General features: G+C 61.9%; 103 protein-coding genes, 3 tRNA genes, 2 rRNA genes and 1 pseudogene (2 of these 109 running past the window's edge). 62 read left to right on the top strand and 47 right to left on the bottom strand.

The features are described 5' to 3' along the window. Positions 1 to 1209 carry the 5' portion of a sodium:proton antiporter NhaD gene (nhaD, locus tag IPK70_11820; protein ID MBK8227846.1) on the bottom strand. It extends 108 nt beyond the left edge of the window, so 1209 of the gene's 1317 nt are visible here — the first part of the coding sequence; it begins with the start codon at positions 1207 to 1209; its stop codon lies beyond the left edge, outside the window. A 157-nt stretch (positions 1210 to 1366) separates the two neighbouring features. Here nhaD and IPK70_11815 point away from each other — a divergent pair, with 157 nt between their 5' ends. Then, positions 1367 to 2308 (top strand): cation transporter, encoded by a 942-nt coding sequence (locus tag IPK70_11815; protein MBK8227845.1) that lies wholly within the window; start codon positions 1367 to 1369, stop codon positions 2306 to 2308. Between the two features lie 82 nt (positions 2309 to 2390). Here IPK70_11815 and IPK70_11810 read toward each other — a convergent pair. Beyond that, positions 2391 to 2466, bottom strand: a tRNA-His gene (locus tag IPK70_11810). Positions 2467 to 2567: 101 nt separating this feature from the next. Here IPK70_11810 and IPK70_11805 point away from each other — a divergent pair. Genes IPK70_11805 through IPK70_11795 form a run of 3 tightly spaced genes read left to right on the top strand, consistent with a single transcriptional unit; the run spans position 2568 to position 6560 of the window. Then, positions 2568 to 3728 carry a glycosyltransferase gene (locus tag IPK70_11805; protein ID MBK8227844.1) on the top strand — a complete coding sequence of 387 codons (1161 nt, stop codon included), beginning with the start codon at positions 2568 to 2570 and terminating at the stop codon, positions 3726 to 3728. After that, entirely contained in the window at positions 3718 to 5307 is a 1590-nt protein-coding gene (locus IPK70_11800; GenBank protein MBK8227843.1) for a hypothetical protein, read from the top strand. The genes IPK70_11805 and IPK70_11800 overlap by 11 nt, the downstream gene beginning before the upstream one ends. Continuing rightward, a complete protein-coding gene (locus IPK70_11795; protein MBK8227842.1) occupies positions 5304 to 6560 on the top strand; it encodes a polysaccharide biosynthesis C-terminal domain-containing protein in 1257 nt (418 codons plus the stop codon). Before IPK70_11800 ends, IPK70_11795 begins: the two co-directional genes overlap by 4 nt. 3 nt (positions 6561 to 6563) lie before the next feature. On the opposite strand, the gene bshB1 is transcribed toward IPK70_11795, so the two are convergent. Continuing rightward, complete coding sequence (gene bshB1, locus IPK70_11790; GenBank protein ID MBK8227841.1) at positions 6564 to 7286, bottom strand: bacillithiol biosynthesis deacetylase BshB1; 723 nt, start codon at positions 7284 to 7286, stop codon at positions 6564 to 6566. Next, complete coding sequence (locus IPK70_11785) at positions 7283 to 7849, bottom strand: glutathione peroxidase (GenBank protein ID MBK8227840.1); 567 nt, start codon at positions 7847 to 7849, stop codon at positions 7283 to 7285. Before IPK70_11785 ends, bshB1 begins: the two co-directional genes overlap by 4 nt. Before the next feature lie 124 nt (positions 7850 to 7973). Between IPK70_11785 and IPK70_11780 the strand changes: the two genes are divergently transcribed. The 10 genes from IPK70_11780 to IPK70_11735 all read left to right on the top strand — a co-directional run bounded on the left by IPK70_11780 (position 7974) and on the right by IPK70_11735 (position 17930). Next, positions 7974 to 8804, top strand: coding sequence for a hypothetical protein (locus IPK70_11780; protein MBK8227839.1), 831 nt, complete (start codon positions 7974 to 7976; stop codon positions 8802 to 8804). 52 nt (positions 8805 to 8856) lie between these two features. Beyond that, entirely contained in the window at positions 8857 to 9522 is a 666-nt protein-coding gene (locus IPK70_11775) for a heme exporter protein CcmB (GenBank protein ID MBK8227838.1), read from the top strand. Between the two features lie 2 nt (positions 9523 to 9524). After that, on the top strand, positions 9525 to 10547 hold the full coding sequence (gene ccsA / locus IPK70_11770) for a cytochrome c biogenesis protein CcsA (protein MBK8227837.1): 1023 nt from the start codon (positions 9525 to 9527) through the stop codon (positions 10545 to 10547). A gap of 91 nt (positions 10548 to 10638) precedes the next feature. Further along, positions 10639 to 11037 carry a cytochrome c maturation protein CcmE gene (locus IPK70_11765; GenBank protein MBK8227836.1) on the top strand — a complete coding sequence of 133 codons (399 nt, stop codon included), beginning with the start codon at positions 10639 to 10641 and terminating at the stop codon, positions 11035 to 11037. A gap of 62 nt (positions 11038 to 11099) precedes the next feature. Beyond that, entirely contained in the window at positions 11100 to 13907 is a 2808-nt protein-coding gene (gene ccsA, locus IPK70_11760) for a cytochrome c biogenesis protein CcsA (protein ID MBK8227835.1), read from the top strand. Between the two features lie 109 nt (positions 13908 to 14016). After that, entirely contained in the window at positions 14017 to 14802 is a 786-nt protein-coding gene (locus tag IPK70_11755; protein MBK8227834.1) for a DUF2520 domain-containing protein, read from the top strand. Further along, on the top strand, positions 14786 to 15310 hold the full coding sequence (locus IPK70_11750; protein ID MBK8227833.1) for a 3-deoxy-D-manno-octulosonate 8-phosphate phosphatase: 525 nt from the start codon (positions 14786 to 14788) through the stop codon (positions 15308 to 15310). Before IPK70_11755 ends, IPK70_11750 begins: the two co-directional genes overlap by 17 nt. A 67-nt stretch (positions 15311 to 15377) precedes the next feature. Beyond that, positions 15378 to 16364 carry a geranylgeranylglycerol-phosphate geranylgeranyltransferase gene (locus tag IPK70_11745; GenBank protein ID MBK8227832.1) on the top strand — a complete coding sequence of 329 codons (987 nt, stop codon included), beginning with the start codon at positions 15378 to 15380 and terminating at the stop codon, positions 16362 to 16364. Further along, entirely contained in the window at positions 16361 to 16969 is a 609-nt protein-coding gene (gene maf / locus IPK70_11740) for a septum formation protein Maf (protein ID MBK8227831.1), read from the top strand. Before IPK70_11745 ends, maf begins: the two co-directional genes overlap by 4 nt. Before the next feature lie 58 nt (positions 16970 to 17027). Next, complete coding sequence (locus IPK70_11735) at positions 17028 to 17930, top strand: hypothetical protein (GenBank protein ID MBK8227830.1); 903 nt, start codon at positions 17028 to 17030, stop codon at positions 17928 to 17930. A 5-nt stretch (positions 17931 to 17935) separates the two neighbouring features. On the opposite strand, the gene IPK70_11730 is transcribed toward IPK70_11735, so the two are convergent. After that, positions 17936 to 20314 carry a gliding motility-associated C-terminal domain-containing protein gene (locus IPK70_11730; GenBank protein ID MBK8227829.1) on the bottom strand — a complete coding sequence of 793 codons (2379 nt, stop codon included), beginning with the start codon at positions 20312 to 20314 and terminating at the stop codon, positions 17936 to 17938. Positions 20315 to 20383: 69 nt separating this feature from the next. Next, the gene (locus IPK70_11725) at positions 20384 to 22738 is read right to left on the bottom strand and encodes a gliding motility-associated C-terminal domain-containing protein (GenBank protein ID MBK8227828.1); all 2355 of its coding nucleotides are present in this window, start codon (positions 22736 to 22738) and stop codon (positions 20384 to 20386) included. Positions 22739 to 22849: 111 nt separating this feature from the next. Here IPK70_11725 and IPK70_11720 point away from each other — a divergent pair. Further along, a pseudogene (locus tag IPK70_11720) lies at positions 22850 to 24124 on the top strand (aminotransferase class V-fold PLP-dependent enzyme). A 7-nt stretch (positions 24125 to 24131) separates the two neighbouring features. On the opposite strand, the gene IPK70_11715 reads toward IPK70_11720, so the two are convergent. The 3 genes from IPK70_11715 to IPK70_11705 form a co-directional block, all read right to left on the bottom strand. After that, positions 24132 to 25628: a gliding motility-associated C-terminal domain-containing protein gene (locus tag IPK70_11715; protein ID MBK8227827.1), complete on the bottom strand. Its 1497-nt coding sequence runs from the start codon at positions 25626 to 25628 to the stop codon at positions 24132 to 24134. Positions 25629 to 25793: 165 nt separating this feature from the next. Next, on the bottom strand, positions 25794 to 26828 hold the full coding sequence (locus tag IPK70_11710) for a T9SS type A sorting domain-containing protein (protein MBK8227826.1): 1035 nt from the start codon (positions 26826 to 26828) through the stop codon (positions 25794 to 25796). Then, on the bottom strand, positions 26810 to 31084 hold the full coding sequence (locus IPK70_11705) for a hypothetical protein (GenBank protein ID MBK8227825.1): 4275 nt from the start codon (positions 31082 to 31084) through the stop codon (positions 26810 to 26812). The genes IPK70_11710 and IPK70_11705 overlap by 19 nt, the downstream gene beginning before the upstream one ends. Before the next feature lie 524 nt (positions 31085 to 31608). On the opposite strand from IPK70_11705, the gene dnaX reads away from it, so the two are divergent. Continuing rightward, positions 31609 to 33345, top strand: coding sequence for a DNA polymerase III subunit gamma/tau (gene dnaX, locus IPK70_11700; GenBank protein ID MBK8227824.1), 1737 nt, complete (start codon positions 31609 to 31611; stop codon positions 33343 to 33345). Positions 33346 to 33453: 108 nt separating this feature from the next. On the opposite strand, the gene IPK70_11695 is transcribed toward dnaX, so the two are convergent. Further along, complete coding sequence (locus IPK70_11695) at positions 33454 to 34254, bottom strand: UDP-2,3-diacylglucosamine diphosphatase (protein MBK8227823.1); 801 nt, start codon at positions 34252 to 34254, stop codon at positions 33454 to 33456. A gap of 115 nt (positions 34255 to 34369) precedes the next feature. Here IPK70_11695 and IPK70_11690 point away from each other — a divergent pair, with 115 nt between their 5' ends. Then, positions 34370 to 34732: a CoA-binding protein gene (locus IPK70_11690; protein MBK8227822.1), complete on the top strand. Its 363-nt coding sequence runs from the start codon at positions 34370 to 34372 to the stop codon at positions 34730 to 34732. 41 nt (positions 34733 to 34773) lie between these two features. On the opposite strand, the gene IPK70_11685 is transcribed toward IPK70_11690, so the two are convergent. After that, positions 34774 to 35979, bottom strand: a complete 1206-nt coding sequence (locus IPK70_11685; protein ID MBK8227821.1) for an NUDIX domain-containing protein — start codon at positions 35977 to 35979, stop codon at positions 34774 to 34776. Here IPK70_11685 and IPK70_11680 point away from each other — a divergent pair. Both IPK70_11680 and IPK70_11675 read left to right on the top strand, forming a co-directional pair. After that, complete coding sequence (locus tag IPK70_11680) at positions 35978 to 36628, top strand: orotate phosphoribosyltransferase (protein MBK8227820.1); 651 nt, start codon at positions 35978 to 35980, stop codon at positions 36626 to 36628. The two genes, IPK70_11685 and IPK70_11680, sit on opposite strands and share 2 nt — an antisense overlap. A 90-nt stretch (positions 36629 to 36718) precedes the next feature. Next, complete coding sequence (locus IPK70_11675; GenBank protein MBK8227819.1) at positions 36719 to 37126, top strand: hypothetical protein; 408 nt, start codon at positions 36719 to 36721, stop codon at positions 37124 to 37126. A 53-nt stretch (positions 37127 to 37179) separates the two neighbouring features. On the opposite strand, the gene IPK70_11670 is transcribed toward IPK70_11675, so the two are convergent. Continuing rightward, positions 37180 to 38748 carry a hypothetical protein gene (locus IPK70_11670; protein MBK8227818.1) on the bottom strand — a complete coding sequence of 523 codons (1569 nt, stop codon included), beginning with the start codon at positions 38746 to 38748 and terminating at the stop codon, positions 37180 to 37182. 291 nt (positions 38749 to 39039) lie between these two features. On the opposite strand from IPK70_11670, the gene IPK70_11665 reads away from it, so the two are divergent. Next, positions 39040 to 40359, top strand: a complete 1320-nt coding sequence (locus IPK70_11665; protein ID MBK8227817.1) for an insulinase family protein — start codon at positions 39040 to 39042, stop codon at positions 40357 to 40359. After that, positions 40356 to 42593 carry an insulinase family protein gene (locus tag IPK70_11660; GenBank protein MBK8227816.1) on the top strand — a complete coding sequence of 746 codons (2238 nt, stop codon included), beginning with the start codon at positions 40356 to 40358 and terminating at the stop codon, positions 42591 to 42593. Before IPK70_11665 ends, IPK70_11660 begins: the two co-directional genes overlap by 4 nt. Before the next feature lie 30 nt (positions 42594 to 42623). On the opposite strand, the gene IPK70_11655 is transcribed toward IPK70_11660, so the two are convergent. The 5 genes from IPK70_11655 to IPK70_11635 form a co-directional block, all read right to left on the bottom strand. Further along, a complete protein-coding gene (locus IPK70_11655) occupies positions 42624 to 42752 on the bottom strand; it encodes a DnaJ domain-containing protein (GenBank protein MBK8227815.1) in 129 nt (42 codons plus the stop codon). 55 nt (positions 42753 to 42807) lie between these two features. Further along, positions 42808 to 43749: a glycoside hydrolase family 16 protein gene (locus tag IPK70_11650; GenBank protein MBK8227814.1), complete on the bottom strand. Its 942-nt coding sequence runs from the start codon at positions 43747 to 43749 to the stop codon at positions 42808 to 42810. Then, positions 43749 to 45101: a hypothetical protein gene (locus tag IPK70_11645; protein MBK8227813.1), complete on the bottom strand. Its 1353-nt coding sequence runs from the start codon at positions 45099 to 45101 to the stop codon at positions 43749 to 43751. The genes IPK70_11650 and IPK70_11645 overlap by 1 nt, the downstream gene beginning before the upstream one ends. Before the next feature lie 20 nt (positions 45102 to 45121). After that, positions 45122 to 45862, bottom strand: coding sequence for a TerB family tellurite resistance protein (locus IPK70_11640; GenBank protein MBK8227812.1), 741 nt, complete (start codon positions 45860 to 45862; stop codon positions 45122 to 45124). Between the two features lie 68 nt (positions 45863 to 45930). Continuing rightward, positions 45931 to 46662, bottom strand: a complete 732-nt coding sequence (locus IPK70_11635; protein MBK8227811.1) for a hypothetical protein — start codon at positions 46660 to 46662, stop codon at positions 45931 to 45933. Positions 46663 to 46721: 59 nt separating this feature from the next. Between IPK70_11635 and IPK70_11630 the strand changes: the two genes are divergently transcribed. From IPK70_11630 to IPK70_11615, 4 genes are read left to right on the top strand one after another with little or no spacing between them, the layout of a single operon-like run. Further along, positions 46722 to 47000, top strand: coding sequence for a hypothetical protein (locus tag IPK70_11630; GenBank protein ID MBK8227810.1), 279 nt, complete (start codon positions 46722 to 46724; stop codon positions 46998 to 47000). A 10-nt stretch (positions 47001 to 47010) separates the two neighbouring features. Further along, entirely contained in the window at positions 47011 to 48069 is a 1059-nt protein-coding gene (locus IPK70_11625) for a hypothetical protein (GenBank protein ID MBK8227809.1), read from the top strand. A 38-nt stretch (positions 48070 to 48107) separates the two neighbouring features. Next, on the top strand, positions 48108 to 48566 hold the full coding sequence (locus IPK70_11620) for a thioesterase family protein (protein ID MBK8227808.1): 459 nt from the start codon (positions 48108 to 48110) through the stop codon (positions 48564 to 48566). Between the two features lie 53 nt (positions 48567 to 48619). Continuing rightward, positions 48620 to 49738, top strand: a complete 1119-nt coding sequence (locus tag IPK70_11615) for a hypothetical protein (GenBank protein MBK8227807.1) — start codon at positions 48620 to 48622, stop codon at positions 49736 to 49738. Between the two features lie 106 nt (positions 49739 to 49844). Here IPK70_11615 and IPK70_11610 read toward each other — a convergent pair whose 3' ends face one another. Further along, on the bottom strand, positions 49845 to 50597 hold the full coding sequence (locus tag IPK70_11610) for a hypothetical protein (GenBank protein ID MBK8227806.1): 753 nt from the start codon (positions 50595 to 50597) through the stop codon (positions 49845 to 49847). A 172-nt stretch (positions 50598 to 50769) separates the two neighbouring features. On the opposite strand from IPK70_11610, the gene IPK70_11605 reads away from it, so the two are divergent. Genes IPK70_11605 through IPK70_11595 form a run of 3 tightly spaced genes read left to right on the top strand, consistent with a single transcriptional unit; the run spans position 50770 to position 53030 of the window. Next, positions 50770 to 51039 carry a ferrous iron transport protein A gene (locus tag IPK70_11605; GenBank protein ID MBK8227805.1) on the top strand — a complete coding sequence of 90 codons (270 nt, stop codon included), beginning with the start codon at positions 50770 to 50772 and terminating at the stop codon, positions 51037 to 51039. Further along, the gene (locus IPK70_11600) at positions 51040 to 52875 is read left to right on the top strand and encodes a ferrous iron transporter B (GenBank protein ID MBK8227804.1); all 1836 of its coding nucleotides are present in this window, start codon (positions 51040 to 51042) and stop codon (positions 52873 to 52875) included. Further along, complete coding sequence (locus IPK70_11595; GenBank protein MBK8227803.1) at positions 52875 to 53030, top strand: hypothetical protein; 156 nt, start codon at positions 52875 to 52877, stop codon at positions 53028 to 53030. Before IPK70_11600 ends, IPK70_11595 begins: the two co-directional genes overlap by 1 nt. Before the next feature lie 94 nt (positions 53031 to 53124). On the opposite strand, the gene IPK70_11590 is transcribed toward IPK70_11595, so the two are convergent. Next, positions 53125 to 53757: a hypothetical protein gene (locus IPK70_11590; GenBank protein MBK8227802.1), complete on the bottom strand. Its 633-nt coding sequence runs from the start codon at positions 53755 to 53757 to the stop codon at positions 53125 to 53127. A gap of 36 nt (positions 53758 to 53793) precedes the next feature. Next, the gene (locus tag IPK70_11585; protein MBK8227801.1) at positions 53794 to 54078 is read right to left on the bottom strand and encodes a hypothetical protein; all 285 of its coding nucleotides are present in this window, start codon (positions 54076 to 54078) and stop codon (positions 53794 to 53796) included. A gap of 109 nt (positions 54079 to 54187) precedes the next feature. Between IPK70_11585 and IPK70_11580 the strand changes: the two genes are divergently transcribed. After that, positions 54188 to 54463, top strand: coding sequence for a heavy-metal-associated domain-containing protein (locus IPK70_11580; GenBank protein MBK8227800.1), 276 nt, complete (start codon positions 54188 to 54190; stop codon positions 54461 to 54463). Between the two features lie 22 nt (positions 54464 to 54485). After that, entirely contained in the window at positions 54486 to 54860 is a 375-nt protein-coding gene (locus IPK70_11575) for a hypothetical protein (GenBank protein ID MBK8227799.1), read from the top strand. Positions 54861 to 54926: 66 nt separating this feature from the next. On the opposite strand, the gene IPK70_11570 is transcribed toward IPK70_11575, so the two are convergent. From IPK70_11570 to IPK70_11555, 4 genes are all read right to left on the bottom strand, one after another. Further along, positions 54927 to 56105: a hypothetical protein gene (locus IPK70_11570; GenBank protein ID MBK8227798.1), complete on the bottom strand. Its 1179-nt coding sequence runs from the start codon at positions 56103 to 56105 to the stop codon at positions 54927 to 54929. A gap of 23 nt (positions 56106 to 56128) precedes the next feature. Next, positions 56129 to 57790 (bottom strand): hypothetical protein, encoded by a 1662-nt coding sequence (locus IPK70_11565; protein MBK8227797.1) that lies wholly within the window; start codon positions 57788 to 57790, stop codon positions 56129 to 56131. Positions 57791 to 57864: 74 nt separating this feature from the next. Continuing rightward, the gene (locus IPK70_11560) at positions 57865 to 58434 is read right to left on the bottom strand and encodes a hypothetical protein (protein ID MBK8227796.1); all 570 of its coding nucleotides are present in this window, start codon (positions 58432 to 58434) and stop codon (positions 57865 to 57867) included. Beyond that, positions 58431 to 58976 carry a hypothetical protein gene (locus IPK70_11555; GenBank protein MBK8227795.1) on the bottom strand — a complete coding sequence of 182 codons (546 nt, stop codon included), beginning with the start codon at positions 58974 to 58976 and terminating at the stop codon, positions 58431 to 58433. The genes IPK70_11560 and IPK70_11555 overlap by 4 nt, the downstream gene beginning before the upstream one ends. Positions 58977 to 59043: 67 nt before the next feature. Here IPK70_11555 and IPK70_11550 point away from each other — a divergent pair, with 67 nt between their 5' ends. The 12 genes from IPK70_11550 (at position 59044) to IPK70_11495 (ending at position 69757) form a co-directional block, all read left to right on the top strand. Then, positions 59044 to 59841 carry a hypothetical protein gene (locus tag IPK70_11550; protein ID MBK8227794.1) on the top strand — a complete coding sequence of 266 codons (798 nt, stop codon included), beginning with the start codon at positions 59044 to 59046 and terminating at the stop codon, positions 59839 to 59841. 5 nt (positions 59842 to 59846) lie between these two features. After that, positions 59847 to 60527 carry a hypothetical protein gene (locus IPK70_11545; GenBank protein ID MBK8227793.1) on the top strand — a complete coding sequence of 227 codons (681 nt, stop codon included), beginning with the start codon at positions 59847 to 59849 and terminating at the stop codon, positions 60525 to 60527. After that, positions 60524 to 61009, top strand: coding sequence for a hypothetical protein (locus IPK70_11540; protein MBK8227792.1), 486 nt, complete (start codon positions 60524 to 60526; stop codon positions 61007 to 61009). The genes IPK70_11545 and IPK70_11540 overlap by 4 nt, the downstream gene beginning before the upstream one ends. A 110-nt stretch (positions 61010 to 61119) precedes the next feature. Next, on the top strand, positions 61120 to 61692 hold the full coding sequence (locus IPK70_11535) for an ester cyclase (protein MBK8227791.1): 573 nt from the start codon (positions 61120 to 61122) through the stop codon (positions 61690 to 61692). Positions 61693 to 61954: 262 nt separating this feature from the next. After that, the gene (locus IPK70_11530; GenBank protein ID MBK8227790.1) at positions 61955 to 63091 is read left to right on the top strand and encodes a hypothetical protein; all 1137 of its coding nucleotides are present in this window, start codon (positions 61955 to 61957) and stop codon (positions 63089 to 63091) included. 419 nt (positions 63092 to 63510) lie between these two features. After that, entirely contained in the window at positions 63511 to 64320 is an 810-nt protein-coding gene (locus tag IPK70_11525) for a T9SS type A sorting domain-containing protein (protein MBK8227789.1), read from the top strand. A 269-nt stretch (positions 64321 to 64589) separates the two neighbouring features. Further along, the gene (locus IPK70_11520; GenBank protein MBK8227788.1) at positions 64590 to 66659 is read left to right on the top strand and encodes a hypothetical protein; all 2070 of its coding nucleotides are present in this window, start codon (positions 64590 to 64592) and stop codon (positions 66657 to 66659) included. A gap of 126 nt (positions 66660 to 66785) precedes the next feature. Continuing rightward, positions 66786 to 67694 (top strand): hypothetical protein, encoded by a 909-nt coding sequence (locus tag IPK70_11515; protein MBK8227787.1) that lies wholly within the window; start codon positions 66786 to 66788, stop codon positions 67692 to 67694. Between the two features lie 116 nt (positions 67695 to 67810). After that, positions 67811 to 68968 carry a hypothetical protein gene (locus tag IPK70_11510; GenBank protein ID MBK8227786.1) on the top strand — a complete coding sequence of 386 codons (1158 nt, stop codon included), beginning with the start codon at positions 67811 to 67813 and terminating at the stop codon, positions 68966 to 68968. A gap of 61 nt (positions 68969 to 69029) precedes the next feature. Continuing rightward, positions 69030 to 69236, top strand: coding sequence for a hypothetical protein (locus IPK70_11505; GenBank protein MBK8227785.1), 207 nt, complete (start codon positions 69030 to 69032; stop codon positions 69234 to 69236). Continuing rightward, positions 69226 to 69549 carry a type II toxin-antitoxin system RelE/ParE family toxin gene (locus IPK70_11500; GenBank protein MBK8227784.1) on the top strand — a complete coding sequence of 108 codons (324 nt, stop codon included), beginning with the start codon at positions 69226 to 69228 and terminating at the stop codon, positions 69547 to 69549. The genes IPK70_11505 and IPK70_11500 overlap by 11 nt, the downstream gene beginning before the upstream one ends. A gap of 34 nt (positions 69550 to 69583) precedes the next feature. Next, the gene (locus tag IPK70_11495) at positions 69584 to 69757 is read left to right on the top strand and encodes a hypothetical protein (GenBank protein MBK8227783.1); all 174 of its coding nucleotides are present in this window, start codon (positions 69584 to 69586) and stop codon (positions 69755 to 69757) included. Between the two features lie 38 nt (positions 69758 to 69795). On the opposite strand, the gene IPK70_11490 is transcribed toward IPK70_11495, so the two are convergent. Then, entirely contained in the window at positions 69796 to 69996 is a 201-nt protein-coding gene (locus IPK70_11490) for a hypothetical protein (protein MBK8227782.1), read from the bottom strand. 85 nt (positions 69997 to 70081) lie between these two features. On the opposite strand from IPK70_11490, the gene IPK70_11485 reads away from it, so the two are divergent. After that, positions 70082 to 70954, top strand: a complete 873-nt coding sequence (locus tag IPK70_11485; protein ID MBK8227781.1) for a ChaN family lipoprotein — start codon at positions 70082 to 70084, stop codon at positions 70952 to 70954. Positions 70955 to 71030: 76 nt separating this feature from the next. Here the strand turns inward: IPK70_11485 and IPK70_11480 are convergent, their stop codons facing one another. Further along, a complete protein-coding gene (locus IPK70_11480; GenBank protein MBK8227780.1) occupies positions 71031 to 71417 on the bottom strand; it encodes a hypothetical protein in 387 nt (128 codons plus the stop codon). A 197-nt stretch (positions 71418 to 71614) separates the two neighbouring features. Further along, a complete protein-coding gene (locus IPK70_11475; GenBank protein ID MBK8227779.1) occupies positions 71615 to 72238 on the bottom strand; it encodes a fibronectin type III domain-containing protein in 624 nt (207 codons plus the stop codon). 648 nt (positions 72239 to 72886) lie between these two features. On the opposite strand from IPK70_11475, the gene IPK70_11470 reads away from it, so the two are divergent. The 4 genes from IPK70_11470 to IPK70_11455 all read left to right on the top strand — a co-directional run bounded on the left by IPK70_11470 (position 72887) and on the right by IPK70_11455 (position 75707). Then, entirely contained in the window at positions 72887 to 73417 is a 531-nt protein-coding gene (locus IPK70_11470) for a hypothetical protein (GenBank protein ID MBK8227778.1), read from the top strand. Positions 73418 to 73714: 297 nt separating this feature from the next. Continuing rightward, entirely contained in the window at positions 73715 to 74410 is a 696-nt protein-coding gene (locus IPK70_11465; protein ID MBK8227777.1) for a hypothetical protein, read from the top strand. Continuing rightward, positions 74407 to 75111, top strand: coding sequence for a queuosine precursor transporter (locus tag IPK70_11460; GenBank protein ID MBK8227776.1), 705 nt, complete (start codon positions 74407 to 74409; stop codon positions 75109 to 75111). Before IPK70_11465 ends, IPK70_11460 begins: the two co-directional genes overlap by 4 nt. Beyond that, complete coding sequence (locus tag IPK70_11455) at positions 75111 to 75707, top strand: DUF4416 family protein (protein ID MBK8227775.1); 597 nt, start codon at positions 75111 to 75113, stop codon at positions 75705 to 75707. Before IPK70_11460 ends, IPK70_11455 begins: the two co-directional genes overlap by 1 nt. Before the next feature lie 133 nt (positions 75708 to 75840). Here IPK70_11455 and IPK70_11450 read toward each other — a convergent pair whose 3' ends face one another. From IPK70_11450 to IPK70_11415, 8 genes are all read right to left on the bottom strand, one after another. Then, positions 75841 to 76701, bottom strand: a complete 861-nt coding sequence (locus tag IPK70_11450) for a restriction endonuclease (protein ID MBK8227774.1) — start codon at positions 76699 to 76701, stop codon at positions 75841 to 75843. A gap of 1128 nt (positions 76702 to 77829) precedes the next feature. Further along, positions 77830 to 79056: a DUF3696 domain-containing protein gene (locus IPK70_11445; protein ID MBK8227773.1), complete on the bottom strand. Its 1227-nt coding sequence runs from the start codon at positions 79054 to 79056 to the stop codon at positions 77830 to 77832. 879 nt (positions 79057 to 79935) lie between these two features. Further along, positions 79936 to 80307 carry a hypothetical protein gene (locus IPK70_11440; protein ID MBK8227772.1) on the bottom strand — a complete coding sequence of 124 codons (372 nt, stop codon included), beginning with the start codon at positions 80305 to 80307 and terminating at the stop codon, positions 79936 to 79938. Beyond that, a complete protein-coding gene (locus tag IPK70_11435) occupies positions 80294 to 80767 on the bottom strand; it encodes a hypothetical protein (GenBank protein MBK8227771.1) in 474 nt (157 codons plus the stop codon). The genes IPK70_11440 and IPK70_11435 overlap by 14 nt, the downstream gene beginning before the upstream one ends. Before the next feature lie 103 nt (positions 80768 to 80870). Then, on the bottom strand, positions 80871 to 81368 hold the full coding sequence (locus IPK70_11430) for a hypothetical protein (protein MBK8227770.1): 498 nt from the start codon (positions 81366 to 81368) through the stop codon (positions 80871 to 80873). Between the two features lie 3 nt (positions 81369 to 81371). Beyond that, on the bottom strand, positions 81372 to 83438 hold the full coding sequence (gene paaZ / locus IPK70_11425; GenBank protein MBK8227769.1) for a phenylacetic acid degradation bifunctional protein PaaZ: 2067 nt from the start codon (positions 83436 to 83438) through the stop codon (positions 81372 to 81374). Between the two features lie 155 nt (positions 83439 to 83593). Beyond that, the gene (locus tag IPK70_11420) at positions 83594 to 85474 is read right to left on the bottom strand and encodes a T9SS type A sorting domain-containing protein (protein MBK8227768.1); all 1881 of its coding nucleotides are present in this window, start codon (positions 85472 to 85474) and stop codon (positions 83594 to 83596) included. Between the two features lie 100 nt (positions 85475 to 85574). Then, complete coding sequence (locus tag IPK70_11415; GenBank protein MBK8227767.1) at positions 85575 to 85829, bottom strand: hypothetical protein; 255 nt, start codon at positions 85827 to 85829, stop codon at positions 85575 to 85577. 476 nt (positions 85830 to 86305) lie between these two features. Between IPK70_11415 and IPK70_11410 the strand changes: the two genes are divergently transcribed. The 4 genes from IPK70_11410 (at position 86306) to IPK70_11395 (ending at position 88683) form a co-directional block, all read left to right on the top strand. Next, complete coding sequence (locus tag IPK70_11410) at positions 86306 to 86524, top strand: hypothetical protein (protein MBK8227766.1); 219 nt, start codon at positions 86306 to 86308, stop codon at positions 86522 to 86524. Beyond that, a complete protein-coding gene (locus IPK70_11405; protein ID MBK8227765.1) occupies positions 86517 to 86840 on the top strand; it encodes a type II toxin-antitoxin system RelE/ParE family toxin in 324 nt (107 codons plus the stop codon). Before IPK70_11410 ends, IPK70_11405 begins: the two co-directional genes overlap by 8 nt. A 174-nt stretch (positions 86841 to 87014) precedes the next feature. Then, positions 87015 to 88016, top strand: coding sequence for a hypothetical protein (locus IPK70_11400; GenBank protein ID MBK8227764.1), 1002 nt, complete (start codon positions 87015 to 87017; stop codon positions 88014 to 88016). Then, the gene (locus IPK70_11395; protein MBK8227763.1) at positions 88000 to 88683 is read left to right on the top strand and encodes an ATP-binding cassette domain-containing protein; all 684 of its coding nucleotides are present in this window, start codon (positions 88000 to 88002) and stop codon (positions 88681 to 88683) included. The genes IPK70_11400 and IPK70_11395 overlap by 17 nt, the downstream gene beginning before the upstream one ends. A 23-nt stretch (positions 88684 to 88706) precedes the next feature. On the opposite strand, the gene IPK70_11390 is transcribed toward IPK70_11395, so the two are convergent. The 5 genes from IPK70_11390 to IPK70_11370 form a co-directional block, all read right to left on the bottom strand. After that, complete coding sequence (locus IPK70_11390) at positions 88707 to 89936, bottom strand: hypothetical protein (protein ID MBK8227762.1); 1230 nt, start codon at positions 89934 to 89936, stop codon at positions 88707 to 88709. Positions 89937 to 90005: 69 nt separating this feature from the next. Continuing rightward, entirely contained in the window at positions 90006 to 93038 is a 3033-nt protein-coding gene (locus IPK70_11385) for a delta-60 repeat domain-containing protein (protein MBK8227761.1), read from the bottom strand. 97 nt (positions 93039 to 93135) lie between these two features. Further along, entirely contained in the window at positions 93136 to 94548 is a 1413-nt protein-coding gene (locus tag IPK70_11380; protein ID MBK8227760.1) for a T9SS type A sorting domain-containing protein, read from the bottom strand. 54 nt (positions 94549 to 94602) lie between these two features. Further along, positions 94603 to 95949, bottom strand: coding sequence for a hypothetical protein (locus IPK70_11375; protein MBK8227759.1), 1347 nt, complete (start codon positions 95947 to 95949; stop codon positions 94603 to 94605). A gap of 58 nt (positions 95950 to 96007) precedes the next feature. Continuing rightward, positions 96008 to 96508 (bottom strand): GNAT family N-acetyltransferase, encoded by a 501-nt coding sequence (locus IPK70_11370; protein ID MBK8227758.1) that lies wholly within the window; start codon positions 96506 to 96508, stop codon positions 96008 to 96010. An 84-nt stretch (positions 96509 to 96592) separates the two neighbouring features. On the opposite strand from IPK70_11370, the gene IPK70_11365 reads away from it, so the two are divergent. Next, positions 96593 to 97006 carry a hypothetical protein gene (locus IPK70_11365; GenBank protein ID MBK8227757.1) on the top strand — a complete coding sequence of 138 codons (414 nt, stop codon included), beginning with the start codon at positions 96593 to 96595 and terminating at the stop codon, positions 97004 to 97006. Between the two features lie 30 nt (positions 97007 to 97036). Here IPK70_11365 and IPK70_11360 read toward each other — a convergent pair whose 3' ends face one another. From IPK70_11360 to IPK70_11345, 4 genes are all read right to left on the bottom strand, one after another. Further along, positions 97037 to 98383, bottom strand: coding sequence for a PQQ-dependent sugar dehydrogenase (locus tag IPK70_11360; protein ID MBK8227756.1), 1347 nt, complete (start codon positions 98381 to 98383; stop codon positions 97037 to 97039). A 107-nt stretch (positions 98384 to 98490) separates the two neighbouring features. Beyond that, positions 98491 to 99201 (bottom strand): phosphodiester glycosidase family protein, encoded by a 711-nt coding sequence (locus IPK70_11355; protein ID MBK8227755.1) that lies wholly within the window; start codon positions 99199 to 99201, stop codon positions 98491 to 98493. Positions 99202 to 99236: 35 nt separating this feature from the next. After that, complete coding sequence (locus IPK70_11350) at positions 99237 to 101000, bottom strand: hypothetical protein (GenBank protein ID MBK8227754.1); 1764 nt, start codon at positions 100998 to 101000, stop codon at positions 99237 to 99239. A 54-nt stretch (positions 101001 to 101054) separates the two neighbouring features. Then, positions 101055 to 103580 carry a TonB-dependent receptor gene (locus IPK70_11345; GenBank protein MBK8227753.1) on the bottom strand — a complete coding sequence of 842 codons (2526 nt, stop codon included), beginning with the start codon at positions 103578 to 103580 and terminating at the stop codon, positions 101055 to 101057. 101 nt (positions 103581 to 103681) lie between these two features. Here IPK70_11345 and IPK70_11340 point away from each other — a divergent pair, with 101 nt between their 5' ends. The 3 genes from IPK70_11340 (at position 103682) to tpx (ending at position 106705) form a co-directional block, all read left to right on the top strand. After that, the gene (locus tag IPK70_11340) at positions 103682 to 103855 is read left to right on the top strand and encodes a Lacal_2735 family protein (protein ID MBK8227752.1); all 174 of its coding nucleotides are present in this window, start codon (positions 103682 to 103684) and stop codon (positions 103853 to 103855) included. Between the two features lie 29 nt (positions 103856 to 103884). Beyond that, a complete protein-coding gene (gene purL, locus IPK70_11335) occupies positions 103885 to 106140 on the top strand; it encodes a phosphoribosylformylglycinamidine synthase subunit PurL (GenBank protein ID MBK8227751.1) in 2256 nt (751 codons plus the stop codon). 82 nt (positions 106141 to 106222) lie between these two features. Next, positions 106223 to 106705: a thiol peroxidase gene (gene tpx / locus IPK70_11330; protein MBK8227750.1), complete on the top strand. Its 483-nt coding sequence runs from the start codon at positions 106223 to 106225 to the stop codon at positions 106703 to 106705. Here tpx and IPK70_11325 read toward each other — a convergent pair. Continuing rightward, positions 106702 to 107091 carry a hypothetical protein gene (locus IPK70_11325; GenBank protein MBK8227749.1) on the bottom strand — a complete coding sequence of 130 codons (390 nt, stop codon included), beginning with the start codon at positions 107089 to 107091 and terminating at the stop codon, positions 106702 to 106704. The two genes, tpx and IPK70_11325, sit on opposite strands and share 4 nt — an antisense overlap. Continuing rightward, positions 107084 to 107647, bottom strand: a complete 564-nt coding sequence (locus tag IPK70_11320) for a sigma-70 family RNA polymerase sigma factor (protein MBK8227748.1) — start codon at positions 107645 to 107647, stop codon at positions 107084 to 107086. Before IPK70_11320 ends, IPK70_11325 begins: the two co-directional genes overlap by 8 nt. 182 nt (positions 107648 to 107829) lie before the next feature. Here IPK70_11320 and IPK70_11315 point away from each other — a divergent pair, with 182 nt between their 5' ends. Both IPK70_11315 and mtgA read left to right on the top strand, forming a co-directional pair. Beyond that, on the top strand, positions 107830 to 108189 hold the full coding sequence (locus IPK70_11315; GenBank protein MBK8227747.1) for a hypothetical protein: 360 nt from the start codon (positions 107830 to 107832) through the stop codon (positions 108187 to 108189). A 74-nt stretch (positions 108190 to 108263) separates the two neighbouring features. Continuing rightward, the gene (gene mtgA / locus IPK70_11310) at positions 108264 to 109058 is read left to right on the top strand and encodes a monofunctional biosynthetic peptidoglycan transglycosylase (protein MBK8227746.1); all 795 of its coding nucleotides are present in this window, start codon (positions 108264 to 108266) and stop codon (positions 109056 to 109058) included. 250 nt (positions 109059 to 109308) lie between these two features. Here mtgA and IPK70_11305 read toward each other — a convergent pair whose 3' ends face one another. After that, positions 109309 to 110106: a mechanosensitive ion channel family protein gene (locus IPK70_11305; GenBank protein ID MBK8227745.1), complete on the bottom strand. Its 798-nt coding sequence runs from the start codon at positions 110104 to 110106 to the stop codon at positions 109309 to 109311. Positions 110107 to 110317: 211 nt separating this feature from the next. Here IPK70_11305 and IPK70_11300 point away from each other — a divergent pair, with 211 nt between their 5' ends. The 5 genes from IPK70_11300 to IPK70_11280 form a co-directional block, all read left to right on the top strand. Next, positions 110318 to 111025, top strand: a complete 708-nt coding sequence (locus IPK70_11300; protein ID MBK8227744.1) for an SDR family oxidoreductase — start codon at positions 110318 to 110320, stop codon at positions 111023 to 111025. Positions 111026 to 111378: 353 nt separating this feature from the next. Then, positions 111379 to 112901, top strand: a 16S ribosomal RNA gene (locus IPK70_11295). Between the two features lie 109 nt (positions 112902 to 113010). Continuing rightward, positions 113011 to 113087, top strand: a tRNA-Ile gene (locus IPK70_11290). 13 nt (positions 113088 to 113100) lie between these two features. After that, a tRNA-Ala gene (locus IPK70_11285) sits at positions 113101 to 113177 on the top strand. A gap of 114 nt (positions 113178 to 113291) precedes the next feature. Then, positions 113292 to 114506: ribosomal RNA gene (locus IPK70_11280) — 23S ribosomal RNA — on the top strand; it runs 1666 nt beyond the window's last position. Together the 16S and 23S rRNA genes with 2 tRNA genes alongside form the textbook arrangement of a ribosomal RNA operon.

Genomic DNA, 114506 nt, shown 5'->3' with positions numbered 1-114506 from the left:
GGCGGCCACGCCTGCGGCAGACCCGATGATGAGCATGCTTCCGCCGGTGCCTGCGCACAAGGCGAGCAATTCCCAGAAGATGTGGTCGGGCGGGAACTGCGTCATCGGGTACATGCCTTGGGCAGCCGCCACCAGCGGCACATTGTCCACCACGGCCGAGAGCATCCCGATGGCCCCATTGATCAAGAAGACATTGCCCAAAGTGCGATCCAGTGTTTCCGCCATCAGCGTAAGATGCCCCGCCACCTGCAGGCCCGATACCGCCACCAGGATGCCCAGGAAGAAGAGCACGCTGGGCAGGTCGATCCGGCGCAATACGGATGTCACCATCAAATGGCCCCGCTGATCGACGCCGTGGCGCATATGGATCATCTCCGTGTACACCCAGAGGATGCCCAGGCCGAGCATGATGCCCATGAAGGGAGGCAGGTGCGTGACAGCCTTGAACACCGGCACGAAGAGCAATGCGCCCACGCCAAGGATGAAGACCACGGTGCGCTCGCTCGGTGTAACGCCATTGCCGTGAAGGCCGTGATGCCCTTGGTCGATCACTGAATCCGGCCGCTCCACATGGCCCTTCAGCGTGCGGCCGATCCAAAGAAGCGGAAGCAACAGGCAGACCAGGCTGGGGATGAGCAGCTTCACCATGATGTTCACCGTGGTCACCTGGCCTTTCACCCAGAGCATGATCGTGGTGACATCGCCGATGGGGCTCCATGCCCCGCCCGCATTGGCCGCGATGATCACCATGCCAGCGAAGACCCAGAGCGTCTCCTTGTCCTTGATCAGCTTGCGCAGCAAGGCGCACATGACGATGGTGGTGGTGAGGTTATCGAGCGCGGCGCTCAGGAAGAACGTGATGATGCTGACGATCCAGAGCAGCTGCGTCTTCTTCGTTGCACTGATGCGGTCGGTGATCACGCGGAAACCCTCATGCACATCCACCAGCTCCACGATCGTCATGGCGCCCATCAGGAAGAACAGTATGCTGCCGATATCACCCAGGTGATGCAGAAGGTGCGCATTAAGGCCAGCATGGTCCGCGTGGGCCGGGTCGCCATGGAAGATGGCCTCGCGGCCAAGGAGAAGGATGGTCCAGACCACCGCGCCCGTGAGGATGGCGCTTGCGGCCTTGTTGATCCGCAGCGGATGCTCCAGCGCAATGGCGAAGTAGCCGATCACGAACACGATGGCCATGAGCATGAACATGCAAGGGCGGTTTTTCGGCGGCAAGATTACGGCGTGATCAATGACCTCCATGATCACTGCTTGCCCGTTGCTGAACGCGCACGGTTAAACTTGTTCCGTGCACGCACGAAGCGATATCCGTTTGCAAGCCGTGGTCCTCAGCGCGGGCGCGGCCCTGATGGCGATCAAATTCATGGCTTGGTGGCTCACGCACAGCAATGCCATCCTCAGCGACGCGCTGGAGAGCATCGTGAATGTGGTGGCCGGGGCCTTCGCGCTGTACAGCCTAGTTCTGGCTGCCAAGCCGCGCGACCGCGAGCACCCGTACGGGCACGGCAAGGTGGAGTTCATCAGCGCAGGCATCGAAGGCGGATTGGTCGTGGTGGCGGGAGGCCTCATCATCTGGAGGGCCATCAGCGCCCTGCTCCATGAGCAGCACCTGCATTCGCTCAGCACCGGCATCGTGCTCACGGCCGTGGCAGGAGCCATGAACCTGGCCATGGGCCTGGCATTGCGGCGTCGTGGACGGCAATCGCGTTCCATCACCATGGAAGCCAGCGGGGCCCACCTGCTCAGCGATGCGTGGAGCACCCTGGCGATGCTGGCAGGGCTTGCCCTCATCGGCATCACGGGCCTGCTATGGCTCGATCAGGTGCTGGCCATCGGCTTCGCCGTGTACATCATCATCACCGGGCTGCGCATCTTCCGCCGGTCGGTTGCCGGCATCATGGATGAAGCCGACCTGGGCCTTGCCGCCGAGGTGATCGCCCGGCTCGAGTCCGCCCGACGTCCGCAATGGGTTGACCTCCACAATTTCCGCATGATCAAGTACGGCAGCGTGCTGCACATCGACTGCCACGCCACGCTCCCGTGGTATTGGACCCTTGAACAAGCACATGACGAGATCGCAGCGATTGAGCGATTGGTCAATGCGAGGGCTGCCTCCGGTGCAACGTCCTTCGCCCGTGAGGTGGAGCTCTTCATCCACATGGACCCCTGCGTGCCTGCAAGTTGCGGAGTATGCGCTTTGGCCGATTGCCCGCATCGCAAGGCCCCCGTGCAGCGGCGGATCGAATGGAACCTCCAGTCGGTGCTCGGGAATGCGAAGCACCGGGCCTGAGGGCGGCTCGTGAACAAGTGGAGCCCTTGGCCTGGGATTCCCGGAAAACGAAAGAGCGCCTCGCGGCGCTCCTTCTTCTTTCGGGTGGTAGACCGGGCTTGAACCGGCGACCTCCGGAACCACAATCCGGCGCTCTAACCAACTGAGCTACAACCACCGCGTTTCCGGATCGCTCCGGCACCTTCCGTTCCCGGATGGGCCGCAAATATAGCCGGAGCCCGCGCTCGCGTTATTGGCGCCACGTACTTTGCCGCAACCCATGCACGTGCTCCTGCTGCCCAAGTGGTATCCTGGCCGCAACGACCCCCAACTGGGCGACTTCATCCGCAAGCAGGCGCTGGCGGCGAGCGCCTTCGTTCGCATGAGCGTGCTCCATATCGAGGCGGTGCGCGGCCTTGATGCGGATGAGGAGCAGGAACTGCGCGACGATGAAGGCGCCTGGGAACTCGCCATCCGGTTCCGGGCCAGCACCATCGGCTTCGCGCCGATCCGCAAGGCCGTGAACCTCATCCGCTATTGGCGGGCGGCCAGCCGCGGTTGGGCGCGTGTAATGAGCGAGCGCGGCAGGCCCGATCTGCTGCATGCCTATATCATGGTTCGGCCTGCGCTGTTCGCCTGGCGCCTAGCACAAGGTCAGCGCGTTCCCTTGGTGCTGAGCGAGCAGAGCAGCGAGTACATCGACGGCACGTACGCGCGCAAGTCCTTCCTCTTCCACCGCCTCAATCGCTTCCTCTTCCGCCGCGCGGCAATGGTCACAGCGGTCTCCGCGCACTTGGGTGAGGCGATGCGCGCGCATGGGCTTTGCACCGCGTGCACCGTGGTGCCCAATGTGGTCCCCGGCCTCGACCGGCCCCTCCCTGCTGTTGGCTCCGTTGGTCATTTCCTTGTGGTCGCGGACCTTGTGGACCGCACCAAGAACATCAGCGGCGTGCTGCGCGCCCTTGCCATTGCACGCAGCCATGATGATCGCGCGCACCTGACCATCGTTGGTGATGGGCCCGACCGCGAGCGGCTGAAAGGGATCGTTCACGACCTTGGCCTCATGCATCATGTGCATTTCCTCGGGCGGGTGCCGAACACTGAAGCGCTTGACCGAACAGCCGAGGCCTTTGCCGTGGTGGTGAATAGCAACGTGGAGACCTTCAGCGTGGTCACCGGCGAAGCGCTGGCCCAAGGCAAGCCGGTGATCGCAACGCGCTGCGGAGGGCCGCAAGCATTCATCACCGAGGTGAACGGGATCCTGATCGAGCCTCGTGATGACGGCGCGCTCGCCGAAGCCATGGTCAAGCTCATGCGATCCGAAGCGGGATTCGACCCTGGGCGGATCCGCGACACCGTGAGCGAGCGGTTCAGCCCTGCGGCCGTCGGGCGTGCCTTCTGCCAAGTGTATGAACAAGCCATCTGCCTCCATGCCCATTGAGATCCGCATATTCTGCATCGCCGGCAACGGCCTGCGCGCATGGGAAGCGGAGTGCATCCGGAGATTGCGTGCCGTGCGCGGCGTTGAGCTCCTTGGCTGGTCTTCAGCGCGTGAGGTCAGGCCCTCGGACTTTCATGAGAAGTGGACCCATGGGCGCTTTCGTCGCTTGGAGCGGGAAGCGGAAGCCAACGAGCTGCTCTCGACCATGCGCCATGGCCTTCGCGATACCGGCCTGGCAGAACTGAAGGAGGTCCCCGCCGATGCCGATGTTCTGCTGCTGCTCGGTGACGCCGCATCGCCGGCTAGCGGGCCTTGGGCGCAGCCTGGCCGTTGCTGGTGTTACCGGAATGGCGATGGGACCAGCCCGCATGACGTGCTCCCGGGCATGCGCGAGGTGGTGCTGCAGCATGGCCACGTCGTCATGAACCTCGCTGATGCTGCGGATGGATCGGTGCTTCGTGGGGGATATCTGCCCACCGAGACCGATCCGATTGCAACGGCCCGCCGCATGGCTGACATCGCGGCCAGATGGCCAGCGGATGCAGCGCGTGCATGGGTGGCCAATGCCGCGCCCCCAGCGGCGCAGCCCGCCACCGCCCTTCGCCGGATCCCATTGCCCGGCGCGCTCAGCATGCTGCGCTATCAATGGCGCCGGCTAACGGGCGGGCCACCGCAGAACGTGAGCAGCCCGGCTGGTGCATGGAACATCGGCCTTCTCCATCAGCCCATCCATGTGCTCTTGCAGGAAGGGGGCAGCCGCAACGTGCGATGGCTCCCCAGTCCATCCAAGGGCAAGGCACGGCTCGAGCCTTTCGGCTACATCGACGCCGATGGCGAATTGAATGCGGTGTACCGCAAGAGCAGCGAGAGCGGCGATGGCGGCGTGATCGCACGGTTGCGCCCCAAGCCCGATAACATCCTGAAGCGGTCGCGCACGATGCACGATGGCTTCGAGGACGCGCGCTATCCGTTCACGCTTGCCATCGATGGCAAGGCGCACTCGCTGCTATGCGATTTCAAGCGCGGTGAGGTGCTGCTGCTGCCCGTGAACAAGGCCAACGATGGCTACGATGAAGGGCCTGTATTGCTGGGCCATTCCCTGCACGCGCCAACGCTCTTCGCGCATGGTGGCCTGTGGTGGCTCATGGGCACGCGCGACCCGATGCCCGACGCGCAGCTTCATGCCTTCCATGCACCTTCGCCATTCGGTCCGTTCAAGGAGCACGCCTGCTCGCCCGTGAAATGCGATGCGCGGCATTCCAGGCCTGCAGGAACGCCTTTCGTGCATGATGGCCGGCTCTATAGGCCAGCGCTGGACGCCTCTGATCCCGAGCAGCTCGGGGTCTGGCTGAACCGGGTGACGCAACTCGATCCGGAACGGTTCTCTGAAGAGCCTGTGCACCGCGTCGATGGATTCCCGGCCACCGCCTACGGCATGGGCGTGCGCACGCTAAGCGCGATCGGCGAATTCACCCTGGTCGATGGGATGCGGAGCCCTGTGCTCTCCGCCAAGCGTGCGAACGCCAAGAGCGGCCGGAAGAAGCGCCGTCATCACGCCGAAGACGACGACGAAGCATGAGACGTGCGGCCATCGGCACCATCGGCGCGCGCGTAGCGGTCGCAGCGGCCCAATTGATGGTGGCTGCGCTGGCTGCCCACCTGCTCGGCCTTGCAGAGGTGGGTCGCATGAGCTTGCTGGTGCTGGCCATCGCATTCGTCATCCTGGCCATCAACATCGTTGGCGGCGGGGCGCTGGTGTACTTGGAGCCCCGGCATGGCACGCGCACGCTCCGCTGGATCGCTTACGGATGGGCACTGCTCATGAGCGCCATGGCAGCCCTGTTGCTGGAACCGCTGGGCCTCTCTCCTGAAGGGCTCGGGCTGCACGCCGCCGCGCTGGCCTTGCTGGAAGCCATCGGCACCATTCACCTCACGCTCCTGCTCGGACGCGAGCGCTTCGCGCAGCACAACGCCCTGATGCTTGGCCGAACGCTCTTGCTGGTGGCCTCCTTCATCGTCCTGCTCCGCGTCGGAGGGCCGGCGTTCGTGGACTACATCGCAGCGCTCTACATCGCCCATGGCGGCACGGCCTTGCTGAGCGCGCTTGTGCTTTCCAGACAGCCCGGGACGCGCACGGATCCAACGGCGGCCTTCATGGCCATGCTGCGCCAAGGACTGCCTGCCCAAGCTGCGAATGGTCTGCAATTGCTCAATTATCGGCTCTCGTATTTCCTGGTGCAGCGATTCCATGGAGCCGCGCCTTTGGGCTTATGGGCCATTACCACGCAGCTGGCTGAGAGCACTTGGCTGGCACCGAAGAGCTTGGGCACCGTGCTCTATGCGCGCGTGAGCAACCTGGACGAGGCAACGCGCCAACGCGACCTCACGCTCACGGTGATGAAAGCCTCCGTGGCTGTAGCTGTCGCTGCTGTTTCCCTTCTTGTGCTGCTGCCCGGAACGGCATTCACCTGGGTTTTCGGCCCCGAGGCGATCGGCATACGCAGGCTCGTCGCTTTGCTTGCACCCGGGCTGCTGGCCATGGCCGCATCGCAGGCATTGAGCCATTATTTGAGCGGTACGGGCAGGGTGCGGCACAACACGATCGGTTCCGGTCTCGCGCTCCTGATCACCTCGGGCCTCGGCATCACCCTCATCCCAGCCCTTGGTGCGGAAGGAGCAGCCATCACGGCTTCGGTGGCCTATTCAGCCTCGCTGATCTACCAAGTCGTCGTGTTCAATCGGATCTCCGGTGCTGGCCTCAAGGACTACTTGCCGAATGGAGAAGACGGTGACCGCGTGATGGCCTTGATTCGAAAACTCTTGGGCCGGTAGCCTTCAGCCAAGCTGCATGACGTCGCGGATGCCCGGTGGCCGCGCTGCGCAAAAGCCCTCACCGTAGGTGACCATGAGCAAGCGTCCCATCTCGCGCGCACGCCCTTCGAGGAAGGGAAGGAAATCCGCACGGGCGATCGGGCTGCTCGGCTCCCGACTGGCCGGGTCATGGAACTGCGAGGAGAAGCACTTGAGCGCTTCCAGCTTCTTCTCCCAGAATGGCGTGATGTCGAAGACGATATCGGGATCGACCCACCGGTCCTGGACGGCATGCAGTACCGTGGTGGGTCGCCACGCCTCTTGGGCAACTCCTTCGTGACTGGTCTCGATGCGCCGCAAGCCGCTGAGGAAACAAGCTTCGGCGACCAGGTCTGCGGCGCGGCCGTGATCGGGATGCCTATCTATCCGCGCATTGGTGAGCACCACCCTCGGCCGATGCCTGCGAATGGATGCCACTGCCGCCAGCAGGCTCCCGTGGTCGGCGCGGAAGAATCCGTCGCTCAGCCCTAGCTGGTACCTGAAGCCGGCCCCGAGCACCTGACGCGCCGATTCGGCTTCCTGCGCACGCAGGGCAGGTGTGCCCCGTGTGCCCAGTTCACCCGCCGTGAGCTCGACCAGGCCCACGCGATGACCAAGGGCCACATGCAGCAGGATGGTTCCTGCCATGGATATCTCGGCATCGTCGGGATGCGCTGTGATGCAGAGGATATCAACGGTTTCGCTCATCGGCCCTCGATCCAACCGATCACTCGTTCATCCAACGGCGAAACGCCGCTCTCGAGCGACATGACGAGTCGGCCATCGCCATCGATGAGGAACTTGTGGAAATTCCATTTCACAACGGCATCCATGGCTCCGTTCATCTCCTTCCGCGTGAGCCACCGGTAAACCGGGTGCTGGCCCTCGCCCTTCACTTCAACCTTGCTCATCAGCGGAAAGGCGACCCCATAGTTCTTCTGGCAGAATGCCTCTACCTGTTGATCGCTGCCGGGCTCTTGACCGCCGAACTGATTGCACGGGAAGCCGATGATCACGAGGCCCTTCTTGCCGTATGCCTCATGGAGCTCCTGCAGCTGCCGGTATTGCGGCGTGTAACCGCATTCGCTGGCCGTGTTCACAACGATCACCTTCTTGCCCTTGAGCTGCTCGAACGGATAAGCCTGACCATGGATGTCCGTGGCGACCAGGTCATGGAAACCAACCCCGGTCGCCGTGGTCCGACCAGTAGGCTCGGCTTTCTTGACGCCACGGAAACAACCGAATAAGCCTAGTATTGAGATCAGGAGCATGACGTTCATGGTTCGCATCCGTGATGAACAAGCCTGGGTGGCAAAGGTTCATCACGATCCTCGAAAATGCGCTGGCGTGCGCCGTTACCTTTTCAGCGCCGCTGCGTAGCAATGACCCTCCCACATGATCAAGCACTTGCAATTCGCTCTCCTTTTCATCCTCCCTTCGGGACTGCTTGGCCAGACCCAAGTGCGCATCACCACGCCTTCGGCGCTCGTGGCCCGTCCGGACCTGGGGCAGGATGCCCCTGCACAAGCAGGTTTGAAGGCTGCCGGCATTTCGCCTGAGGGCATCGCTGATATTCTGCGCCTGAGCGAGCCGCAGGCGCTGCCAGCCGGCCTGCGCACGGATAGCGCGCGATCAGCGAATGCCGGTGCACTGCGCAACTACACGGCCTACCTCGTTTGCGAGTACTCATCGGACGAGGGCGCCATGTCGATCGTCTCGGTGCCTGCCGTGTTCAACATCCACATGCCCGAAGACCTTCGGGCCAAAGAGGACTTCTATCTCGTGGTGCGCGCCGGCGGCGTGGAGGCCGTTGATGCCATGGCCTTGCGTGAGCCGCCAAGCAAAGGACCCGCTTGGCAGCGGTTGCGGCCCGCGCGCATCCTGCGGCCCGATGCCGTTTACGCCACCTACGACCTCGCCGATGATGCCGAGGCGCTCTCTGCCCTCGACAAGCAAGGCCTCAGCAAAGCAGAGATCGATGCTGTGGTTTTCCGCAGCCATGAACGAAACTGGCCGGAGGGCATCGAGACTTTCGAGAAGCGATATCCGAAGCTGAAGCTGTTCCGCAAGTACAGAGCATTCCGCCTGGCGCGCTGGGCGGATAAAGTGCTCGTGGTGATCCCCGCTGAAGCCAATCGGAAGGCGCCTGTTGGCGTTCGCCCCCTCATCGATGTGTACATGGTGTTCTATGCGGAAGCCGTGAGGGTGAAGGAAGGAAGGAAGTAGGTGGCTCCGCCTCTCTCGGCAGCCCCATGCGCTCCGGCTACCTTGCGCCGCCATGTCCAAGGAGGTGCTCAACCTGCTGAAGCTCGAAGCCGCGCTCGACCTTCGCCAACGTGCTGCCTGGGGCGGCATGCTCCTTTATGTTGTGAGCGCCGTGTACGTGTGCCATCTGGCCATGAAGGACGCATTGGCTGGCACGGCTTGGAACGCTCTCTTCTGGATCATCCTTCTCTTCGCGGCCTTCAATGCGCTGGCTCGCTCCTTTCAGCGCGAGGACCAAGGCCGACAGCTCTATTTGCACACCTTGGCGCATCCGCGGAGCGTGGTGCTGGCTCGCGCGCTGTACAACGCGCTCACAATGGCGTTGCTGAGCCTGCTCAGCCTGCTCTTCTACGCGCTCTTCCTCGGGGACGAGCCGCTGGCGAGCGCTGATCTCGTGCAATTCGTGCTCGCGGTGGTCCTGGGCGGCATCGGCTTCGCAGCGGTGCTCACCCTGATCTCGGCCATCGCTGCCCGGGCGGGCAATGGTATCGGCCTCATGGCCATCCTCGGCTTCCCAGTGATCCTGCCGATGCTCCTGGCCGTGATGCGCGCCAGCCAGCTCGCGCTGCAAGGCGCGCCATGGTCGGATACGGGGCTGCTCTTCCTGGCATTGGCTGCCCTCGATGTGGTCACCATCACCTTGGCCTGGTTGCTCTTCCCGTACCTTTGGCGCGATTGAAAATGAAGCAGTGGTGGTGGAAATTCCTCGCGGTGGCCCTGGTGCTTGCTGCTTCCATCACCGCCTTGCGCACCCCTCTGGCCCCGGCCATCGTGCATGCCGAACCGGCCACCTTGCAACCGGGGACACGGCACGCCATCGAGGTCATGGGTTATCGCACGCAGTTCAGGCCCAACGAGGTCAGCGCAATCCTGGAGAACGGCGGTCAATTCGTGCCAGCCGGCCGCGTGGATGTGATCGACTCCACGCATGCAAGGATTCACATCTACGTGCCGGAAGGCTTGCGCGAGGATATGAGCGACCTGCTGGTGACGGCTCCGGGCGCCGGCACTATGCGGCTCTTCGATGCCTTCTACAATCCCGAAAAAGGGAGCGGTGCCACGCATGATATCGTGGGCGAAATGACCGTGCACCATCGCAAAGGCTTCGTCTTCCCGAACCGGAACCTGCTGTACGAGACCATCCGCAACCTGAACTTCCATGTGCCCATGTGGTTCACGATGATGATGCTGCAGACCGTTTCGCTGGTGTTCAGCATCCTCGTCCTGCGCAGCGGCGCCGAGCTGCACGACCGGGGGGCCGTTGCCGCGGTGCATGCCAGCCTGCTCTTCGCCATCTTGGGCCTTGTCACGGGCAGCATCTGGGCGCGCGCCACATGGGGCGGCTGGTGGACGACTGATGCCAAGCTTAACGGCGCTGCGGTGACCGTGCTCATCTATCTCGCCTACCTGGTGCTGCGCGGCTCCGGGCAGCGGCGGCAATCCGGCCTTCAGCCAATACGACCTCGACTCCAGCCTGCGCCCCGTGTTCTATGCCGCCGTGCTCGGCTGGATGGGCATCGGTGCCTGGCTCCTCAACCTTCGGTACCGCCTCGCGCGGCTCGAGATCCTCCAAGAAGATGCACGCATCCGCTAAGCTGTTCCTGCTCGCGGCCTTCGTGGCTGCACCGAATGCGCTGCTCGCGCAAGGCAGCCCCGATTGGCTCGTGGATACCCTCTACGGCAGCGGGAAGATCAACACCGTGATCGCCGTTGTGGCCGTTATCCTTCTGGGGCTGGCCTTCTGGCTCTTCCGGCTCGACCGCCGTATCGCGCGCATGGAGAACCATCACCGGCAATGAAACGCTCGCACATCATCGCCCTCGTCCTCATCGCCGTCGCCATGGCGGCCTTCATCGCCACCTTGGCCGACAGCAGCACCTTCGTCGACCTTGCGCAGGCCAAGGCCAAGCCCGGCAAGGAATTCAAGGTGAAGGGCTACCTGGACAAGAGCGTGCCCGTGGAGTATGAGCCCATCGTGGATGCCAACCTCACCACTTTCACCTTGATGGACGATAATGGCGATCGCTGCGTGGTGCGCCTTGCCAAGGCCAAGCCATACGACTTCGAGCGCTCCGAGAGCATCGTGCTCACCGGCAAGGTGAATGATGCCGGCGAATTCGAGGCGCACGACATGCTGATGAAGTGCCCGAGCAAGTACAATGAAATGCAGCAGGTTGGGCAGGTTGGGGTTTGATGGTCCAGCAGGCGTCCCGCCTGTTGCCCGTTTGATGGTCACAGGTTGAATGCCGTACTGAATTGGAAACATCAGCGATCGAATACATCGGCGAGCATGCCTGGGCAGGGAAGCTCGGACATGCATTGACCATCATCTCGCTGGTGAGCGCCATGCTCGCCACGCTGGCCTACTTCACCGGAGCGCAGCGGAAGGATGATGCATGGACCCGCATGGGCCGCGTGGGCTTCCGGGCCCACAGCGCAGCGGTGCTCGGCATCGTGGTCATGCTCTTCGTGATGCTGTTCAATCACTGGTTCGAGTTCGACTACGTGTGGAAGCACAGCAACCTGCAGATGCCGATGAAGTACATCGCAAGCTGCTTCTGGGAAGGACAGGAGGGCTCATTCCTGCTCTGGACCTTCTGGCATATGGTGCTGGGGAACATCCTCATCGCGCGCGCCAAATCATGGGAACCCCATGTGATGGCCGTGTTCGCGCTCGTGCAGGTCTTCCTCGCCTTCATGCTCATCGGCGTGTACGTGGGCGACTGGAAACTGGGAAGCAGCCCCTTCCTGCTGGTCCGCGAGACAACGGATTACATCGGCCTGCCCTGGACGAAGATGGCGGGCTACCTCACCGCGATCGATGAGTTCAAGGATGGACGCGGCCTGAACCCGCTGCTTCAGAACTACTGGATGGTGATCCATCCGCCCACGCTCTTCCTCGGCTTCGCGGCGACGCTGCCGCCTTTCGCCTACGCGATCGCCGGGCTCTGGCGCAACCAGCGCTCTGAGTGGATGAAGCCTGCATTGCCTTGGACCTTCTTCGGCGTGATGGTGCTGGGCACGGGCATCCTCATGGGCGGCGCGTGGGCCTATGAGGCGCTCAGCTTCGGCGGCTTCTGGGCTTGGGACCCGGTGGAGAACGCTTCACTGGTTCCTTGGATAACGCTAGTTGGCGCCGGCCACCTGATGCTCGTGAACAAGCGCAAGGAGACCTCCCTCTTCAGCGCCTTCGCGCTCACGCTCATCACCTTCATCCTGATCCTCTACAGCACCTTCCTCACGCGAAGCGGCGTGCTGGGCGATACCAGCGTGCACAGCTTCACCGGTGATGGCATGCTGCCCGCGCTCGTTCGCTTCCTGCTGATCTTCATCGGAATCAGTGCGGCCATGCTGCATCCCGATCGCAAGCAGCGATGGATCTACGTCGGCCTTTCGTTCGCGCTGCTCGCGCTCGGCCTCGCGCTGGCCATCGAGGTGGAGGCGATCCTGCTCTTCGGGCTGCTCACGGCGGTGCACATCTTCAGCGCATACCGTAAAGGCTTCAGTTCCAAGGATCCCGAAGAAGCCCTCTGGAGCCGCGAGTTCTGGCTCTTCATCGCCTCGCTCGTGCTGCTGCTCAGCGCGGCGCAGATCACCTTCAGCACGAGCATCCCCGTAACCAACCTGCTGCTCGCGCCCTTCCAGGGCTTCTTCTCCAGCATGGGCGAGCGCACAGGTTGGGACTTCCTGGTGAAGCTCGGCAGCGATGGCCTGGCGCCTCCGAGCGAAGCCATCGCGCATTACAACCGTTGGCAGACGCCCTTCGCCATCATCGTCTCGCTCCTGGTGGCTTTCGTGCAGTACCTGCGCTGGAAGCAGGATGGCTTCAAGCGCCTGGTCCGCCAGCTCGCGATCGTGCTCGTCATCAGCGCGGTGATCGCTGGCTTGGGCATCGCCTTGCTCCGATACCGCGTGCATGAGCTGCAATTATCGCTGCTGCTCTTCACGACCGTGTTCGCGGCCGTGGCCAACATCGGCTACATCCCCGCCGTGCTGAAAGGCCGGCTGAAAGGTGCCGGGCCGAGCATCGCGCACACGGGCTTCGCGCTGGTGCTCCTAGGAGCGCTCGTGAGCACCAGTCGCACGCAGGACGTGAGCATGAATGCGCGCAACATGGACCTGCGCTTCCTCAACGAGGGCTTCAGCAACAGCAAGGAGATCCTGCTGTACCGCGGAGACACCACGCGCATGGGCGAGTTCTATGTCCACTACCGCGGGAAGCAGCGCGATGGCGTGAACCTCGAGTACGCCATGGAGTATTTCGGCGTGGAGCCGCGACGCTATGCGCAGGGCGATACCGTTCGCATCGGAGGCACCTTGTTCCGCGCACGGCAGGCGCACAGCGCCGGTCCGGAGTTCCTCGCGCAGCAGCCCGAGCATTGGGAGCCGCTCGAGAGCTACAGCAAGCGCGAGCTATGGCGCGCGAGCGATTGGAGCCCTACTGCGCCCGGCAAGCCCTTGTTCACGCTCTCGCCCATCATACAGCTCAATGAGCGCATGGGCAACGTGCCCGAACCGAGCACGCGCCATTGGCTCACGCGCGACCTCTACACGCACCTGCGCTACGCGGAAATGGCGATGGCCCCGGACACGCTGCCCAATGGCACCATCGTGCCGGACGATGCATGGATGCCGAACCGCCGCTATGACAAGCAAGTGGGCGACACGATCGTAACGCCGACGAGCGTTGCAGTCATCGACAGCTTGTACATCATGCAGGACAGCACCACCAAGGCCATGCTCGGCGACCGCTTCACCGTGCATGCCGCTGCTTTGCGCATCCGTGACCTTTACAACCCGGAACGCTGGTTCGAGGCACGGCCGCTGGTGATCTACGCCGATGGGCAGCCGGTGATGGGCAAGGCGGCTGAGTTGGAAGCCTTGCGCATCCGTTACAGTCTGGCGACCGTTGAAGGCGGGAAGCTGGGGCTCGATGTGGCAGAGCGTGAATTCGTGGTGATGCAAGCGCTGATCTTCCCTGGCATCAACATCCTGTGGATCGGCTGCGTGCTGCTGGCGCTCGGCTCCGGCATGGCGGTCTGGCAGCGCGCACGGGGAAAATGATGGCGATGGAATTCGACTTCAACCTCGGCAGGTCGCCACTCCTTGCTCAAGGCCGGGATGACGGAGTTGACCCTACCATCGGCCATGACCGACGCTTCACGACAACAGAATGACATCGATCCTCATCATCGGCACGGGACGCATGGCCTACCACCTGGGCCACGCCATCATGAAGGCCAAGCTGCCGCTCATCGGCGTGGCGGGCCGCAACCCGGAGAAGCTCAACGACTTGGCGCGCTTCCTCGAATGCCCTGCCCACCGCTTGGACCGCGCGCTGCCAGAGGCCGACCTCGTGATCATCGCCACGAGCGATGACAGCATCGCCGAGATCGCCGCGCGCATTCCTGCAGGCGGCACCGTGGTGGCCCATACCGCCGGGGCCGTGCCCATCGATGTGCTGGTGCCCCATGAGCACCGCGCGGTGATCTGGCCCGTGCAGACCCTGAGCCATGGCGCTCCCATCGACCTGAGCGATGTGCCGCTTGCGGTGGAAGCAAGCACGCCAGAGGCTGAGGCGGTCATCCTGAAGCTCGCGCGCGCCGTCAGCGGCAGTGTGCTGCAACTGCCCCATCGCCAGCGCGAGCTGCTGCACCTCACGGCGGTGCTCGCCAGCAACTTCCCGGTCTTCCTGATGCGCGAAGCCCAACGCCTGCTCAAGCAGGAGAAACTGCCGCCCAATCTCCTCATGCCGCTGTGGAAGCTCACAGCGCAGAAAGTCACGACCATCGGGCCCGCCGAAGCGCTCACCGGACCAGCGCGGAGGGGAGACATCACCTCTGTGAAGCGCCACCTCGAACTGTTGGAGGACGAAGCCGATCTTCGTCGCGCCTATGCGCAATTGAGCAGCATGATGCTGAAGGCGCACGGCCACCCCACGGATGGCATCGACCTATAAGGAGCTCCTCGCTGGCATCGACGCTTTCCTCTTCGATGTGGATGGCGTGTTCACGGACAACCGCGTGCTGATGCTTCCCGGCATCGACCCGGTTCGCACATTCCACAGCCGTGATGCCTACGCCGTTCAGCATGCGATCAAGGAAGGATACCGCATCATCATCACCACCGGCGGCCGCAGCGATGGCATGCGCGAGAGCTTCGAGCGGCTGCGCGTCACGGCCTATCACAGCAGCGTGCTCGACAAGAACGCCAAGCTCGATGAACTCATCGCCGAAGGCCTCGTGGATCCAGCGCGCACGGCGTACATGGGCGACGACATCCCCGACTTGCGCGTGATGCATCGCGTGGCCCTGCCCTGCTGTCCCGCTGACGCCGCCCCCGAGGTGAAGGCCATCTGCCGGTTCATCAGCGCCAAGGCCGGTGGACAAGGCTGCGTGCGCGACCTATTGGAACAGGCCATGAAGGTGCAAGGCAAGTGGCTCACCGACGGTGCCTACACTTGGTGATGGAGCGAAGAGGACCTGCCCGATGCTCGATCTGATACGCCTATCGCGCCCTTTGAACCTGCTGATCATGGCGCTCACCATGGCGCTGATCCGATACGGCCTGGTGCTGGGCTACCTCGAGCGTGGCCTGAAACAGCTATTGCAGGAAGCGGGCGGTGGCATCACCCGTGCCCAGATCAGCGTGGAACCGGGCTTCGGCCCGCAATTGCCGCTCTGGCTCTTCGTGCTGCTCGTGCTCAGCGTGGTGCTCATCGGCGCGGCGGGCAACATCATCAACGACTACTTCGACACCCGCATCGACCGGATCAACCGGCCGGGCACCGTGATCGTGGGCCGCAGCGTGAAGCGGCGGGTGGCCATGGCAGCGCATCTGGTGCTGAGCAGTGCGGGCCTTCTCTGCGGCGCGATCGTTGCCTGGCGGACCGGCCAGTGGCCACTGCTCGTCATCCCAGCGTTCGCCATCGGCGCATTGTGGACGTACAGCACCAGCTTCAAGCGGCAGCTCATCATCGGCAATGGCACCGTGGCCGTGCTCACCGCGCTGGTGCCGCTCACCGTCGGCCTGTACGAGATCCCCGCGCTGCAACGCTCCTTCGCGGCCCATAGCACCGTGATCCTGCCTGGCGATGCCCGCTATGAGATGGAGGGCACCTTCACCGAGCTCTGGTGGTGGGTATTGGGCTTCACGGCCTTCGCGTTCCTCTCCTCGCTGGTTCGCGAACTGCAGAAGGACATGGCCGATGTGAAAGGCGATGCCGCCCACGGCTGCCGCACCATCCCCATCGCTTGGGGCATTCAATGGGCCAAAGCGCTCACGCTCGCTTACATCGCCATGCTGATCCTCGCATTGCTCGCCGTGCACATGCTGGTGCCTGCGCTGCACGGCAACATGGCCTACTGGTACATCCAGCTCGGGATCATTGCGCCATTGCTGCTTTCGGCGGCCTTCACATACAACGCTGCCACGCGCGAAGAGCACAATCGCGCTGGCGCCCTGATGAAGGTGGCCATGGTGATGGGGGCCGGCTTCGCCGCACTGATCAGGTTCTTATGATGCACGCACCTCCGCTCTTCCCATGGCGTTTGATCCTCGCCTCGGCCTCACCCCGTCGGCGACAGCTCCTGCAAGGACTCGACCTGCCCGTGGAGATCACCAGCACGGATGTGGACGAGACTCCACCCGCTGGGATGCCGGACGATCAGGTGGCCGAGCACCTCGCTCGCAAGAAAGCCGATGCATGGAACGGCTCGCTCGCTCCGGATCAAGTGCTCATCACCGCTGATACCACGGTGCTGCTCGATGATGCATCTGGTCCTCATCTATTGAACAAGCCAGTGGACGACGCCGATGCGCGCCGCATGCTCGCTCTGATCTCCGGGCGTTCGCATCGCGTGGTCACCGGCGTTTGCCTGCGCACCAGCAACGGCATGTTCAGCTTCGCCGACATCGCCGTGGTTCGCTTCCGCGCGCTGTCGCCAGCCGAGATCGCATATTACGTGGAACGGCACAAGCCCCTGGACAAGGCAGGCGCTTACGGCGTGCAGGATTGGATCGGCTATACCGCGGTCGAGCGGATCGACGGCAGCTTCTACACCGTGATGGGCCTGCCCATGCACCGGGTGTACCTGGCTTTGCGCGATCTCCCCGAACCCGGGTGACCAGCGTCACCGGTAACGTCTGAATCATGCCGAACTTCCAGCGCTCAAACGAACTGCCATGAACCGCTCCATCCTGCTATTCACCGCTGCGTGCATGCTCTCCGCATCCCAGGCCGACGCTCAGAAAGGCAACTCCACCCAAGAGGGCTACGCGCTCTCGTGGGACAAGGCCATCGCGGTGGTGCCTGACAGCCTGCAGAACGGCGTGTTCAGATTGTCCGCATGGACCATCGCCGTGCATGAGGCCGATGCCGGCGACGTGATGGGCTGGTGGATGGCCGATATGCAAGCCGTAAGCAATGCGGTGACCAAGGGCAAGCCTGCAAAGGCGACAGGCCTGCGCGTGCCTCAGATGCCTGATGCTGCAATGGCCGCAGCGGCATCGGCCCAGGAGAAGAAAGCCAACCTCGTGAAGCTCACCGTGGCCTTCGCCGTGAATGACTCCACGCCAGTGGAAACGACGGACGGCCAGGAGGCGTACATGCGCGCATTGGCCGTGAAATACAACCGGGCCGTGGTGCAGTCGCAGATCGCAGCGTATGAGAAGCAGCTCTCCAGAGCGGGCGACAAGCTGGCCAGCACCAAAGGAGATGTGGCCAAGAGCCAGTCACGGATCACCAAGTCGAACGGCCAGCTCGAGAAGCTCAAAGCGAAGCGCGCCAAGGTCGAACGCGATAACGCGCACCTCACCGGTGACATCGCGGGCCGCGAGAAGAAGTTCGCGCTGAGCAATGATCCGAAGGACCTGCAGAAGCTCACGAAGGCACGGGAGAAGCTGGCCAAGGGCGAATCCTCATTGGCGAAGCTGATGCAGCAGGAGGCCAAGGTGCAGGGCGATATCGCCAAAGAGCAGGGCCGCTTGGAGAGCACTGCCGGCAAAGCCGAGGACCGCGGCGCCACGAAGGAAGAAGTGCAGCGCGTGGTGGATGCGCTCAAGCGCAAGCACGATTCGATCCAGTAGGCTGATCAGCGCAGCAGCGCGACGTGGCCTGAGCGCTCCTGCACCTTGCCTGCGGTATCGCGCAGGCGCAGGCGCCAGGGATAAACGCCAATGGGCACCTCCCCATTGGCCGCGCCGTCCCAGAAGGCTTGTTTCTCATTGCCCCGGTATAGCTCACCGCCCCAGCGATCGAAGACCACCAGCTCGAATTCGCGCGGAAGGCCCACGGTCGTGATGGCGCCCCATAGATCATTGTACCCGTCGCCGTTCGGCGTGAAGGCATTGGGGATGTACACCGCGAACTCGTCTTCCACGCACACCTCCACCACCGCGGATGATGAGCAGCCTTCAGCATTCAGCACCAGCAACCGCACCGGGAAGCAGCCCACCTCGCCATAGGCGAAGGCCGCATCATAGCCCGAACTCGTGCTGTCCGACGGATCACCGAAGCTCCATAGCACGCTATCGGCCCCCATGGACCGATTGATGAACTGGATCAAGGGCTCCTTGATCGTGGTCACGGGCGGAACTGCGCTGAAAGCCGCAGTGGGCGATTGGATGGCATGCACGGCCTCCGCGTAGACCCATGTCCCACTGCAGCCACTGGCATCGGCGCGGGTGAGGCGCACATCGAACACGCCGCCGCTGCTGTAGCAATGCCGGATGCTCGGACCGCCGGTGATCACCGTGCCGTCGCCCAGATCCCACGTGAAGCTGCCCTCCTCTGCATCTGCGAAGAAGCTGGCGCAATGCGGCGTGCAGCCCAAGGTGTCGATCACGGTGAAGGTGGGCGTTCCCGCATCGCCCACTTCGACCTGCACGGCGAAGGGTTCCGAGGCGCAGCCATTCGCATCGGTGGCGATCACGCTGAATGCAGTGCTCATGAGCGGCGATACCTGAGGGCCGTCGGGGCTCCACGCATAGGCATAGCCCGGTGTTCCCCCGCTGGCGACGGCGGACAATGTGATAGCATCGCCAATGCAAATGCTCACGGTATCATCGGCTATGATGTTCAATGGTGATGGCTCCGTGACGGCCGCACTGGCAGAAGCGCTGCAGCCATTGGCATCGGTCACGGTGCAGGTATAAGTGCCCGCGACCAGGCCCGCCGCCGTGGCGTTGCTTCCGCCCGATGGCGACCATGCGAAGGTGAAGGGCGCGGTGCCCGCGCTCACGTTGGCTGTCGCTGATCCATCGGAGAACCCGGAACAGGAGGCTGCTGCAGCACTGGCGCTCACCACCGGAGCCGCTGGAGGTTGATCCAATGTCACGATGGCCCCCGTAGGGCATGTGCCCGCTCCACCGGTCACATTCAGGTCGTAAGTGCCCGCGTCGAGCCCGCTGATGCTGCCGGCATTGCTGCCAACCGGATTCCATAAGAAAGTGAGAGGTCCTGCCGCATTCGTGACGATCGCCTCCAGTGCTCCATCCCCGCCAGCGCAGGTGGGCTGCGTGGCATTCACCTCCAAGCCGAGGATGGTCAGGCCGATGGTGGTGACTTGCGGAGAGCGGCAATCGAAGAAACGCGTGAAGGTCACCGTGTAGGTGCCCGGGGCGCTGAAGATGTGCGAAGGCGCGAGCAGATCACTCGTATTGCCAGCACCGGAAGCGGGGTCCCCGAAATCCCAGAGCCAGGAAGTGGAGCAGGTCTGCACATCCTCGATGACCAGCTCATTGCCAAAGCACTCGGACTGGATCGCCGTGGGCTCATCGGGTTTCTCGCCGATGTGCACATCGTCGATCGCGATGCCATCGTAGCTGTTGCAGGTGGTGCCCGCACCGAAGATGAAACGGAACTTCACGCTCGGTTCGCCAGCGAGGAATGACAGGCAGTGCGAGGCCGTCACCCATCCTGCGCTGCCTTGCCCGCCGGCACAGCTGCCTTGGGTGGCGCCGAGGCGACCGCTCCAACCCTGCTTCGGATTCGCGAGGTTCAGGTTGTTGATGTTGGTGGTGTTGAACCAGTTCTGATCGAAGCAGCTCGGCGGATCATTCACCGAACCGACGTTCGACCATGTCTGGCCCTGATCGAGGGAGTACTGGAAACCGAGACCGTCGTAGGTGCGCTCGCACTCCCAGAAGATCTTGAACGATACGTATGGATAGGGCAATGCGCTGAAGTCGAAGCAGGGGCCTTCGAGCCAGCTCTGTTCACCGTAGTTGTAGAATGAGCCGGTGAGGCCGCCCACCACCCAGGCATTGTCGCCCCCGCCCGCACCATTGATCGCTGGTTTGTTCGGAGCGCCCCAAGCCCAATCGCTGCTGGCACCTCCGGCCACCCACGACGGACCCGCCTCGAACCCTTGGTCGTACGGGAAAGAGGAGATCGTGACAGGGCATTGGCCCCATGCGGCGCTCACCCCTGCAAGAAGCAGGATCAGGATCGCCGGTCGCATCTTCCGCATCGCGTGCAAAGGACGGGGATCGGGGGCGGCCCGGCGCTTCCCCATTTGCCAAAACGCGTTGTGCCGGGATCAGCGCAGCAACGTGAGGCTACCCTTCATGCTGTGCTCCACGCCGTCAAAGCCGGTGGCCTCGAGCACCCAGAAATAGGTGCCCTCACTGCATGGCTCTCCCCCGAAAGTGCGGCCATCCCACGCTTGCTTGGCGCGCTGCAATCGAGCCACCTCCTGCCCGTAGCGGTTGAAGATGAAGACCTCGATGCGCTCGATGCCGATGGCGTCCAAGCGGAACTGATCGTTCACGCCATCGCCATTAGGCGTGAATACGTTCGGCACTTCCACCATGCTCGGTACGATGTCGCCCTCGCCCACCACCACGATGGCGGAGGCAGTGGCCACGCAGCCCTGCGCAGATACCGTGAGCGTTACAGTATAGGAGCCATCATCCAAGTAGGTATGCGTCGGTTCGAAATCAGCGCTGGTGCCTCCATCACCGAATTGCCAGGACATCGCGCCGTTGGCGGGCGAACTCGAATTCGTGAAGCTCACATCGAGGGGTGGATCACCGAAGGCAGGAACGGCAGTGAACGACGCGCTGACCACGATCACATTCACGGTGATCTGCGCGGAGCCGGTGCCGCAGCTGTTCGTTCCGGTCACGGAATAGGTCCCGGCCTGGTTCACGGTGATGGATTCCGTGACCTCCTGCGTGCTCCATGAATAGGTATCGGCACCGCTCGCTGTGAGCACCACGCTCTGGCCGGGGCAGACGTCCGTTGGCCCATCCGGCGTGACGATCACTGTTGGCCCGGCGGCTTGGGTCACCTCGATCTGCGCGCTGCCGGTCCCGCAGGCGTTGGAGCCTTGCACGCTGTACGTGCCCGGCGCCGAAACCGTGATGGATGCCGTGACTTCCGTCGTGCTCCATGCATAGTTGTCTGCTCCGCTCGCGGTGAGCACCACGCTCTGCCCGGGGCAGATGTCCGTTGGCCCATCCGGCGTGATGATCACCGTCGGTCCAGCCGATTGGGTCACCTCGATCTGCGCGCTGCCCGTGCCGCAAGCGTTGGTGCCTTGCACGCTGTAGGTGCCGGGCGCTGAGACCGTGATGGCAGCGGTGACCTCGGTCGTGCTCCACAGGTACGTGTCGGCGCCGCTCGCCGTGAGCACCACGCTCTGCCCGGGGCAAAGCGCTGTGGGGCCATTCGGAGTGATGGAGACGGTTGGGCCGGCCGCCTGCGTCACTTCGACCTGCGCGTCACCTGTTCCGCATGCATTGGTTCCTTCCACGCTGTAGGTGCCGGGCGCCGAAACCGTGATGGATGCCGTGACCTCGCTCGTGCTCCATGAGTAGCTGTCGGCACCATTCGCCGTGAGCATGACGCTCTGCCCGGGGCAAAGCGCCGTTGGGCCATCTGCAGCGATCGTCACTAGCGGAGCCGCACCGCCGGGCAGGGTGTAATCGATGCAGATGGGCAAGCCGCAGGCGCCGAACGCGCAGAGCTGCACCACGACAGGCCCGACATCGCCTGCGCCAGCAGTGTAATTCGTGGTGAGCGAGGTTGGGTCATCGAAGCTGCCTGTGCCGCCCTGCCAGAGCACGCTCACCACATCGGTGCCCGAAACACTCCCCACCAGCTGCACATTGCCTGCTCCGTTGCAGATGCTCCCATCCACATCGATCACGCTCACCAGCGTAGGCTCGAAAGGCGCCTGGCAGCCGTAGTTCACATAGGTCACCGTGGGGGTGCCTGGCCAACTGAATTGCGCGGTGGCCCCATCGTTCTCCGCGCTCGCGCCGCCGTAGGTGCCGAAAACGTTCACGAGCTGAGCGCGATCGTAGACGGCCGTATCGGCGCAGCCGGTGGGCAGGTAAATGAGGATCAGGGTGCGAAGGCTCTCGGCGCCCACGGGCGTTGGGCTGATGGCCGCCCCGTTGTTGTGGTTGGCGAAATGGCCGCTGGTGTTGCCCGGCGCTTGGAACACGATGTAGAGCGTATCGCTCAGGTTCGCGAAGGAGTTCGCAGCGGTGCACATCATCGTGCTGGTGACCATGAGCACCTGGCTGCCCGGGGGAATCACGCCAGCCGGCGGCTCCAGCAACCAGCCGCAACCTTGGATGGCGGCGTTCAGCGAATCGGTGAGGGCCGCGGTCATGGCGTCCTGCACGAGCCCGTTCCAACTGTTGTTGGGCCAATCGGCTTCCAGCTCACTCAAGGCGATGGGCTGCGGCCCAGTGCGGAAGCGCACCATCTCGTTCTGACCTTCGGAAGCGCCGGGGCATTGGGCCAGGTCGATGCAGGCATCCACCAGGATGCTCTCGATCTCGAGGCATTGCGCGGGGACCTGAGCCAACGCGGCAGGGGCGCCGATGAGCGCTGAGGCGATCGCAGGGAACAGCCAGATCCGTAGGGTCGGGAGCATCATCGCACGGCAGTTGCGAACAAAGGTCGCCCCGCTCCCTCCCCTGCCGTGTCCGCCTTCGGAGCTCGATGCTAACAAGGTTATCCGCATTGCTGCGCCCAATACATTCGGTGCATGACCGACCGCCGCAGCTTCATCCGCCAGAGCGCCGCCTTGCTAGGCGGGCTGGCCCTGCACCAGCGCCTCGATGCCGCCTTCCCTGGAATCGGCCCTGGCCCGGCACCCAGCGGTGATGCCGAGGAATTCTGGCGCCAGGTGCGGGCCTCCTTCGCCTGCAGCCCTACCCTGATCAACCTCAATAATGGCGGCGTTTGCCCGGCACCGCGCGCGGCCATGGAAGCGCTCGACCACTACAACCGCATGTGCAATGAAGCGCCGAGCTACTACATGTGGCGGATCCTTGATCAGGATCGGGAGCCGTTGCGCATGAACTTGGCGCGGCTGGCCGGCTGCTCCAAGGACGAGCTCGCGCTATGCCGCAATGCCACCGAAGCGCTCAACACGGTCATTTTCGGCTTGCCGTTGAAGCCCGGCGACGAGGTGGTGGTGAGCACGCACGATTACCCCAACATGGCCAATGCCTGGAAGCAGCGCGCGCTGCGCGATGGGGTGAAACTCGTGCATGCCGACCCGCAGCTGCCGTAGGAGGATGAAGAAGCGATGGCACAGGCGTTCATCAGCAGGTTCTCTCCCAGGACCAAGCTGGTCCACATCACGCACGTGGTCAATTGGAACGGCCAGGTGCTGCCTGTTCGCCGGATCGCCGACGCCGCGCATGCCCGGGGGATCGAGGTGCTCGTTGATGCGGCCCACTCCTTCGCCCTGCTCGATTACAGCATCCCCGAGCTCGGCGCCGATTACTGGGGCACCAGCCTGCACAAGTGGCTCTGCGCCCCCTTCGGCAATGGCCTGCTGTGGATCAAGGGGGAGAAGGTGGGCAAGGTGTGGCCGCTGCTCAGCAACGACAAGCCACAGAGCGGCGATATCCGCAAGTTCGAGAGCCTGGGCACGCGCAGCTTCCCCATCGAGATGGCCACGGGCTACTCGCTGGACCTGCACGAGCTGATCGGCGCGCAACGCAAGCAGGAGCGGCTTCATTACCTGAAGGACTATTGGATGGAACAGGTGAAGGGATTGCCCGGCCTCTTCCTCAAGACCTCACAGGATCCGCGCTTCAGCTGCGCCATAGGCGTATTCGGCATGGACGGGAAGAAGGCAACGGCCATCAGCGAAGAGCTCTTCGCGAAGTGGAAGATCCACACCGTGGCCATCGAGCGCGAGGGCCAGCCGGGAATTGAAGCTGCGTACAACCACGTGCGGGTCACGCCCAACGTGTACACGACGACAACCGAATTGGACCGGCTCGTGGAAGCCATCCGCAGCCTCTAGCGCCGCGTCACCGGAAAAGCGTGACGTGCCCTTGCTTCACGATCTCGTTCGTGGTCGAGCACGGATCGCGCATCTTCATGGTGTACACGTAAACGCCCATCGGGATGCCGCTCGCATCCCACTGCTCCTGCGGGTTGTTGGTGACCCATATGCTCTCGCCCCATCGATTGAACATCCTCAGCTCATAGCCCAGCTCAGGGATATCCACGCGCACCGGCCACGTGTCATTGATCCCGTCGTTGTTTGGGGTGAAGGCATTCGCGAGGAAGAGCGTGGGCTCCGTTCGCACATCGACGATGGTGGTCGTGGTGTCGTTGCAGCCGTTGGCTTGCGTGGCGAAGAGCGTGTAGGGATAGAAGTCGTAAAGGCCGTGGTCCCATTGGATGAAGCCGGTGCAATCGTGGGTGACCAGGCTATCGCCGATGTAGAATGCGCAGCTGTCGGCTGTTAGGCTGCCCAAGGAGATCTCGACGATGGGCGTGCAGGGGATCTGGCGCGCGGTGAACACCGCGGGTGTCTGCGCCACGATGAAGATGCTGTCGAGCACGGGCAGGTTCCCGCAGCCGGTCAAATCGAAGGCTTGGAGCGTGACATGCTGCCAGCCAGCATCGGGGAACGCGATCAGCGGGTCGCGGGCGTTGCTGTACCCGTCCACGCCCCAGGTCCACTCCAGCGAATCGCCATTGGTCGCCAATGTGTTCACGATGAAGGCCACGTTCTGGCAAGCGGTATCGACCATGAGGGGCACCGCGAAAGGCGGCACCAGCTCCGTTACGTCGACCGTCGCCGTTGCCACGCAATTCAGCACCGTGTCCGTGGCAGTGACGGTGATCGTGGCGTTGGTTCCTGGCGGGACCTGATAGGTTGAAAGCGTATCACCCGTGCCCCACTCGTAAATGTGCGGCTGGAAACCGAAGACGAGTTCGGTGGAGAGCAATGGCGCTTGGTTCGGGCAGTAGGCCAATGGCTCACCAATGATATTCACATCAGGATCCCCCAAGGTGGCCTCGATGTATGAAGGACAGCCAATGGGCGGCGAAATGAGCACGCCATAGACGCCGATGGGCAGATCGGTGATGGTGGTATTGGTCTCCACCGGATCATGCGTCCAGAACCAGATGAAGGGGCCGCCTGGGTTGAGCGTGAGCGTGATAGCGCCGTCGTCAGCGCCTGCGCAGCTCAAATCGGTCACATCGAGCGTCCCGAGCGGCGGAACGACCGGGTCGGTAACGACCACGTCGATGATGGTGTCACAATCGAATCCAGTGACCTCCACCGTGTAGACGCCAGCAATGAGATTGTTGGCGGTGGCATCCGTGAGCAGCGCATCGTGCACCCATTCGTACAGGTAAGGGCCGCCAGATTGACTAACCACGGTGATGGCGCCATCGGCAAGGCCTGGGCAGGTGGGTGACGTCACCGAAACGGACACATCGCAAGGAGCGAACTGTGCCTGCGCACCGAGCGCAGCCATGACGGCCAAGGGGGCAAGGATCCGGCGCATTTGGACTAAGACGGCTGCGAAGATCGCATTCGGCGCCTAGAACACGCACCTATGGCTAAATGATCGCTCACCACGATCTGTGAGAAAGCACCGCCCCCCGCACGTCCCGGTCGGAGGACCGGGGGTGCGGGGGGCGGGTTTCGGTCCGGGGCCAAGCCCCGGATCTTACTTCTGGATCACCAGGCGCTCGGTGTGGATCGCGCTGCCGGCCGCGATATTCACCAGGTACATGCCGTTGGCCAGCTCCCCGTTCAGGGCGATGGCGGTGTTCACGTAGCCGTCCTGCACCCCGATGGTGCGCTGGGCCACGCGCTTGCCGAAGCTGTCGTAGATGTCCACGTTGATGGACTCCACGCCCTCCTCAACGCTGCTCAGGCTCAAGAAGAGCTGATCGCCGTTGTTGGGGTTCGGGTACATCGCCACGCGGGCCTCGCTCGTCGCGGTGCTGCCGCCCTCTTCAGCCATGCCGAAGCTGCAGGTGGTGGTGAGCAGGCAGATGTCGCCGTAGGGGTCGCTGCTGTGGCACCAGGTGGAGCCATTGTCGAAGCTGGCGCGCACATCCACCTCGTAGGTCTTGCCGCAGGTGAGGCCGTTGGTGTTCACCCAGTACTGCCCGGTGGCGCTGGTCTTCACGATGGTGATGAACTCAGCCGGGATCCGGAAGCGGAACTGGTAGCGGTTCGCGTTCACCCAGTTGCAGTTGTTGTTCATGCGGCGCACGGGCTTGGCATGGACATACACGTTGGTGCCGATCGTACGGCTCTGTCCGCAGCTCAGGTACTGGTTGCCGGGCAGGTCCATGAGCTTGGTGCGGGGGCACTGGGCCTCCGTGCTGTTCACCACCAGGCGGCAGGCAGGGCCCCAGTTGTTGTAGGTGCCGTTCACGCGGCCGCGCACCTTCACGTTGTAGAAACCGCCCTCCACCAATTGGTTGCCGGTCCATGCGTTGAGCTGGAAGTGGGCCGCGCGGGTTGCGCTGGCCGGGAGGCCGTTGCTCGTGTTGTGGCTCTGGAAGCGCTTGAAGCTGTATCCGCCATTGGGCGTATACCACCACATCTGGTAGCCGCTGTTGGCGTTGTTCACGCCGTACTCATCGCTCACGTCCTGGTTGGCATTGGCCACCACGAACTCGCCGCCGCAGGGGCTGATCTTCCAGTCGCGCCGGTCGCAGCTGGTGAAGATCAGGCGGTCGGTGCCCACGGGCAGGCAGAAGCCTTCGTTGGCAGCGATCGGCTGGTGCTTCCGCTGGTGAAGCCGCCTTCGCCGAAGGTGCCGTAGAGGTTATCGATCAGGCGCACGCTGCTGTTGATCTTCAGCAGGTAGCCGCCGTTCACGATGCCGTCGCCGCCAGCGTCAGTGACCACGATGTAGAAGCAGCCATCGGGCAGGCAGGTGGCCTCTGAGCCGTTGCCGACCAACGCACCGCCGCCACTCTTGGCGATCAGGTTAGTGCCTTGCTCATAGATCACCCAGGTGAGGTCATCCACGCCGTCGGCTTGGTAAACGAAATCGAGATCCGTCGTGCACACCTGACCAGCGCAAGCGCAACTGCCGTTGATGTAGTCAAGCGCGGTCTGACCATCCCCATCGTCGCAGGGATCGCCGATTTCACCCGGCAAGCTCGGGCAGCTATCATCGCAATCCGTGATCAGGTCGCCGTCGGTGTCCGTGAGGTCGGGATTCACCGTCACGTTGGCTGTAGTGAAGCAGCCCGTAATGGGATTCGTAGCAGTTACCGTGAAGGTGGTGGGTGCCGGGCTAACAGCAACGCCGGTTGGGTTCTGGACACCACTTGTGAAATAGGCTGGAGAAGAAACCCAACTGAACGTCGGCAGCGGTGTGCCACTGACCGTCACGTTGTCGAGCGTCCAATACCAATCCCATGTAGCACGGTAACGGAATCGCACAATAACGTTGCTCTGGCCCGCAAAGGCATTCAAGCTCACGTTTGCATTCACCATGACCGCAGGAGTACCCAACGTGGTCGTGAAGGCTTGGGCAATGGCCCAGGTGGCGCCGCCATTCGTCGAGACCTCGACCACGGCGCTATCACCGGTATCACCGATGTCTCGGTAGTAATGCCACATACTCAGGCTAGCCGCAGAGAATCCGGCAAGGCTGAAAGAAGGGCTGATGAGCTCTGTGGCCGTAGCCGATACCGGGGTGTTCGTCTGAGCATCACTGTTCGTCATGTAGAACTGCGAGGCATCGTTGCTGTTGTACGTGGTCGAGCTATAGACATAGCCGTTAGGTCGGAGCGTCCAAGCGGCATTCGCAGGCACGCCTCCCGTGCTATTGTTCACCGTGGTCCATCCTGCTGCAACACCATTGAAGTTCTCGGCAAGGATCGTAGAACTGCCGCTGGCAAATCCTGTGCTTGAGAGATCCACCAAGTCGCCAGCGCATACGATGAGGTCAGTGGCGTTGGCTGTTACACCCGTCGGATTCGGATTCACCGTGACGTTCACGATGACCGGTGCACTGGTGCAGCTGCCCAAGGTGCTGGTGAAAGTGAAGGCACCGCTGTTGGCGAGGGTCGCGCTCAGGATGCTCTCATCCTCATTGCTTCCGCCACCGTAGCCGGGGCCGGTCCACGAGTAGCTGGTGCCGATGCCGCCATTGCCATCGAGGTTCAGCGTCTGGCCTTCGCAGACCGGGCTGTTGCTGGTGGCGCTCGCCACTGGGGTGGGATCCACCACCAAGGTGAACTCCGCGGTTTGCACGGTGCTGCCGCCCGGGCTGGTGCAGGTCACATCGCACACGTAGTAGTAGGTGCCTGCGGCCATCACGCCGGTGGCTTGCGTGGATGCCGTGCCCAAGGTGGTGCCGTAAGGCCCGCCCGAGGTGGTGCCCATGCGCCACTGGTAAATGATGCCGAGACCGGTGCTGTGGCCGCTCAGGCTTAGCGTGGTGCCCGTGCCCGCGCAGATCGGCGAAGTGCCACCGATGGTTCCAGCGGTCGGCGCTCCAACGCAAGCCAAGGGGTTGAGGCCTTCGAATTCATCGGCACCGATGTCCGGACCACTTCCCGTGCCCGCATAACCAGGATTGCCCTGGCGAACGTTGTCGTCATAGTCGTTCGTGATGCCCGCGATGTTGGCACCAGCGCTTTCGGCAAGCGTGCTGGTGGCAGGCGCGAAGTGCAGGAAGTCCGACGCGCCGCAGCTCGTGCTCGCGAAGGTCGGGTTCTCCGTCACGGAGTTCGCATCACGCGCTGTCACGAACGGCTGGTAGTTCAGCGCGAAGTCTTGCAGCAGGTTGGTGCCATCGCTGAAGATCAGGTTCTGCGGGCCGGGCACACCTGCGTAGAACAGGTTGCGGTCCGAAGCGGCCTGATAGCTCGTGAGCGTGGTGGTGCTCCGACGGTAGGCAACGACCAGGCCTGCGCCGGTCGGCGTGCTGTTGTTCACCAGGATGTTGTTGCGCAGGGTGAGCGCAGGCGTGGTGCTCGCGCTGAGCGCCGAGGTGCCGAACAATGCACCCGTGCTCAAGGCGTTCAAGTAAACCGTGTTGTAGTCCACGTTGGCCGTGGTGCCGCCCGTGATGTTGATGCCCACCACCGGGTTCGCGGCATTCGCGATCGGAGCGCGCAGGTCGCCGATGGTGTTGTTGCGGATGTTCGCAGTCGTGCCGGCGCTGTTGATGATGCCGTTCACGGTGCTCGAAGCGTTGCTGCCCTCGATGTTGCACACCTTGTTGCGCTCCACGGTCTGCGTGGTGCCGCCTGAGATCACGATACCCGAGACCGCAGAAGCCCCGGTGGAGCTCAGGCCAGTGACCGCGTTGTTCCGGATGATCTGCGTGCCTGCGGTGCTCTCCAGGCCGATCACGGTGCCACCGCCACTGATGTTGCTGATGGTGTTGTTCGCCACCAGGTTGGTGTTCGCGGCAAGGCCGAAGCTGGAGGTCAGGCACGTGATGGTGCCGGTGCCGCCCACCCAGTTCGAGATGGTGTTGTTGGTGCAGGTCCTCGTCGGCGCGGTAGCGCTCCCGTCGGAGACGCGCACGATGCGCAGGGTGGTCGCGCCCGTAACCGTACCGTCGGAGAAGTTGTTGTTGATGAAGGTCTCCGTGCCGGTGTTCGAGGAGATGCCGAAGGAATCGTAACAGAACACCGTGCCTCCGCCCAGGGTCTTGGCGAAGCCGCCAACGATGGCGTTATCGTTGCAGGTGCTGCTAGCGCCCGCTGGGCGGGAAAGGTTGTTGCTGATCAACGAAACGTTGCCAGTGGTGTTCAACGAAAGGCTGAAGAACCCGTTCGCATTGATCGTCACGTTCTGCTCGGCAACAGTGTTGCTGATGGCCGTGTACGCGCCTGTGCCCGGCACGGTCCATCCTGTGCCGAGGAAATCGTTGTTGATGATGTTGAGCGTGTTGAACGCGCTTCCGGTCTCGTCAGCGATGCCGAACATGGCCCCGCCGGCGGCACCGTGCTGAAGCCCGATAGCATTATCGTTGATGGAGCTCGTCCAGGAGCCCGAGGTAGGAGCAGCGCTCTGGCGGTAGTAGATGCCGCGCAGGGTGGAGGTCACTGTGACCCCGCCGACAGAGCTGAAGATAGAATTCCAGCTCACGTTCGCATTCAATTGGTTGGTGATCTGGATGCCGTTCACGGTGCCGCTCACCCCGGTGTAGCTCGAGAAGGTGCCGGTGGTGCCGAAGTTGGTGATGGTGTTGCCCAGGTTGCCCACAGGCCCCACTGTACCGCCGATGTCCAGGCCCTGCGCATAGTTCGCGAAAGTGGTGGCGCCGTTCGCGCAGATACCGGTGTTCACGTCGGTGATCTGGTTGCCGTAGATGCGCAGGTTGTTGTGCGCGCCGGTGGGCGCCGTGGCTTGCGCTGCCCCCAGCACCGTAGCCGTGTGCTGCGAGGTGGCGTAGATCCCGAAGGTGTTCTGGTAGGTGCGGTTCAGGTCGATCGTGTTGTTCTGGATCGTGATGTTCTGCGCGCCATCCGTGGTGGTGGCATAGAACACGGCCACGCCGAACTCCGTCATGTTGTTCGACCCCGCAGTGGTCACGATGTTCGCCGGGTCCTCCAGCATCGTGAAGTTCTCGATGGTGATGTAGTCACCGCCGATGATCTCGAAGATGGCATCGTGCAGCGAACCCACGACTAGCGCAGTGCTCGAGGTGATGGTGTTCCCGCTGCCTGCGATCGTGATGGTGTTCGTGGCATCACCGGTAGCCGTGATGGTGTAGCCACCAGCTGGCGCCGTTTGCGGATTCGCGGGGTCGAGCGTGATAACGGTCGGGCTCGTCGCTGTGCCAACGCCGTTAAGCGCGGTGATGGCCGTGGCGAGGTCGGGGTAGCTGAGGGCGAGGCCAGAGCCACCGTTGGTGGTCACCTGCGCATTGGTCTGCGTGCCTAAGAGCGCAATTGCTGCGCCCAGAAGGCCCGCTTTGCACCACCGCGAGAATCGCGTGGCGCGCGTCGAAGTATTCCGACAATTCATTTGAACGGGTTTTGGGTTAGGGTTCAGGAGTTGGTTGGCAGCTTCCGTAGTGCCGAACGGGCAAGGCCGGTGAGGCCTGTTGGTATGGCATGCCTGCTTCCGCGTGGCGATGCCCAAGGGTGTAGGCGTAATAGGGATTCCGGTTAAGGAGGGTTTTTAGTTTTTGGGGGTGCCAAAGTAGAAGTGGCTTGGAGCATTACCAAGGTCCTCGCGCCGATCGTCGGCTATAACCTTTGTTCCATCGAAGGGAGTTTTCAACAACCGGGCTCGTCAGGCCGCTCAGCGGCCGTAATCCATCGACCGTGGCCCTGGCGTTCAATCGGAGGCCGTACAACCTGAACAGATCATAAGGAGAGTCAGAGCTGCCGATTCACTTCGGTGCTCCCTCCGAGCAAGGTGCTGCAGGCAGTTGGGAACACCTTCTCATCATCGGCCACCATGCAATCATCTCTCGTCCGTAAGTAATCAAGGAAGCGGATAAGGAAGAGCCGTCCAAGCTCACGGCGCAAATACCTTCGCCACCCATGGAGCCTTTCATCGTCAGCGCGCGCAAGTACCGTCCGGAGACCTTCGATACCGTGGTGGGCCAGGAGGCGGTGACCGCCACGCTGATGAATGCCATCCGCACCAAGCACCTGGCATCGGCTTTCCTCTTCACCGGCCCGCGCGGCGTGGGCAAGACCACCTGCGCGCGCATCCTGGCGCGCACCATCAATTGCGAGAACCTCAACGAGGACCTCACCACTTGCGGCAGCTGCGCCCCATGCAGGACCTTCCAGGAAGGGCACAGCCTGAGCATCTTCGAGCTCGATGCCGCCAGCAACAACAGCGTCGACGACATCCGCAACCTGATCCTGCAGGTGAGCATCGCCCCGCAGGTGGGCGAGAAGAAGGTGTACATCATCGACGAGGTGCACATGCTCAGCTCCGCGGCCTTCAACGCTTTCCTGAAGACTCTGGAGGAGCCGCCGCCCTATGCCATCTTCATCCTGGCCACCACCGAGAAGCATAAGATCCTGCCCACGATCCTGAGCCGTTGCCAGGTCTTCGACTTCCGCCGCATCGGCATCGTCGATATCGCCAAGCACCTGGCCGGCATCGCGAAGAACGAAGGCATCGAGGCCGAGCCGCAAGCGCTGCACCTGATCGCCCAGAAGGCCGATGGCGGCCTGCGCGACGCGCTCAGCATCTTCGATCAGCTGGTCAGCTTCGCCGGGCGCCGCCTCACCTACCAGACGGCCCGTGCCAACCTGAACGTGCTCGACCACGAGCATTACTTCAGCATCACGGACAGCCTGGTGAAGGGCGACCTGCCCGCGGCGCTGGTGGAGTACAACACGATCCTGCAGAACGGCTTCGACGGCCACCTCTTCGTGACCGGATTGGCGCGCCACTTCCGCGACCTGCTCGTGAGCCAGGATGCGCGCACCCTGCCGCTGCTCGAAGTGAGCGAGGACCTGGTGGCGCGCTATGGCGAACAGGCCCAAGCCACGCCGCGCGATCTTCTGCTGCGGGGCCTTGACCGCTTGGCCCAATGCGATGCGCAGTACAAGCAGAGCAAGGAGCCGCGCATGCTGGTGGAGCTCACCCTGATGCAGCTATGCCGATTGAATGCGCCCACGTTCTCGGCTGCCGAGGCGCCCATGGCTGAAAAAAAAAGCCCTGACCTAGGCGGTGCGCCAGAGAAGCCGGCGCCCGTTCCGGCCGCGCCTCCACCGCCCTTGGCCGCCGCAGTGGTTGCCGAGCCCAAGCCATCTGCCGCGGCCGATGGCTATGTTCCCAAGCGCCGGCTCGTGCGCGACCACGTGAGCATCAATCCCGTGGCCGCCGCGCAGCCCTCACCTGCTGAAGCCGCTGTGGCCGATACCGACGAGGGGCCCGCGCTGCCCAGCGCTGCCAAGGAGGTGAACCAAGCACTGCTCCAGCGCGTGTGGAGCGACTATGCCTTAGCGCGGAAACGCGAAGGCAAGAACAGCCTGCACGCCACCCTCGCCGCTCACGAGCCGATGGCTTCAGGACCCAGCCTGGTGAGCTTCGCGATCGTGAACGACGTGCAGGAGAAGTACCTGCGCGAGGAGAAGCCTGTGCTGCTCGCGCACTTGCGCCGCGAGCTGAATGATCCCGTGCTGCAGCTCGAAGTAGTGAAGGAGACGGTAGTGGTGCGCCCGCGGTACACGAAGCTCGACAAGTTCACCATCATGGCCGAACGGAATCCCGCTCTGCTGAAGTTGAAGTCGGAGCTGGACCTCGATCTGATGTAGGGCGCGCAAGGCTTGAAGGTGCGGCGCCGAATGCGGCATGTTGGCTGCGCCTCGCTGGAAGCGGGGCTCGCAAGGACCGGATGGTCCTGAAGGGGCGGGAACAAGCCCTCAGATCAGCGCCAGAGCGTCCTCTTCCTCGGCGACGGCCTCGGCCTCGTCGGTGATGCGCGAGGCGTCCTGCTGGTGCATGTAGATGCTCCACTCGCCGTTGGCGTATTCGAGGGCGCTCATGTGCTCGATCCAATCGCCGCTGTTCATGTAGCGCACGCTGCCTTGCGCATTGCTGATGGTGCGCAGCTGCGGCTGGTGGATGTGCCCGCAGGCCACGTACTGAAAACCTTCGTGGATGGCCACCTCGGCGGCGGTCTCCTCGAAATCGCTGATGTAGGCCACGGCGCGCTTCACGCTCCTCTTGATGCGCGCGCTGAAGCTCATGCGCGGCCTTCCGAAGAAGGTGAGCACGCGGTTCACCAGGTCGTTGATGCGGATGAGCCCGTCGTAGCCTGCGCCTCCGAGCTTGGCGATCCACTTCGCGTGGCGCGTGCTGGCGTCGAAGATGTCGCCGTGGAAGAACCAGTAGCGCTCGCCATCGAGCTCAAGCTCCAGGCGATCGATGAGCTGGAGATTGCCGAACTGCGCAGGGCTGTAGCGTCGCAGGGCCTCGTCGTGGTTTCCGGTGAGGTAGTACACGGGAACCTTGGCGGCGAGCTTCATCAAGCGCTTCAGCACCTTCATGTGACTGGCCGGGAAGTAGCTCTTCTTGAATTGCCAGATGTCGATGATGTCGCCGTTCAGCACCACCATGCGCGGGCGGACGCTGCGGAGATAGTGGAGCAGTTCCTCCGCCCGGCTTCCGTACGTGCCCAGATGCAGGTCGGAGAGCACGAGCACGTCAATGGGTCGCTTCATGGGTGCGTTTTATCCGCGGCGAAGCTGAGGCGGTGATGTGGCGGCAGGGTGAAGCCGATGTGAAGGGAAGCGTCTTCGTCAACAGGCGGTGTTGGCGGCGACCGACCTTTGCGGCATGGAAAGGCTGACCATCGTGCTCGGCGCAAGCGAGAAACCGGATCGCTACTCGAACATGGCCGCCCGCCGATTGATGGCTTACGGGCACGCAGTGCTATGCATCGGCAGGCGGCCCGGCCGCATCGGCGAACTGCCGATCCGCACGGAGATCCCGGAAGGCACGCGTGCCCATACGGTGACCATGTACCTCTCGGCAGCGAACCAATCGGAATGGCGCGAGCGCTTGCTGGCCCTGAAGCCGAAGCGCGTGATCTTCAATCCGGGAGCGGAGAATCCGGTTCTCGCGCGGGAGCTGGAAGGAGTCGGGACGGAAGCAGTGGAAGCCTGCACGCTGGTGTTGCTGGCCACCGGGGAGTACTGAGGTTGAGGGCTGCCGGACCCTGCGGCCATTGAACGCCCCCTTCACTCCAAGCCCAGCACGCGCTTCGGGTACTCGAACCAAACGAGCGTGCCGAGGTCGTGGCCGATCTCCTTCCAAGAGCCGGCAACGAAGTCGATGCGCACCATGCCGCAGGTGGGCAGCTCTCCCACGTTATCCCCGCAGAAGTGATCCACAGCGGTTGAGAATCCGGGGTTGTGCCCGAAGAGCATGACGCGCTCCGCCCCATCGGGCAAGGCGGCCACCACATCCGAGATGCCCTTCACGGAGGCATGGTAAAGCCGGGGCTCGAGCATGAACTGCCCTGGCTGCATTGCGAGTTCCTTAGCGAAGAAGCGCGCGGTGGACTGCGCCCGGTTGGCATCGCTGCTCACGATCAGCTGCGGCTGTTCGCCGCGCTCCTTGAAATGGCGCGCCATCGCTGGGGCATCACGCAAGCCGCGGTCATTCAGCGGACGCTCATGATCGCTTTGCCCGGGATCGGCCCAGGAGCTCTTGGCGTGGCGGCAGAGGTAAAGGGTGCGCACTGGCGGTTGGGGGTTGAGGTTGCTGGTGGTTGAAGGTCGGCTGCCCTTCCAGTCCCGCTGTGCAGGCTGCCTCGCATGCGGCTCCGTTGCCAGCCACGCCTCGAAGACGGGGCGCAAGGAAGGATAGCTGCCTGCGATGATCATGGGCAGTTCTTCTCGCGCGGCCCAGTGCGCTTCGTCGATGTCCTCTTCGTGCTGCGCGATGAGCGGCTCAGCCGATGAGCCCTGCATGCGGTACCAGCGCGTGCGTTTCAGGCAGGCCCTTCCCTTCTCCGTATAGGTGTGCCAGGTATCGGGCAGTTCGCCGACGATCCGAAGCGTGCGCAAGCCGCATTCCTCCTGCACCTCGCGAATGGCGGCAGCAGGGCTCTCTTCATCGGCGTCGAGCTTGCCCTTGGGCAGGTCCCAGTGCCCCCGCCGATGGATCACGAGCAAGCGGCCACGTTCATCCTGCACCGCGCCGCCCGCCGCTTCAACAAGGCGATGCTGCGCCATGAAGGACTCCCACGCGTCGAAGCCGTTGGCGCTGAATAGCATCAGGCCTTGCACTTCGGGCCTGGCCATGGCATCGAGTGCATGCTGCAGCTCTTCGCGATTGCGCGCATTCACCAGGAGCCAGTGCTCGCGCACGGCCATATCGGGCGCCGCTGTGGATATCTCCACCGGCTTCCCTCCCACCCACACCGCATACTTTCGCCGCATGGCATCCCCCCTCGATCCTTCGTTGAAAGTCGCAGAGTTCCTGCTGCAGATCAAGGCCGTCAAACTTAGTCCGAAGAAGCCCTTCACCTGGGCCAGCGGGTGGAAGAGCCCGATTTACTGCGACAACCGCAAGACGCTCTCCTACCCGGCCGTGCGCACCTACATCCGGCAGCAGTTCGTGCATGTGATCAACAGCGAGTTCGGCCGGCCTGACATGATCGCGGGCGTGGCCACCGGCGGCATCGCGCATGGTGCATTGGTGGCGCATGACCTGGGCCTGCCCTTCATCTATGTGCGCAGCGGCGCCAAGGAGCATGGCATGAAGAACCAAGTGGAAGGCGACCTCACGGTGGGCCGCAATGTGGTGGTGGTGGAGGACCTGGTGAGCACCGGGCAGAGCAGCCTCAACGCGGTGGAAGCCTTGCGCGCCGAAGGCTGCGAGGTGAAGGGCATGGTGTCGATCTTCACCTATGGCTTCGATGAGGCGGCCAAGGCTTTCGCCAAGGCGAAGGTCCACTTGCACTCCCTCACCAACTACAGCATCCTGGTGGATCAGGCGCTTCGCGATGAGTACATCACGGAGAAGGACTTGCTGCCGTTGAACGAGTGGCGGAAGGATCCGGCCAATTGGGGCGTTGTGAAGGCGTGATCGAGAAACCGAACAGGCAATGGGACCGCTTCGCCTGCCCTGCTTAGTAGGGCCAGCGCTCGGTGACCATGGCGCAATGAGACGAACGAGATGACCACGATCGAGAGCAAGAAGGTTGAGATCCGGAAGCCGGCCGCAGAGCTGCATGCCTTCCTGCTGGATATGAACAACTTCGAGCAGCTGCTGCCAACGAGCCGCATCAGCGAATGGCAGAGCGACGGCAAGAGCTGCTCCTTCAAGGTGCAAGGCGCGGCCAGCATCGGCCTCGCGCTCGACGGCGGCGAGTCCCCTTCACTCGTGAAGATGAAGGCCACCGAGCGCAGCCCATTCCCGTTCACGCTCGATGTGCACTTGCAGGAAACGAATGGCACCACCACCCTGCACCAGGTCTTCAACGCGGACCTCAACCCCTTCATCAAGATGATGGTGGAGAAGCCGCTGGGGAACCTCTTCGATCACATCGCGGATCGCATGAAGGCGATTCACGGTCAGGGCTGACAAAGGGTCTCCCTCGCCTGCAACGGGCACTGCGCCCGATCTCCCTTCATTCCCTATTCCCTGAAGAAGCGCGCGCTGCCAAGCTTGCCTTGTTCGCCGTTAACGATGACGGTGTATGCGCCGGGCACGGTGACTTCGCTGAGGCTGATGCGGAGGCGTTGCTCCCCTGGAGCCTGCCAAGCGCCGTTGAAGGGAACCTGAACGGTGCGTCCTTGCGCATCGACCAGCGCGATGGTGATGCGTTCACCGCGCTTCAGGGCGTAGCGGATCTCCAAGGCATCATTGGCGGGGTTCGGGACCAGTTGCAGCCCCGTGGCATCCATGTCAACTTCCTCGAGCCCGATGTTCACGCCGGCGTGGAACCGAGCCACGATGTAGTTGTTCTGTGCCCCGCCCTGCACGGCTTGGCCGCCCGCGAGCAACTTGCCATCGGCCTGCACTGCTGCAGCATAGCCGAAGGCATTGCCCCCGCCCGCATTCACGATGGTGCTGCCGTCGCCGCTGAAGCCCGTATCGAGCGTACCGATGGCGGTGAAGACGGTCACGAACATGCTCAGCGCGGTGTTGCCCACCGCTGCGATGCGGCCATCTTGGAGCAGTGCCACTGAACGCGCGAAGCACGATGCGCTGAATTCGTTCAGGGCAAGGCCCGCCGTTCCGAAGCTCGGATCCAAGGCACCTGCAGCGGTGTAGCGGGCCACAGCGAGGCCGGCCGCTGCGCCGTTGATCACCATGCCTGCGGCCACCAAGCGGCCATCGGGCTGCAGGGCCAGTGCGTAGGCCCAGTCCGTTGAAGGACCGAAGGCGGAGACCACCGTGCCATTGGTGCCGAAGGCGGCATCGAGCTGTCCGTCCGCGGTGAAGCGCGCGAGCAGGAAGTCGCTGTCGACGGACGCGTTGCCGGTCTGGCCGGCGATCACGATCCTGCCATCGGGTTGCAGGACCATCGCGCTCGCACGGTTATCGACCGCGCCGATGTCGAGCTTGGCGACACCCGTTGCATTGAAGGTGGCATCGAGAGCTCCTGCTGCGGTATAACGGACCACAACCGCATCATAATCAACAGAGCCTTTGGCTGCGCCGGCAACCACGATGCGGCCGTCGGGCTGTATGGCCACGCCATAGTAACTGTCGTCGGTTCCTGGTGCGAGGTCATCTACCTGGATGCCATCGCTGCTGAAGGTCTGATCGAGCGTGCCGTTGGAGTTGTAGCGCAGCACCGCCGCGCGGTAGCCGTTGCCCGCGTAGCTCCGTCCCACCGCGACGATCTTGCCATCGGGCTGCAAGGCCAGCGCGTAGAAGGTCTCATCGAGACTGGGGGGCGCGCCCACTTGCGTGGCCACGCGACCGGCGGAGCCGAAAGTGGCATCGAGCGTCCCATCGGGCATGAGGCGCGCCAGGCCGAATTTGGTCCCGTTGCCTTGATGCGAACCGCCACCGACGAGGATGCGGCCATCGGGCTGCACCAGGATGCAACTACCACGGTCGTCGTGATTCGAGGCGAAGTCGATGGCGGCGACCCCATCGCCGCTGAAGGTGAGGTCCGGATCGCCGGATACCTGGGCGGAAAGCGGAAGCGCCGAGAGGATCAGCAGACTTGCAAGGGTAGAATGTGCGCGCATGTGCATGGGTTGATCGTCGCGAAGGAAACCGAAAGCGGGTTATGAAATGCGGCCGGCTGCGTTTGATCACAGAATCGCCTGCTGGATTGAACACGCGTGCAATGGAACAGTTCGCTGCAGGACCAGCGGACAAGTGATCCTGAAGCGCTTCGCGCAACCGATGTCATCGGCATCGGGAAATCCGGGCTCGATCCGATCCTTATTCACCAACCAAACGGTCACCTCGCCGACCTTCCTTGCCATCCCTCCCCCCCTTTACCTTCGGCGCCCCCCGGCCCGCCGGGCATCCCGATGCGAACCCTAGCCTTCCCCATCGCCCTCATGCTCGCAGCAACCGCCACCGCGCAGCGCAGCGCCATCGCCTACACCGAATTCGACCTCGACAACGGATTGCACGTGATCCTCCACGAGGACCGCAGCACGCCCATCGTGTGCGTGAGCGTGATGTACCACGTGGGCAGCAAGAACGAGGATCCGACGCGGCGCGGCTTCGCCCACTTCTTCGAGCACCTGCTATTCGAGGGCAGCGCCAACATCGGCCGCGGCGAATTCAGCAAGCATGTGGAGAAGGCGGGCGGCGTGCTCAACGCCAATACCACCGCTGACCGCACCTACTACTACGAAGTGCTGCCCAGCAACCAGCTCGAGCTCGGCCTCTGGCTCGAGAGCGAGCGCATGCTGCACGCCAAGGTGGACCAGAAGGGCGTGGACACGCAGCGCGAAGTGGTGAAGGAGGAGCGCCGCCAGCGCTATGAGAACCAGCCCTACGGCACCATCCTGCTCGAGGTGCTCGACCGCGCATACAGCACGCACCCTTACAAGTGGCCCACCATCGGCTTCATGGAAGACCTGAATGCCGCGAGCGAAGCCGACTACCTGGCTTTCTACAAGAAGTTCTACGTGCCCAACAACGCCACGCTGGTAGTGGCCGGCGACATCGACCCGGCGAATGCGAAGGCGCTGGTGACCAAGTATTTCGCCGAGATCCCGCGCGGCGCTGCGGTGACGCAGCCCGACGTGAAGGACCCGGGCCCGACGACGGAAGTGCGCGCGGTGATCAACGACCGCATCCAACTGCCTGCGGTGGTGCTCGGATACAGGATCCCGCCCACCGGCGCATCGGACTATTATGCCGTCGACCTCGTGAACCGCCTCTTGAGCAACGGCAATAGCAGCCGATTGAACAGATCGCTCAAGGACGAGCAGCAGAAAGCCGTTGGCACGGGCGCATTCAGCCTTCCCTTCGAGCAGGGCGGATTAGCCATCCTCTACGCCATCGCCAACATGGGTGTTGAGGCGAACGCGCTGGAACAGGCCATGACCGCCGAGGTGCGCCGCATCCAGGCCGATGGGGTCCCCAAGGCCGAATTCGACAAGCTGATGGCGCAGCTGGAGACCGAGCTCGTGAACGACCGCAGCCGCATCGCCGGCATCGCCAGTGACCTTGCGCGCTGCCACCAGCTCATGGGCGACACCAGGTTGGTGAACACCGAGATCGACCGCTACCTCGCGCTCACGCCCGCCGACCTGAAGCGCGCCGCGCAGACCTACTTCACCGAACAGGCCCGGGTGGTGCTGCACTACCTGCCCGCCGGACAGAAACAACCATGAACCGCCGTATGAAGCCCATCGCCGCACGCACCGGCCTCTGCGCCGGACTTATCCTCCTTACCGCATCGATGAACGCACAGATCAACCGCAGCACGCCCCCCGCCCCTTCCGCGCCTCCGCAGGTGAACCTGGCCCAGCATGCCTTCTTCACCTTGCCCAATGGCCTCCGAGTGATCGTGGTGGAGAACCACAAGCTTCCGAAGGTGGATGTGCAGCTGCGCTTCGATCACGCTCCGATAAGCCAAGGTGATAGAGCCGGCTTCATCGACCTCTTCGGCGAATTGCTCGAGGCCGGTACCATCAAGCGCAACAAGGCCGAGATCGATGAGCTGGTGGACAGCCATGGCGCGAGCCTGAGCACCAGTTCCGAAGGGCTGTATGCCAGCATGCTGAAGAAGCACCTCGTCCCGATGATGGAGCTGATCTCCGAGGTGGTCACTTCGCCCGCCTTCCCGGCCTCCGAGCTCGAGAAAGCGCGCAGGCGATCGCTCAGCGGCGTGGAGCAGCGCAAGGACGACCCTGCGGCGATCAGTGAGACCGTGGGCCGTGCCATGACATTCGGCCGCTCGCACCCCTACGGCGAAGTGACCACCGAAGCCAGCCTGCGCAAAGTCGATCGCGAGCAGATCGTGGCCTATCACGCCAAGTTCTTCCGTCCGGAGAACGGCTACCTCGTCTTCGTCGGCGATATCACGGAGAAGGAAGCCAAGGCCCTGGCCAAGGATCGCTTCGGCAAATGGGAGCCCGCGCCGGTCTACACCGTTGTGGCGGACGATGGCACCGAGAGCCTCCCCGGTATCGGCCCCATCCGCTTCCTCAAAGAGCCCAAGGCGCCGAGCGGGCCTCGCCGCGTGGTGCTGGTGGATCGTTCGGGCGCCGCGCAATCGGTGATCCGCGTGAGCTTCCCGCTCAACTTCCATCCGAAGGACCTGCGCGCCCTGCCCGCCCAGGTGATGAACACGATCCTCGGCGGCGGCGTGTTCAATGCGCGCCTGATGCAGAACCTGCGCGAGGACAAGGGCTGGACCTATGGCAGCTACTCCACACTGGAGAGCGACCGCTTCAATGGGCACTTCCACACCACGGCCAATGTGCGCACCGCCGTCACCGACAGCGCCATCGCCGAAACACTGAAGGAGGTTGAGCGCATGCGCATGGAGCGGGTCACCGCCGAGGAACTCGACCTGGCCAAGCGCTACATGGCCGGCAGCTTCGCGCGCAGCCTTGAGGATCCGCGCACCGTGGCCCGCTTCGCCATGAACACCTACCTGAACGAATTGCCGAAGGACCACTACGCGACTTACCTGCAACGCTTGGAAGCCGTTACTGCCGATGATGTGCAGGCCGCTGCGGAGGCGTTCCTGCATCCGGACAATGCGGTGATCATGGTGGTAGGCGATAAGCGCAAGCTGCTCGCGAAGCTCGAAGCGCTGAGCTGGTCGACCAACCCGAAGGTGATCGAGCTCGATCACAATGCCGAGCGCTACGTGGAGCAGTTCGAGCGCGTCACCGGCATCACAGCGCAGGATGTGATCGAGCGGCACCTTGCTGCGATCGGCGGCCGCGAAGCCATCGGCCGCATCGCCGACCTGCGCATGGACATCGAAGCAGAGATGATGGGCGTGCCTGTTGAGATCACCCAGTGGTATGGTCCCGATGGGCTCTTCCGATCGGTGGCCAAGAGCAACGGCGCGATCCTGCAGGAAGAGGCCTTCGATGGCGAGCGCGCCGTGCGCCGCAGCCCTATGGGCGAACAAGAACTCGAGGACCGCGACCTTGGCAACCTGCGCTTCAATGGACACCCTGTGCCTGAAGCGCAATATGCCCGCACCACGGAACGCGTGATGCTCGCCGGCCGCACGCAGGTCGATGGAAAGCCGGTGCTGAAACTGGTGGCCATTTTACCCGATGGCGGAAGCGTGGGCGATTACTACGACGAGGCCACCTGGCTCAAGCTGCGCCGCGTGGAGGAGAAGCAGATGGACGACCGCAGCTATACCATCGTCACCGACTATAGCGACCTCCAGGCCAGCGGCGGCGTGATGTTCCCGCGCCGCATCGTGCAGATGGGCGGCCCCAGCGGCGATGTGACCCTCATCGTGAAGGCCATCACCATCAACTCCGACCTGAAGCCGGCCTTCTTCGCCACCAACCTGCCCGAACGCAAAGAAGTGCCCTACGTGGAACCCGGTGAAGAAAGCCCGGCAGAGAGCGAACCGAAACCAGAGGACTGATCCGCGCCGGCCCCTCCGCTGGCCGCGATTCTACTTCATCCCCCGCTGCTTCTGGATCGCCTCATAGGCCTCCTGCACCTTCTTGAATTTCTCATTCGCCGCCTTCTGCACCTCATCGCCGAGCTGCGCCACCTTGTCCGGGTGGTACTTCATGGCCATGCGGCGGTAGGCCTTCTTCACTTCTTCGTCGGTGGCGGTGAGCAATCAATTCCAATCACCTGCGCCTGTACACCCGCACATAGTCCACAACCATGGCCGCTGGCAGATCTTGAATATCCAGGTCCTGGCCCGCTGGCGATGTGAATAGCCTCCGCTTCACAGCCAAGCTCAAGATAACCGACACATGGGCATCCTGTGCTGGAAACGCTTGGTTCTGCACATAGATACCTGGCGGAGCGTTGCACGTGGTCACGGGGCGGTTCAGGACATCGTAGAGACGACTCGAGCGATGGATCAACACATCATCGATGTAGAAGTCGACGAACCAGACATCCCAATCCACACGATAAACGTGGAAGTCATCGGCCAAGTCATCTAGCTCCCGATTGCCTGATTCACTTGCCTCTTTCCCATTGCAAGGCTCATTGTACCGATGCAAGGCATAGTGGTATTCGCTTGATGGCCTTGCCATCACCTCCAAGATGTCGATCTCAACGCAATTCGGTCCACCACCAAAGAGCCAGAAAGCCGGCCAGAGATGCTTGCCCCCGCTCTTTGGGACTTTGAGCCTGCTCTCAAATCGACCTCTCGTAAAAGACTGGCGACTATGAAGTACGCCTGATGTGTATACCGAAGACGCGCCATACCAGAACGCCCTGTCGCCTTTACGTGCCAAAATGTTCAGAAACCCATCGCCGGTGACGAATACATTGCTATCCGCATTGACTGTGAGCACATCCGGCCATCCATGCACGCGGCTCTCGTAGCACTCATCGGAATGGAAGCAATAAGGATAGTGCGTGAGCCATCGATCCGAATCTACTCCCTCACCAGCGAATTCCTCCTCGAATACGAGGTCCCATGCACCGTGGGCACAGAGATCACCTTCCTCGACAGCAACAAGCTTGTGGCGCAGTGGATCGGAGTAGGGTTGTCCATTGCAATCCCATGCTACAAGCAAGGCGCAGCACATGAAGCTGGATATCCGTGCCTCCATTACACACCACTTTGATGGGGCACCTTTCGAAGCGCGTCGAAGAGGCCGATCATCGCGGCGAAGGGAATCGCCCAAGCCAACTTGATCCCGAAACGATCAGCGACAGTGACCAGACCCGCATTCACAGCAGAATTGAGCATGCATGCTGCGAGCAGGAATGCGATCATCAACCAGGTCGCCCTTCCAATCCGAACTCGAAGCCGCTGCAGCGCTGCCAATAGAACCAATGCAGCCAGCCCAATCACGACGCCCGCCTCATGGACAATCCGCCAAGTGGGCATAGCGGCCTCGAACTCATCCCTGTTCATTTGCCGGGCCTGTGAATACGCGTTGGCATCCATGGGCACGTGGCGCACCAAGCGCTCGTGCAGCAGGGTACCCGGACCGAAAGCCCCATTTCCATCGCCTGGCGCGAACCGAGTGAGTTGAATCGCTATAGATCTCAAGGTTGCGCGCCCCTCCGCCATCAGGAGCTCGGGGTCTGTCATCATAGTTGACCGAATGCGGCCAAACTCCGATTCCATTATTGACCGATCGGTATAAAGCGATTGCGGTGAGTCTTTCGCCCAGAGGAACGAATCAGCGCTGGCCGGTATGCTTCCTCGCCGGCTGCAAAGTGCGACCGGATCAGTATCGCAATACTTCTCCAGATACTGCTGCAGAACTCCGTGCTCCGCCATGCGTGCCGCATAGAATGTATTCTTCGATTTCGCCAGTGAAGGCCCCATTGGTGCGGTGCCAGCAACGGCAATGAGCACCAGGAGCGTGATGCGCTTCCATGAAGGGTGCACACTTGATCGCCCGAACAGCTTCAGCAGCACGGCGATCGTCAGGACCATCGCCGTCAGCCCGATGTGCGACATGTGCATGGCGTAACTGACCAGGAGAAGCGCGCTATACCCTAAGATTTCCTTCCGCGATAGGTTATTGGACCATAGCAGCAGATACACGGTGCAAAGCAGGATCGGCGTGAAGACGTCGGTAATCAGCTGGCCCGCGCTGAAGGGCAGGCCGGTCACGAGCGCTATCCACATGATGGCCCCAACGCGCGACCATGCGCCGGTCCAACCCACCTCCTTCAGCAGTCGATGAAGGACGACTGCCAGAAGCAGTGCTTGCACCAGCACCGCAGTCCACAGCGTGACGCCATTCAGGCTGAACAGCCGCAAGAAAACACCATAAGTGATGGGTCGATCGATCGGGGTATCCAACACGAATCCCGACGAGAGATAAGTGGAGGTATCGGAATAAACCAACGGGTAACCGTTCCATATGGCCACCCACAGCAACGCTACGGTGGAGACTACGGTTGCAAGCGCATTCGCCACCTGACCGTTTCTGCCAAAGGTCATGCGTCAAGTTTACGCCAAGACTACTTCATCCCCCGCTGCTTCTGGATCGCCTCATAGGCCTCCTGCACCTTCTTGAACTTCTCGTTCGCCGCCTTCTGCACCTCATCGCCGAGCTGCGCCACCTTGTCCGGGTGGTACTTCATGGCCATGCGGCGGTAGGCCTTCTTCACTTCTTCGTCGGTGGCGGTGCGCTCGATCTCCAGCACCGCGTACGCCGCGCCGGGATCGGCGGTGCGGAACATGGCGCTCAATGAGCCGAGGTCCTTCTCGCTGATGCCGAGCTCGTGCGCGATGGAGCGCAGCAAGCCGATCTCGCCGCGGTGCACCTCGCCATCGGCATGCGCCAAGCCGATGAGGTAATGCAGGAGCTGCAAGCGCACGGGATGCGGCATGTTATGCCGCACCTGCGCGCACACCTCATGCACCGGGATCTCCTGCTTGAGAGCATCGCGCAGCAGCACGAGCAGCTCACCGGCCTGCTGCGCGCCGAACTGCTGCATGAAGAAGCGCCGCACGTGATCGAGCTCGCGCTGGGTCACCTTGCCATCGGCTTTCATGAGCGCTGCGGTGAGCACCACCAGGCTCATGGCCAGGTCACCAGCGGTGGTGGCATGGGCGCGCGGCGGAGGCTGGGCGGCCTGCTGGTCGGCGCCACCGCTCATGTGGTCCATCATCGCACCGATGGCGAAGCCGAGTATGCCGCCGATGGGGCCGCCGAAGGCCCAACCGAGCCCACCACCGATCCATTTGCTGAAAGCCATTGCGCGAATTGAGGTCGGCAAAGATGACGGTTGGGCCCTGCTGGGCCAGCGAACTGATGCACGAGCGGCTACTGCGCTGGCTGCCCGGCTTCAGCGAGCACTACGCGATACCGCAACTGCACATCAGACCACACCGTCGCATTCCCTGCCGTGCGCGCATCGCGCATCGGCGATGGATCGCTCCAATCGCCGGGTTCAGGTGTTTCAGGCAAGGGCAGGTCGAATGCGAGCCAGGTATCCTCCTCGATATGGAAGCTCAAGACGCGCGCACTCGAACGGGTGTTCAGATCCGCCCTGGCCAGCACGAACATGAAGCCCTCCTCTTCCCGGAACTTCGATCGATCGATGATCGCGTAGCCGTTGTCCTTCGGACCCGCATACAGGCTCATGCGGATCTGATCGGGCTCGCGCGATCGTTCCGTGATCCGCTCCAGCGGCACGCGCACCTCCACCTCCAAGGCGAGCAATCCGCCTTGGTGCTTCAAGGGGCGTGGAATGGAGAGCAGGCTGAGCCCCGCGATGCCGAAGAGCGCCACCTGACCCAAGAGCACCGATAGCCCGGCGGCTTTCCAGAATTGGGCCCAATCCGTAGCGCCCACGAGCTTGGTGCCGAGCAGCCCCAGCATGAAGCCGCCAAGGAAGCCCGCAGGAATGAAGAGGAAGACGACCGCATAGCCGCGCTTGCCCTCGAAGTCGCTCACGCCGTGCAGGCCCGTGACCTTGTCCGCCACGAACGCGGTAACGAATGCGGTGACCAATGCGGTGAGCAGGGCGACAACGAGGGCGATCTTCCAGGACATGCGGCGCGGTGCCGGTGAAGATCGCATCTTCGACGCATTCGTGCGCGAACAGCTAGGGCATGGAAAAGGTCACCATCACGGAGGAAGGTCGCTCCGGCTCCGTGTTCTATGAATCCGAAGGCCGCCGCATCTCCGGCTGGTGGGAGTTCGCTGGAGGCGATGCCGTGGCGATCGTGTACATCGGCAATGCCAGCGAGTGGCGGCATGGCCACCCCTGGGCGGTTGGTCAACGAGCGGGGATCATGCGCTTCATCGCGGATGAGGTGATCCGGCAGAAGGCCAGCAGCTGCAAGGCCGAGATCGATGAAGAAGGCGGATGGATCACCCTGAAGCGGTAGAACGCAGCGCATGAGCAACGCAACGAGCGAACAGGAAGCCGCCGCCGCGTGGTATAGGCGGTACAAGAAGCTCCGCTTCAAGCTCGCGCTATTCGTGGCCGTTGCGGCCCTCATCTTCGGCACTGTGATGTGGTTCGGGAAGAAGGTCCTCTCCGTGGCCCCCGCGAGCGGAGTTCCACTGGGCGAATGCGTGCGCACCGAGAATCACATCGGTTCGCTCATCCAAGCGACCGACCCACACCTGCCCGAGATCAGCGGCCGCGGCGGCAACACCACCACGAGCATCAGCATCCTGCTCATTCCGCTGGATGGGAGCGAGCCGAAGAAGATCGTGATCGCCGAGGGGCTCACGCCGAACCAGTACGCCCTGGCGAAGATCCTCGGCAGCGATGGACAGGTCCTGTGGTTCGACGTCAATGGGATCGGCGGCGTGGGCCTGAAGCGCATGCAGCTATTGAAGCCCGCCGAAGTGCGCGACCCTTACGTTCCGAAGCCCGCGTGGCCCTTTGCGATCAGCCCCGACACCTACCTCTCCGCCGGTTTCATCGTGGCGCCCGGGCAATGGCTCGGGCTCCATTCTGAAGAGGAGCTGTTGGGCGAATTCGCTCCGAAGAAGTTCGTGCGACGGGTGGTCTCCCAGGAGAACCGGAAGCAGATGCGCCGCTTCCATCGCGGTGAACTCGAATCACCGGTGGAGGAGAAGTACCATCGCATCGAATCCATGGCTCCCCTAGGCGATGACGAATATTTCAATGCGGCCTTCCTGCGCATGGACGATGAAGCGGAACCGCTTCGCCTCACCGGTCCCGATGGCGCGCTCATGATCCACACCTCAGGGCCGGGGCTGAAAGGCACCGCGATCATCTCGCGGGTCGATCTCAGCGGCAAGGTGACCTGGTCCGTGGATACCGGCATCGATCGCTTCAAGCTCGCGCAGATCCTGCCGGGCAAGGATTCGTTCGCCTTCGTGGGTACGCGGCCTGCGGTGCCGAACAAGCTCAGCGAGCCGCTGGTGGTGATCGTTGAGAACACGACGGGGAAGGCGATCGGGCATTCGCTCTGGCGCTAGGGGAACCCTTCTAAAGACCCGCCCTTTACTTTCGGTGCATGCAAGCGACCGAGGCCCCCTACCGCCAGCGCGTCACTTTCCGCTGGGCCGATATCGACGCCAACTTCCATGTACGTCACTCGGTGTACTACGACCTGGGCTCACAGCAGCGCATCCATGCCCTTTCCGCCAACGGCCTCACCATGCGCCATATGCAGCAGGGCAGCTTCGGTCCGGTGATCTTCCGCGAGGAATGCCGCTTCCTGAAGGAGATCAAGCCCGAGGATGAGGTCGATATCGTGGTCGGGGTGAAGGGCCTGAGCAAGGACTACCGGAAGTTCATCTTCCAGCACGCATTCATGCGCGGGGAAGAGCTGTGCGCCATGGTGCAGGTGGAAGGCGCCTGGTTCAACAGCACGCAACGGAAGATCGACGTGCCGCCGCAGTTGGTGGTGGATGCGGTGAACGACTTTCCGAAAGCCGATGATTTCGCGTGGATGGAACAGGGCGTCCGCTGATCATGCGCCGACTCCGGAAAGCCCGAACTTCGGCTGGCACAACCCGCGAGGCCATGCTGCTCCGACTGGTCCCTTCCTTCGCACTCGCCGTTTCCCTCCATAGTGCTGCTTGCCAGAGCCCGCCATGGGAACGCCCACTGATGCAAGCGTGGTCGAGCGATGGCATCATCTTCTCCTCGCCCGCGATCTTCCAGGATTCCTCCGGAGTGCCCTCGGTGATCCGCTGGCGCGGCGACACGCTGATCGCTGCCTTCCAGTGGTTCCGTCAGCCCAACCCATCGCCATCGTGGGACCGCGTGGCCGTGAAGCTCTCCTACGATAACGGAGCCAATTGGACGGTGCCCGAACCGATCGTGATCAACGGCTTCCCTGCCACCTACCAGCGGCCTTTCGATCCCACGCTTGCGCTGCTCGGCGGCGACAGCTTGCGCATCTACTTCAGCAGCAGCGAAGGAATGCCTCCCATGGGCCTCGATTCCATGGTGAACACCTATTCAGCCGTGAGCACCGATGGCATCACCTATCAGTTCGAGCCGGGCGCGCGCGTGGATGTGCTGGACAACCGTGTGATCGATCCCGCCGTGATCCGCTTCGGGCCAGGCTGGCACTACGCCGCGCCCGCCGGTGCGCCGCAGGATGGCGCTTACCACTTCCTATCGCCCAATGGGATCGACTTCAACGCTGGGCCCTTGATCCCCTCCGATGCGATGCACAACTGGACCGGCAACTACATGGTGGAAAGCCCAACCGAGCTCCGCTTCTATGGCGCCGGGCAGAACGGCGTCTGGTACAACTCCTCGCCGAATGGCGGGCAATGGAACGGCTACGTGAGCACGAACATCATGGGCGGTGATCCAAGCGTGGTGAAGGTGGCGGACAACAGCTACCTGATGGTGTACGTTGGCCCGCCATACGCTACGGTTGCGGTTGATGAAAGCACCGATCCGCACCTGACAAGGGTGGCGCCCGTGCCCGCGCGCGACCGCCTGCGGATCCTGGGCCATGCGACCATCCGTCACTATCGCATCCGTTCGCTCACCGGGCAATGCGTGCAAGAAGGAGAACCGGTCGCCGGTGGGATCACGCTCGATGGGATCCCCGTAGGCGCTTATCTGCTGGAGCTGACCGATGCCGACGGAACGCGGATGGCCCTGCGGTTCGTGATCGAGTGAGCTTCGATCACCACCAGCACGATCTCGCCTACGGCATATACCAGGTAGCGGGTAAGGCGGTTCTCCTTCAGCAAACGCTGGCGGATGGAGTTGAAGATCCGGAGCATCAGTGTTGGTCCTTGGTTAGCTCCCGATCGATCATCGCGATCAGCTCATCGCTCAGCTTCAGCACCTGATTCAGCTGCCCGTTCATGGTGGAGAACTCCAGGAAAGCCATGAGGAATCCATTCTTCACGCGCACATCCGCGAAGTAGCGGTCGTAGTCCTCCCGGCGCAGCGTCACTTGCTTTTTCATGTGCAGGTCGATCATCGGCTGCATGTCCTTGAGCTCATAGAGCGGCTTGTAGATGACCTCCTCCGAGTCGAAGCGGAAATGATCCTCCTCCGCCTTGACCTTCTCCAACAGCTGCTCGAGCCTCAGCAGCCCGGCCTTCACGCTATCGTTCGTGAGCTGCGCGAGGCCTCCGGTGTTCAGCAGCTCCCTGAAGGTGAAGTTGATCGGGTAATAGCGCTGCCAGGCATAGATGGATATGCAATCCTCATTGAAGGCATTCCAATCCGTGATGCTGTCCCCTTCGATCTTCGCGATCACCCGTTCCGTCGCCCCGATGCAACCGCTGCGCACGGCGATGAAGTCCTTCACTTTCTCCTGGTTGGCGATCAAATCGGTCTTGATGTTCTCGAGGTACTTGACCTCGCGCGCACGGGCTTTCCGCAGGTCGTTGTTGTTGTTGATCTGCAACGCGATCAGGATCCCGATCACCACCAGCACGATCTCACCCACGACATAGACCAGGTAGCGGGTGAGGCGGTTCTCCTTCAGGAGCCGCTGGCGGATGATGTTGAAGATTCGGGGCATGGGGAGGGTTGGCGGTGAAGATGCAGAATCGGCTCTTTCCGCAGCCCATGCCATGGATACGGCAACAGGCAACGGGGCAAGGACGAATTACGCATGGCCACGATAGCGTCCCACCATACCCTGATCGCGGTATTCCGCCGCAACCATTCCGTTCGGACCTTCGCCGCCTTCCATGGAATCGAACAGCAGGCCTCCGATCGGCTTGGACCAATTGCCCGAGCTGCAATGGGCAACGGTGAGCGGCATGGCGCTGCCGACCGATCCCGCCGACCGCACCCTCGTGCTGCGCCTGCTCGAATTGGGCTTCGTGCCGGGCGAACGCGTGCAGGTGATCCGTGAAGGCCGCCATCGCCGGGATCCCATTGCCGTGCGATTGGGCCACACCACCTTCGGATTGCGCCATCGCGAAGCGGCCTTCATTCAGGTGATCCCCGCCGCGTAGATGAGCAGCCCCTCGCCTGCCCTGCCGCTGCGCATCGCCCTGCTGGGCAATCCGAATTGCGGCAAGACGGCCCTCTTCAACCTGCTCACCGGCAGCAGGCAGAAGGTGGCCAACTACGCCGGCGTCACGGTGGAGCGCAAGGAAGGCGTGATGCGCACGGCCAGCGGACGACGCACCCACGTGCTCGATCTGCCCGGGGCCTACAGCCTCAACGCGCTCTCGAATGATGAAGCGGTGACGCGCGACGTGATCACCGGCCATAGCGCCGAGGCCCTGCCCGACCTGCTCGTCTGCGTGACCGATGCCACCAACCTGAGGCTGCACCTGCGCCTGGTGCTCGAGGCGCGGCAGCTTGGCCTGCCCTTGCTGGTGGTGCTGAACAAGATGGACCGCGCGCGTCAATTGGGCATCTCCATCGACAAGGCCCTGCTTGCGCGCGAGCTCAACCTGCCCGTGGTGGAGACCGTGAGCCTGCATGCCCACGGTGCCGATGAACTTCGCGCAGCCTTGGATGAGCCGCTCCGGGCAGCACCGCCGCCGCATTGGAAACAGCCCGACGTGGAGCAGGTGCTGGCCACGCAACGCGATGTGCTCGGCATCTTCAACCGCACCGTCAAATCGCCGAGCACCGATAAGGACCCCAGCCTCCGCATCGATCGCTTCCTGATGCATCCGGTTTGGGGCTTCGCGGTGCTGGCGCTCGTGCTCTTCGTCACCTTCCTCGCCGTGTTCTCCGGCGGCGATGTGATCTCCGGCTGGATCGAGGAGGCCTTCAGCGCGATCGCCAGTGCAGTAGAAGCGAACATGGCCGATGGCCCCTTGCGCGGCTTGCTCGTGGAAGGCGTCATCGGCGGTGCGGGCGGCGTGATCGTCTTCCTGCCGCAGATCCTCATCCTGTTCCTCTTCATCCTCGCGCTCGAAGCATCGGGCTACCTGCCGCGCGCGGCCTTCCTGCTCGACCGGCCCATGAGCGCCGCCGGGCTTTCGGGCCGCTCCTTCATCCCCCTGCTCAGCAGCTTTGCATGCGCCATCCCGGGCATCATGGCCACGCGCACCATCAGCCATTGGCGCGACCGGCTCACCACCATCCTCATCGCCCCGTTGATGGCCTGCTCGGCGCGCATCCCTGTGTACACCCTGCTCGTGGCGGCCCTCTTCCCCGACGATGCCATGTCAGCCGCGCTGGTGATGGTGGGCCTCTACATGCTCGGCATCGTGGCCGCCATGACGGTGGCGTGGGTGATCAAGCGCAGCGACAAGCACGCGGCACGCTCACCGCTGCTGATGGAGCTGCCCGCCTACCAATGGCCTGATGTGCGGAGCCTGGTCATCGGCCTGTGGGAGCGCGCCATGATCTTCCTGCGCCGCGTGGGCACCATCATCCTGGCCATCACCATCGTGATGTGGGCGCTCTACACCCTGCCCTCGCCGCGCGCCACCGGACAAAGCCTCGCCGGCGAGCTCGGTCATGCACTGCACCATGTGTTCAAGCCCATCGGTTTCAACGAGCAGATCTCCTTCGCGCTGGTGCCCGGCATGGCCGCACGCGAGGTGGTGGTGAGCGCGCTCGGCACCGCCTACGCGATGGATGGTGACGAGGACGAACTGGATGAGCAGCTCCGCGAGCGCATCTCGCGCGAATGGCCCCTGGCCACCAAGCTCTCGCTGCTGCTGTGGATGGTGTTCGCCCCGCAATGCCTCAGCACCTTCGTGGTGGTGAAGCGCGAGACCGGCTCGTGGAAGCAGATGTGGATCATGGGCGGCTACCTCTTCGCACTGGCCTACCTTGCGAGCCTCATCACCTACCAGCTCACCAACTGGCTCACCGCATCGTGATGCAGTCTGTACTCACCATCGGGATCGTGCTCGCCGCAGCGGGTTACTTGGCGTGGATGTGGGCGGCCAAGCGCAAGCACGCGCATGCCGCTCAGGAGGAAGGAAGCGCGGCGTGCGACTCATGCTCCGCTTGCAGCGGCTGCAGCGGACAATGACCTTGGCACCTCCGATGCCCTGCCGCTGAGGACCGTCCCGGCATCACCGCTAAAGCCCGTGGCCGATCAATCAACCAGCGAGGCCTTCGCCGGCCTATGGTAAGAGGAATCGATGGACCGGACCCTCACTTCCCGACCGGACCACGTACACGCCCGGTGCGAGATGGCCCAGTTCGAAGATGCCGCGTGCTCCCCCCGTCGGCGATGCGCGCCGGCCAGCGGCATCCCAAAGCTCGATCGCTCGGCCAGCATGGTATCCGCGCACATGCAAGGAGCGCGAAGCCTCATCGAACCAAACCTCAGGCACTTCGCCGAGATCCGAGATGGCTGTGGGGAAGGTGAAGACCACATCCGTGCAGACGACCTGAGCGTTCCCGGTCATGCACGACAGCGTGGCCCCCGCATGATTGACCTGGTTGGCATACCCGCTGCCGCAAAAGCCAACCGATGCACCGCTTTTCGCGATCACGAGATTCGAGGTCCCGTTCGCGTTCACGCTGCCACCCGTCTCCACGAGGAAAACGGAGTAGGCGCCGACGTAATCAAGGCTTGCTCCAGCGGGGATGAGGAAACACTGAGAGGCGCCAGAAAGCGACTGCGTCCCGCTCACCTCGATCGCATTCGCAGGCACCGCCACCTCGCACACCGTCGATGCAGGCGCGGGGCATTGGGCAAGGGCAAGGGTGGTGCTGACGATGGTCGAGCACAGGAGCGGGATCCGTTTCATGCCGGAAAATTACACCTGCCATTCATAGTGGGGCGCTCACGAAGAACTGATGACCGCCTCGATCGCATCCCGCAATTTCTCGCACGCACGGATCGTATCGCTCAGCAGCTCGGGGCGCGGCGTCAATATGCTCTCGCGCAGCGCATCAACAAGGGGCGGCAATCCCGCGCAGCGCGTATCCAGGCCGATGCCTTGCTCCATCTGTGCCTCGATGTCAGCGATGAGGCCCTCGTCCACGCGGCCGTGGCGCAATTCAGTCTGGAGCATGAGCACGGTGCGGCTGAGGGTTCGCAGGGAACGAACGAGAGGAAGGGTCGCCATCGGCTGCGAAGATGAGCGCTCGCGACTGAGCACGGTCACCTCCGCGATTGAGGTTGATCATGCGCCTCGTTGATCCGTCGGGCTAGGTTTCGCCCATCACTCCTGTCCCATGCCCATCCTCGGCTTGAACGTGGACAACCTGAAGTGCGGCGGTTGCGCCAGCACCGTGCGCAGGCGCCTGAACGAGCTGCCCGGGGTGGTCTCCACCTCGGTGGATGTCAATAACGGAACAGTGACCGTCGCGCACGATGGAACCATTGATCGCAGCGCCATAACGCTGCTCTTGCAGAAGCTGGGCTATCCGCTCAGCGGCACCGGCGGCATCACCGAGAAAGCCAGATCGTTCGTGAGCTGCGCCATCGGCCGCATGCACGGCGAACAATGAAACGCTAAACCATTCCACCATCATGGACAGCCTCTTCTCCCGCCTCGGCCTGTACGCCCTTCTGCTGGTCTCGCAGTTCACGCTTCAGGCCTCAACGGCCACTGCGCAGGACAGCCCCACCGGCGTCATGGAGGCCATCGTCACCATGCGCGACCCCGCTGTTGACGTGCAGGCGTGGCAGCGCTTCGCCCTCCGCGTGGGCAAGGAACCCGGTGCCAACATCGAATACAGCTGCCAGCGCGCAGGCATCATCGTGCTGCGCCTCGAGCGCCCGTCCATACAGGAGAAGGCCGATGCCATCACGCTCGTGCGGAGGCTGCTCGCCGATGCCGGCATCACCACCGCCGTCGAGTTCCTGCACGTGCACGTGGAGCGCACGTCGGTGAACAAATGCTGACGGCCTTCGAGCCAATCGCGCAGGCGCGCGGATGACGTGGGTGCAGCGCGCTGTGCGCACGCATGCTCATCGCACGTCCAGCACCTGTCCTTCCTCCACCCGGTTCTGCTGCCGAACACCGAGTTCCCCGCCGGGCAGCGAGTACACGACCTCCATCGCCCCGATGTACACTCGTCCGTACGAGGTGGTGCGGTACACGAGGTAGCCGGCCGAAGCAGCGAACGTGGCAGTCCATTCCGTCGCGACGCCGCCCATGCCATGCGGGTGGCGCAGCATATCGATGAACACGCGTTCGCCCTCTGGTGAAGCCCACCGCATGGTTCCGCTCTTCAGACCATTGGCTAGTTGCTCCGGCGTCAGCGCATCAACATCGGACAGCGTGAACGGGCCCCAGCTGCCCCAGCGCGTGTTGGTCATGAGGATGGCCGTGCCAGGCAGGGGTGAGATGCCGCGCACGTAGTACCCGGATCCGTCGGTGCCGTGCCAGTCCTCATCCACGGTTGCAATCACCAGATCGTTCACCTCATCGTCGTGGAGGTCCACGAACTCATCCGGGGCCAGGCCCGGCGGCACCATCACCTGCGGTTCGTTCTCCTCATGCCCGAAGTCGTACTCGTCCTTCACCCTGGGCTTCATCGGCACCGGATCACCCTCCTTGCCAAAGCCGTTCGGAACACGGATGGCTTCCTTCGATTTGATCACCACACGCCCATACGGATAAGGCAGCTCGAAACGGAAGGCCGCGACACCTGTGCCGCGATCGTTCGCGCTGCGCAGCACCATCGTCCGCCCGTCGTGATGATCGCCGGTGCCGTACCAGCCATCCTCCGCTTGGGTGATGGCAGGTCCGAACGGCCGCTCCAACAGCCAGAACTCCGTTGGCTTGTCCTCATCGGTCCAGCTCAGTTGCTTGAAGCGGATGCGCGCCGCGAGCTCTGCGGTGTCCAGTCGCGCGGCGCTGTCCAAGGCGAACCAGCGCTGGTTGCTCGGCGTGCTCCACATGAGCACGGCCGTGCCCGCAAGCGTTCGCACGCCCACTTTGTACAGGCCCAAGTAGCCGGGTTGCTGGGGATCCGACACGTGAATGGTGCGGCTGGTGATCAGCAGGTCCGCGCGGCCATCGCCGGTCACGTCCACGTATTCATCGGGCGGAGGGCTGGGGATGATGCGGTCGACTTGGGCAGTGGCCTGGAGACTGAGGAATAATGCGGTCAGCAACGGCATCAGTGAGCTGCGCCGATCCATCGCACGAAAGCTGAGCGTGCACATCAATGCAACACGAGTATGCGTCCGCGCAGTTGTCCGCTCTGCACCATGTAGCTGCCGGCAGGCCAAGCGGAACATTCCATGATGAAGGTGTTCTCTGGGGTGCTCGCGCGAAGGAGCTCGCGGCCCAAGGCGTCCAGTACACGCAGTTCTCCGAGCGCTGCGCCGTTCGCGGCGGTGACCACGAAGTGCCGATCAGCAGGTACGGGAGCCACGGACCAGGCATGATCGCTCAGCGCGGTCGTAGTGCCTGTCGACAGGTCGTCACTCTTCACCAGGAAGGCCGCGTCTCCTTCCAATGCTGCTAATGGCGCGAAGGCGATGGTACCGGTATAGGCCCCGGCCACGTAGAGACCACCAACCGCATCACACGCCAATTCGCCCAACCCGCGCGGTCCTTGGGCACGGTCGGCGAACACTTCCTGGACCACACCATCGGCATCGTAGTGCGCCACGAACAGGCTGTAGTATTCGAAGCTGCCATTGTTCGGAAAGACGATGTTGTCGAAGGTGCAACGTGATTCGAAATTGCCACCGGCCCACACATGTCCGTTCGCATCCACGGCGAGGTCGTTGAATTCATGGCTGAAGCTGGTGTCACCTGCACGACGGCCCCAGATCCTCGCACCTTCCGGGTTCATCTTCCAGAGCGTCATCCGATAGTTGCCGTTGGAGCCCGCGAAGGGCAGGTCGATCCCATCGATGAGGTGGCCGCCTTCGCGCGTGGTGGCCACCAGGATGTTGCCCTCGCTGTCGGTGGCCAATGACCGGATCTCATCGTAGTTGGTACCGGCCCAGGCACGCACCCACACTTCCTCACCGGCGGGGGTGTACTTCACCACGAAAGCATCATCGCTCTGCCCGCTGGGCATGAAGTTGGGCAGGGTGTCGGTGACGAAGTAGGCCGTGTCGCCACGGAAATCACCGCCGAGGTACACGCTCCCGTCCGGCGCCAAGGCAAGTGCATCGCAAGTGGTAAGGCCGAGGCTGCCGTCGCCGGTGCATTGCGGCATCAGCGACCAGATGCCGTTCCCGTCAGCGTCCAGCTTAATCAGGAAGCCTTGCTCGCGGCCATTGCAGCCTTGCAGGTCGGGCAGACCGGGCACTTGCAGAGCGGTCTTGTACTGTCCGGCCACATAAAGATCGCCGGTGGCATCCGCCACGATCGCACGACCCCATTCCAGTCCGCTGCTCGCCGACCACCCATAGCGCTGTGCCCATTGCGCATTGCCGTTCGCGTCGTATTGCGCCACCAGGATGTCCATGTTCCCGAGCCGGTTCAAGGTGGTGCTGCCCACTGTGATGCTCGGGCTTTGGAAGTAGCCGGTGATGGTGATGCGGCCTGCGCCATCCACGGCTACGTCAAGAGCATCGTCGAAATCAGTTCCGCCCGCACTGCGCACCCAAATCGGCGTGCCGTCGGCGGCGAACTTGGCGACGAAGAGGTCGCTCTGGCCAGCGCTGATGAGTGCCGGCAGGGCGCCGATGGTGAGCGTGCCGTAGAAATCACCGCAGACCACGGTGCTCCCATCCGGATCCACTTGCATGCCCCAAACGACCGGTTGTATCTGCCCGGTCAGTTGCCGTGCCCATTGCCAGTTGAACTGGGCCGTGAGCATGAGGTGGAACATCAGGGCGAGAGCGGAGAGGAGGGTTCGGGGCATGATCGAAGTGGAGGGTTGAAAAGGTACGGGCATCGAACCACTTGGGATTGATCGGTCCACAATAGCGTGCGTGCTCAATGGATCGGCAAAGGTTCGCCTTCGAGCACCACGCGGCGGCCGCGCACATCGATGATCCCATCCGGTTCGAGATAGGTCACGGTCATCGCGACGAGGTACACCGCCTCAGGCGTTGTCAGGCGCACGATGGAACGCTCCCAGGTGCGCGGCTCCATCAGGTGCCAACCCTTCCCATCGAACTGCCCGCCGTAGCCCATGTAGCAGACTTGCAAGGCATCCGGGCCCCAAAGCAACCTGCGCGCAATCAGCCCGGCTTTCAGCGAATCCGGATGCAGCACATCGCCGGGCTTCGGCGAAAGGATGGACCAAGTCCCGGTCCTGGGGTCCAGCTCATGCAGGAACTGCGCATGCTCATAAGGAACCACATTGCGCAAGCAGTTCCCCGTGCTGCTCGGCACATCATCCGTGCCCACGCTGTACGTGACCACTTGCACGTCGTTGCGCGCCACGTTCTGCAAGGGCACGCCATAGCTGGCCGAGCCACAGGGATCAAGGAACAGAACATCCGGCCCGGGCTGGGCTTGCGCCGCGAGCGGAAGCCAAGCCAGTAGAAGCAGTGTCTTCATCGCGGGTACAAGATGATGTCAATGGGGTGAAAGGGAGGTCGGTCGTTCATGGGTGGGTACACCTGCTCGTCGAACACCCCGCACAAGGGGTAAGTGTCGAAGGCCGTGAGCGGCACCACCACTTGCTTGAAGTGCATCGGCCACCCCGGCTCGGAGGTCGGGGATCTCCGGCGCCTGCTCAACGGACCGGCCTCGCGCTCGTCCTGCACAAGCACTTTCATCGTCGCCGTGCGGAAGCCGTTGGGCACCACCAGCACATAGTTGTCACGCGCAAATGGGAAGCTTGGTTCGTAAGGGCCTTTGTAGCGGACATTCCCGCAGAAGGGCGGGTCGACGTTCCGCTCGAAGAGATGCCACGGCTTGTCGTTGTGCACCACCGGTACGTTGTTGCTATCGAGCAGCGTGATGCGCAGGCCGTCGATCACCGCCGTATCGCCTTCGGCGTGGGGCCGCACAACGATGATGCTGGCGAAATCGAAGGCGCAGTGCTGGGCGGCAAGCGCGAGCGGGACGCAGCAAAGCAGAGTTGAAAAGGACCGCATCGCGCACCTGTACACGCGATGTTGCAAAAGGTTCGAACTACATTGACCCATGCGTGTACCGGCTCACATGCCCACCCTTTTGGTCTTTGTACTCTCCCTGTTCGCGCTGAACGCCTGGTCAGCCCCTCGCACCGTCCGCATTACAGGTACCGTCGCGAACATCCAGAGCTGGGAGATCAAGGGGTACTTCACGGCCATGGTCGTCGGTTCCACGTCTCTGCCCAGGCCGGGTGTGGTTGCGACATCGCAACAGGTGATGGTGGACCTGAAGACCGGCCGCTTCGAAGGCGAGATCGCCAGTGAGGTGATCCGAAATGCCTCTGGTCGCTGGATGGACATCCATGTCATCGCCTTGAGCACCTTGGAGATCCTACCTGCCGAAATGGTGATCCGCGTGCCCTTTGCGCGCACCATCGACCTCGCCACCTTCGAGTGGAAACCCTCGCATTATCGATGGAAGCAGGGCGCGCTGGTGATCGACACCGCCGTGCCACGCGATACCGTGATCGGCGAACCTTGGGGCATCCATGTGGTGATCAGCCCCATCAATCCGGAGCCGACGGATAGCGTCAAGTTCCAGTTCCATTGGATGACCGGGAACCCGGCGTACGCGGCGAGCATGGGTGGCCTCTACATGAAGGACTGCTGCACATTCCTCTGCAACTTCACCTTCGCAGAACGCACCGATACGGATAGCTACGCAGAAAGCTGGTGGCACCGCGAGACGCTCACGCTCCCACCACCGCTGGAACCCGGTCGATATCGGGTGCGACAAGTGGCAGCGACCGGTGAGCATCTGCGCGATGTGGACTTCATGCTGAACAACGATCTTAACTTCACCGTGGGTGAACGGACCGAACCATGAGGATCATGCTGCCCGCACTCCTGCTCCCGATCCTGTTCGCCTGCGCGAATGCTGAGCTTCCCCAGGAGCAAACTTGCGGCCAGGTGCCCGAGACCTTCGTCACCTACGCTAGGCGCACGCTCACTGACAGCACGGGCATGTTCAAGGACTTCTATCCGCCGGTGACACCGCTCAGTTGCGAACTGCTGGTCATGCTGCACGTGGAGTTGAAGGACGACAGTGCCCGATATCACTTTGAACGTTTCTCACGACGTTACTGGAGGGAGGACCCGCACGCCACGCGTACGCATGCGTACATCAAGCGGCACCTGAGCTTCCCGCTCGCCATGGCCGCCACCGCCCATTGGTATGCGGACACCCGCATCGAAGGGCTCCGCGAACTGCAGGAATACCGAAGGATGCGGCCGCTGGTGTGCACCACGAAGGAGGGCAACGCTATGCTCCTCCGACAGGACAGCGCTGCGGTGCGCTATCTGATCCAGGTGCTGGAGACCACGCCGCTGGGCATCAACGGCAGCGAGAACTCCACCATACACGATATCTACATGCGCGAGGTGATGGAAACCCTGGACCTCTTCACCGGGCAACACCATGTTACTACGGGCGATCAGCGGATGCGGGTGGACATGAGCGAGCCACGCGTGTCTCAGGCCTTGGCGGACTGGCGCAAATGGCTGAGCAAGTGAGGTCGTTCCTGCTCGCTCTTCTGCTCCTGCCGTGCGTTGCGCTGGCGCAGGACGCTGATCGTTTCGCCCGTGCACTGCGCAGCGAGCGTACACTGGACCGCTGGATGAAGAAGGAGTTGCACAGCCAGCGCAAGGGGCATCTCGTCACCACGCCTTCCACCACCTACATCGCGCACCATCAGACCTTCGATAGCCTCGCGGCCTTCCTGCGCCGCCAACCGGGCGTGGTCGATGCCGAATGGGACCGGTGCATCGGCAAACTCGACCTCTGGCCCGGGCACAGCACCATCGGCTTGCGCATCCTGATAGACGGACTGGAGCATGAACGCTGCTACCGCGTGCAGGAAGGCATCCCCGGCACCATCAACCTCTTCGGCTGGCGGCCGAGGGTGCGGGGCACGCGCGAGCACCTCAAGTACCTGGGCGCCCGTGCCTGTCCCGGCTTCGTGGATGAGCAAAGGCGGCATTGCGCGAGGCGCTGAATCCGACCGGCAGCGCTGCTGAGACGCGTCTCTCGATCTGCCGCCACCGGGCGTTTGGCAATTCCAGCGAGAAATCTAGCTTTCGACTCCTAACCCAAACCCTTCCTACCATGCGCAAACAGTTGATCCTTGCATCCGCCCCACTGGCCATTGGCCTGCTGCTCGCCTCCTGCGGCGGTGGCGGCCACGACCACGCTGCTTCGGCTGAACACACGGCCATGATGAAGGCCGACAGCACCGCCAAGGCCGAAATGGCTGCCAGGGAAGCGAGCGTCCGCGCCGTCTTCGAGTCCATCAACACCGGCAACCTCGACAACATCGGCGATCACGTCGCCGAGAACTTCGTGGATCATCAGCAGGATCCTTCCATCACCACCACGGGCATCCAAGGCCTCAAGGACATGGTGAGCCTGCTGCGCGGCGCCTATCCGGACTATCAACAGGAGATTGTCTCCATGAGCACAACCGGCGACATGACCTTCGTCCATTTCCGCATGAAAGGCACGAACAGCGGTCCGTGGGGCGCCATGCCCGCGACCGGGAAGACCATGGATGTGATGGGCGTGGACGTGCTCCGCTTCGAGAACGGCAAGGCGGTGGAGCATTGGGGCTACATGGAAGAGATGAAGATGATGACCCAGCTGGGCCTGATGCCTGAGCCGGGCGCGGAGGAGAAGAAGTGAACCAGCCGAGAATCGAAAAGAACGGCGGGGTGATGCCCCGCCGTTCTTCTTTCGAGTGCCTGTGTCGCTTCACCCCCAGTCATGGCGCGTACCTCATCTCGCATCAGCAAGGCGATCCGTGGACTCAGGGCCGCTCTCGAGGTAATGATCAGCTCCTTCTCGGCGCTGTATTGGAAGCTGCCGCGGAAGTCGCGAACCAAGTCGGTGGGGCTGTGTGGCTGGTGATTCATGCTATAGGGCAGCGCTCTCTACCTTCCACCCGATGCGCGTTGCACTCCTTGGACTTGTCCTGCTGCTTTCACCAAGCGGGTTCAGTCAAGCTTCCACCCAGCCTCTGAATTCCATCGGCTTCGCGGACACCGTGCTCTTCAACGAGAGTCAGCGCTACGCCGCATTCGGCTATGAAGGTCACGCGCCGCTCTTCATCCAGATCTGGTTCCCGCTCGCTGATGAACCGGAGACGCCGCCGATGAGCCTCGCCCAGCTTCGTCAACGAAGCCTCAGCGGACCATTGCGCCGCGTGTACGACGAACTGCTGCTGCGCGCGGACTCCGCGTTCATCGAATACGACCTGCACTACACCTTCGGCGAAGAAGCACCGATCGACTACGCGCCTTTCACCGCAGCGCAGGTGAAGGACAGCCTCTTCGCGCTGCCCACGCATGCGCACCGCGTAGCACGGCCGGAGCCCATGGACCGGCCCGTGATCGTGTACCACCACGGCTCGCAAGGCTTCAGCGACGAGAACGTGCGCATGGCCGAGCACTTCGCCGCGAACGGCTTCATCTTCCTCTCCTGCAATTTCCACTGGCCGTTGGAAGGCAAGTCTTACGGCTATCCGCTGGTGTGGGAGCCAGACACGAGTTCCATCCGCACCATGCTACGCTTTGCCAGCCAACTCGCTCATGGCAACAAGGTCTTCTTCATCGGCCACAGCTGGGGCGCGCAGGAAGGCTGGTGCACGCTGCACGAGCCTGGCCTCGTCGATGCCTTCATCAGCCTGGAGACCACCATCGAACAGAAGACCGACACCGCCGAGGTCCGCGACAAGTGGCCCTATGTGCTGGAGGCGATCACCACGCACAGCTACCCGATGCCGATCTTGATGGTGGCGGATACCGATGGAGAGCCGCCATATCCGATGTTCAAGGGCGTGCGGGGCGATCTGCGCTACCTCGATCCAAAGAAGCCGTTCGGCCATGAGAGCTACACGAGCGCTTACCTGATGCGACTGCGAGGGGAAGGGCGATTCAAGGTGCCCGATGCGGCGAGTTTGCGCGAACAAGAAGTGATCTACGAGGTGCTGCTGGATGAAATGCTGATGTTCTTTCAGGAGCTAGCGCTACTACCGGCCGCGAGAACTGGCCGTTCCAACGACGACCTGTTCCAGCGGCGCTGAAGATGACCCACGTTCACATACATGGACAAGTTGCGGTGCTGAGAATCTTTGGACCACGATCGAGACCTGGCTCCCAGAACTCTTGAAGGACTCCGTCACAAGTTCGTGTGCCGTCTCCGGATTCGGGCCCAGCTCTTTTGCCATTTGGACACCTTGATTCGACCGGGGACCTGACCTCCGGCACTCAGGCCTCGGGCACTGCACCTGCAGGATAGTTGACGTTGAGCGATGGCGCCGCCGATGCGCTCCCGAAAACCGACGGTCTCTTAAGAGGAACGGTTGCGTGCGCTCATCGCGATATTCGGCATGGATGGCAGCGACCCCGGATTGAACTCCGGGGCACGAAGGAAGAAGCCTCGGCCTGACGGAAAAGACCTGGTGAGGGGAGGATCCTACTTTCGCGCACCATCCCCACCGCTATGCGCATCGCCCTGTCCCTTCCGTTGTTCGCCATCGTCGCCGCCAGCCACGCGCAATCGTCCTGCGACAGCGTGACGACCGTGCTCGATCGCACCTACCAGAACCACGGCGTGATGTTCAACGTGGTCGCGTACGAACCCATCGTGCTCGACCACCTCACCGCCAACATCAATTGGGGCGACGCCGACTTCGACCTCTACTACAAGGTGGGCGGGTTCCAAGGCTACGAGGTCAACCAAGGCGCGTGGACCTTCCTGGGGACCGCCACGGTGAGTTCCAACAACACGCAGATCACCGACAGCATTCCCACGGTGATCCCCATCCCGCTCGACCTGACCATGCAGGCCGATGATACCGTGGCCATCTACCTCACGGCCACGCCGCTTTCCAAGGTGTTCCTCATCGCCACTACGACCCCGTGGGGGACCTACGCGTACACCGATGCCAACATGGGCGTGAGCATCGCACGCAGCATGTACAACCTGTTCGGCGTGCCCTTCTCCACCCCGCAGATCTGGAGCGGCCGCGTGGCCTATTGCCAGAGCGGCAGCACGGGCATCGATGCACCCGCCGCCGCAGCGGCCGCTATCCGGATGGTCGATGACAAGCTCCAGCTCAGCTTCGATGCGACCCTGGGCGCCACGCATGAGGTGGCGCTGTACGACGGTGAAGGGCGTGTGGTGCTCCGCCGCAAGCTGAACGCGTCATTGACCACCGTGGATGTTTCGGACCTGGGCCGCGGTGTGTACGTGACTGCGGTGAATGGCCCGCAGGGAACAATCGCCACGCAGCGCGTGGTGCTGTACTGAGCGCGGGCGTACCACCCGGTTTTCCTCCCTGAGCGTACGGCGTACGCGTTCAACGTCTGACATCCCAGCGTCGGGGTCTGGCTCGCGAAGCTCCACATGAACTCCGGCAGGCTCGGGCACGGTCTTCATCTCCAGGCCCAGCTCGTACTGCTCGAACAGGCTCACGAGGCGCTCGCCGTCGATCAGCCCGATCGGAGGGACGCCATGCCGAACAACGCTCATGTTCCGGAATTGGCGATTCCCGGAAATTGCGTGCGCAACCCATCCGGATGATCGCCACCCGTTCACTCCCGCGCTTCGTGTCCAGCACCGTGCTCCTGCCATGCATGGCCCTGCTTGCCGTGCATTCGTTCGCGCAGGAGGATCCGCCGGAGCGCATCCAATACGCCCAGTTCCCGCGCGAGAGCGCGACGGCTCTCTCGTTCAGCATGGATGGCCGCTACCTCCGCGTGCAGGGCGGCCCCTACATGGAGGGCGTCTATGACATGCGCTCCCGCAAGCAGGTGCATGAGGTCGATCCAGCATCCGTGACCTGGACCACCAGAACGGCGCAAGGCATCCGCATGGCGCCAGGCTACAGCGCGCACGAGCGTTTTGAGACGGTGATGAACGCCAAAGGCACCAAGGAGGTGGACAAGCAGTGCTTCATCGATGTGGTGGATGAACGGACGCAACGCGCCATCTGGTCGGCCCTCGTGGGGCACCGGGAAAAGGAGTCCGTCTACATGAAACTGATCGGCTTCGTGCCCGAACGGCAGGTCTTCATCTGCTGTGTCACGCAGCGTGACGACCGCAAGGACTACCCCTTCAACCATGCGAACACCTTCCTGGAGGTGAACTACCTGTACAAGAGCGTGAAGCCCCTTTCCACTTCGGTGGGTTCCGTGGACGATGTGTACACCCGGAACGCGACCGGCCGTTATGCCGCCTTCCACAATCAGGGCTATTGCCTGCTGGATACGCGCACCGGTGCGCTGCAGAAGATGAAACCCACCAACACGCGCTCTTATCCGGACATCCGTGTATGCCGCGATTCCTTGCTCGTCTTCTTCTGGGAGGACCAGCCGGGAAACCTTGACGAGAACGGGCGGTCCGTATCACTGGAAGCCTTGGACATCGCCACGGGACAGACCGTCCGTTCCTGGTCGTTCAACATAAATGGCCCCTTCGCCTTCTCCACGGCCACCGGCCAACTGGCCTACACCACCTGTGGCCGTTACACCTGTGACTACGCGTACCTGAAGAGCTACGACCTGCTGACCGGCGAGGAGCAGGGCATGATCACGAGCGACGTGTTGGACAAGGAATATGCTGTAGCCTGCCGACAATACGCGCAGGTGCAAGCAGCAAAGGAGCTCTCGAGCGATCGGAAAGCGGGCTTCCTTCGTCAGGTGCGGCAGTTCCAACAGGCGGCGAACAAGCTGGGCTGGCGCATCAGCAGCGAACGGCGCATCGCCTCCTGGGAGCGCAATGGCGAAATGGACATGTACTACGACGTGCCGTGCACGCTTTCGCGCGACAGCACCTACGCGGCGGTGTTCGTGTCGATGATACCCGATGTGCAGCTGTGGGGCCGCCTGAAGTTCAACGACGATGCACTGCCGGGCCAGCCGTGGGCACCCGACCCCACGCCGTTGAAGAGCACCGCCTTCACCGCCAGCGCTTGGGGCTACCTGCAGCAGCGCCAGGGCGACAAGCACCTGCTGTTCGATGACCTCTGCGGTTACCTGTTCGGCGCCAGCACGCCGGACAGCACCACGCATTGGATGCTGCTGGCCCATGCGGCCGCCGCGAGCCCCGCATTGCCCGCCTTCGGCGATATCGATTTGAGCGGGCTGCCCACCTACGATCTGGACGATCGGTTCACCACCTTGGAACGGCAGGCCGCGGAGTACCGACGCGCACAGGAATCCGAAGAAGCCGCTGCCCGCGAACGCGAGCGCCAGCGCGAAGCGGAGATCACCCGGCGCAACACCGCGTTGATGCATCTGCAGGAACAGATCGACCATGCCGTGCCCGCTACCTGGTCACTGTGCAACGCCTGCGGTGGCACGGGCCGCGTGTTCGCCAACCGCAGCACCTGCCATTGCTGCGGCGGCAATGGCGGCTACAGCGAAGCGGTGCCCACCTTCCACAAGACCGGCGACAGACGCATCGAACGCCCCAATTACAGCTCGCCCACGCACCCCACCATCGATGTGTACTACGAGCCCATCGGCTACACCACCTACGAAAGCGTAAGGCATGCCTGCGATTGCTGCGGAGGCACCGGCAGCGAAGGCTCGGGCGAAACCGCCGGATGTCCTGCTTGCGGCGGGAAAGGAAGGGTGCCGCGTTAATGCGCTGCGCTGATCGCGGATAGGGCTGATCACCGCTCGTGATGCACGGGCGTTGCGCCTTTCGCCGGCTTGGCGCTGACGGCTACTTTGGCATCGATCCGCTCTTGATCTTCGCTGATCACGAACATGCCCCCTTCCCCCTCCCAGCAGATCATCGGCACCCTCAGTGCCGGTCTGGCCAGCATCCTCTTCTTCATGCGGCTGCTGCCATTCCTGGCTGAGTGGATCTCGAAGGAGACGCACAGCGACCGATGGGCGGCACCCGCCGTGAACGTCCTAGCGTCCATTTGGGGGCTGATGATGGTGGCGCTGCTCTGCATGACGGCCAGCGGCGGCTTCGACTGGATCCGGCTGGGACGAGGCAAGCTCTACCTGCTCACCGTGGCAGCAGCATTCGCGTTGGCGGTCGCTTCCTACGTGTTCATCGCCTTTTACCTGCGGCCCGGCTTCACGCCGCGCGGTCTCTACAGCCCGTTCCTCTACCTCATCCTGTTCTCCACCGTGCTGCTGGTGGTGGTCAGCTTGAACCAGAAGCTCGTGCCGGGGCTGTCCGTTCAGTGGTTGCTTCGCCCATGGACCTGGTTCACCGCGCTGAGCCTTGTGGGCAGCCTGATCTTTGCCGGCAACTGGGTCATCAACAACAGCGGTCGCGGTCTGGCCGACGTCGCCACGCGGATCATCATCCTCGTGCCAGCGACCAAAGAAGAACTCGCGGAGATCGAACGGCTCGATCCAAAGAACGATTTCGAGAAGCTGGTCTCACGGGCGAGCCTCGTTGAGAAACCGGCCGTGTGCGAGGCTGCTGCAGCACGCCTCCGTTCAGATCCGGAATTCTTGCAGCGCATGGCAGCCATGCTGGATTCCGGCTATGCCGAACCTGCGCTAGCCTTTGTGCGCGATGCTGCACTGACCCCCGACGAAAAAGCAGCGCTTCGCCCGTCCAGCGCTGAACGCCATGGGACGTTGGCTCAACAGCACCTCCCCGCCCAACTACACCACGTCGGAGAACCTGAAGCGTACGCGGCGCTTCGGTGATGAGCTGTTCCGCGTACTCCCCGGGAAGTTCGCGGGCACCGGCGTCGACTTTTCCGAGATGGAAGGGTGGTACAAGGAGAAGATGGAGGTGGAATAGCGCATCCAGGAACGGGCCGATGACCACCAGCGACCACTTACGCCAGCAGCTCGCGGAATTCCCGGCGTCCTTGCGTGAACTCGTGGAAGCCGAGTTGCAAGCCGGCAACAGCATCGTGGCCATCGAAAACGGTTTTCCTGCAGCGCCTTGCGGGGCCTCGGTGAAACTGGCCAAGGCGGTCCACGATGATCGCCGGAGATCCACCGCCGAGGTGAGCTTCTACGCGCGCAACAACTCCTCGTACGCGGGCGAGTTCACTACCGCGCAACGGCACTTCTTCGTGCTGGAACCGCCGCTGACGCCCGAACCTCCTCCGGACATGGACGCCATCCGCAAAGCCCTCGAGCCGAAGCCGGATGCCTTGTCCCAGCTCGCTCAGCGCGAAGCCCGCTCAGGTCCGGAGGTCGTCCGCTCGACGATCGGTGCGCGCGTTTCGCAGGAGCCCGCGCAGCCCGCCCCCATTCCGAAAAGCGCGCTGACCTCCACCGAAACCGCCACCAGCGCCATTCGCCTGTTGCACTTCCGCGATCCGCGTCCGCCGCACGAGGTCCAGTTCGCGTTGGAGCGCGACCTGATGACCTTGTTCGCCGCCACCATGCAGAACGGTCGGCTCACCTTCACGGCCAGCGCCAAGGTGGTGGGTGCGCGTTACGACTTCGAACTGCGCTTCGAAGCGGCATTGCCGCACACCCACGGTTATTCCCTCCGCGTGGCGACCTCCTGGGCCGATGCAGCGGCCACGCATCACGACTATTACCGCCATACCGCGGACAGTTGGTTCAGCCACTGGACGCGCGGCTTCATGCCCGCTGATCCGCCCTCAGCGGAGGACGGGACTTCCGAACGGTACCAGAGGATCTGTGCCGCCGCGTTGAACGCCGAAGCGCATCTGGACTCCGTGCCGGCCTTGCAACAGACCATCGTGGCGGCCATGAAGGCTGGCGCACGCTTCTCCACCTCGCACAAGGAAGGCGGCACGAACATCACCTGGAACGGCACATACTTCGTGCGCTCCGACTACGGCGACTATCCCGATCACATCACTTACACCACCGAGGCGGGTTTCCTGGACGTGCTGCGGAAGTTCTGCGACTGGGAGACGTCGAAGAACGTGTATCCCGAAAAGGTGACAGAGCTCGTGGCGTGGAGGCTGATGCTGCGGTTGATGCGGAGGTAGTGCTCTCCAGGCATCATTGCGCGCCCTGCTTTCTTGCCCTGAGCCACTTACCTTCGCATGGATGAAACTGATGCTGGAAGTACCTGAATCGCGCGCAGCGTTCGTTGTCGAACTGTTGCGCAGCCTCTCGTTCGTTAAGACGAAGCCGTTGAGCAAAGCGAAGGCGGAACGGGTGGAGAACCTCCTTCAGGCTTTGCAAGAAGTGGAGGAGATCAAGAGCGGAAAGCGCAAGCCGAGACTTCTGAAAGACTTGGTGCGTGAGCTTTGAGGTTGTTACAGTGCGGCCGTTCGACCGCGAACTGAAGCGTTTGGTGAAGCGCTTCCCTTCGCTGAAGAAGGAGATCGTGGCATTGGGCGCTGCCTTGGCCGTGCACCCGCATATGGGCATCGCTTTGGGCAATAGCTGTTATAAGATCCGCCTGGCCATCGCGTCCAAAGGCAAGGGGAAGAGCGGCGGCGGTCGGGTGATCACGCATGTACACATCGCCGGTAAGCGGGTGTTCCTGCTTTCCATCTTCGACAAGTCCGAAAAGGACACCTTGACCGATAAGGAACTGAAGGAGTTGTTGGCGTTGACCTGAACGGTTCAGCGTAGCCTCCCCCGGCCTTCGGGCTGTGGCGCGCTCCGACTACGGCGACTACCCCGATCACATCACCTACGCCACCGAGGCGGGTTTCCTGGACGCGCTGCGGAAGTTCTGCGACTGGGAGACTTCGCAGAACGTGTACCCCGAGAAGGTGACGGAACTGGTGGCGTGGAGGCTGATGCTGCGCTTGATGCGGAAGTAGCGGGCGAACGTGGTGCTTGAGGCATTGAGCTGCCGGACCTAACGCTCGAAGCTCCGGAAGTACTCGGGCAGCTCATGCACGCTCTTCGGCTTCGGGCCCAGCTCGCATTTCTCGAACCGGCTGACCACGCGCTCGCCATCGATCAGCGCGATGGGAGGAACCAGGTCCCGGCGGAAGGCAAGTTGAGTGACCCGCTGTGCGTGATCATTGACCATGCGACCGGCAAGCTTGCTGTTCATTCGTTGGGGCAGCGAATCGACATGCGCTTGGGAACAGCCAACGCACGGCATGATCGTGTTGATCCAGAATCCGTTCATTCGTCGCATGAGGCAGCGCATCCCTTCCATCCAGGCCGTCCTTCTCCTCCTCGCGCTGCTGGGCGCCGGCCGCGCCGCTGCGCAGCTGCTGCCCGCCTACGCCCTCTTCAACGCCCAAGGCGGCAAGGTGTCACACAAGCAGATGCTGCGCACCGTCGCGGGTGCCGACGTGGTGCTCTTCGGCGAGCTGCACAACAACTCCATCGCGCACTGGCTGCAGCTGGAGGTGGCGCACGACCTCGCTGCGCGCGGACCGCTCGTGCTCGGCGCCGAGATGATCGAGGCCGATGACCAGGCCACCCTGGACCGCTACCTGCGCGGCGAGATCGACAGCGCCGCCTTCGACACGCTGGCGCGCCTGTGGAAGAACCACGCCACCGACTACGCGCCGCTGGTGAAGCTGGCCAAGGACCGCCAGCTGCCCTTCGTGGCGGCCAACGCGCCGCGCCGCTACGCCCGCGCCGTGAGCAAGGGCGGCTTCGAGGCCCTCGATACCGTGCCCGACGCGCAGCGCGCCTTCCTCGCCCCGCTGCCCATCGCCTTCGATCCCGAGCTGCCCGGCTACGTGAAGATGCTCGGCATGATGGGCGACCACGCCACGCCGAACATCGTGAAGGCGCAGGCCCTGAAGGATGCCACCATGGCCCACTTCATCCTGCAGGCGCTCGCCCCGGGCACCCGCTTCCTCCACTTCAACGGCAGCTATCACTCCGATTTCCACGAAGGCATCGGCTGGTACCTGAAGCGCGCGCGCCCCGACCTGAAGGTGGTCACCATCGCCACCATCACCTCGGACCAATTGAAGAAGCTGCCCGCCGAGAGCCTCGGCCAGGCGGACATCATCATCTGCGTGGATGAAGATGTGCCGGGCTCGTATTGAGCAGGAAGACCGACGAACGAGCGAGGAATCCATTGGCCCGCATGCACGGCGCCCTGAAGGCACTGCACTCCTCCCCTTACGGCAAGAAGAGATCCCGCCGTTGCTCGTGGCAGGGCGTGAAGCCGCCCTCGCAGAATGCATAGCGCTTCCAATGGCTGTTGATGGTGACGCTGGCCTCGCTCAGCACCCGCCGCACCACCAGCGTGCCATAGGCCTGCTCATTGCAGCGCTTGATCCGCCACACGGAGCCATTGTCGCAGGTCACACCGCCGATGATCACGGTGTAGTGCCCCACGCTATCGGTGGTCACCACCTGGTCGCCGATCATCAAGGTGGTGTTGCGCAGCACATCCTTGGTGGACATGTCGTAGGCGGTGCCGGTGAGGGTGTAGGACCAGAAGCGGCCTTTGGCCTGCGCTGAATCGCCGCAGAACACGAAGAGGCTCGCGAGCAGGAATGGCATGGCAGACCGAACACCCATGCCGAAATGTACGGGCACGGCGCTGGGGGCGTTCGACTTTCGCGCTTCGGTTCACGCCGCACGCCCCGATGTCGGGAGGTCGCAGCGCGCACCGTGAGCAGAATCCTACAAACGACACCGCCCCGATGCGTGCGCACCGGGGCGGATGTCCTTGGGTATGTCCAGTAGCTCGTGCGGCCTTAGGCGGCGGCCATCACACGGCAGGGCTCGCTCTTGCTGCTTTCGCCGGCGGCCCCGATGGCCGTGATGGCGAACCAGTAGAAGGTGCCCGGCTGCAATTCCTCCACCAGGAAGCGCTGCTTGCCCGTTACGCCCACCATCTCCCACGTGAAGGGGTCGTTGCTGCGGCTCATGAACACATTGTAGGTGCGCGCGCCGTCCGGACCCTCCCACTCCAGCTGTGCGCCACCGCTGGTGGTGGTCACCCGGTTCATGACACGAACGGGCGGGGTAAGCGGGCCGTAAGGCTGGCTCTCACGGCGCAGCGGCAGGCCGCAGGTGAGCAATTTGGCCTTGTCGCCTGCAGCGATGCCGTTGATGCTGCTGCAGAGCTTGCTCAGCAGGTCCATCACCTCGGCCTCGGCGATCTGCTTGAGGCCCACCGCCTCATGGTCACCGCTGTTGGCTGCGGTGATGGCCGCATCCAAGGTGTCGTTGGCCGTGCCCAGGGCGGTGACCTGTGCGGCCAGGCTCGCGAAATCCGCGTTGCCCGTCATCTTGGTTACCACATAGCGGCTCAGATCCAACTTGGCCAGCGCGCTGCGCCCGCTTAGCCGTACAACTACACGAATCACTTGTTTCATGACAGTTCAGGTTTGCGGCCCCTCGCCTTTCGGGTCGGGGTGCGGTACGTTACCCCCGCGTTCAACGTCGGTCCGTGCAAGAGCCCGGTTTCCGTGCAAGGCATCGTCACCGCCTTACAGCCCCTTGAACCCGGGCCGCCGGGAACAACGTTGTGGCCCTTCGTCTAATACCGCCTGAAACCCGCTGCTGGCGCGGCCATTCCGACTGGCCCCAGGCCCTGAAGCGCCGGGAATGTCCACGGTTCTGCGGGCCACTTGCACACGTTTCGCGGCCAGTTGCATTGAAGTGGCCGCCCCTTGCATGCGTTTCGCGGCCGCTTGCACACGTTTCGGAGCCGGTTGCACACGTTCTGCGGCCCGTTGCATGCATCCTGCGGTCGGTTGCATACGCTCCGCAGCCCGTTGCGCGCGTTTCGCGGCCAGTTGCGTGCGATTGGCGGCCAGTTGCGTGCAGCACGCGGTCACTTGCATGCAACACGGGGCCACATGCATGCCTTGCGCGGCATTGCGCACGCACCAGGCCGCCACTGCTTGGCGCTCCGCCCACCACCACCCCGGGTACCCGTGTAAAATACCCCCTCGACACGTGTAAGATACCCCCCTCTCCGGCTTGCACAGGCCCCGGGCTCCCTTTCTATTTGAAATCCCATGGACAGGCTGTGCAGCCTTGCCGTGGGGGTGGCCCTCGAGGGCCGCGCGTACCGATGGCTGCACGGCACCATACTCAACCGGCACCGCCACGCCCACCAATGCCCACTGCACCCCTGCGATGTGTACCACGGCCTGCGGACCAAGGCGCGCATGCGCCTGTGCCAGCAATGGGACCGCCAGCCCGAAGGCTTCGTGCGCCGGGCGCAACCACTGGCCCCTGGCCCCTACCGCTATTTCGGCTGGCAGGCCCCGCCGGTGCCGGGCGGCGCTTGCGGCGGACTGCCCTACGCCGATGGCCTCAGCGGCCACCTGGGCCTGAAGCTGCGCCTGCGCCGCACCAAGGCCCTGCTGGAGCACCTGCCCGTGCAGCTCTACATCAAGGTGGGCGTGCCAGCGGCCTGCGGTGCCCTGGGCACCCGGCTGGTGCCGCCCAAACTCTGGAGCCCCGTGCCACCAGACCACTTAGCCATCACCAGCTTCATCAGCAGCGACGAACGGTTCTTGAATGTGGTGGTGAGGTGGGTGTAGGCCAGTGGCCTATTGGCCTTGGGCTTGGGCTTGGGCTGAGGTGGCCGGAGGCCAAGGCATTCACCGGCCAAGGATTGCAGTTGCGCAGCAGCGGGGTCGTGGACTTTGAAACCGCCGTGCGCCGCAAGCAGGGGACGAACGCCGCCAAGTACCCGCTACGCCCGTGGAGAAGGCGAGGGGTGTGGCGACGAAGCATAATCGGTTGTAAGCACACCTTCGGTTTGCCAACGCAACTTACCTTTCACCAGCTTGTCTGATCCAAGTTCCATAGGGTTGCTCCTGCGCTTGGTACGGTTCATGCCGTCACCACAGCGACTTGTAACCCAAGGCGACGAACCATTTGCTGACGAGCTGGAGAGGATGAAGTACGACCTAGTTCATGGTCGAACAAGCCCGGTCGTCTTCGCTGAGAATTTAGGGCAGTTACTCAAGCACGAATTAGGAAGAAGAAAGAAGCTACCCGCGGGCGACTACCAGCGTTTCGCGGAGGACGTTGTTGAGGCGATACAGTCAGCGATTGCACGCACCCCCTTAGTATGGGGTGATTTGTATGTCTACCTACATGATATCCACACCGTTTGGATCGCTGGCGAGCCAACACTAGACGTTGTCCCTAGCTCAAATGCGCTTGGGCTGCTTAAGGAGCAGCTTGCAATTGCTAATCAGGTCATCTTCTTCCAATCGAATCCCCAGTACTATGAATGTGTGAGAGGCAGGCTGGCCGCTGAACGCGTTTCAGATGAGCAGCTATCCAAGGTGCACTGGCATAGATTAGATCGGCCATACCTTCCTCAAGTTGCACTCTATCAGCGCCTATCGAAGCCCACAATTGGATTCATGGCTCAGTCACCGCCGAGAATCGAAGAACGCGGGAACGGATATGAGCTTAGGAGTCAACCGCCGAACAATTGGTTCGTTCGTATGGCACCTCACCTGGTTGCCGAGCACGAGCTACGCCTTCGTGAACTCTTAACCCCAGCCATCCGAACATGAGTGCCCTTTACTTCCTCGTTATTACCCTTGTCGCGTTTGCAGTCCCATTGGTAGCCTTAAGACGCGGGCGTGAATGGCTGATAGCTCTGTTGCCGATTTACCTGATTACCGCGAACGTTTTCGCAAGCAGCTTCGTGGTCATTTATGGCGTGTTCACAAGCTTCGCGATTCCGATTTATGCCGCAACCTTTCTCATCACTGATATGCTCTCAGAGCATTATTCAACCAAGGATGCAAGGCAGGCAGTCTTCGTTGGATTCATGGGGCAGGTGCTCTTTGGTTTAACGACGCTCTTTATGCTCTATGCGCCAATCGACCCCAAGCTGACAGAGATATACTCAGCGACGTTCGCTACACTACCGCGGATAATCTTTGGCTCCTTTGTTGCATATGTGATCAGCCAGCTACTTGACATCTACATCTACCACCGCATTATGGAGAATACTGGAAAGGAAAGATTTCTTTGGGTGCGAAACGTCTCTGCCACTGGCATTGCACAACTGGTCGATACGGTCGTCTTTGTGACAATTGCCTTTGCTGGCACACCGGGCTTTGAGGGAATTGGGGCGCTTACGGAGTTCATTCTTTGGGTTTGGGCAGTCAAGGTGTTGGTTGCAATAATCGACACACCATACATCTATCTTTCCTACCGAGTGCTTGGCTTAAAGACAGGTGGTGGGCTGCTAAAACAAGGCGTGTAATGGAGTCGAGCTTCCTTATGATACTTGGCGCAAGCGATGTACTGTCGGCGAAACTCCGAGGTGACCTCATACTGCGACTGCAAACCAGCCACGTAGTTGGAGAGTGTACACTGGCGCAGGAACAATGGCTGGCACCGCAGAGTTATCGACAAGAGTCTGGCAGCAGCTTGAGACCTTGGCTGATTTGGATTCAAGCACGCGAACCAGGATGGGGGTTGGCGAAGGATAAGCTCATTGCACAATACCTGGAGGACATCTATTCACGCGTGTCAGGGAAACGTCGTTTGAACATCAATCCAGGCCAGCTGTGCGCGAATGGTATCTCGCTAGCTTCTCACAAGCCGGGTCCATTTCGTAGCCAAATAGCAGATGGCGTTTGGAGTGAGCAACAGTTCTTGTCAACGGCCACTGAGCTTTCCGCTTTGCCTAATGCGTTTAGCGAGTACCTATTGCCATCGATATTCAGGTCATTGAAACGAAGGGTGCTTCTCCATTCGGTAGACGTTCCGACTACTGGTGAAGCGCCCACTCCGATCCCGGCTTATTGTTCTCCGCAGTCCGAAAAGGACTATCAATTCCCGGTGGTAGAGATGTAGGCTTCCCCGAAGTACGGCCATTGATAGCTGGATGTGAAGCGAACCTTGGCCCCGCAGGGCCGAAGATTGTGAAAGCTTCCCCTGCTTTCGGGCCGATAGTACGAGTGGCGCGTAGAGGGGCAATGCGAACGCGCTAACTCTCAAAGCTCCGGAAGAACTCCGGCTGAAGCTCGTAAACGGTCTTCGGCTTCAGACCCAGTTCGTACTTCTCGAACAGGCTCACAAGGCGCTCACCATCGATCAGCTCGATGGGAGGAACGCCATCCCGGTTGGCCTCCTTCTGTGCATCGGGCGTGAAGCGGCCGGTGGTGAGGATCAACCCTTTCTCAGCGCGGCCCTGCATGCTGCCCCGGAAGTCGCGGACCAAGGCTGGAGAGACGGTCTCCTTGTAGCGCTTGCACTGGAATACGATGTTGAAGTTCACCACGTCGTTCAGGCGGATCCTGCCGATACCGTCGATGCCCTGGTCGCCAGCGCCACCGGTGATCTGGATGTCGTGGATGCCGATCTCGGTGAGCAGCCGCTTGCAGATGCGCTCGAAGCCTTTCGGGGTGAGGGCCTTCAGGGTCTCCAGCAGCGACTCGCTGTGGGCCTCGTCCTCCACGATGTCGTTGTCCAGGTTCTCCTTTCCCTTCTTGGCCTTCTTCTTGGCGCGCGACTGTGCATCACCTCCCACGGTCTGGTGGATGCGCTGGAAGAGCTGGTAGACCTGTTCCTCGGTGAGCTTGGCTTCCACGCCCTCCTGAGTGAGGCGCCACACCCCGCTCTTGGGCGAATCCATCAGCCCGGCCTTGGTGAGGTAGAAACGTGCCCATTGGATCTGGTTGCGCACGCGGCTCTGTCCAGAGGGGATGAGCTGTTCCATCTCGCTGTCCGGGATCTTCAGGTCGGCGATCACGGCGTCCACCACCTCCCCGGTGGCCCCGGAGCCTCCCAAGTTCTTCATGACGCGAAGCAACGGGATGCAGTACTTGAGGAAGTTGGGGCCTTTCATGGGTGGTGGAGGGATAGCCCGAAGCTAGTTTTAGGCGGTAGGTGACAGTTCACATAGGGCTGCTTGCGGCATCTGTGGGGGATTTCAGCGAGCGGGGAAAGCAGACTAGGTTCTCTTCGCGCCAAGTACAGGTTAAATGGGAATGCTGAAATCATTGTGCGTCACAACAGAGGCAAACTCAATTGCACTTCCATTCTTCCAATAATGCAAGTGATACTCATAGTCGACATCCCGGCGCTGTGCCTCGGCTCCATCGGAAGGACGAACTCTTGTTGGATCATCACCCCCCGACCCTGTTCGGAGTGCATGGACCTTCTCCAATCTCACATTCAACAGGGCATCCACACACGCACGAATTAGCTTCTCTATCAGATGCCTATTGCTGAAGAGCCCGAGGTTTTCTACGCTAGACCAAAAGGCTTTGTGTACGGTGTAAGGAGGCATTGGGGAAAGCCAATCACCGTTCTCTTCAAATCGGGCGGCTGTGGCACATCGCAGCGCACAGTCCCGAGCTCCACCAAGCAACATCTCAGTAGGGTCCACGCAAGCGGAAAGTTGACCTAATACTGCCATGTGCGGAAAAGTCTCAGAGACGCTGACTGGTAGTGATACTACAGTGGATGGCCAAGACATTGTAATCTGTCCGGAAAACAATACTTGCAAAGGAGGTGTACAATATCTGCTAAGCACAACTACCTGCGCAACTCCACGCCCCTGGGAGAGGCCGTGAAGCGCGAATATGGCAAGTAGATCGAAGTAGTTTCGTCTTAGCTCCGCATCGTGGCTTTTAAGGTGGAAATCTTTGTCTACCCTCTCATCCTCTAGTATCAATTCACTCACTCCACAGAGTTCTTCAACTTTTGCACATCGATCTATGAAGCTGCACCACATGGTGGTGACATCAGCATCTTGCATGTAGTAGTCGAACGGGGAGGGTCCCCAAGGTGGGAGCGCACCCGCTCGATTCAGTATGTGCCATGCTTGACTGCTAATTAGCAATCGAATATCGGCATGTCGAGCCCCTGCCTCGAGACTCCTCAACAACGCCACAAACCCATTCGCCTCAGTTTCACTTGGATTCTTAGGACATGACAGTAATTCGGTATCTACCAAAATGGAAAGCACGTTTCATTCAGGTTTAGGTACTCCCGAAATGCGCTTTTCAGAAGCTGCTTTTAGAATAGCCGACACTGTCCGCTCCTTCTCATCAAAGAACCCTTTAGGCCATTCCTGAATACCTCCGAAAACGTTCACCGAAACGGGCCTATACCGTGACTCGCCATCCTCCTTCTCGACGAAGAAGATTTTTAAAGAACTGGACACCGAATCACCTTCCCCAATCACGGCACGATAGCGGAGCTGTGTAATAAGGTACTCGCTATGTGTCTCAACAATGCATTGCTTACCCATCATTGTAAGAGCTACGAAGAAATCGGCCAAACGGGTTTGGACTTTGGGGTGGAGATGAAGTTCGGGTTGCTCAAATACAAGACTGGCACCCGGCTCAGCTAGCAACGCGGACACTAGAATTGGCAAAACTTGACTAACACCTACGCCCACCTGAGTTAGGTCATGGACGGCCACCCCAGGAGCAGTGGCAATTTTCAATTCATGCCCGAGCTTACCGCGGTCAGTAGTACTCAAATCGCTTCCGACACCCATGTAATTAAGCCATTCGAGCACTGCCGGAAGGAGAGGTTTGGTCAGTATCTGTGGTTGAAATGCAGCATCTGTTAGAAAATGTGCTGGGTCAATCGTTTCGACATTAGTGTTACGATGAATATCAAGAACGGCTGCCGTATGCTCACCCTTGAAACCAACGTCTGCTGTATCCAGTGCTCCTGAAAGTGGATAAATCGATTTGGGCTCGTCGCGCAATGGACCGAGATACATAACCCCGTCGCGAAGGAATCGCTGTGTCGCCGTAATTCCCAGTTGAAGGAGCTCAGGTATGTCTACCCATGTGAGATCGTACCTAGCTTCCCGTCCAGCTCGAACGGCTTCACGAATATCGGACTTCTTTTCACTAAATAATTGTCCTAGTTCTCCCTTAAGCGCAGGCGGAAGCATCATTAGTAGTGCACGAAACCCTTTGCGTAAATCTTCGTTAGCGGCCATTGCAACGTGCGCCTTGACGCGTTCAGCTGTATAGGTGGGAACTCTAACGGCGCTCTCAGCGCGAATTTTCGTCACTCTTTCCTCGAACTCCTTTAGCACCTTGACAATCAGGTTGGCCAACTGTCCTTGTAACAGCGTTCCCGCATAAAGCTGGTCGTTGTCACGAATGTTCAGACTTTCCAATAGTTCAACAACGCGTTCAATCTCAGTTCTCACCACATCATAGGAGACGGTCATTCTGCTGGGAAGGAAATGCCATAGGCCGACTCCTCCATTTCGTCGACTTTCAAGCCGATAGCCTCGATGAGTTGGAGCATTGTCCGGGTCCAACATCGAAATCTCATACTCGAGCGACGAGATATCACCCGAGTAATTTGTACCCGCATTTAAGTTAAGTGACTTTAGCCTGTCTTCGAGCGAGATGCTCGAACGTCGTATGCCAATCTCGCTTACCGATTCGGTCACACCAACCTCGGCAACGCGCAAGTGGGAGGTTTCAAGTCTAGGTTGTAGGCGGAGCGCCTCTTTATCAGCCTGGGCACCTTGCATTGAGAACCCAAAGTCACAGTCAATTGCAAGGGGGACATCGTGTCGCCCAAACCACCATGGGAAGTCACGATGTTGCCCTCGCCGATGAGTTCCCATCAGTCGCTTGGGGTCGAACTCTATACTGAATCCGATTTCCACAACACTTTCCTCTTTCGCGTTACTAGAAATATCAGTGAAGGCGCCAAGTCGAGCCATATGTCCGTTTAGAACAACAGGTCTCTGGAAGACAGGGCTCTGAACTGTCTGTGCAGATAGAAGAATACTTTGGATGACGGTGCTCTTTCCTGAGCTGTTAGCACCGGCAAATACAGTGAGAGGTCAGAAACTCAAATCCGTTGGGGTGCCAACTGATTTAAAGCCTTTGATGCGCCATGATTTGATCATTGGGCTAATTTAGATTTAGTGGCATCGCGTGAGCGATTGCAGCGGAAAGCCCACAGCCGGGGCGAGGTACGAGACCGGCGAGGACTTGCAGCGGAAAGCGCGACCCCGCCTGCCCCCGGATGTAAACTCCGGGGTGAGGCGGGGGCACGCCCCAAGCATCCCGATGCTGCACGCTCCCCATGACTAGTTCTGATCCAGCTTCCGTGATCGCAAGATCGTCGCCAGCGCCACGGTCTCGCCCGTCTCATCCACCACATCCACCAGCCACTTCACCCCGGGTCGCGGCCCGGGGCAGGCTTTTCCCCGCGCCACATCCGCCCCCTTCGGCGAATCCTCCGTCTTCGGCCGCTTCTCCTGATCCAGCTTCTCGCGGCAGAGCCTGTCCCGGCCTTGAGCCGGGATGAACTTCACCTGCCCCGGGTCCCCGGTTCGTGGACCGGGGCAGGCTTGCCCGGGGTGACAGGTGCTGCCAGGGTACACCGGCTTCAGGAAGCGGCACTCCTCGATGCCGTAGTTGAGCACAACTGCACTGTATTCAAGCCTAGGAGACTGCATGCTTCTTCTCGTTGCTCAGGTAGGTTGCCATCCAAAGGGCGAGTGCAATGGCCACAAGATTTACACCAGCAAAGGAATCCGTGGGTTGCTTCCAGCTGACGAAGAAAGCAGACAAGTTCATCTTGAACTGCACAACGAGTAGATCATTCAGTGGTACACCGATGACCAAAGCTAGTCCGGAGAAGAACTTATATACCAGGACACGATCGAATGAGAACATCACCACCTGGACCAATTGATAGGGAAACGCGAGTCGGAGGAACTGCTGCGCCCTTCCCTTCAAACCTAGGTATCCGCAGTAGATCGAGATGGAGTATAGCAGGAACGCGCCACAGAGCACGAGCAGCTCAGTGTTGCCGTATGTATTGTCACCCAACACGGCAGACATGATCAATACGCAGCCCAGAACACCACCCGCGAGGTGGTAGTAGGCTGCCAGCTTCAGGTACTGCGGTTTCAAATGACGCGGACGCTTCAGTTCTGGTCGAGCTTCTTCACCATTGTGAGGATCGAGGCCAAAGCAACCATCTCCCCGGTCTCATTGAACACATCCACCAGGAACTTCATACCGAGGCGATCGAAAGGCGCCATCCAGAAGGCGTGCGGTGAAAGTAGAAGTGCAAGGCGATGTCGCTTCCACAGCCGAACCCATAGTGCTTCGCCCAGAAGTTGTAGGTAATGGCCTCGGTACCGCCGCGATAACCCTCCCTCACGATCCGCTCCAGGTCGGTCCGGGCGATCATGGCCTTGAGCTCTTTGGTGAACAGGAAGTCGTAGCGCACCATCGCGTTCGCAGGGATGATGTCAGCATCGAGGTGGTCCTGCTCGTGGCTAGCGTAGTATCCGGTATCACAGTTCACGGAAAAGTGCCAGTCGTGAAGGAGGGACTCGTGCACGGGATAATCCAGCATACCAAGCACCTCCTCGCGGCGATCATGGTCCACGGCGTCCTGGAACGCGCGCCAGAATGCCTCCAAGCCCACGGTGTCCAATACTGCTGGTTGCTGGGCGTGGATGGTGCAACAAATGCAGAAGCCAACTATCCCGGCCGCGACACGCATGGCTCAGTTCTGATCCAGCTTCTTGACCATCGTAAGAATGGTCGCCAGCGCCACGGTCTCGCCCGTCTCATCAACCACGTCCACCAGCCATTTGACAATCCCCCGCGCCACATCCGCGCCTTTCGGAGAATCCTCCGTCTTCGGCCGCTTCTCCTGATCCAGCTTCTCGCGGCATGTGAACTTCACCTGGATGGTGCTGCCCGGGTAAACGGGCTTCAGGAAGCGGCACTCCTCGATGCCGTAGTTGAGCAGCACGGGGCCCTTGGGCGGGTCCACGAACAGCCCCGCCGCCCGCGAGAGGATGAAGTAGCCATGCGCCACGCGGCCGGTGAAGGGGGTGCCATCGAGGCTGTTGGCGTCCATGTGGGCGTAGAACTTGTCGCCGCTGAGCGCGGCGAAGTCCTCGATGTTCTGCAGCGTCACCAGGTGCTTCTCGGTGATCAGCGTGTCGCCGATCTGAAGCTCCTCGAAGTGCAGCTGGAAGGGGTGCTTTTCGGTGATGTGGTACGTGGCGCTCTGCTGGTACTGCTGGGTGAGCGCGGTGATGCTGGTGGGGCTGCCCTGGATGGCGGTGCGCTGCAGGTAGTGGAGCACGCCGCGCTTGCCGCCCATCTCCTCGCCGCCGCCCGCGCGGCCGGGGCCGCCGTGCACGAGCGTGGCCAGGGGCGAGCCGTGGCCGGTGTTCTCCTTGGCCATGTCGCGGTTCAGCACCAGCATGCGGCCGTGGTGGCTGGCGGCGCCCCACACGAACTGCTGGGCGTAGGCATCGTTGTGCGTGGCGATGGTGGCCACCAGCGAGCCCTTGCCGAGCTTGGTGAGGGCCACGGCATCGTCGAGATCGGTGTAGGGCATCAGCGTGCTCACCGGACCGAAGGCCTCCACGTTGTGGCTCACCTGGTTCTTCCAGGGATCGGGGTTGAGGAGCAGGATGGGGCTCATGAAGGCGCCCTTCTGCACATCGGCGCCGGTGACGTTCACGCTGTCGGGGTCGCCGTACACCACCTGCGAGGCCTTGAGCAGCTCGGCCAGCGCGCGCTTCACTTCTTCGCGTTGCGCCTTGCCCGCCAGCGCGCCCATGCGCACGCCCTCGGTGCGCGGGTCGCCGATCACGGTGCCGCCCAGGCGCTTGCCCAGGGCGATCTGCACGTCCTCGATGAGGTTCTGCGGCACCAGGATGCGACGCGCGCCGGTGCAGCGCTGCCCGCACTTCAGGGTGATCTCGCGGCCCACCTCCTTGATGAAGAGCTCGTACTCCTCGGTGCCGGGCACGGCGTCGGGGCCGAGCACGATGGCGTTGAGGCTGTCGGCCTCCATGTTGAAGGGCACGCTCTCGTCGATGAGGCGGTCGTGGCGCTTGAGCATGCGGCCGGTGCTGGCGCTGCCCGTGAAGGTGACCACGTCCTGGTGCATCACGTGGTCCAGCAGGTCGCCCGCGCTGCCCACGATGAGCTGCAGGGCGCCCTCGGGCAGGATGCCGCTGGCGATGATGTCGCGCACCATGGCCTCGGTGAGGTAGCTGGTGACGGTGGCGGGCTTCACCACGGCGGGCACGCCGGCCATCCAGTTGACGGCGCACTTCTCCAGCATGCCCCAGATGGGGAAGTTGAAGGCGTTGATGTGCACGGCCACGCCCTCCTTGGGCACCATGATGTGGTGGCCGATGAAGGTGCCCTGCTTGCTGGTGCGGATGGCCTCGCCGTCCACGTAGAAGGGCATGTTGCCCAGGGTGCGGCGCAGGCTGGCGTTGGCGAAGAGGTTGCCGATGCCGCCCTCGATGTCCACCCAGCTGTCGGGCTTGGTGGCGCCGGTCTTGTAGCTGATCTGGTAGTATTTGTCCTTGCGCTCCATCAGGTAGAGGGCGAGGGCCTTGAGCATGCGTCCACGCTCGGGGAAGGTCATCTTCCGGAGCTTGGGACCGCCCACGGTGCGGGCGTAGTGGAGCATGGCGGCGAAGTCGAGGCCGGTGGAGGAGGTGGTGGCGATGAGCTCGCCGGTGGAGGCGTCGATAAGTTCGGCTTGTTTTCCGGAACCGGCGATCCATTGGCCGGCGATGTAGTTCTGTAACTGCATGTCGGCGAAGTTCGGTACGGGAGGGTTATCCGCAGGACCTGTCCCGTCCAGGGGATGATGCAGATGATCGATGTAAGCGATGCAATAGCCGAGATGCACCAGCGTGCCGCGCTATATCAGTTGGTGAAGACCTAAGGCGAGTTGCGCGGTATTGCTCAAAGCTTGGTGAATCTGCGCACGCTCGTCACGTGTCGGCTTCTACTGCGCACGACATGAACTCCCGGGCTCAGTTCGCTGACATCCAGTAAGAGCTTCTGTACCCCGTTGGCAGCGACCGTGCGCAGCAACCGTCCTTGTGCGTCCAGGATCTCGATGCCAGCCGGGACCAAGTTGGCGGAAAAAGACACTTGCAACAGGTCCGTCGTGGGGTTGGGGAAGAGGGCCATTCCTTCCTCGGTCCTGATATCGCTTGAACTGGTGGAAAGTGGGTTCACCACCAAGGTGTAGTCTTCACCCTCCCCGTACAAACGCTGACCGCAGGGCGTTATCCCGCCACCACTGCTTTGGTTCCAGACGCGGATACGCATGCGTGTGCTCCCGCCCATTGCACCAACCGGAATCGTCAACGAACCATGGAAGACCGGCGCCATTTCACTGTAAGTCGGCAGCATGGTCTCATCGACGTCGTTGAAGTCGCCATCCTGGTTCCAATCACCCCACACTTGGATGTAGCGTAGCACATAGGAGACCGTATCCGGAGGGCCTACCTGGAGGCTGTAAGTTCCACCGGCGTTAACATCCGTGCTCATGCTCGTGAAGTTCCCGTATTCATTGCTGGAGCATCCCGAATTCAGGTTGCTCAGGGTCGAGGTCTCACCGATGAGGACCACATCATCGATGGGCGATGATCCGCAGATGAACAGATAGAACGGGGTGCAGTAGATGATTCCCGTGGTCACGGAATCGACATTGCTGTACGCGTTGCAGTCCCCGTTCACGGTCTTGACCCTGAAATAGTAGGTCGTATTGCTCAGCAGGGTATGGTCATTGTAGTCGATGTCGTCGGCGGCGGTTGAACCATAGGCCACTTGACGGAACCCCTCTGTGGCCGAGGTGGTCGAGCGCTCGATGAGGTAGCCGAGCTCATTGTCCGCGTTGTCTGTCCACTCCAAATGTGCACCAAGACTGTCCAAGGTGGCCGTGAGACCACCGGGGGCAGCAACGTTCATCGGTGGCGCGTTCAGGTAGCTCAAGCGAAGCAACAGGCCCTGTTGCGTCCGCGTGAACTGGTCATCTGTGAATCCGTTCCAACTGCTGCACGGATAGTAGCTCATGATGTTCTCAAGCGGGGGGTCGTACGGCACACCGAACACATCCACTTCTCCATCGACGTATTCACACTCCACATTCGTGTTGCCACGGGGGTCCGCAGCCGTGCCACAAAGAAGATCGCCATCGACCGTGCAGTCGGCTTGTGGTCCGGTCCGCGCCACGTTCTCGGCGTTGCTGCTCGCAGGACCGTTCTCCGTACCCTCGAAGGTGTGGTACAAGCCGAGGTAGTGGCCCATTTCGTGCGGGAACGTTCCAGCAGGGCCTGTAAGGGCGCATGTACTGCTCATAACAATGACGTTCGGACCTGGAGGATAGTACGCCCATCCGCACAGGTCCCCGAGGGAATTGGGGAAGTAGATGTTCACCGCATCCGTAGCGGGGGTGAAAAGCGAGGTCAATCCGCCTTCGCTGTCCTCGGACTCGTCATAATCGAAGAGATCGCTGTTGTTCGCAGTCTCCATTGGGCCTTTCCAGAAGAACTCGATACCGGCCGGCATGAAGGCATAGTTGACGAACGCCAACGCACGGTTCAGCTCCGCTTGTGTCATGCAATCGGTACCCGCACTGGTGCATACCACGTGTGCCTGCAGGGGAATACATGTAGTGCCCTCATTACGCAGAGCGGACACATCCATGTGCGCCAGCACGTCGCGCGTGAAGGCATACTCTTCATCCGTCGGTGACAGTGTGCCGCAGTCCTGTGCGCGCGTCGCAGGGGCCATTGCCAGTATTGCGCACAGGACGGAACCAGCGTGCTTGAACATATGACCAAAGGTACCGGGGCTACCCGAGCACTTGCTCCGACATGGAGAAATTCTCCACTCCACCTGGTTTACTGTTGCCTGCTTTGGCAAACGAGCGCAATCACGCAACTGCGGATGTCTGCTCAGCAGGCGTGGGCTTGCTGCGACATCTGCGGAGAATGGCATTGGAGCGGTCCGCCCACGGTCCGGGCGTAGTGGAGCATGGCGGCGAAGTCGAGCCTGCCTGCCGGCAGGCAGGGCCGCCGGAGGAGGTGGTGGCCACTAGTTCACCGGTGCTGGCGTCGAGGAGTTCGGATTGGGGGCCGGTGCCGGCGACCCATTGGCCGTGTGCGTAGTTGAGGAGTTGGTGGCTCATGGGCGAATGAATGTAGAATGTAGAATGTAGAATGTAGAACGAAGAATGCAGAATGGGGGACCGTCGTTGATCATTGATCATTCTACATTTTACATTCTTCATTCCGGCAGAGCCGGAGGCTGTGGTGGCGATGAACTCGCCGGTGGAGGCGTCGAGGAGTTCGGCTTGGGGGCCGGAGCCAGCTACCCACTGACCTGCTGTATAATTCTTGAGTTGTTCAGGCATCGATGAAGCGTGCTTGGTGAATGGCGAATGGGAGTTGGTGAATGGGGAGCGCGCGGCCATTCGCCATTCGCCAAATCCCATTCACCCGCCTTTGAGCGACCCAATGGCCGGCGGCGTAGTTCTGAAGTTGCATGTTGCGAAGATGAGCACGGGAGGATTATCCACTGATGTCGCAGATTACACAGATGAATGCCAGGATGGACTGAGTTATCTGTGACATCTGCGACGTCTGCGGATTAGTTTTGGGCCTCATGGAACAGATCGTCCTCCAACTCAAGAACACCCGGAAGCGCAAGCTGCTGCTCGACCTGTTGGGCGAACTCGACTTCGTCAAGGTGACGAGCATCATCCGCGATGGTCGCAAAGTCGCCTTCGCCAACGACCTGCTCGATGCGCTGATGGAGGCCAAAGCGGATGCGCGCGGCGAGAAGAAGTTGACCCGCGCCCGCGACTTCCTCAAGCATGGCTGAGGTCGTTCTCACGGGGTTCTTCCAGCGTCGTTTCAAGGAACTGAAGAAGCGGCATCGTTCGTTGGACGCGGATGTCTTGGCCCTTGTCGCGTCGCTCGAAGAACGTCCTGTCCAGGGAACACCGATCGGCAAGGACTGCTACAAGATCCGGCTGGCGATATCGTCGAAAGGCAGCGGCAAGTCCGGTGGCGGCCGCGTGATCACCTATGTGCGGCTGCTGCAGGGCAAGGTCTACATGCTTACGATCTACGACAAGACCGACCGTGACAGCCTCACCACGAAAGAACTGCTGGAACTGCTGAAGGGAGTCGCATAAGTGCTTGCTTGCCCGATCCGGCGACCCACTGGCCGGCGGCGTAGTTCTGAAGTTGCATGCCGCCAAGGTTAAGGTGCCTTCCCGCTCGGGTGGACGGGGTGGATACGGTGCGCCACCCCGTCCACCGTGTGCACCCGGCAGTGCAAGCGCAACGGCTTTCTTGCCGCTTGTGTAATGCAACCGAACCTTGCCACTGCTCTGGCGAACTTGCCCACCGTGAACGCGTCGGCGCCCTCCCCTTTCGTGCTGCTGCACCTGCGCTGGCTGCAGTTGCGCCGTGCGTTGCCGGCCTATGGCATCGTGCTGCTCGCGCTCGCCGTGGCGGGCGCGGTGTGGTTGCTGCGCGCGGCCGCGCTCCACGATGCCACGAACGCGCCCTACATCGCCGGTGGCGCGCTGCTCGTGGCCTGGGGCATGCACCAGCGGCGGCCTGACCATCATTTCCTGCATCGGCATGTGCCGCAGGCGCGCGCCGCCATGGCGCTGGAGTACGGCGCGGTGGTGCTGCCCGCCATGCTCGGTCTTCTGCTGGCCGGTGCAGGGACGTATGCTGCGGTGGTGTGCGTGGCGCTCGCATTGCCCTGGTCGCCGGTGGCGCGTGCCTCGGGTGTTCGCGCGGCCTGGCTCCGGAAGCGGATACCCGCGCGGCTCTTCGAGTGGAAGAGCATGCTGCAGCACACGCATCCCTGGAGCTTGTTGCTCTGGCTCGCAGCGCTGGCCTTCTGCTGGCTGCCCGTGCTGCCGCTCCTCCTGCTCGGGGCCATTGCCATGATGGCCGCTGGGGCACAGGAGCAATGCGAGCCGCGCGCCATGCTGCTGTCCACCGCACCCGATGCCCGTGCACTGCTGCGGAGCAAAGTGCTCGGTGCCATGCGGCTGATGGCGTTATGTGAACTGCCCGCGCTCATCGGCGCCACCATCTTCCAGCCGTCGTGGTGGTGGATCCACGGGCTCTTCGGCGCGGGCCTGCTCGTGCTGGTGGCCTATGCCGTGGTGCTGAAGTACGCGAACTACCGCCCCAACGAACGCCTGGAGGCCAACAGCGCGAACGTGGGCGTCGCGGCCGTCTTCGCCATCCTGCCCGGGCTGGGCCTGGTGCCGCTCATCATGCTATTGGGCGAAGTGCGCAAGGCCCGCGAGAACCTCCATGCCTATTTCCATGCTCACCATCGCTGACCTGCATTGCGCGTACGGCGACAAGCCGGTGCTCGACATCCCGCGCTACGAGATGGCGCCCGGCGTCCACGGCATCGTGGGCCTGAACGGCGCCGGCAAGACCACCTTGTTGAACGCGCTCTACGGCTTCGGCCGTGGCCCTTCAGCGCGTGTGCAATGGAAAGGCGTGGACATGTTCCATGGGAACACGGCCTTCCAAGAAGCGGAGAGCTACTTCCATCCGGGCATCACCGGGCGCGAATACCTCGACCTCTTCATGCCCGCTTCCGGCGAATCCGATGCGCAAGCGCTGAACGCCTTGCTCGAAGTGCCGCTCGACCAGCTCATCAGCACCTACTCCACGGGCATGAAGCGCAAGCTCGTGCTGCTCGGCGTGCTGCGACTGGAGCGCGAGGTGCTGCTGCTCGACGAGCCGATGAACGGGCTGGACCTGGCCTCGGTGCGCGTGCTGGAGGCCATCATCAAGCGCTTGGCAGAGCGCGGCCGCACGGTGCTCATCACCTCCCATGTGCTGGGGCCGCTCGTTGCCTTGTGCGATCGGATCCACTTGCTCCAGCATGGCCGCTTCACGCGGGTGTTCGAACGCGGCGCTATGGAGGGCTTGGAGGAGGCGCTCTTCGCGGAGCTCGACAAACGAACGAGGGCCGCGATGGAAGGTTGGCGGTGATTGGAGCTGCTTGGTGATCGGAATCACTCCACCACCAGCTTCCCGCTGCACTTCTCACCGCTGGCATCCTCCACCTGCCAGAAGCACAATCCCGGCGTGCACGGGATCCGTGATGTGCCTTGTTCCATGCGCTCGCTCCATAGCAATCGCCCTTGCGAATCGAAGAGCGTGAGCATCGCGCCGATCTCCGCGCCGCGCACCTCCAGCATTCCCGGTCCAGCGGAGCATACCTGGTAACGCGTTCGCTGCTCCTGCTCTCCCACGCCGAGCACGATGTCGAAGGTGAGCGTCACCGTATCGGTGTTGCCGCAGGGATCGGTGTAGGTGTGCGTGATGGTGTACGTGGCGCTCTCGCTGAAAGTGAACGTTGGTGTGGCCGAAGTGGAGGTCTGCCCGTCGCTGCACACCCAGAGGTGCTCGCCTTCGCCGTTGTGGATCAAGGTGATCCAGTTCCAACCGCTGCTGAATCCATCGAGAAGCGCGCTGGTGCTCCCTTCGAAATCCAGGTTCCACGTGGGCAGCTCGCCCAGCACCACCGTGCTGGCGATGTCGCGCAGGATGGCCGCCGTAGCGGCATCGATGGACCCATTGAAGGCGGACCCGACGCAGCTCTCCTCAAAGAGCGTGCAGTAGAACACGCAGGCGGCGAGGTAGGTGCCCGCCGGCGAGGGGTGGCTGCCATCGGCATCGTAGAGATTGATGCCCGGTTGCGTGTCGCGCACCACTTTCCACGCCGCGCCCACCGGAGCCACGTAGCCATCGTTGTACTCGCCCAGTGCGATGTAATTGGTGCGCAGTCCCTGCTGCATGCCATCGTAGGTGCACATGAAGGGGAAATTCGCGCAGTTCTGCGCATCGCCGTTCTGGCGGCCCCAGGTCATGTAGAAGACCGGATAGGTGCATTCGTAATTCTCCTCGATGAGCGTGACGAGCGAAGTCGCTCCGAGTTCCGTCGTCGTGACATCGAAGGGCAGCGCGCCCAGCTGGCTCTGCTCCTGCATCACCACATAGTCCCAATCCTGCGAGGCGATGGCATCGAGCGTGGGCGCGTAGGTGCTGTGCTGGAACAGGGTGTAGCCGCCGGGTGCCGAAGACGCCACGGTGACCGTATCGCCCAATGAGAGCGCGAGCTGCCGCAGCGTATTGGGCAGGTCGTTCACGTAGGTGTAGCTGTTGCCGATGAAGAGCACGGAGGTCTGCTGGGCAGCCGCCGATAGCGCCGTCACCGTCAGCCAGGAAAGGAGCATTCGCATGGCGTGAAACTAGGTCAGGCTGGGCAGAACCTGCTTGTGCACCGTGATGCGACGTTCAATGCGCCGCACTCAGGGCACCTGCTCCACCCGCACCGCCGTGGGCGTGCTCCCGCCGATGTTCAACAGGATGGGGTCGCGGTCGTTGTTCGTTCCGATATAACTGACCACGCCATTCATGGTCACGTCGGCACCCATATAACCTGTGACCGTGTTCGTAGGTGTCGATCCACCTATCGCCAGCAGGATGGGATCGCGGTCGTTGTTGGCGCCCACGTACTTCAGCTCGCCATCGCCGGTGACGTCTCCGGCCCAGAGGGCGGCGCGCGAACCGATGGTGGCCTGCGCATCGATGCCATAGGTGGCCGTGCTCGGCAGGGTGAGGTCCACGGTGGTGGCGACCGCGGTCAGTGCGATCGGGGCTGCGCTCATCACGCCCAAGTGATTCCGGTGATGGATGGCCACATGGTAGTTACCAGGCGCCACATACAAGATCACTGGGGAGCTGCCGTCCATGCCCACCACATCGCCATCGCGCTGCACCAAGGCGCCGCGCGTTGCAACGACCAAGGAGGGCGAGGTCGCATCGCGAAGTTCCACCACCACATGGTCCACGATGGCGTTGGTGCCCGTGGCGGCGAGCATTGCGGGAAGGACTGAGGACCCACCACCGCCCGCCGCATGAACATAGCCAAGCGCGGAGTAGGGCTCGATGGACGGCACAAGGCCTGCCACGCGCAGCGCATCGCTCATGGTCTGTGTGCCGCTATCGTACGGGCCTTGGAGGAATACGCGCGGGGAAACGGCAACGGATACATCGCCGCCGTTCACGCGCGCCAGGCGGTTCTTGCCCACATCGTTCAATTCCGTGAACTCCCCGCCGGCCAGCACATCGCCATCCGGCAGCATGGCCAGGGCGAACACGCCGAAGCCGGTGCCCCATTGGACCGGATAATTCTGATCAACGCTGCCATCGGTGTTCAAGCGGGCGAGCAGGTGCCGCACCACGCCGTCGAACGTGGTGAACGAACCGCCGACCACCACCTTGCCATCGGGCTGCAGGGCCATGCACCGCACGTTCGAACCTGCGCCGAAACCCGGGTCGAAGGTGACGTCCACTTCCCCCGTTGATAACAAGCGCGCGATGCGGGAGCGGCTGACGCCATGCACCTGGGTGAAATCGCCACCGACCAGCACACGTCCATCCGGCAGGACAGCGATGGCAGCAAGGCTGGGCGTCCCGGTCCCGCTGATGCCTGCGCCCGAAGGGAACGAAGGATCGAGCACACCGCTCGATGAGAGTTTCGCGAGGCCTCCACGCGCCACCCCGTTCACCTGGCTGAATGAGCCGCCGATCATCACGCTGCCATCCGATAGCAGCGCGATCGCATTCACCGGCCCACCTGGCCCAATGCCTGCATTGAAGGTCGCATCGAGCGTTCCGTTCACATTCAAGCGCACCACGCGCGCGCAGGCGGAGCCGTTGTACGCCGTCATGTTGCCGGCTACCAGGATCTTGCCGTCGGGCTGGAGCGCGAGCGCCCGCACCTCGCCCGTGAAGCCGGTGCCTGCCGCGAACCCGGGATCCAAGGCACCTGTGCTCGTCAATCGGGTGATGCCCTGGCTGGTGCTTCCTGCAAAGCCAAAGTTGCTGCCCACCACCACCTTGCCATCCGGTTGGACCACGACCGCTCTCACTTCCACCAAGTGGTCGATGCTTCCGGTACTGAACGTGGGGTCATGCGATCCATCGGCGTTCACCCGGATCAGATCGGAGGCAGGCTTGTCGTTGTACCCGAGGAACGAGCCGCCCACCAGTGCTTTCCCGTCGGGCTGCAGCGCGATCGACTGCACGCGCGCGATCCAGGTGACCTTCTTGGCAACACCACTGCCCGCAAAGAAGCCCGTATCCGTGCTCCCGTCCGTGTTCACCAGCGCGATGCCCTGTCGCAGCACGCCGTTGTACATCCGGAACCCGCCCGTGATGACCACCTTATCGTCTGATCGCACGGCCATGCCGTACACCAGATAGTCGGCACCGCTGTTCACCACGAAGGTCCCATCGACCGAGCCGTTGCTGTTCAATCGCGCGAAGTAGGGCGAGCTGCTCCCGTTCACGCTGGTGAAGAACCCTGCGATCAGCACCTTGCCAGTGCTGGTGAGCGCGACATCGGTGACCTGGGAATTGGGCCCTGTCCCGGTGCTGAAGTTGGTGTCCACCTCGCCCGTCGTCAGTAGCCGCACAACCCTCCTTGCAATTAGTCCTCCTACATTGAAGAAATAGCCGACCACCACGGCCTTGCCGTCAGCCTGCAGTACGACATCCTCCACGGCTGCATCCGCGCCGACACCTCCCGGGTTGTAGGTCATGTCCGCCCAACCGTTGCTTGCGACACGGACGATGTTCCCGCACGGGAAGCCGTCGTAGACCGTGAACTCTCCGCCGATCACGAAACTGCCATCGGCTTGCATCGCGATCGCATTCACACTGGCACCGGTGAAACCGCTCCCATCGAGCAGCGTGAGATCGTAGATCCCGCCCGTGGTCAGGCGGGCGATCTTGCTGCAGGCGTTCCCGTTGTAACCGGTGAAGGTGCCCACCACCACGATCCTGCCGTTGGACTGGATCACCGCGTCCTTGGGGTATCCCCCCGTGAACCCTGTGCCGGTGGTGAAGAACGGATCCACTGCGCCGGTGGAGGTCAGACGGACGATACCAACGGCCGTGGTTCCGTTGTAGCTGGTGAAGTCGCCCAGCACGATGATCTTGCCGTCCGATTGCACCAGGATCTTGCGCACCGTGCCGGTGTTGAAACCCGTTCCCACTGAGAAGCTCTGGTCCAGGGTGCCGTCGCTGTTGAGCCGAGCCAATCGGTTGATATTCGTGAAGGTCGTTCCACTGCCGACGCCGCTGTGCGAAACGAAGTCTCCCCCGACCAGGATCTTCCCGTCGGCTTGGATGGTCGTGCAATGCACGTAGCCGAGGAAGCCGTCGCCACGACCGTATCCGATGTCGGATGCGTTGAAGAGTGGATCGATGCTGCCAGGGGTCTGCGCGCTGGCTGTGAGCGCCAGCATCAGCAAGAGGGTCAGGATGCTGCGCATGCGTGGTGCGGTGGTATAGGGTCTTGGGTCGTTCAGGCAGACGGATTAGCGCCCTTGGGTTGCCGAGCACTGACCAGTTCGGTCCGGCCCATTCGGCTCATGGCACCGTGACGAATGGAAATGACCTCTGCCATCGTTCACCACGGATGCGCAACACGTAACTCCCTGCGGACAGGCCCTGTAGCGGGATGCTCGTGAGCTGCGAGCCTGTGGCGTTCGCGCGCAGGACCAGTTGCCCCGCAGCATCGAGCACATCGAATCGCAACCGAGGCTCGCCCGCCATCGCACGGACGTGCAATACCTCCGACGCTGGATTGGGGAAGACCTGGCACTCCGGCGCACTGCCCCATCCCATGCCTGTTGTGGTGCAGGTCTCGAAGGCCCCTGCATCCAGCGTAGCGTGCTGGCATCGCAGCGTCCCATTCACCGGATGCACGTACTCGTACCACGCCACGAGCGGATAGCCACTCGAGGCAACACCTGCGGGATAGGCGATGGCATGCGCCGGTGATGAAGCGGTGATGTGGTAGTCGTAGTTCACTGCATCGGCGAAGCCCACCGAAGCGATGCTCGTCGTGCGCAGGTTCCCGAGCGTATCGATGCTCGTAGGCCACGCGCTCATGTAGCTGCCTCCGCCAGCGAGGATGTTGCCATACGACTTGAAGAACACGTTGGCCGGTGCTTGGAAGAAGCTGCCGTTGGCCTTCTCGTTCACCAGCGTGTTCTCCACTGCGTACAGTTCATGCGGACCGGGATTGCTCGTGCCCTCCATCCCGAAGCCCACCATGTTGCTGTTCTGGCTCTGCAAGCCTTGTTGGATCACGTTCCCGATCAGGTAGGCCTGGCCGCCGTTGGGCAGGTCGATCTCGCGGCTCGCGGTGCCGTCGCTCTCGTTGCTGAAGCGATTGTACTCGATCACGTTCACCCACGCACGGCTCTTCAGCTCGTGGCCCACATCGGCGTGGTGGCTGTAGTTGTAACGGAAGATCAGCGAGTCTACATGGCCGATGTACAGGTTGTGCGAGTAGCCGTCGCCGTAGCCGTGATGCCCGAACTCGCTGTACTCGATGCGCACCGTGCTCGGGTGGTACTCGCCGCAGAGGATCCCGTTCTCGTTGTGGTGGAACCAGCAATGGCGCACGGTGAGTTTCAATCCTTCGAGCCGGATGCCCGCGCCGTTGTGATCGGGCACCTGGCACTCGCTGAACTCGATCCATTCCACGGTGGTGTTGTCGCCTTGGATCACCCAGATCGCCTTGCCGCCCCAGCTGAGTCCATTGCTCTCCAGATGCGCGAAGCCGCCCACGCCGCGCAGCACGAGGTTGTCGGCCTGCCAGCGCGCCACATCACTGGGGTACACGCCCGCTTCAATGTTCACGGTATCGCCATCGCCAACGAGCGTGGAGACCTGGCTCGGCAGGGTGTAGGTCTGGCCGGGCCCGATGGTCCAGGTGGTGGCATGCGCGCGCAGTGCGCAGCACATCATCAGCGGCAGGAGGGTGCGCAGCACGTTTCCAAAGTAAGGCAATGCCTGCGCACGCTCATTGCCGCATCGGCTGCTGCTTCAATACGGGTACACCTGAGACTTGCGCACATTCGTCGGCGTGCTGCCACCGATGTTTAACAGGATGGGGTCGCGGTCATTGTTGGCGCCCACGTATTTAACCATGCCGTCCAGGTTCACATCTGCTTGGTGGTAACCGGTGATGGTGGCCGTTGGCGTTGCTCCACCCACCGCGAGCAGGATGGGGTCGCGGTCGTTCCATTGCCCCACATAGTAAAGGCCCTTCAAGACCAGTGCGCCCTGCTCCACGTTGCCGCTCCACAGCACGCGCGCGCTTCCGATGGATTTGAGCGGCTGGTCGTTGAACGGCGCCGGGCGCGAGAAGCACGCGAGCGCCGAGGTCCTGAAGTCGATGGTGAAAGGCGTGCTGTTCAGCGGAACAGCGAAGGTGTTCATCACGGGCAGGTGGTTGCGGTGGCGCACCACCACATGGTAGTTGCCCGGCCCGGTGGCGAAGGTCACGGGCGAGACCCCATCCACGTCCACGATGTCCCCGTCGCGCTGGATCAGCGCATTGCGCTTGGAAACGAGCGTCGTGGCGCCATCGGGATATGGCCCCAGATGCAGCTCCAGACGCACCCAGTCCACGATGGCGTTGCTTCCGGTCGATGCGAGGACCGAAGGCTGCACGGTCTCGGTGCCGGGGCCATCCTGGAATACCGCGCCGTTCGGTTCGCTGAGCGGGATATACCCCGCCGCGCGCAGGTCGTCGCGCATAAGGTTCTGGGCCGCCACATAGGCCCCTTCGAGCCAGGCCTTGGCGCTCAGCTGGACACCGGTACCGCTCAGCGCGATGTTCACGTTGTCGATCAGCACATGGCCGTTCGTGTTGTTGAAGGCATGTCCGCCCAGGAATAGAACGGGCGTGACGCCCGGCGGGAAACCGGCGAGGGTGCAGGTCAGGAAGCTCGGCGTCCAGTCAGCGCTGGCGCCACCGAAGTTCACATAGGCGCAGTCGCCGGTGGAATACTGCAGATCGCCCGAGGCATCGAGCCACCCGAGCACGAGGACCGACCCGACCCATTGCTCATCACCCGGAACGTCGGGCTCCGCCTTCACCCATGCGCTGACCTGCAGCACGGTGCCATTCTGAGCGCCAACCAAGGGCTGGTAGATCATGGGCTGGACCAGTTCTTGGATCCAGCAATCCATGGGTGTGGCGGACAAGCATCGGATGCGTGCACTCATGTCGCCTCCGTAGGGCGGCGCATCGAAGGAGACCCCCGTTCCGTCCGGGCACAGGGTCTGCCAGCCAGTCAGACCATTCTCGAAGCCGGAGTTGACCAACTGGGCACGGAGCCCTTGGGCCAGCTGAATCGCAATGAGCAACAGGACTGAGCACCTCATGCTGCAGTGACGCCAAAGCGCCGTAGGGTTGCCGGTGATCCGGCTCATCGTGGACGGGTCATCGCCTTATCGCATAGATCCATTCATCCTCCACCCTTCCGTTCTTCACCAAGGTGCCTTCGAGCTTCGCCTCAAGCGTGAAGCCCGCTTTCTCCATGGTTCGCTGCGATGCGATGTTCCTTCCGAAGGTGGTGCCGAAGATCCTCGTCACTTCCGGGAACTCCACGAAACCGAGCGCGACCATCTGCTTCAGCGCATCAGCCATGATGCCCTGGCCGCGATAGGGCTTGCCGAGCCAGAAGCCCACTTCCATGTTGCGCCGCCACAGATCCTGACGCGGGTGCAGCCCAATGGCCCCGCAGGCCTCGCCGTTGATGTCGATCGCTCGCCGGAAGGGAAGGCGCTGCGCGCACTCCGCGATGAATGCATGGCCATGCTCCTCGGTGTACGGGTGCGGGAAGGCATCGCTCAGGAAGGCCGCGATCGTCGGGTCATTGGCATGGCGGACCAACGCCGCCAGATCATCACTTCGGAAAGGCCTCAATGCGAATGCGGGCATGGCGCCAAACTAGCGCCATGCCCGCATTCCCCAGTCCGCGCCTTGCTAGCGCAGGTGCAGGTACATCGCGGGATCCTTGGGACAGTGCATCGGGCAGGGCGCGGACCCGACCAGGATGTCCTCAACGCCGCCTACTGTGGTGGCCGCGTCATCAGAGATCCTGACCGGCGCCAGCTCAAAGCTCCAGCCGGCATCGGTGGTGCGCCGGTCAACGAGGCCGATGCCGCTGGCATCCACACCGGCCCCATGGTGGCCGGCATCGTAGGCGACAGCAAGTTCCAGTACGACATCTGGGGCGATACGGTGAACACAGCGTCGCAAACGGAATCGGCCGGCGCCGTGGGCGAGGTGAACATCAGCGAGGCCACCTTCAACCTCCTCAAGGATGAACCGGGCCTCTCATTCTCGCCGCGAGGCCGCGTGGCGGTCAAGAGCAAGGGCGAGATGGCGATGTTCTTCGCGCGCCGAAAGGACGGAACCGCCCACACAGGAGAATAGCCCGGATCGGCTGCGCCTATATGAGCGCATTCAACGCTTGATCACCCGTTCGCAACGGCCGTCGCCAAGCCGAACCGCATAAGCACCGGAAGGGAGCGCTCCGACATCGAACACGAAACGGTCGCCCATGCGCAACGGCAGCAAGCCCGCGCTTCGCCCCAAGGCATCAAGCAATTCCACCTGTGCATCCGCTGCTGCATCCGGAACGGAAACCGTCAGGCGGTCGGTCATCGGATTGGGCCATGCGCGCAATGCATCCAATGCAACAGCGGATTCGGAGCTCGCGGTAGCATCGTCCGCGCGCACCCATCGGATCCGCGCCTCCTGCCGGTCATTGGTGATCAGATAGAAGCTGCCATCGGGCCGTATCGCGATGTCGCGATTGCGCACCATGGCATCGAAGGCGCCCCCTTGCAGGTATTCCTGCGAGAGAACGGTATCCAGCTCGGCATTGAAGCCGAAGAGCATCAGGCCCCGGTGCCAAAGGATGCAGGTGATCAGCTTGTCCTGCATCTCGGGAATGGCATCGCTGCTGTAGAACTCACAGCCTGATGGCGGATGCGTGTAGGTGGCGATGGGCCGCGTGTACGAATAGGTGGCGGAGGCACAGGTGTCCGGGATGAGGAAGCAGCTCAACCCATCGTAGTAAGGGTAGCCGTGATCCTCGTTCGCTTGCAGCAGGTTGATCTCATTGCCCTGGAACAGCTGGCCGTGCTCAGTATTCACCACGGCGCCATTGGGCAGCATGGCCAGGCCCTGCGGATTGCGATGCCCCCAGGTCCAAGTGTGATCCGGCCTTGGATTGTCGGGCGGAACACCGCCATCCGGGGCGAAGCGCAGGGTCTTGCCCACGGGCGAGAACAATGTGTCCGGACCATTGAGCCAATAATCAGCGGTGGTAACGAGCACGTTGCCCGTGGTGTCGAAGAGCACCCGCCCACCAGCATGCTCGCCGGCATGGTAATAAGTGAAGAGAACTTCTTCCCCAACGATGGTGTCATTGATCGCATCGTAAGAGAAGCGCGAGACCTCGCACTGCAGGCTTCCGCCATAATAGGAGCCGGTATCGAACACGGCCATGATGATCGGCGTGTCCGGGAAATCGGGATGCAGGGCCATGCCCAGGCCGTTGCCGTATCCGCGGTCGATGAGCGTGTCCATCACATCGGTCACCGGATCCCAGCGCGTGATCAAGGGGCCATCGGTCATCCACAAACGGTCATCCGGCCCCCACAGGATCTCCCATGGGATGTTCACGCGGCTGCTGTCCACCACTTCATCGATGAGCAGCGTGGTGCTGCCGAGGGCGTAGGTGAGCTGGGCGCTGGAGGACGTCCACAGGAAGAGCGAGACGACGATGAGCAGGTGCTTCCGCATGGACATGGTTCGTGAGCCGATCAGCCTTGTGACGTGAGCTGAATCGGAGCCGGTGTCCCGGAAACAGGCTGGGGCGATGCTCCTGCCATCTGATCGAGCGCAGATCGCTATCGCTTGGTCACCGAGATCAGCGGGCCCAGTTGCCCATCCAATTGCCGCAGGCCTTGCGCGGGCATGTACGCCTTGCTCACGAAGCCGTCGAGATAGAGCGCGTCCACGCAGCCCTGGGCCAGGAAGAAGGCCGCGAAATCGTGGAAGTTCACCGGCTCCTTCGAGATCGCGAAGACCAGATGGCCATCCTTGCGGATGCCCACGCCATTCCGCAGATGCACGTTGGTGGACCCTTTGGTGAATTGCTTGTTCATCGCACCATCGATCACGAGCATCGGCCCCGATTGCGTGGCGCAGCGCACCTCGGCCAGCACAGGGTACTTCTCCGAGGTGCAGATGAAGGCCGTATGGTCCGGCCGAACGGCGAAGACCCCGTTCGGCTGCATGTAGAAATTCCCGGTGGTCTCCGTGCGCCGGTTCAGCGGCTTCAGCTTCTTCCCGCCCTCCACATACAAGCCCATGGGCGAGCGATCGCCCAGGAACATGCCGGCGTTCATCGCAACGAGCACCTCGCGGCCCTTGCCCTCCAATTCCTTCACGAGCGGCGCCAGTTTCCGGTACAGGCTATCGCGGCCGTCCCTCAAGTGCAGGTTGATCTCGGCCTTCGCCGGATCCACCACGGTGAATGCGAAACGCGTGTCCTGCGCGAATGAGGGCGAGAAGAGCGCGGCAGTGACAACGAATGCGAGAAGATGCAGGCGGGGCATGGCAATCATCGGGTCAGAATAATGCAATCAGCTGGTCATCTCTGAACAACAAGCCGACAAGTTTCGACGCCATTGGCAGTATGAAGACCGAGCCAGTAAAAGCCTATTGGAATATCCGCTAGCGGAATCCAAACCTCTTTCGATCCGGTTTGCCCAATCAAGCGCTTGATGCTTCCATCAGTTGCGAACATATGAACTGCCAACAACGGATCAGATGCGGATACCCATACTCCTGCGTCAGCCGGCTGCGGATAGATTCGGGAGCCATTGGGTGACCCGTCGGCATATGATGTGGAACTGACCAAAAGGTCGAGACAGGTCGTGGCCGTATCGCATGGGCTCGATATGGTCAAACACACTTCATGCAGGCCCATTGAGTCGAAGACATGAGTGATATCGGATTCGGAGCCGCCAAAACTCCATTGAAGCATTCCGTTGCCCGACGAAGTGCTGTGGAACTCCCAAACTTGTGGATTCTCAGTGGGGTTCGCGTTGAACACCGCGCTCACCGGGAATGGGCAACACATGAATTCTCGATCAACAGTCCAAAAGGCGGGGGGCGTGGGTGAGTCGCTTAGGACGAATCCCGCCGACTTGGTGCATACCACGGATTCAATTGACGGAACTACGCTCTGCCAGGCGACTGGTACTTGAAATCCACTACAAACTGACTCCAAGGCATCTGAGCTCGTCCGCACCCCGTAAATCCTCCATGGGGTCGAAGCACCTGTCATTAAATAGCCGTCTTGTGTGGTTCGCTCGAACGAAGCGACGCTCTCATTCGCATCCGTTCCATAAACCCGGTCTCCGATAAGTAAGCCATCTGCGTTGAAGTGAATCACAATGGCATCTCTTCCTCCATGACCATTGAATCCAGAAGTTGTGCCAGCGCCCGCAGCAAACATCCCGGGTCCTGCAGCGCAAATTCCCTTGAAGCCATGGGTTTCATGCAGTAGGCGGGTCCATTGATGAACGCCCGCTGACGAGAACTTCATGATGAAGCCTCTGTAGTACACGCCGCTAAAACCGTATGCTGAGTGGCTGCCTCCCACATAACAATCTCCCGTTGCTGCATCCACGTGTGCACACCATGCAGCCTCGGAGCCCCCAAGGTCAATCCGCAACGACCAGAGCTCGTTGTCATCAGAATCTATTCGTACCAAAGTGATATCGGTGGTATTGGTCCCAGCCACACGAGACTCGCCTACCAGTAGCACTTCGCCGTTAGAAGTAGGCGATGCATATCGAGACAGCTCATCATGTGGCCCCCCTAGCGTCACGGCTGAAATGAGCGAACCATCGCCACTCATTCTCACCATGGCGTGATTCAGACCTAACGAATCTACTCGCGCGAAGCCAGCAAGAATGATAGTATCGTTGACGACAACTGCAGAATGCAGGCCATTACTTAACGCATTCACGTCGATTCGCTGCTCCCACAGCAGCGCCCCGCCGCTTGAGATTCTTCGGACAAGAGCATCCGAAGAGCTCGAAAAGTGAGGGCCCCCAGTAGCTAGAATCAGGTCGCCATTGAGGACAGCCAGCCCTGGACCTTGCATTGGTCCGCCGAAGGGCAACCACTTCGACCAAAGCATCCCACCTACTGAATCCGTCTTGATGACTATCGTCCCGCTATTCCCGTTACCCCCGAAATAGAAATTACCCGTGCCGTCGCAAATCGCATGGGAAGGAGACGGCATTGACGATCCAGCGGTCAGAAAAAACTCGCTGCTGACTTGCCCGTGCGCGCGCCCAAGTGCGAATACCATCGCTAAACCCATGGCTAATCTGACCGACATAGAACAAAACTATCACCTGCACCCTGCATTCATTCAGCGCTCGTCGCGAATTCCTCAGAACCACGCGATCAGCTTCAGGTTGTACCGCCGTGGCGTGAGGAAATCGGGGATGGAGTATTGCCGTCCGGTGACGTCGGTGATCCACGTGTGGTTGGCGACGTTGTTGATGTTGAGCAGGTTGAAGACCTCGGCGGTGAGCCAGAGGTCCTTCACATGCCGGCGCCAGCCGCTGCGGTTCTGCCCTTCGGCGCCGAGGAATTGCTTGCTGAAGCCGATGTCCACGCGGCGATAGAGGCTGGTGCGCAGCGTATCGGCGTAGCGGTTGTTGTTGGGCGGGCCGAAGGGCAGGCCGGTGCCGAAGGCGAGGTTCACGTGCACCTTGGCCGTGGGCCAGCGCGGGAACTCATCCTGGAAGAAGAAGGCCACGTTCACGCGCTGATCGGTGGGGCGCGGGATGAAGCCAGGTTCCACGCGCGAGCTGTCCACCGCCACGTTGTCGCGCGTGTAGCCGGGGAAGATGGTGTCGCCCGCTGCGTTGAAGCGCCAGTAGAAGAAGTCGTCCTTCAGGTCTTCGCGCGCGCTCAATACGCCGATGCTCATCCAGCTGTCGATCCCGTCGATGAACTGCCCGGCGAGCTTCACATCCAATCCGGTGGCGTAGCCCTTGGCGTTGTTGGTGCCGTAGTAGCGGATGCGGATGTTGTCCACCTCGTAGGGGATCAGGTCATCCATGGCCTTGTAATACGCTTCGGCGGTGAAGCGGAAGGGCCGCTCCCAGATCTCGAACCAGCGGTCCATGCCCAGCAGCGCGTGGATGCTCCGCTGCGCGCGGATATCCGGGTTCAGGGTGCCATCGAGCATGCGCATCTCGCGGTAGAAGGGCGGCTGGTAGTACAGGCCACCCGCCAACCAGAAGCTGTAGTCGCGGTCCACGACCGAATCGGGGCGGATCACCTTCTTCCAGCCCGGATGCCACACCAGCCGCACGCGCGGACTGGCCACCACTTGCCCGTTGTAGCTCCAGTGCTGCGCGCGCGCTCCGGCCACCAGGCTCAACCAGCGGTCGGTGCTGTCCTTGCTCTCCCAACGCCAGGTGCTCTGCAGATAGGCGCTGCTGCGCACGCTCTGCACATCGAGGTCGGCGCGCAAGGTGTTCTGCAGGTAGAGGTCCTCGCCCGTGTTCAGCGGCACGCTGAAGTCGGCGCTGTCGAGCAGGTACCATTCGTTGAGGCGGTCGCTGATGGTCTCCACCCGCGAGTCGAGGCCCCATTGCACGTAGCTCTTCGGACGTTGGAGGTAGCCTTTGTGCGCCACGGTGTAAACCGACGCATCGAGCTGGTTGCGCGCATGATCCAGGTAGGTGCCGATGCCGAGGTCGCGGACCACCTCGCCGAACTGCTCGCTGCCGAGGTCGCGTTCCAATTCGCCCAAACGGTACTGGCCTTGGATGGTGAAGCGCTCGCTCTCGGATGTGGAATAGGCGCTGGTGATGAACTTCAACAAGAGGTCCTTGCTCGCCTGCACATTCAGGTTGAGCGCACCGAAGTAGGTCTCGAACTGCGTGCGCTCCTGCCCATCGAAATAGACGGTGAAGCGCAAGGCCTGATTGAAGGGGCCGAACTCCGTCTCGCGATCGTCGGGCACCAAGGTGTACTGGTTGCGCGAGTAGAGGCCGAGGAAGCCGAGCTCCACATTGGGCGTGAGGTCGTAGGTCCAATAGGTCTGCGCATCGGTGTACACCGGCCGGTAATCGCCCTTCACATCGCCACCACCGAGCAGGAGCTGGTTGGTACGGTAGCGGATGCCGGTGACATGCCGCAGGCGCATCTTCAGCATGGCGTCCTCCACATGCACTGCGCCGCCGAGCAAACTGGCCATGGCGCTGCCGCCGAACTGGCGCGGCCGACGGTACTTGATGTCGAGCACGCTGCTCATCTTGTCGCCGTAGCGCGCCTCGAAGCCGCCTGCGCTGAAGGTGATGCGCTCGATCATGTCGGGATTCGGGAAGCTGAGGCCCTCCTGCTGACCAGCGCGCACCAGGAAGGGGCGGTATACCTCGATGTCGTTCACGTACACCAGGTTCTCATCGAAGTTGCCGCCACGTACGCTGTAGCCGCTGCTCAGCTCGTTGCGCATCACCACGCCGAGTTGTCCGCCCAGCAAGGCCTCCACGCCGCCGAGGGGCGAAGGGTTGAAGCGCGCCAGCTTCGGGTCGATGCGATCGACGCCTGTCTCGCGGATGATGCGCGTGGCCTCCACATCGATCTGCCGCAGCGTGATGAAGCGCAGCTTGGCATTCAGCACGCGCACTTCGCCGGGTTCCAGGACAACCTCTTCCGTGTACGCCTGCGCGCCGGTGAAGCTGAACTGCACCTTCAGCGAGCGTCCGGCAGGGACCTCGATCCGGTAGGCCCCTTGATCATCGCATGCGGTGCCAAGGCCGGTGCCGATCACGCTCACGTTCGCCAGCGGAAGCGTCACCCCGTTCGGGTCGCTCACGGTGCCGCGCAGCGTGGCCGTTGCTTGCGCCCATAGCCATTGAACCGGGAGCAGCAGGACGAACGAGAGGAATAAGCGCATCAAAGGATTGCCTGCCGCTGGCAGGGCGGCAAAGTAACGGGGATGGGCCGGGTGTGGTATGCGGCCCGCGAACCATCGCCGCTCGCCGTTGTTCCGGTGGCATGCTGAACCTGTTCAAGCGGAAGACCCCGCGCGAGAAACTCGAGACCGAGTACCGCCGATTGCTGGCCGAAGCGCATCGGCTCAGCACCATCAACCGCGCAGCCAGCGATCGTAAGCGCGCCGAGGCCGAGGCCGTGCTAGAGCAGGTGGAGCGGTTGGCGAAGGAGCCATGAGCTGAAGACGGCGGCTACCTTCGCGGCCCATGTCCACGACCACTGCAAACCCCGACACCGCCCCCGCCGGCGTCGACACCGCGAAGAAGCTCGGCCTGCTGCCCGAGGAGTACGAGAAGATAAAGGGCATCCTGGGCCGCACGCCCAACTTCACCGAGCTGAGCATCTACAGCGCCATGTGGAGCGAGCACTGCTCGTACAAGAACTCCATCAAGCAGCTGAAGACGCTTCCGCGCAGCGGCCCGAAACTGTTGGCCGAGGCCGGACAGGAGAACGCCGGCCTCGTGGACATCGGCGACGGCTGGGCCTGCGCCTTCAAGATCGAGAGCCACAACCACCCCAGCGCCATCGAGCCCTACCAAGGCGCCGCCACGGGCGTGGGCGGCATCAACCGCGACATCTTCACCATGGGCGCGCGGCCCATCGCGCAGTTGAACTCGTTGCGCTTCGGCGACATCAGCAAGGAAGCGAGCAGCCGCTGGCACATGCGCGGCGTGGTGAAGGGCATCGGCGATTACGGTAATGCCTTCGGCGTGCCGGTGCTCGGCGGCGAGGTGTACTTCGATCCCTGCTACACCACCAATCCTTTGGTGAATGCCATGAGCGTGGGCATTGTGCGCACCGACAAGGTGATCAGTGCCACGAGCCACGGCAAGGGCAACCCGGTCTTCATCGTGGGCAGCAGCACCGGCAAGGACGGCATCCATGGCGCCTCCTTCGCCAGCAAGGACATCACTGACACCAGCATGGATGACCTGCCGGCCGTGCAGGTGGGCGATCCCTTCATGGAGAAGCTCCTGCTCGAGGCCTCGCTCGAGCTCGCGCAGACCGATTTGATCATCGGCATGCAGGACATGGGCGCGGCGGGCATCACCTGCAGCACCAGCGAGATGAGCGCGAAGGGCGGCGCGGGCATGGACATCAACCTCGATCTGGTGCCCACGCGCCAGCAAGGCATGCACGCGTGGGAGATCCTGTTGAGCGAGAGCCAGGAGCGCATGCTCGTGGTGGTGAAGAAGGGCCGCGAGGCGGAGGTGAAGGCCATCTTCGACAAGTGGGACCTGAACTGCGTGGAGATCGGCACGGTGACCGAGGGCGACACCCTGCGCTACTACATGCACGGCGAGCTGATCGCTGAAGTGCCGGCGGAGAGCCTCGTTCTCGGCGGCGGCGCACCGGTGTACGAGCGCGAGCAGAAGGAACCCGCCTACATCGCCGAGAACAGGAAGTTCAAGCTCGATGATGTGGACGAGCCGATGGACCTGAAGGCCGTGGCCTACGAACTGCTGGCCAGTCCGAACATCGCGAGCAAGCGCTGGATCAGCGAGCAGTACGACACCATGGTGCGCACGAACAACATGAGCACCAACGCGCCGAGCGATGCGGGCCTAGTTCTGGTGAAAGAGACCGGCAAGGGCCTGGCCGTCACCGTGGATTGCAACAGCCGCTACGTGCATGCCGATCCGCACAAGGGCGCCATGATCGCCGTGAGCGAGGCCGCGCGCAACATCGCCTGCACCGGCGGCGAGCCATGCGGCGTGACCAACTGCCTCAACTTCGGCAATCCTTACGACCCCGAGGTGTACTGGCAATTCGCGCAGGCCATCAAGGGCATGGGCGATGCCTGCCGCGCCTTCGAGGCACCGGTGACAGGCGGCAACGTGAGCTTCTACAACCACACCGTCACGGAGAAGAAGAACATCCCCGTCTTCCCGACGCCCACGATCGGCATGGTGGGCATCGTGCCCGATGTGAGCAAGCGCATGACGCTTGACTTCAAGCAGAAGGGCGACCTGATCTTCCTGCTCGGCAAGGTGGTCGACGATATCGCCTGCAGCGAATACCTCACGCGCATCCACGGCATCGAGCGCTCGCCAGCGCCCTACTTCGACATCGAGGAAGAGAAGCGCCTGCACACCATGCTGCTCATGCTCATCCGCAAGGGGCTCATCAACGCCGCGCACGATGTGAGCGACGGCGGCATCTGGACCGCCTTGGTGGAGATGGCCATGCCACGCCACCTCGGATTCGACGTGGTCACCGACAGCGAGGTGCGTGAGGACAGCTTCCTCTTCGGCGAAGCGCAAGGCCGCGCCATCGTGGCCGTGGACCAGGACAACGAGGACGAATTCCTCGACCTGATGCTCCAGAGCCGCGTGCCCAGCGTGCTGCTCGGCCATGTGACCCAAGGCAAGCTCGTAGTGGACGATGCGCCCTTCGGCACCATCGCCGATGCGAGGCGCACCTACGAGGACGCGATCCCGCGCATCTTGCGTGAACAGTGATCAAGGTTTCTTGTTACCTCAGGTCACTGCGAGCGCAGCGAAGCAGCCTTGATTAGCTGCGCCCGAAATCCACAAGCACGCCATGCCCCAACCTGCTTTCTCCGGCCATCTCCCCCCGATCAATACCCCTGCCCCACTGCTCCGTTACATCAAGGTCGATAGGACCGAAGGCTCGCTTGCGGATCACAAGGGCCATGTGGTTGTGCTATTGATGTTCCCCAGCGTGGATACCAGCACCTGCGCTCTGGAGACCCGCACCTTCAACAAGCTGGCTGCCGGCCTGGGCGCGCATGTCCTTGCCGTTACCGCCGACCTGCACTACGCGATGAAGCGCTTCTGCGCCGCCGAAGGAATCGAGAACGTGGAAGCGGGCAGCGACTTCAGGTACCGCGACGCCGACGGTTGGGGAACGCGCATCGCCGAAGGCGGCATGGGCGGCTTGCTCGGGCGCGTCACCTTCGTCATTGACAAGGAAGGCGTGGTGCGCTACTGCGAAGTGGCTCCCGAGCTGGGCGCAGAGCCGGACTATGAAGCTGCGCTGAACGCCGCGAAGGCACTGCTCTAAGCGGACCTGCTCATGCGCCGCTCGGTGTATTGGCCCAGCAGCGCGAAGAACAAGGCGAGCACCGAAAGGCCGATCGTCCATTGCGGCCACGCACCGTCCGGCACCTGCAATCGGGACACGCCGTCCATCAAGCGATCCATCCACGGCAGCGAATGGCTCGATCCACCGGCACCTGACAAGCTAACGGCGCACAGGGCGAAGATGCCCGCAGCGATCGCGATGGTGACCCATGCGCGCTTGCTGATGAGGGGCGGCACGACCACCGGCTCCGCGATGCGCGTGACAGCCACGCGCGCCATGATCCGATCCGTGAGGTCGCGCTCGGGCCTTGCGTGCCCGGCTGCTTGGAACAGCTTCCGCAGATCGTTGTCGTTCATCTCAGGCATCGTTCAAAAGTAGCGCGCGCGCTTCAGGTCCAAGCTGGCGCTCCATGACCTCCGCCAATTTCTTGCGGGCGCGATGGAGCTTCACTTTCACATTCGACGCCCCCAATCCCGTCACGGTTACGATCTCCTCCACGCTCAGGTCCTCCAGGTAGAAGAAGCTCAGGATCGAGGCATCATCAGCCGGCAGGAGGTTCAATGCGAGGTCCAGTTGGCGCCGCAATTCACCTTGGCCTGAATCCGGATGGCTCTCAGCCGCAGGGTGCTGGGTGAGCTCGTCCACGGTCTCCCCATCGGTCCTCCGGCGCCTGCCGTGGCTGATCGCCGTCCGGTGCGCGATGCTGAAGAGCCAGGTGCTGAACTTCGATGCCCCCGTGAAGCCGCGCAGGTGCTGATAGGCCTTCACGAAGCTGTCCTGCGTGGCCTCCTCGGCATCCTCCGCATTGCGCAGCACGCGGTGGCACACGGTGTACACCATGTGCTGGTACTGGCGCACCAGCTCCGCATAGGCACGGCTGTCGCCTTCCAGGATGCGTGCGATGAGGGGGGCGTGATCCACGGGCGGTGATGTGACGAGCCGTGGGCCCGGCACGGTTACAAAAGCACGAGCGGTACCTGCTTCCCACAAGCGCAGAAGGATGAACGGAGGCCCGCAAGGTCCGCTGGTGGAGGCAGCGCGCCCCGAGCGGGTGTAACCGGTGCACCTCGGGCCGCGTCCGATGAGCACCAACACGAACAACAATGGACAGCCCTGCGTCAGAGATCCTGGTTCCCTTCTTCGGCCTCATCATCCCCTTCGCCACCGCCTTCGGGATCGTGTACATCGTCTTCACCACGCGCCACCGCGAGCGCATGAGCATGATCGATAAGGGCATGGACCCGCTGATCGCGAAACCCGCACCCGACGGCCGACGCGCCATGCGCAATGGGCTGCTCATGGTGGGCATCGGCCTGGGCCTGCTGGCCGGGTGGATCATCCAAAGCACCATGCTCGGACCTGAGAGCGACAATCCGCTGCCATTCTTCATCGGCATTGCTGTTTGCGGCGGGGCGGCGCTCATGGCCTACTACCAGTTCTACGGCCGCAAGCACGAGGGGTAAGCAAGCCTGCGGTAACGGAGGGGGGCTGGTCCGCACGGACCGGCCCCTCTACTTTGGCGGCCGTTTCAAGCCACATGATTCGAGCCGCCTTCCGGATCTTCTTCGCCTTCGTCTGTTGGAGCGTCCTCATCTCGGCATCCTGGGTGGCGCTGCTTGGTGCTGTCAACCCGCCGATCACTTGGGTGATGGTGGAGCAGAGCAGGGAGCAGGAGGGGTTCCACCGGCGCAACGTGCGCTTGGAAGAAATGGCGCGCGCCATGCCGTTGGCCGTGATCAGCAGCGAGGACCAGCGCTTCATGACCCATGGCGGCTTCTCCACGGAGCAGATCAAACGCTCGCTCGGCATGAAGCAGCCGGGCTTCTCCTGGAGCGAGTTCCTGGAAAGCCTGTGGAAGAAGAAGCCGGGCAAACGCGTGAAGGGCGCCAGCACCATCAGTCAGCAGACGGCCAAGAACGTGTTCCTCTGGCCGGGCCGGAGCAAATTGCGCAAGGTGCTGGAGGCTTGGTTCACGGTGCTCATCGAAGCCTTGTGGACCAAGGAGCGCATCCTGGAGGTTTATCTCAACGTGGCGGAGATGGGTAAAGGGGTCTTCGGCGCAGAAGCAGCAGCACAGCATTGCTTCGGCACAACTTCAAAGAAGCTCACACCCGCGCAAGCCGCGTTGATCACCACCACCCTTCCTGCCCCAAGGCGCTTCAATTGCAATGGGCCTTCCGGCTACCTCTTGAACAGGCAGCAATGGGTGCTCCGCCAGATGCGCAACGTGGGCGATGTGCTCGACCCCGAAGTGCTCGCGCGCCGCAAGGCCAAGATCGAGGCCGAGGAGCGGAAGGCGGAGGAGCGCGCCGCGCGGCGCAAAAAGAAGTAGCACTGGTCCGCTATGGACCGTTCAACATCTCCGCAACGGCCTGCGGTCCTCTGCGCCATTGCGTCCTCGATGATCACGCACCACGGAATTCCCTTCCCGCGAAGATGACGGCGCCGCAGGGTGCGCCCGCTGCGCGCAAGGCAAGGTGCAGGAAGTGAAGGTCAAGGCTTGAACTCGCCTTGCAATTCCACCGCCGTCGGGTAGGCGAACGAAAGCCCTTCCTCATTGAAGCGCCGGAGGATCGCCAGGTTCACCATCGAGTGCGCCTCAAAGATGTCCGCGCTCTTCCGGATGAAGCAGATGAAGAGGATGTTGAGGAATATTCCTTGAAGGCACTGAAGGAAATGATGTGCCTTTCCTCGAGGACCACTTGATGGGATGCCACGATCTCCCGCAGCACCTCCATGGCCCGTTCCATCTTCTCCGGAGGGGTTTGGTACACAAGCCCCAACTCGAGCAGGATGCGCCGTGAGGGCTCGTCCGAGACATTCTCGATGATGCTCTCAGTGAACTTCTTGTTCGGAATCACCACGATCGGCCCAGCGAGCGCCTGTATGCGCGTGCTGCGGATCCCTATCTCCTGTACGAACCCATCATGGCCATCCACCCGCACGCGATCACCCGCCTTGAAAGGCTGGTCGGCATAGATGGTGATGCCCCCGAACACATTGGCCACGGTCTCTTGCGCCGCCAGGGCCAGCGCCAATCCACCGATCCCGATGCCCGCCAGCAGGGCCGCCACATCGTATCCTGCATTGTTCAGGGCCACCACGATGCCCAGGCCCCAGACGAGCACCCTAACCACGGCCCGCACGCCCGGCAGCATGCGCGAGGCTTGAACGCGGCTCCGCGATCTGCCCTGAAGCAACTCTTCGGTCACGGTCATGGCAACCCGAGCGATCACCCAAGTGACGGCGAGCGCTACGGCCACGTGGAACACGCGTTCGGCCCAAATCGTGATCCGAAGACCGAACGTCAGCTGCTGGAAACTCGCTACGAAACCGAGCACAGTGATGAGCACCACCACGGGGGCTCGAAGGCGTTCCACTAGCAAATCATCCAAGCGAGTGCTCGTTCGCTTTGCCAATGGCCTCAGCACGGCACCCGCCAAGCGGTATACCACTTGCCCAAGCACCCAAGCCCCCGCCGCGATGGCCGCGGCCCTCAACCAATCATGCAAGCTGTTCTCGGAGGCAAAGGACTGAAGTGGTTCCAGCGGCATATCGCTTCCTTTGAGGGGCGGTCAAAACTATCCACCCATGACGGAGAAGCAGGAAAGCGTATTGGTTACCGGGGCTGGGTCAGGAATCGGGCTTGAAACGGTCAGAGCGCTCTTGGTCCAATCGACCGTTGATATCATCGTCATAGCGCGGAACGGTCGCCAACGGCTTGATGCCGAGCTGCAGGACCATCCAACGCGGATCCACGTGATTGAGCAAGACCTGTTGGCTTCGGACGCCATAGAACAGATCGTCGCCGGCGTCAGCAAGAAACGGCTGGTTGGCCTGGTTCACAATGCCGCAGAGTTGATCAAGGTCGAATTCGGCCAATACGCAAGAGAGGAACTATTGCGGGTCTATGAGATCAATGTGGTCATACCCATGCTCTTGACCCAAGCACTTATTAGCCCGCTCACGGGTCATCCGAACAGTCATGTAGTGAGCATCAGCAGCATGGGCGGCTTCCAGGACAGCACCAAATTCCCGGGCTTGCTAGGATATAGCAGCAGCAAAGCGGCGCTGGCCTGCATGGCCCAATGCCTGGCGGTGGAATTCGCGGAGCATGGCATCAAGAGCAATTGCCTTGCTCTAGGATCGGTTGACACTCCGATGCTCAGGGCCGCTTTCCCTGGATACAAGGCTGCGTCCACCGCTGCAGAGATGGGCACCTTCATCGCCGAATTCACCTTAAAGGGACATAAGGTGTTCAACGGCAAGGTGTTACCGGTGTCGGCAAGCACTCCTTGACAATCGGTCAAGATTTTTTTCACTCTTAGGTTGCTTCGACGGAATAGCCACATACATTTGCGGCCGCTTTCGACGGACGTTCTTTTTCAGGCTGGTGATTGTAGCACGATGGGGAAAGAAATTTTCCACATCCCTTGCAGGTTGAACCTGCAAGACTACATTTGCAGCCCCTCACGCAAAACGATGCGTGCGAGTCGCGAAAGCGGCAGACGAACAAGGTTGGCAAAGGGCTGAAGCCCAGAACCATACGAGTTCTTTGACAGATTGTCTATTCTGAGAACAGCAGGTGTCCTTGTTTTCTGTAAGGAACAACATGAGAGACCTCGTCAACGAACCAGATCAAACACACATTTACAATGGAGAGTTTGATCCTGGCTCAGGATGAACGCTAGCGGCAGGCTTAACACATGCAAGTCGAGGGGCAGCGGGGTGTAGCAATACATCGCCGGCGACCGGCGCACGGGTGCGTAACACGTATGGAATCTGCCCTTTACTGGGGGATAGCCCGGAGAAATCCGGATTAATACCCCATAACAAGCGAGGTGGCATCACCTTGCTTTGAAAGCTCCGGCGGTAAAGGATGACCATGCGCACGATTAGCTAGTTGGTGAGGTAACGGCTCACCAAGGCTACGATCGTTAGGGGGCCTGAGAGGGCTATCCCCCACACTGGTACTGAGACACGGACCAGACTCCTACGGGAGGCAGCAGTGAGGAATATTGCGCAATGGAGGCAACTCTGACGCAGCCATGCCGCGTGCAGGAAGAAGGCGCTACGCGTTGTAAACTGCTTTTATCCGGGAAGAAACCCTCCGACGTGTCGGAGGTTGACGGTACCGGAGGAATAAGCACCGGCTAACTTCGTGCCAGCAGCCGCGGTAATACGAAGGGTGCAAGCGTTATCCGGATTCATTGGGTTTAAAGGGTGCGTAGGCGGAGTGTTAAGTCAGTGGTGAAATCCTGCAGCTCAACTGTAGACTTGCCATTGATACTGACGCTCTTGAGTGCGCTTGAAGTGGGCGGAATGTGCCGTGTAGCGGTGAAATGCTTAGATATGGCACAGAACACCAATTGCGAAGGCAGCTCACTAAGGCGATACTGACGCTGAGGCACGAAAGCGTGGGGATCGAACAGGATTAGATACCCTGGTAGTCCACGCCGTAAACGATGATCACTCGTGATTGGCGATACACAGTCAGTCACCTAGCGAAAGCGTTAAGTGATCCACCTGGGGAGTACGATCGCAAGATTGAAACTCAAAGGAATTGACGGGGGCCCGCACAAGCGGTGGAGCATGTGGTTTAATTCGATGATACGCGAGGAACCTTACCAGGGCTCGAACGCACGACGACAGGGGTGGAAACATCCTCTTCTTCGGACGGCGTGCGAGGTGCTGCATGGCTGTCGTCAGCTCGTGCCGTGAGGTGTCGGGTTAAGTCCCATAACGAGCGCAACCCCTATCTTTAGTTGCCAGCGGGTAATGCCGGGGACTCTAGAGAAACTGCCCGCGTAAGCGGTGAGGAAGGTGGGGACGACGTCAAGTCATCACGGCCCTTACGTCCTGGGCTACACACGTGCTACAATGGCGAGTACAGAGGGAAGCTACCGGGTGACCGGATGCAGATCTTCAAAACTCGTCTCAGTTCGGATCGGAGTCTGCAACCCGACTCCGTGAAGCTGGAATCGCTAGTAATCGCATATCAGCCATGATGCGGTGAATACGTTCCCGGGCCTTGTACACACCGCCCGTCAAGCCATGGAAGCCGGGGGTGCCTGAAGTCGGTGACCGCAAGGAGCTGCCTAGGGCAAAACCGGTGACTGGGGCTAAGTCGTAACAAGGTAGCCGTACCGGAAGGTGCGGCTGGAACATCTCCTTTTTAGAGTAAGTGACAGGTCTCTGCTGATTACACGCAAGTGTGATCTTCGATGCCTGCTGTCTCTCAGATAGACGATTTTTTTTGAACGGTACACCGTTACCTTCTCTCTAGTCCTGTAGCTCAGTTGGTTAGAGCGCTACACTGATAATGTAGAGGTCAGCAGTTCAAATCTGCTCAGGACTACCATGGGACAGGGAACGGGGAATTAGCTCAGCTGGCTAGAGCGCCTGCTTTGCAAGCAGGAGGTCATCGGTTCGACTCCGATATTCTCCACCAGGCCTCGGCATCCGCCGAGGCGGCCCTCCCAAGGGCACCGTTCTTTGACATGTTGTTGGACAGACCAAAACAGACCGAGAAATCGGTCCACCGAGCAATTTGATCTAGTACGATCGAGAAGTTACTAAGGGCGTACGGCGGATGCCTTGGCTCTCAGAGGCGATGAAGGACGCGATAGGCTGCGATAAGCCACGGGGAGGGGCATAATACCCTGTGATCCGTGGATTTCCGAATGGGGCAACCCATCCCGGTGAAGCCGGGATACCCTGCGAAGGGTGCCAACCCAGGGAACTGAAACATCTAAGTACCTGGAGGAAAAGAAAACAAGTAGTGATCCCCCGAGTAGTGGCGAGCGAAAAGGGGACAGCCCAAACCGGAAGCGTTTCGGCGCGGCCGGGGTTGTAGGACCACAACGTGGACTCAGCATGTGTAGTGGAACCCTTTGGAAAGGGGGACCATAGAGGGTGACAGTCCCGTACACGAAATGCATGCTGTACCTAGTGGTATCCTGAGTAAGGCGGGACACGTGAGATCCTGTCTGAATCTGCCAGAACCATCTGGCAAGGCTAAATACTACTGAGAGACCGATAGCGAACCAGTACTGCGAAGGAAAGGTGAAAAGCACCGCGAACAGCGGAGTGAAATAGTCCCTGAAACCGTACGCCTACAAGCGGTCGGAGTCCCTTCGGGGATGACGGCGTGCCTTTTGCATAATGAGCCTACGAGTTGCTCGTCACTGGCAAGGTTAAGGGGTTCAGCCCCGCAGCCGAAGCGAAAGCAAGTCTTAACAGGGCGCTTAGTCAGTGGCGGCAGACGCGAAACCTGAGTGATCTAACCATGGCCAGGATGAAGTCCCGGTAACACGGGATGGAGGTCCGAACTGGTAGACGTTGAAAAGTCTTCGGATGAGCTGTGGTTAGGGGTGAAAGGCTTATCAAACTGGGAGATAGCTCGTACTCTCCGAAATGCATTTAGGTGCAGCCTCGGATGTACTGTCGTGGAGGTAGAGCTACTGATCGGGCTAGGGGGCTTCATCGCCTACCAAACCCGGACAAACTCCGAATGCCACGACATCAGTATCCGGGAGTGAGCGCGCGGGTGCTAAGGTCAGCGCGCGAAAGGGAAATAACCCAGACCATCGGCTAAGGCCCCCAAATGCATGCTAAGTTGATCTAACGAGGTCGGACTGCACTGACAGCTAGGATGTTGGCTTGGAAGCAGCCATTCATTTAAAGAGTGCGTAACAGCTCACTAGTCGAGCGGTCCGGCGTGGATAATGATCGGGCATCAAGCATGCTGCCGAAGCTGTGGGCCCCATTGGGGCGGTAG

The organism is Flavobacteriales bacterium (genome assembly GCA_016712535.1).
Classification (GTDB): Bacteria; Bacteroidota; Bacteroidia; order Flavobacteriales_F; family PHOS-HE28; genus PHOS-HE28.
The sequence above is the reverse complement of the archived record's forward strand: the minus strand, read 5'-3'. Positions and strand labels throughout refer to the sequence as shown.

What these genes read in the sequence shown, in the direction of transcription:
- IPK70_11510 (MBK8227786.1), top strand. Translation starts at nt 67,811, where the DNA reads ATGACCACCAGCGACCACTTACGCCAGCAGCTCGCGGAATTCCCGGCG.
- IPK70_11750 (MBK8227833.1), top strand. Translation starts at nt 14,786, where the DNA reads ATGGCATCGACCTATAAGGAGCTCCTCGCTGGCATCGACGCTTTCCTC.
- IPK70_11725 (MBK8227828.1), bottom strand. Translation starts at nt 22,738, where the DNA reads ATGATGCTCCCGACCCTACGGATCTGGCTGTTCCCTGCGATCGCCTCA.
- mtgA (MBK8227746.1), top strand. Translation starts at nt 108,264, where the DNA reads ATGATTCGAGCCGCCTTCCGGATCTTCTTCGCCTTCGTCTGTTGGAGC.
- IPK70_11375 (MBK8227759.1), bottom strand. Translation starts at nt 95,949, where the DNA reads ATGAGGTGCTCAGTCCTGTTGCTCATTGCGATTCAGCTGGCCCAAGGG.
- IPK70_11735 (MBK8227830.1), top strand. Translation starts at nt 17,028, where the DNA reads ATGAACCGCTCCATCCTGCTATTCACCGCTGCGTGCATGCTCTCCGCA.
- IPK70_11430 (MBK8227770.1), bottom strand. Translation starts at nt 81,368, where the DNA reads ATGCGTGTCGCGGCCGGGATAGTTGGCTTCTGCATTTGTTGCACCATC.
- IPK70_11775 (MBK8227838.1), top strand. Translation starts at nt 8,857, where the DNA reads ATGTCCAAGGAGGTGCTCAACCTGCTGAAGCTCGAAGCCGCGCTCGAC.
- IPK70_11730 (MBK8227829.1), bottom strand. Translation starts at nt 20,314, where the DNA reads ATGCGGAAGATGCGACCGGCGATCCTGATCCTGCTTCTTGCAGGGGTG.
- IPK70_11560 (MBK8227796.1), bottom strand. Translation starts at nt 58,434, where the DNA reads ATGAAGACACTGCTTCTACTGGCTTGGCTTCCGCTCGCGGCGCAAGCC.
- IPK70_11410 (MBK8227766.1), top strand. Translation starts at nt 86,306, where the DNA reads ATGGAACAGATCGTCCTCCAACTCAAGAACACCCGGAAGCGCAAGCTG.
- IPK70_11605 (MBK8227805.1), top strand. Translation starts at nt 50,770, where the DNA reads ATGGAATCGAACAGCAGGCCTCCGATCGGCTTGGACCAATTGCCCGAG.
- IPK70_11745 (MBK8227832.1), top strand. Translation starts at nt 15,378, where the DNA reads ATGGCGCTCACCATGGCGCTGATCCGATACGGCCTGGTGCTGGGCTAC.
- IPK70_11600 (MBK8227804.1), top strand. Translation starts at nt 51,040, where the DNA reads ATGAGCAGCCCCTCGCCTGCCCTGCCGCTGCGCATCGCCCTGCTGGGC.
- IPK70_11590 (MBK8227802.1), bottom strand. Translation starts at nt 53,757, where the DNA reads ATGAAACGGATCCCGCTCCTGTGCTCGACCATCGTCAGCACCACCCTT.
- IPK70_11350 (MBK8227754.1), bottom strand. Translation starts at nt 101,000, where the DNA reads ATGTCGGTCAGATTAGCCATGGGTTTAGCGATGGTATTCGCACTTGGG.
- bshB1 (MBK8227841.1), bottom strand. Translation starts at nt 7,286, where the DNA reads ATGAGCGAAACCGTTGATATCCTCTGCATCACAGCGCATCCCGACGAT.
- paaZ (MBK8227769.1), bottom strand. Translation starts at nt 83,438, where the DNA reads ATGCAGTTACAGAACTACATCGCCGGCCAATGGATCGCCGGTTCCGGA.
- IPK70_11385 (MBK8227761.1), bottom strand. Translation starts at nt 93,038, where the DNA reads ATGCGCAGCATCCTGACCCTCTTGCTGATGCTGGCGCTCACAGCCAGC.
- IPK70_11685 (MBK8227821.1), bottom strand. Translation starts at nt 35,979, where the DNA reads ATGCGGCGAAAGTATGCGGTGTGGGTGGGAGGGAAGCCGGTGGAGATA.
- IPK70_11670 (MBK8227818.1), bottom strand. Translation starts at nt 38,748, where the DNA reads ATGCGCGCACATTCTACCCTTGCAAGTCTGCTGATCCTCTCGGCGCTT.
- IPK70_11655 (MBK8227815.1), bottom strand. Translation starts at nt 42,752, where the DNA reads ATGGCCATGAAGTACCACCCGGACAAGGTGGCGCAGCTCGGCGATGAG.
- IPK70_11585 (MBK8227801.1), bottom strand. Translation starts at nt 54,078, where the DNA reads ATGGCGACCCTTCCTCTCGTTCGTTCCCTGCGAACCCTCAGCCGCACC.
- IPK70_11485 (MBK8227781.1), top strand. Translation starts at nt 70,082, where the DNA reads ATGAGGCAGCGCATCCCTTCCATCCAGGCCGTCCTTCTCCTCCTCGCG.
- IPK70_11395 (MBK8227763.1), top strand. Translation starts at nt 88,000, where the DNA reads ATGCTCACCATCGCTGACCTGCATTGCGCGTACGGCGACAAGCCGGTG.
- IPK70_11640 (MBK8227812.1), bottom strand. Translation starts at nt 45,862, where the DNA reads ATGGCTTTCAGCAAATGGATCGGTGGTGGGCTCGGTTGGGCCTTCGGC.
- IPK70_11695 (MBK8227823.1), bottom strand. Translation starts at nt 34,254, where the DNA reads ATGAAGCGACCCATTGACGTGCTCGTGCTCTCCGACCTGCATCTGGGC.
- IPK70_11630 (MBK8227810.1), top strand. Translation starts at nt 46,722, where the DNA reads ATGGAAAAGGTCACCATCACGGAGGAAGGTCGCTCCGGCTCCGTGTTC.
- IPK70_11480 (MBK8227780.1), bottom strand. Translation starts at nt 71,417, where the DNA reads ATGCCATTCCTGCTCGCGAGCCTCTTCGTGTTCTGCGGCGATTCAGCG.
- IPK70_11390 (MBK8227762.1), bottom strand. Translation starts at nt 89,936, where the DNA reads ATGCGAATGCTCCTTTCCTGGCTGACGGTGACGGCGCTATCGGCGGCT.
- IPK70_11785 (MBK8227840.1), bottom strand. Translation starts at nt 7,849, where the DNA reads ATGCTCCTGATCTCAATACTAGGCTTATTCGGTTGTTTCCGTGGCGTC.
- IPK70_11535 (MBK8227791.1), top strand. Translation starts at nt 61,120, where the DNA reads ATGCGCAAACAGTTGATCCTTGCATCCGCCCCACTGGCCATTGGCCTG.
- IPK70_11415 (MBK8227767.1), bottom strand. Translation starts at nt 85,829, where the DNA reads ATGAGCCACCAACTCCTCAACTACGCACACGGCCAATGGGTCGCCGGC.
- IPK70_11575 (MBK8227799.1), top strand. Translation starts at nt 54,486, where the DNA reads ATGGACAGCCTCTTCTCCCGCCTCGGCCTGTACGCCCTTCTGCTGGTC.
- IPK70_11475 (MBK8227779.1), bottom strand. Translation starts at nt 72,238, where the DNA reads ATGAAACAAGTGATTCGTGTAGTTGTACGGCTAAGCGGGCGCAGCGCG.
- IPK70_11615 (MBK8227807.1), top strand. Translation starts at nt 48,620, where the DNA reads ATGCTGCTCCGACTGGTCCCTTCCTTCGCACTCGCCGTTTCCCTCCAT.
- IPK70_11455 (MBK8227775.1), top strand. Translation starts at nt 75,111, where the DNA reads ATGGAGTCGAGCTTCCTTATGATACTTGGCGCAAGCGATGTACTGTCG.
- IPK70_11530 (MBK8227790.1), top strand. Translation starts at nt 61,955, where the DNA reads ATGCGCGTTGCACTCCTTGGACTTGTCCTGCTGCTTTCACCAAGCGGG.
- IPK70_11345 (MBK8227753.1), bottom strand. Translation starts at nt 103,580, where the DNA reads ATGCGCTTATTCCTCTCGTTCGTCCTGCTGCTCCCGGTTCAATGGCTA.
- purL (MBK8227751.1), top strand. Translation starts at nt 103,885, where the DNA reads ATGTCCACGACCACTGCAAACCCCGACACCGCCCCCGCCGGCGTCGAC.
- IPK70_11555 (MBK8227795.1), bottom strand. Translation starts at nt 58,976, where the DNA reads ATGCGGTCCTTTTCAACTCTGCTTTGCTGCGTCCCGCTCGCGCTTGCC.
- IPK70_11400 (MBK8227764.1), top strand. Translation starts at nt 87,015, where the DNA reads ATGCAACCGAACCTTGCCACTGCTCTGGCGAACTTGCCCACCGTGAAC.
- IPK70_11755 (MBK8227834.1), top strand. Translation starts at nt 14,017, where the DNA reads ATGACATCGATCCTCATCATCGGCACGGGACGCATGGCCTACCACCTG.
- IPK70_11680 (MBK8227820.1), top strand. Translation starts at nt 35,978, where the DNA reads ATGGCATCCCCCCTCGATCCTTCGTTGAAAGTCGCAGAGTTCCTGCTG.
- IPK70_11635 (MBK8227811.1), bottom strand. Translation starts at nt 46,662, where the DNA reads ATGTCCTGGAAGATCGCCCTCGTTGTCGCCCTGCTCACCGCATTGGTC.
- IPK70_11545 (MBK8227793.1), top strand. Translation starts at nt 59,847, where the DNA reads ATGCTGCCCGCACTCCTGCTCCCGATCCTGTTCGCCTGCGCGAATGCT.
- IPK70_11445 (MBK8227773.1), bottom strand. Translation starts at nt 79,056, where the DNA reads ATGACCGTCTCCTATGATGTGGTGAGAACTGAGATTGAACGCGTTGTT.
- IPK70_11800 (MBK8227843.1), top strand. Translation starts at nt 3,718, where the DNA reads ATGCCCATTGAGATCCGCATATTCTGCATCGCCGGCAACGGCCTGCGC.
- IPK70_11460 (MBK8227776.1), top strand. Translation starts at nt 74,407, where the DNA reads ATGAGTGCCCTTTACTTCCTCGTTATTACCCTTGTCGCGTTTGCAGTC.
- IPK70_11765 (MBK8227836.1), top strand. Translation starts at nt 10,639, where the DNA reads ATGAAACGCTCGCACATCATCGCCCTCGTCCTCATCGCCGTCGCCATG.
- IPK70_11625 (MBK8227809.1), top strand. Translation starts at nt 47,011, where the DNA reads ATGAGCAACGCAACGAGCGAACAGGAAGCCGCCGCCGCGTGGTATAGG.
- IPK70_11650 (MBK8227814.1), bottom strand. Translation starts at nt 43,749, where the DNA reads ATGGAGGCACGGATATCCAGCTTCATGTGCTGCGCCTTGCTTGTAGCA.
- IPK70_11465 (MBK8227777.1), top strand. Translation starts at nt 73,715, where the DNA reads ATGCCGTCACCACAGCGACTTGTAACCCAAGGCGACGAACCATTTGCT.
- IPK70_11565 (MBK8227797.1), bottom strand. Translation starts at nt 57,790, where the DNA reads ATGCCCCGAACCCTCCTCTCCGCTCTCGCCCTGATGTTCCACCTCATG.
- ccsA (MBK8227837.1), top strand. Translation starts at nt 9,525, where the DNA reads ATGAAGCAGTGGTGGTGGAAATTCCTCGCGGTGGCCCTGGTGCTTGCT.
- IPK70_11450 (MBK8227774.1), bottom strand. Translation starts at nt 76,701, where the DNA reads ATGAAAGGCCCCAACTTCCTCAAGTACTGCATCCCGTTGCTTCGCGTC.
- IPK70_11550 (MBK8227794.1), top strand. Translation starts at nt 59,044, where the DNA reads ATGCCCACCCTTTTGGTCTTTGTACTCTCCCTGTTCGCGCTGAACGCC.
- maf (MBK8227831.1), top strand. Translation starts at nt 16,361, where the DNA reads ATGATGCACGCACCTCCGCTCTTCCCATGGCGTTTGATCCTCGCCTCG.
- IPK70_11300 (MBK8227744.1), top strand. Translation starts at nt 110,318, where the DNA reads ATGACGGAGAAGCAGGAAAGCGTATTGGTTACCGGGGCTGGGTCAGGA.
- IPK70_11795 (MBK8227842.1), top strand. Translation starts at nt 5,304, where the DNA reads ATGAGACGTGCGGCCATCGGCACCATCGGCGCGCGCGTAGCGGTCGCA.
- IPK70_11355 (MBK8227755.1), bottom strand. Translation starts at nt 99,201, where the DNA reads ATGCCCCGCCTGCATCTTCTCGCATTCGTTGTCACTGCCGCGCTCTTC.
- IPK70_11675 (MBK8227819.1), top strand. Translation starts at nt 36,719, where the DNA reads ATGACCACGATCGAGAGCAAGAAGGTTGAGATCCGGAAGCCGGCCGCA.
- IPK70_11440 (MBK8227772.1), bottom strand. Translation starts at nt 80,307, where the DNA reads ATGCAGTCTCCTAGGCTTGAATACAGTGCAGTTGTGCTCAACTACGGC.
- IPK70_11595 (MBK8227803.1), top strand. Translation starts at nt 52,875, where the DNA reads ATGCAGTCTGTACTCACCATCGGGATCGTGCTCGCCGCAGCGGGTTAC.
- IPK70_11780 (MBK8227839.1), top strand. Translation starts at nt 7,974, where the DNA reads ATGATCAAGCACTTGCAATTCGCTCTCCTTTTCATCCTCCCTTCGGGA.
- IPK70_11690 (MBK8227822.1), top strand. Translation starts at nt 34,370, where the DNA reads ATGGAAAGGCTGACCATCGTGCTCGGCGCAAGCGAGAAACCGGATCGC.
- tpx (MBK8227750.1), top strand. Translation starts at nt 106,223, where the DNA reads ATGCCCCAACCTGCTTTCTCCGGCCATCTCCCCCCGATCAATACCCCT.
- IPK70_11610 (MBK8227806.1), bottom strand. Translation starts at nt 50,597, where the DNA reads ATGCCCCGAATCTTCAACATCATCCGCCAGCGGCTCCTGAAGGAGAAC.
- dnaX (MBK8227824.1), top strand. Translation starts at nt 31,609, where the DNA reads ATGGAGCCTTTCATCGTCAGCGCGCGCAAGTACCGTCCGGAGACCTTC.
- IPK70_11420 (MBK8227768.1), bottom strand. Translation starts at nt 85,474, where the DNA reads ATGTTCAAGCACGCTGGTTCCGTCCTGTGCGCAATACTGGCAATGGCC.
- IPK70_11570 (MBK8227798.1), bottom strand. Translation starts at nt 56,105, where the DNA reads ATGGATCGGCGCAGCTCACTGATGCCGTTGCTGACCGCATTATTCCTC.
- IPK70_11815 (MBK8227845.1), top strand. Translation starts at nt 1,367, where the DNA reads ATGGCGATCAAATTCATGGCTTGGTGGCTCACGCACAGCAATGCCATC.
- IPK70_11805 (MBK8227844.1), top strand. Translation starts at nt 2,568, where the DNA reads ATGCACGTGCTCCTGCTGCCCAAGTGGTATCCTGGCCGCAACGACCCC.
- IPK70_11370 (MBK8227758.1), bottom strand. Translation starts at nt 96,508, where the DNA reads ATGCCCGCATTCGCATTGAGGCCTTTCCGAAGTGATGATCTGGCGGCG.
- IPK70_11580 (MBK8227800.1), top strand. Translation starts at nt 54,188, where the DNA reads ATGCCCATCCTCGGCTTGAACGTGGACAACCTGAAGTGCGGCGGTTGC.
- IPK70_11490 (MBK8227782.1), bottom strand. Translation starts at nt 69,996, where the DNA reads ATGAACAGCAAGCTTGCCGGTCGCATGGTCAATGATCACGCACAGCGG.
- IPK70_11315 (MBK8227747.1), top strand. Translation starts at nt 107,830, where the DNA reads ATGGACAGCCCTGCGTCAGAGATCCTGGTTCCCTTCTTCGGCCTCATC.
- IPK70_11340 (MBK8227752.1), top strand. Translation starts at nt 103,682, where the DNA reads ATGCTGAACCTGTTCAAGCGGAAGACCCCGCGCGAGAAACTCGAGACC.
- IPK70_11325 (MBK8227749.1), bottom strand. Translation starts at nt 107,091, where the DNA reads ATGCCTGAGATGAACGACAACGATCTGCGGAAGCTGTTCCAAGCAGCC.
- IPK70_11660 (MBK8227816.1), top strand. Translation starts at nt 40,356, where the DNA reads ATGAACCGCCGTATGAAGCCCATCGCCGCACGCACCGGCCTCTGCGCC.
- IPK70_11525 (MBK8227789.1), top strand. Translation starts at nt 63,511, where the DNA reads ATGCGCATCGCCCTGTCCCTTCCGTTGTTCGCCATCGTCGCCGCCAGC.
- IPK70_11360 (MBK8227756.1), bottom strand. Translation starts at nt 98,383, where the DNA reads ATGCGGAAGCACCTGCTCATCGTCGTCTCGCTCTTCCTGTGGACGTCC.
- IPK70_11705 (MBK8227825.1), bottom strand. Translation starts at nt 31,084, where the DNA reads ATGAATTGTCGGAATACTTCGACGCGCGCCACGCGATTCTCGCGGTGG.
- IPK70_11620 (MBK8227808.1), top strand. Translation starts at nt 48,108, where the DNA reads ATGCAAGCGACCGAGGCCCCCTACCGCCAGCGCGTCACTTTCCGCTGG.
- IPK70_11665 (MBK8227817.1), top strand. Translation starts at nt 39,040, where the DNA reads ATGCGAACCCTAGCCTTCCCCATCGCCCTCATGCTCGCAGCAACCGCC.
- IPK70_11515 (MBK8227787.1), top strand. Translation starts at nt 66,786, where the DNA reads ATGCCCCCTTCCCCCTCCCAGCAGATCATCGGCACCCTCAGTGCCGGT.
- IPK70_11645 (MBK8227813.1), bottom strand. Translation starts at nt 45,101, where the DNA reads ATGACCTTTGGCAGAAACGGTCAGGTGGCGAATGCGCTTGCAACCGTA.
- IPK70_11405 (MBK8227765.1), top strand. Translation starts at nt 86,517, where the DNA reads ATGGCTGAGGTCGTTCTCACGGGGTTCTTCCAGCGTCGTTTCAAGGAA.
- IPK70_11520 (MBK8227788.1), top strand. Translation starts at nt 64,590, where the DNA reads ATGATCGCCACCCGTTCACTCCCGCGCTTCGTGTCCAGCACCGTGCTC.
- IPK70_11505 (MBK8227785.1), top strand. Translation starts at nt 69,030, where the DNA reads ATGAAACTGATGCTGGAAGTACCTGAATCGCGCGCAGCGTTCGTTGTC.
- IPK70_11470 (MBK8227778.1), top strand. Translation starts at nt 72,887, where the DNA reads ATGGACAGGCTGTGCAGCCTTGCCGTGGGGGTGGCCCTCGAGGGCCGC.
- IPK70_11715 (MBK8227827.1), bottom strand. Translation starts at nt 25,628, where the DNA reads ATGCGCCGGATCCTTGCCCCCTTGGCCGTCATGGCTGCGCTCGGTGCG.